The 113059-nt window shown below is 63.0% G+C and carries 109 protein-coding genes and 2 tRNA genes (1 of these 111 cut by a window edge); 39 read left to right on the forward strand and 72 right to left on the reverse strand.

The features are described from left to right. Positions 1-46 precede the first annotated feature (46 nt). The 3 genes from LPW30_RS08760 to thiD form a co-directional block, all read right to left on the reverse strand. The gene (locus LPW30_RS08760) at positions 47-1270 is read right to left on the reverse strand and encodes a ribonuclease H-like domain-containing protein (protein ID WP_239680654.1); all 1224 of its coding nucleotides are present in this window, start codon (positions 1268-1270) and stop codon (positions 47-49) included. Then, positions 1267-3693, reverse strand: coding sequence for a DEAD/DEAH box helicase (locus LPW30_RS08765; protein WP_238624646.1), 2427 nt, complete (start codon positions 3691-3693; stop codon positions 1267-1269). The genes LPW30_RS08760 and LPW30_RS08765 overlap by 4 nt, the downstream gene beginning before the upstream one ends. A 268-nt stretch (positions 3694-3961) precedes the next feature. Then, positions 3962-4777 carry a bifunctional hydroxymethylpyrimidine kinase/phosphomethylpyrimidine kinase gene (thiD, locus tag LPW30_RS08770; RefSeq protein ID WP_025281416.1) on the reverse strand — a complete coding sequence of 272 codons (816 nt, stop codon included), beginning with the start codon at positions 4775-4777 and terminating at the stop codon, positions 3962-3964. A gap of 248 nt (positions 4778-5025) precedes the next feature. Between thiD and LPW30_RS08775 the strand changes: the two genes are divergently transcribed. Continuing rightward, positions 5026-5232, forward strand: coding sequence for a dodecin family protein (locus LPW30_RS08775; protein WP_025281415.1), 207 nt, complete (start codon positions 5026-5028; stop codon positions 5230-5232). Positions 5233-5326: 94 nt separating this feature from the next. Here LPW30_RS08775 and LPW30_RS08780 read toward each other — a convergent pair whose 3' ends face one another. From LPW30_RS08780 to fabI, 3 genes are read right to left on the reverse strand one after another with little or no spacing between them, the layout of a single operon-like run. Then, a complete protein-coding gene (locus LPW30_RS08780) occupies positions 5327-6523 on the reverse strand; it encodes an acetate/propionate family kinase (RefSeq protein ID WP_239680655.1) in 1197 nt (398 codons plus the stop codon). Further along, positions 6520-7929, reverse strand: coding sequence for a bifunctional enoyl-CoA hydratase/phosphate acetyltransferase (locus LPW30_RS08785; RefSeq protein WP_025281413.1), 1410 nt, complete (start codon positions 7927-7929; stop codon positions 6520-6522). The genes LPW30_RS08780 and LPW30_RS08785 overlap by 4 nt, the downstream gene beginning before the upstream one ends. Positions 7930-7934: 5 nt before the next feature. Further along, positions 7935-8711: an enoyl-ACP reductase FabI gene (gene fabI / locus LPW30_RS08790; RefSeq protein WP_025281412.1), complete on the reverse strand. Its 777-nt coding sequence runs from the start codon at positions 8709-8711 to the stop codon at positions 7935-7937. A 269-nt stretch (positions 8712-8980) separates the two neighbouring features. Between fabI and LPW30_RS08795 the strand changes: the two genes are divergently transcribed. From LPW30_RS08795 to LPW30_RS08825, 7 genes are all read left to right on the forward strand, one after another. Then, positions 8981-9700: a hypothetical protein gene (locus tag LPW30_RS08795; protein WP_035368915.1), complete on the forward strand. Its 720-nt coding sequence runs from the start codon at positions 8981-8983 to the stop codon at positions 9698-9700. A 200-nt stretch (positions 9701-9900) separates the two neighbouring features. Next, positions 9901-11298 (forward strand): cytochrome ubiquinol oxidase subunit I, encoded by a 1398-nt coding sequence (locus LPW30_RS08800; protein WP_025281411.1) that lies wholly within the window; start codon positions 9901-9903, stop codon positions 11296-11298. A 6-nt stretch (positions 11299-11304) separates the two neighbouring features. Then, positions 11305-12309 (forward strand): cytochrome d ubiquinol oxidase subunit II, encoded by a 1005-nt coding sequence (gene cydB / locus LPW30_RS08805; protein ID WP_025281410.1) that lies wholly within the window; start codon positions 11305-11307, stop codon positions 12307-12309. Positions 12310-12398: 89 nt separating this feature from the next. After that, entirely contained in the window at positions 12399-14033 is a 1635-nt protein-coding gene (gene cydD / locus LPW30_RS08810; RefSeq protein ID WP_274520654.1) for a thiol reductant ABC exporter subunit CydD, read from the forward strand. Continuing rightward, positions 14030-15709 (forward strand): thiol reductant ABC exporter subunit CydC, encoded by a 1680-nt coding sequence (gene cydC / locus LPW30_RS08815; RefSeq protein WP_025281408.1) that lies wholly within the window; start codon positions 14030-14032, stop codon positions 15707-15709. Before cydD ends, cydC begins: the two co-directional genes overlap by 4 nt. A gap of 2 nt (positions 15710-15711) precedes the next feature. After that, positions 15712-15903, forward strand: a complete 192-nt coding sequence (locus LPW30_RS08820) for a hypothetical protein (protein WP_025281407.1) — start codon at positions 15712-15714, stop codon at positions 15901-15903. Between the two features lie 95 nt (positions 15904-15998). After that, positions 15999-17429, forward strand: a complete 1431-nt coding sequence (locus LPW30_RS08825; protein WP_239680656.1) for a Glu/Leu/Phe/Val family dehydrogenase — start codon at positions 15999-16001, stop codon at positions 17427-17429. On the opposite strand, the gene LPW30_RS08830 is transcribed toward LPW30_RS08825, so the two are convergent. Further along, complete coding sequence (locus LPW30_RS08830) at positions 17395-18804, reverse strand: leucyl aminopeptidase family protein (protein WP_239680657.1); 1410 nt, start codon at positions 18802-18804, stop codon at positions 17395-17397. The genes LPW30_RS08825 and LPW30_RS08830 overlap by 35 nt on opposite strands. A gap of 111 nt (positions 18805-18915) precedes the next feature. On the opposite strand from LPW30_RS08830, the gene LPW30_RS08835 reads away from it, so the two are divergent. Together LPW30_RS08835 and LPW30_RS08840 are read left to right on the forward strand one after the other, a co-directional pair. Continuing rightward, positions 18916-19851: an ABC transporter ATP-binding protein gene (locus LPW30_RS08835; RefSeq protein WP_025281404.1), complete on the forward strand. Its 936-nt coding sequence runs from the start codon at positions 18916-18918 to the stop codon at positions 19849-19851. Next, positions 19851-20624 (forward strand): ABC transporter permease, encoded by a 774-nt coding sequence (locus LPW30_RS08840; RefSeq protein ID WP_025281403.1) that lies wholly within the window; start codon positions 19851-19853, stop codon positions 20622-20624. Before LPW30_RS08835 ends, LPW30_RS08840 begins: the two co-directional genes overlap by 1 nt. On the opposite strand, the gene LPW30_RS08845 is transcribed toward LPW30_RS08840, so the two are convergent. Continuing rightward, the gene (locus LPW30_RS08845) at positions 20614-22248 is read right to left on the reverse strand and encodes a sensor domain-containing diguanylate cyclase (protein WP_239680658.1); all 1635 of its coding nucleotides are present in this window, start codon (positions 22246-22248) and stop codon (positions 20614-20616) included. The two genes, LPW30_RS08840 and LPW30_RS08845, sit on opposite strands and share 11 nt — an antisense overlap. 431 nt (positions 22249-22679) lie before the next feature. Between LPW30_RS08845 and ettA the strand changes: the two genes are divergently transcribed. Continuing rightward, entirely contained in the window at positions 22680-24347 is a 1668-nt protein-coding gene (gene ettA / locus LPW30_RS08850; RefSeq protein WP_025281401.1) for an energy-dependent translational throttle protein EttA, read from the forward strand. A 102-nt stretch (positions 24348-24449) separates the two neighbouring features. Here ettA and LPW30_RS08855 read toward each other — a convergent pair whose 3' ends face one another. Next, positions 24450-24896 (reverse strand): bacteriohemerythrin, encoded by a 447-nt coding sequence (locus LPW30_RS08855; RefSeq protein ID WP_025281400.1) that lies wholly within the window; start codon positions 24894-24896, stop codon positions 24450-24452. 114 nt (positions 24897-25010) lie between these two features. Here LPW30_RS08855 and LPW30_RS08860 point away from each other — a divergent pair, with 114 nt between their 5' ends. Continuing rightward, complete coding sequence (locus tag LPW30_RS08860) at positions 25011-25457, forward strand: DUF2721 domain-containing protein (protein WP_025281399.1); 447 nt, start codon at positions 25011-25013, stop codon at positions 25455-25457. A gap of 9 nt (positions 25458-25466) precedes the next feature. After that, complete coding sequence (locus LPW30_RS08865; RefSeq protein WP_025281398.1) at positions 25467-26324, forward strand: ATP-binding protein; 858 nt, start codon at positions 25467-25469, stop codon at positions 26322-26324. 92 nt (positions 26325-26416) lie between these two features. On the opposite strand, the gene thrC is transcribed toward LPW30_RS08865, so the two are convergent. The 15 genes from thrC to alaC form a co-directional block, all read right to left on the reverse strand. Continuing rightward, positions 26417-27559 (reverse strand): threonine synthase, encoded by a 1143-nt coding sequence (thrC, locus tag LPW30_RS08870; RefSeq protein WP_025281397.1) that lies wholly within the window; start codon positions 27557-27559, stop codon positions 26417-26419. A 36-nt stretch (positions 27560-27595) separates the two neighbouring features. Continuing rightward, positions 27596-28906, reverse strand: coding sequence for a homoserine dehydrogenase (locus tag LPW30_RS08875; RefSeq protein WP_025281396.1), 1311 nt, complete (start codon positions 28904-28906; stop codon positions 27596-27598). A gap of 76 nt (positions 28907-28982) precedes the next feature. Next, the gene (locus tag LPW30_RS08880; RefSeq protein WP_029762380.1) at positions 28983-30023 is read right to left on the reverse strand and encodes an HD domain-containing phosphohydrolase; all 1041 of its coding nucleotides are present in this window, start codon (positions 30021-30023) and stop codon (positions 28983-28985) included. 59 nt (positions 30024-30082) lie between these two features. Beyond that, the gene (locus LPW30_RS08885; RefSeq protein WP_239680659.1) at positions 30083-30421 is read right to left on the reverse strand and encodes a response regulator; all 339 of its coding nucleotides are present in this window, start codon (positions 30419-30421) and stop codon (positions 30083-30085) included. 14 nt (positions 30422-30435) lie between these two features. Beyond that, positions 30436-32166, reverse strand: a complete 1731-nt coding sequence (locus tag LPW30_RS08890) for an ATP-binding SpoIIE family protein phosphatase (protein ID WP_238624657.1) — start codon at positions 32164-32166, stop codon at positions 30436-30438. A gap of 11 nt (positions 32167-32177) precedes the next feature. Beyond that, positions 32178-32483: an STAS domain-containing protein gene (locus LPW30_RS08895; RefSeq protein ID WP_025281392.1), complete on the reverse strand. Its 306-nt coding sequence runs from the start codon at positions 32481-32483 to the stop codon at positions 32178-32180. 94 nt (positions 32484-32577) lie between these two features. After that, positions 32578-33636, reverse strand: a complete 1059-nt coding sequence (locus LPW30_RS08900) for a protein-glutamate methylesterase/protein-glutamine glutaminase (protein ID WP_025281391.1) — start codon at positions 33634-33636, stop codon at positions 32578-32580. A gap of 49 nt (positions 33637-33685) precedes the next feature. Beyond that, positions 33686-34918, reverse strand: a complete 1233-nt coding sequence (locus LPW30_RS08905) for a methyl-accepting chemotaxis protein (protein ID WP_239680660.1) — start codon at positions 34916-34918, stop codon at positions 33686-33688. Between the two features lie 21 nt (positions 34919-34939). Beyond that, positions 34940-35551: a chemoreceptor glutamine deamidase CheD gene (cheD, locus tag LPW30_RS08910; RefSeq protein WP_239680661.1), complete on the reverse strand. Its 612-nt coding sequence runs from the start codon at positions 35549-35551 to the stop codon at positions 34940-34942. Beyond that, positions 35548-36381, reverse strand: a complete 834-nt coding sequence (locus LPW30_RS08915) for a CheR family methyltransferase (protein WP_025281388.1) — start codon at positions 36379-36381, stop codon at positions 35548-35550. Before LPW30_RS08915 ends, cheD begins: the two co-directional genes overlap by 4 nt. 83 nt (positions 36382-36464) lie before the next feature. After that, positions 36465-38948 (reverse strand): methyl-accepting chemotaxis protein, encoded by a 2484-nt coding sequence (locus LPW30_RS16035; RefSeq protein ID WP_274521665.1) that lies wholly within the window; start codon positions 38946-38948, stop codon positions 36465-36467. A gap of 39 nt (positions 38949-38987) precedes the next feature. After that, entirely contained in the window at positions 38988-39491 is a 504-nt protein-coding gene (locus tag LPW30_RS08930) for a chemotaxis protein CheW (RefSeq protein WP_025281386.1), read from the reverse strand. Further along, a complete protein-coding gene (locus tag LPW30_RS08935) occupies positions 39488-41893 on the reverse strand; it encodes a chemotaxis protein CheW (protein ID WP_239680662.1) in 2406 nt (801 codons plus the stop codon). Before LPW30_RS08935 ends, LPW30_RS08930 begins: the two co-directional genes overlap by 4 nt. 34 nt (positions 41894-41927) lie before the next feature. Next, on the reverse strand, positions 41928-42293 hold the full coding sequence (locus tag LPW30_RS08940) for a response regulator (protein ID WP_025281385.1): 366 nt from the start codon (positions 42291-42293) through the stop codon (positions 41928-41930). A 379-nt stretch (positions 42294-42672) separates the two neighbouring features. Next, entirely contained in the window at positions 42673-43872 is a 1200-nt protein-coding gene (gene alaC / locus LPW30_RS08945) for an alanine transaminase (RefSeq protein WP_025281384.1), read from the reverse strand. Positions 43873-44009: 137 nt separating this feature from the next. Here alaC and LPW30_RS08950 point away from each other — a divergent pair, with 137 nt between their 5' ends. Next, positions 44010-44384 (forward strand): Mth938-like domain-containing protein, encoded by a 375-nt coding sequence (locus tag LPW30_RS08950; protein ID WP_025281383.1) that lies wholly within the window; start codon positions 44010-44012, stop codon positions 44382-44384. A 5-nt stretch (positions 44385-44389) separates the two neighbouring features. Here the strand turns inward: LPW30_RS08950 and rpoS are convergent, their stop codons facing one another. Genes rpoS through surE form a run of 5 tightly spaced genes read right to left on the reverse strand, consistent with a single transcriptional unit; the run spans position 44390 to position 48384 of the window. Then, entirely contained in the window at positions 44390-45460 is a 1071-nt protein-coding gene (gene rpoS / locus LPW30_RS08955) for an RNA polymerase sigma factor RpoS (RefSeq protein WP_025281382.1), read from the reverse strand. Positions 45461-45493: 33 nt separating this feature from the next. Beyond that, the gene (locus tag LPW30_RS08960; protein ID WP_239680663.1) at positions 45494-46369 is read right to left on the reverse strand and encodes a peptidoglycan DD-metalloendopeptidase family protein; all 876 of its coding nucleotides are present in this window, start codon (positions 46367-46369) and stop codon (positions 45494-45496) included. A 16-nt stretch (positions 46370-46385) separates the two neighbouring features. Then, a complete protein-coding gene (locus tag LPW30_RS08965; protein WP_025281380.1) occupies positions 46386-46970 on the reverse strand; it encodes a YqaA family protein in 585 nt (194 codons plus the stop codon). After that, entirely contained in the window at positions 46967-47605 is a 639-nt protein-coding gene (locus LPW30_RS08970; RefSeq protein ID WP_029762376.1) for a protein-L-isoaspartate(D-aspartate) O-methyltransferase, read from the reverse strand. The genes LPW30_RS08965 and LPW30_RS08970 overlap by 4 nt, the downstream gene beginning before the upstream one ends. A gap of 23 nt (positions 47606-47628) precedes the next feature. After that, positions 47629-48384 carry a 5'/3'-nucleotidase SurE gene (gene surE, locus LPW30_RS08975; RefSeq protein ID WP_025281378.1) on the reverse strand — a complete coding sequence of 252 codons (756 nt, stop codon included), beginning with the start codon at positions 48382-48384 and terminating at the stop codon, positions 47629-47631. A gap of 76 nt (positions 48385-48460) precedes the next feature. Between surE and LPW30_RS08980 the strand changes: the two genes are divergently transcribed. From LPW30_RS08980 to LPW30_RS08990, 3 genes are all read left to right on the forward strand, one after another. After that, a complete protein-coding gene (locus LPW30_RS08980; RefSeq protein ID WP_238624661.1) occupies positions 48461-49006 on the forward strand; it encodes a Smr/MutS family protein in 546 nt (181 codons plus the stop codon). A gap of 118 nt (positions 49007-49124) precedes the next feature. Continuing rightward, on the forward strand, positions 49125-49700 hold the full coding sequence (locus LPW30_RS08985) for a Tll0287-like domain-containing protein (protein ID WP_025281376.1): 576 nt from the start codon (positions 49125-49127) through the stop codon (positions 49698-49700). 27 nt (positions 49701-49727) lie between these two features. Next, a complete protein-coding gene (locus tag LPW30_RS08990; RefSeq protein WP_084306600.1) occupies positions 49728-50501 on the forward strand; it encodes a Crp/Fnr family transcriptional regulator in 774 nt (257 codons plus the stop codon). Here LPW30_RS08990 and truD read toward each other — a convergent pair. Genes truD through LPW30_RS09025 form a run of 7 tightly spaced genes read right to left on the reverse strand, consistent with a single transcriptional unit; the run spans position 50498 to position 60273 of the window. Beyond that, positions 50498-51523 carry a tRNA pseudouridine(13) synthase TruD gene (truD, locus tag LPW30_RS08995; protein WP_239680664.1) on the reverse strand — a complete coding sequence of 342 codons (1026 nt, stop codon included), beginning with the start codon at positions 51521-51523 and terminating at the stop codon, positions 50498-50500. The two genes, LPW30_RS08990 and truD, sit on opposite strands and share 4 nt — an antisense overlap. Continuing rightward, entirely contained in the window at positions 51520-52299 is a 780-nt protein-coding gene (gene tsaB, locus LPW30_RS09000) for a tRNA (adenosine(37)-N6)-threonylcarbamoyltransferase complex dimerization subunit type 1 TsaB (RefSeq protein WP_338018816.1), read from the reverse strand. Before tsaB ends, truD begins: the two co-directional genes overlap by 4 nt. Continuing rightward, complete coding sequence (locus LPW30_RS09005; RefSeq protein ID WP_239680665.1) at positions 52296-54242, reverse strand: DNA repair helicase YoaA; 1947 nt, start codon at positions 54240-54242, stop codon at positions 52296-52298. Before LPW30_RS09005 ends, tsaB begins: the two co-directional genes overlap by 4 nt. After that, positions 54239-54838, reverse strand: a complete 600-nt coding sequence (locus LPW30_RS09010; protein ID WP_239680666.1) for a tetratricopeptide repeat protein — start codon at positions 54836-54838, stop codon at positions 54239-54241. The genes LPW30_RS09005 and LPW30_RS09010 overlap by 4 nt, the downstream gene beginning before the upstream one ends. A gap of 33 nt (positions 54839-54871) precedes the next feature. Beyond that, positions 54872-57046, reverse strand: coding sequence for a GTP diphosphokinase (gene relA / locus LPW30_RS09015; RefSeq protein WP_239680667.1), 2175 nt, complete (start codon positions 57044-57046; stop codon positions 54872-54874). Positions 57047-57094: 48 nt separating this feature from the next. Then, positions 57095-59587, reverse strand: coding sequence for an ABC transporter permease (locus tag LPW30_RS09020; RefSeq protein ID WP_239680668.1), 2493 nt, complete (start codon positions 59585-59587; stop codon positions 57095-57097). Next, positions 59584-60273 (reverse strand): ABC transporter ATP-binding protein, encoded by a 690-nt coding sequence (locus LPW30_RS09025; protein ID WP_025281368.1) that lies wholly within the window; start codon positions 60271-60273, stop codon positions 59584-59586. Before LPW30_RS09025 ends, LPW30_RS09020 begins: the two co-directional genes overlap by 4 nt. On the opposite strand from LPW30_RS09025, the gene LPW30_RS09030 reads away from it, so the two are divergent. Then, positions 60272-60892: an arylesterase gene (locus LPW30_RS09030; protein WP_238624663.1), complete on the forward strand. Its 621-nt coding sequence runs from the start codon at positions 60272-60274 to the stop codon at positions 60890-60892. The genes LPW30_RS09025 and LPW30_RS09030 overlap by 2 nt on opposite strands. Before the next feature lie 10 nt (positions 60893-60902). On the opposite strand, the gene LPW30_RS09035 is transcribed toward LPW30_RS09030, so the two are convergent. The 3 genes from LPW30_RS09035 to LPW30_RS09045 are packed head-to-tail and all read right to left on the reverse strand — an operon-like array spanning position 60903 to position 63447. Further along, a complete protein-coding gene (locus LPW30_RS09035) occupies positions 60903-61106 on the reverse strand; it encodes a hypothetical protein (RefSeq protein WP_025281366.1) in 204 nt (67 codons plus the stop codon). Then, positions 61103-61813 carry an HAD family hydrolase gene (locus LPW30_RS09040; RefSeq protein ID WP_238624664.1) on the reverse strand — a complete coding sequence of 237 codons (711 nt, stop codon included), beginning with the start codon at positions 61811-61813 and terminating at the stop codon, positions 61103-61105. Before LPW30_RS09040 ends, LPW30_RS09035 begins: the two co-directional genes overlap by 4 nt. A 5-nt stretch (positions 61814-61818) precedes the next feature. After that, entirely contained in the window at positions 61819-63447 is a 1629-nt protein-coding gene (locus LPW30_RS09045; protein ID WP_274521667.1) for a methyl-accepting chemotaxis protein, read from the reverse strand. 226 nt (positions 63448-63673) lie between these two features. On the opposite strand from LPW30_RS09045, the gene LPW30_RS09050 reads away from it, so the two are divergent. Then, the gene (locus LPW30_RS09050) at positions 63674-64123 is read left to right on the forward strand and encodes a c-type cytochrome (RefSeq protein WP_025281363.1); all 450 of its coding nucleotides are present in this window, start codon (positions 63674-63676) and stop codon (positions 64121-64123) included. A 111-nt stretch (positions 64124-64234) separates the two neighbouring features. Here LPW30_RS09050 and LPW30_RS09055 read toward each other — a convergent pair whose 3' ends face one another. From LPW30_RS09055 to LPW30_RS09150, 20 genes are all read right to left on the reverse strand, one after another. After that, positions 64235-64924, reverse strand: coding sequence for a cytochrome b/b6 domain-containing protein (locus LPW30_RS09055; RefSeq protein WP_239680670.1), 690 nt, complete (start codon positions 64922-64924; stop codon positions 64235-64237). A gap of 34 nt (positions 64925-64958) precedes the next feature. Next, the gene (locus LPW30_RS09060; protein ID WP_239680671.1) at positions 64959-66086 is read right to left on the reverse strand and encodes a lipocalin-like domain-containing protein; all 1128 of its coding nucleotides are present in this window, start codon (positions 66084-66086) and stop codon (positions 64959-64961) included. Continuing rightward, positions 66086-68596 carry an FtsX-like permease family protein gene (locus LPW30_RS09065; RefSeq protein ID WP_239680672.1) on the reverse strand — a complete coding sequence of 837 codons (2511 nt, stop codon included), beginning with the start codon at positions 68594-68596 and terminating at the stop codon, positions 66086-66088. The genes LPW30_RS09060 and LPW30_RS09065 overlap by 1 nt, the downstream gene beginning before the upstream one ends. Then, on the reverse strand, positions 68593-69315 hold the full coding sequence (locus LPW30_RS09070; RefSeq protein ID WP_051582537.1) for an ABC transporter ATP-binding protein: 723 nt from the start codon (positions 69313-69315) through the stop codon (positions 68593-68595). Before LPW30_RS09070 ends, LPW30_RS09065 begins: the two co-directional genes overlap by 4 nt. A 37-nt stretch (positions 69316-69352) precedes the next feature. Beyond that, complete coding sequence (gene recJ, locus LPW30_RS09075) at positions 69353-71074, reverse strand: single-stranded-DNA-specific exonuclease RecJ (protein WP_239680673.1); 1722 nt, start codon at positions 71072-71074, stop codon at positions 69353-69355. Next, positions 71071-72120, reverse strand: coding sequence for a hypothetical protein (locus tag LPW30_RS09080; protein ID WP_239680674.1), 1050 nt, complete (start codon positions 72118-72120; stop codon positions 71071-71073). The genes recJ and LPW30_RS09080 overlap by 4 nt, the downstream gene beginning before the upstream one ends. 39 nt (positions 72121-72159) lie before the next feature. Further along, the gene (locus LPW30_RS09085) at positions 72160-73521 is read right to left on the reverse strand and encodes an AmpG family muropeptide MFS transporter (RefSeq protein ID WP_239680675.1); all 1362 of its coding nucleotides are present in this window, start codon (positions 73519-73521) and stop codon (positions 72160-72162) included. A 50-nt stretch (positions 73522-73571) separates the two neighbouring features. Continuing rightward, positions 73572-73648: transfer RNA gene (locus tag LPW30_RS09090), tRNA-Pro, on the reverse strand. A 55-nt stretch (positions 73649-73703) separates the two neighbouring features. After that, positions 73704-74087, reverse strand: coding sequence for a MerR family transcriptional regulator (locus LPW30_RS09095; protein WP_063465397.1), 384 nt, complete (start codon positions 74085-74087; stop codon positions 73704-73706). Then, positions 74068-74367 carry an integration host factor subunit alpha gene (gene ihfA / locus LPW30_RS09100; RefSeq protein ID WP_025281356.1) on the reverse strand — a complete coding sequence of 100 codons (300 nt, stop codon included), beginning with the start codon at positions 74365-74367 and terminating at the stop codon, positions 74068-74070. The genes LPW30_RS09095 and ihfA overlap by 20 nt, the downstream gene beginning before the upstream one ends. Positions 74368-74370: 3 nt before the next feature. Next, the gene (pheT, locus tag LPW30_RS09105; RefSeq protein ID WP_239680676.1) at positions 74371-76749 is read right to left on the reverse strand and encodes a phenylalanine--tRNA ligase subunit beta; all 2379 of its coding nucleotides are present in this window, start codon (positions 76747-76749) and stop codon (positions 74371-74373) included. Positions 76750-76767: 18 nt separating this feature from the next. Continuing rightward, on the reverse strand, positions 76768-77787 hold the full coding sequence (gene pheS / locus LPW30_RS09110) for a phenylalanine--tRNA ligase subunit alpha (protein WP_025281354.1): 1020 nt from the start codon (positions 77785-77787) through the stop codon (positions 76768-76770). Positions 77788-77877: 90 nt separating this feature from the next. Beyond that, positions 77878-78231 carry a 50S ribosomal protein L20 gene (gene rplT, locus LPW30_RS09115; protein ID WP_025281353.1) on the reverse strand — a complete coding sequence of 118 codons (354 nt, stop codon included), beginning with the start codon at positions 78229-78231 and terminating at the stop codon, positions 77878-77880. A gap of 27 nt (positions 78232-78258) precedes the next feature. Continuing rightward, complete coding sequence (rpmI, locus tag LPW30_RS09120) at positions 78259-78456, reverse strand: 50S ribosomal protein L35 (protein WP_025281352.1); 198 nt, start codon at positions 78454-78456, stop codon at positions 78259-78261. Between the two features lie 103 nt (positions 78457-78559). Further along, positions 78560-79078 carry a translation initiation factor IF-3 gene (gene infC / locus LPW30_RS09125; RefSeq protein WP_238624686.1) on the reverse strand — a complete coding sequence of 173 codons (519 nt, stop codon included), beginning with the start codon at positions 79076-79078 and terminating at the stop codon, positions 78560-78562. A 3-nt stretch (positions 79079-79081) separates the two neighbouring features. Next, complete coding sequence (gene thrS, locus LPW30_RS09130) at positions 79082-81013, reverse strand: threonine--tRNA ligase (protein ID WP_238624672.1); 1932 nt, start codon at positions 81011-81013, stop codon at positions 79082-79084. Between the two features lie 201 nt (positions 81014-81214). Then, entirely contained in the window at positions 81215-81646 is a 432-nt protein-coding gene (locus tag LPW30_RS09135; RefSeq protein ID WP_239680677.1) for a DUF1289 domain-containing protein, read from the reverse strand. A gap of 83 nt (positions 81647-81729) precedes the next feature. After that, entirely contained in the window at positions 81730-83235 is a 1506-nt protein-coding gene (locus tag LPW30_RS09140) for a protein adenylyltransferase SelO (RefSeq protein ID WP_239680678.1), read from the reverse strand. Between the two features lie 59 nt (positions 83236-83294). After that, positions 83295-84020 (reverse strand): TVP38/TMEM64 family protein, encoded by a 726-nt coding sequence (locus LPW30_RS09145; RefSeq protein ID WP_239680679.1) that lies wholly within the window; start codon positions 84018-84020, stop codon positions 83295-83297. Between the two features lie 6 nt (positions 84021-84026). Beyond that, positions 84027-84482: a cobalamin biosynthesis protein gene (locus LPW30_RS09150; protein ID WP_239680680.1), complete on the reverse strand. Its 456-nt coding sequence runs from the start codon at positions 84480-84482 to the stop codon at positions 84027-84029. A 125-nt stretch (positions 84483-84607) separates the two neighbouring features. Between LPW30_RS09150 and LPW30_RS09155 the strand changes: the two genes are divergently transcribed. Beyond that, positions 84608-85471 carry a glycine betaine ABC transporter substrate-binding protein gene (locus LPW30_RS09155; RefSeq protein WP_239680681.1) on the forward strand — a complete coding sequence of 288 codons (864 nt, stop codon included), beginning with the start codon at positions 84608-84610 and terminating at the stop codon, positions 85469-85471. A gap of 78 nt (positions 85472-85549) precedes the next feature. On the opposite strand, the gene LPW30_RS09160 is transcribed toward LPW30_RS09155, so the two are convergent. Beyond that, complete coding sequence (locus tag LPW30_RS09160; RefSeq protein WP_239680682.1) at positions 85550-86692, reverse strand: PQQ-dependent sugar dehydrogenase; 1143 nt, start codon at positions 86690-86692, stop codon at positions 85550-85552. Positions 86693-86726: 34 nt separating this feature from the next. After that, positions 86727-87095: a DUF4870 family protein gene (locus tag LPW30_RS09165; RefSeq protein ID WP_025281343.1), complete on the reverse strand. Its 369-nt coding sequence runs from the start codon at positions 87093-87095 to the stop codon at positions 86727-86729. 139 nt (positions 87096-87234) lie between these two features. Between LPW30_RS09165 and gloA the strand changes: the two genes are divergently transcribed. Both gloA and LPW30_RS09175 read left to right on the forward strand, forming a co-directional pair. Further along, positions 87235-87774: a lactoylglutathione lyase gene (gene gloA / locus LPW30_RS09170; RefSeq protein WP_420796538.1), complete on the forward strand. Its 540-nt coding sequence runs from the start codon at positions 87235-87237 to the stop codon at positions 87772-87774. A gap of 4 nt (positions 87775-87778) precedes the next feature. Then, the gene (locus LPW30_RS09175; RefSeq protein WP_239680683.1) at positions 87779-88408 is read left to right on the forward strand and encodes a class I SAM-dependent methyltransferase; all 630 of its coding nucleotides are present in this window, start codon (positions 87779-87781) and stop codon (positions 88406-88408) included. A 7-nt stretch (positions 88409-88415) separates the two neighbouring features. On the opposite strand, the gene LPW30_RS09180 is transcribed toward LPW30_RS09175, so the two are convergent. Then, the gene (locus LPW30_RS09180; protein ID WP_239680684.1) at positions 88416-89846 is read right to left on the reverse strand and encodes a tetratricopeptide repeat protein; all 1431 of its coding nucleotides are present in this window, start codon (positions 89844-89846) and stop codon (positions 88416-88418) included. Between the two features lie 190 nt (positions 89847-90036). Between LPW30_RS09180 and frdA the strand changes: the two genes are divergently transcribed. Genes frdA through frdD form a run of 4 tightly spaced genes read left to right on the forward strand, consistent with a single transcriptional unit; the run spans position 90037 to position 93328 of the window. Further along, on the forward strand, positions 90037-91812 hold the full coding sequence (gene frdA, locus LPW30_RS09185) for a fumarate reductase (quinol) flavoprotein subunit (protein WP_239680685.1): 1776 nt from the start codon (positions 90037-90039) through the stop codon (positions 91810-91812). Positions 91813-91815: 3 nt separating this feature from the next. After that, the gene (locus tag LPW30_RS09190; RefSeq protein ID WP_025281338.1) at positions 91816-92565 is read left to right on the forward strand and encodes a succinate dehydrogenase/fumarate reductase iron-sulfur subunit; all 750 of its coding nucleotides are present in this window, start codon (positions 91816-91818) and stop codon (positions 92563-92565) included. After that, positions 92562-92966 carry a fumarate reductase subunit C gene (locus tag LPW30_RS09195; RefSeq protein WP_238624678.1) on the forward strand — a complete coding sequence of 135 codons (405 nt, stop codon included), beginning with the start codon at positions 92562-92564 and terminating at the stop codon, positions 92964-92966. Before LPW30_RS09190 ends, LPW30_RS09195 begins: the two co-directional genes overlap by 4 nt. Continuing rightward, entirely contained in the window at positions 92963-93328 is a 366-nt protein-coding gene (gene frdD, locus LPW30_RS09200) for a fumarate reductase subunit FrdD (RefSeq protein WP_239680686.1), read from the forward strand. The genes LPW30_RS09195 and frdD overlap by 4 nt, the downstream gene beginning before the upstream one ends. On the opposite strand, the gene LPW30_RS09205 is transcribed toward frdD, so the two are convergent. Further along, a complete protein-coding gene (locus tag LPW30_RS09205; RefSeq protein WP_239680687.1) occupies positions 93259-94236 on the reverse strand; it encodes a L,D-transpeptidase family protein in 978 nt (325 codons plus the stop codon). The two genes, frdD and LPW30_RS09205, sit on opposite strands and share 70 nt — an antisense overlap. 4 nt (positions 94237-94240) lie before the next feature. After that, the gene (gene uvrB / locus LPW30_RS09210; RefSeq protein ID WP_239680688.1) at positions 94241-96259 is read right to left on the reverse strand and encodes an excinuclease ABC subunit UvrB; all 2019 of its coding nucleotides are present in this window, start codon (positions 96257-96259) and stop codon (positions 94241-94243) included. A gap of 76 nt (positions 96260-96335) precedes the next feature. On the opposite strand from uvrB, the gene LPW30_RS09215 reads away from it, so the two are divergent. The 6 genes from LPW30_RS09215 to LPW30_RS09245 all read left to right on the forward strand — a co-directional run bounded on the left by LPW30_RS09215 (position 96336) and on the right by LPW30_RS09245 (position 100245). Next, positions 96336-97520: a pyridoxal phosphate-dependent aminotransferase gene (locus tag LPW30_RS09215; RefSeq protein ID WP_025281333.1), complete on the forward strand. Its 1185-nt coding sequence runs from the start codon at positions 96336-96338 to the stop codon at positions 97518-97520. A 53-nt stretch (positions 97521-97573) separates the two neighbouring features. Beyond that, a tRNA-Asn gene (locus LPW30_RS09220) sits at positions 97574-97649 on the forward strand. A 485-nt stretch (positions 97650-98134) separates the two neighbouring features. Further along, positions 98135-98395 carry a type II toxin-antitoxin system HicA family toxin gene (locus tag LPW30_RS09225; protein WP_239680689.1) on the forward strand — a complete coding sequence of 87 codons (261 nt, stop codon included), beginning with the start codon at positions 98135-98137 and terminating at the stop codon, positions 98393-98395. Further along, positions 98385-98597 carry a type II toxin-antitoxin system HicB family antitoxin gene (locus LPW30_RS09230; RefSeq protein WP_239680690.1) on the forward strand — a complete coding sequence of 71 codons (213 nt, stop codon included), beginning with the start codon at positions 98385-98387 and terminating at the stop codon, positions 98595-98597. The genes LPW30_RS09225 and LPW30_RS09230 overlap by 11 nt, the downstream gene beginning before the upstream one ends. A gap of 809 nt (positions 98598-99406) precedes the next feature. After that, positions 99407-99826 (forward strand): hypothetical protein, encoded by a 420-nt coding sequence (locus LPW30_RS09240; RefSeq protein ID WP_239680691.1) that lies wholly within the window; start codon positions 99407-99409, stop codon positions 99824-99826. Between the two features lie 119 nt (positions 99827-99945). Continuing rightward, complete coding sequence (locus LPW30_RS09245; protein WP_239680692.1) at positions 99946-100245, forward strand: helix-turn-helix domain-containing protein; 300 nt, start codon at positions 99946-99948, stop codon at positions 100243-100245. 9 nt (positions 100246-100254) lie between these two features. Here LPW30_RS09245 and LPW30_RS09250 read toward each other — a convergent pair whose 3' ends face one another. Next, complete coding sequence (locus LPW30_RS09250; protein ID WP_239680693.1) at positions 100255-101109, reverse strand: Fic family protein; 855 nt, start codon at positions 101107-101109, stop codon at positions 100255-100257. 27 nt (positions 101110-101136) lie between these two features. Then, positions 101137-102195 (reverse strand): diguanylate cyclase, encoded by a 1059-nt coding sequence (locus LPW30_RS09255; RefSeq protein WP_239680694.1) that lies wholly within the window; start codon positions 102193-102195, stop codon positions 101137-101139. A gap of 188 nt (positions 102196-102383) precedes the next feature. Here LPW30_RS09255 and LPW30_RS09260 point away from each other — a divergent pair, with 188 nt between their 5' ends. The 4 genes from LPW30_RS09260 to LPW30_RS09275 all read left to right on the forward strand — a co-directional run bounded on the left by LPW30_RS09260 (position 102384) and on the right by LPW30_RS09275 (position 103865). Continuing rightward, positions 102384-103031, forward strand: coding sequence for a DUF938 domain-containing protein (locus LPW30_RS09260; protein ID WP_239680695.1), 648 nt, complete (start codon positions 102384-102386; stop codon positions 103029-103031). An 84-nt stretch (positions 103032-103115) separates the two neighbouring features. Then, the gene (locus LPW30_RS09265) at positions 103116-103382 is read left to right on the forward strand and encodes a BrnT family toxin (protein WP_238625591.1); all 267 of its coding nucleotides are present in this window, start codon (positions 103116-103118) and stop codon (positions 103380-103382) included. Next, positions 103375-103626: a BrnA antitoxin family protein gene (locus tag LPW30_RS09270; protein WP_025281218.1), complete on the forward strand. Its 252-nt coding sequence runs from the start codon at positions 103375-103377 to the stop codon at positions 103624-103626. The genes LPW30_RS09265 and LPW30_RS09270 overlap by 8 nt, the downstream gene beginning before the upstream one ends. 2 nt (positions 103627-103628) lie before the next feature. Beyond that, complete coding sequence (locus LPW30_RS09275; protein ID WP_025281217.1) at positions 103629-103865, forward strand: DUF938 domain-containing protein; 237 nt, start codon at positions 103629-103631, stop codon at positions 103863-103865. Between the two features lie 10 nt (positions 103866-103875). Here LPW30_RS09275 and LPW30_RS09280 read toward each other — a convergent pair whose 3' ends face one another. After that, on the reverse strand, positions 103876-104985 hold the full coding sequence (locus tag LPW30_RS09280) for a PQQ-dependent sugar dehydrogenase (RefSeq protein WP_239680696.1): 1110 nt from the start codon (positions 104983-104985) through the stop codon (positions 103876-103878). A gap of 93 nt (positions 104986-105078) precedes the next feature. Here LPW30_RS09280 and LPW30_RS09285 point away from each other — a divergent pair, with 93 nt between their 5' ends. Continuing rightward, positions 105079-105525, forward strand: coding sequence for a hypothetical protein (locus LPW30_RS09285; RefSeq protein WP_239680697.1), 447 nt, complete (start codon positions 105079-105081; stop codon positions 105523-105525). A gap of 59 nt (positions 105526-105584) precedes the next feature. Here LPW30_RS09285 and cynS read toward each other — a convergent pair whose 3' ends face one another. The 4 genes from cynS to LPW30_RS09305 are packed head-to-tail and all read right to left on the reverse strand — an operon-like array spanning position 105585 to position 109279. Next, positions 105585-106028: a cyanase gene (cynS, locus tag LPW30_RS09290; RefSeq protein ID WP_238625584.1), complete on the reverse strand. Its 444-nt coding sequence runs from the start codon at positions 106026-106028 to the stop codon at positions 105585-105587. A 41-nt stretch (positions 106029-106069) separates the two neighbouring features. Next, positions 106070-106987: an ABC transporter ATP-binding protein gene (locus LPW30_RS09295; RefSeq protein ID WP_238625582.1), complete on the reverse strand. Its 918-nt coding sequence runs from the start codon at positions 106985-106987 to the stop codon at positions 106070-106072. Positions 106988-106995: 8 nt separating this feature from the next. Beyond that, positions 106996-107835: a nitrate ABC transporter permease gene (gene ntrB / locus LPW30_RS09300; protein ID WP_239680698.1), complete on the reverse strand. Its 840-nt coding sequence runs from the start codon at positions 107833-107835 to the stop codon at positions 106996-106998. A gap of 1 nt (position 107836) precedes the next feature. Continuing rightward, positions 107837-109279, reverse strand: coding sequence for a CmpA/NrtA family ABC transporter substrate-binding protein (locus LPW30_RS09305; protein WP_239680699.1), 1443 nt, complete (start codon positions 109277-109279; stop codon positions 107837-107839). 302 nt (positions 109280-109581) lie between these two features. Between LPW30_RS09305 and LPW30_RS09310 the strand changes: the two genes are divergently transcribed. Beyond that, positions 109582-111525, forward strand: a complete 1944-nt coding sequence (locus LPW30_RS09310; protein WP_239680700.1) for a sigma 54-interacting transcriptional regulator — start codon at positions 109582-109584, stop codon at positions 111523-111525. Positions 111526-111586: 61 nt separating this feature from the next. On the opposite strand, the gene LPW30_RS09315 is transcribed toward LPW30_RS09310, so the two are convergent. Beyond that, the gene (locus LPW30_RS09315; RefSeq protein ID WP_274521668.1) at positions 111587-112348 is read right to left on the reverse strand and encodes a DUF429 domain-containing protein; all 762 of its coding nucleotides are present in this window, start codon (positions 112346-112348) and stop codon (positions 111587-111589) included. Positions 112349-112507: 159 nt separating this feature from the next. On the opposite strand from LPW30_RS09315, the gene LPW30_RS09320 reads away from it, so the two are divergent. After that, positions 112508-113059: the 5' portion of a LemA family protein gene (locus LPW30_RS09320; protein ID WP_239680702.1), read on the forward strand. It continues 1797 nt past the right edge of the window; 552 of the gene's 2349 nt are visible here — the first part of the coding sequence; the start codon lies at positions 112508-112510; its stop codon lies beyond the right edge, outside the window.

The following is a 113059-nucleotide window of genomic DNA, read 5'->3' on the forward strand; positions in this document are numbered from 1 at the left end:
CAGGGGGAGAAGGAAGCTTCCGTAGCTGAAACTGGGTGCTTTCACTTTAAGGGTCTTCCGAGCGTCGGCCGGCGCGCAGGGCCAGTTTGTTCATCAGACGCTCCCGGCGCCGCTGGTGTGCCTCGCCCGCGGGGAGACCACGGGCACACTCCAGGGCGGCCCGCAGGTCGCGACGTACGTGCTCGTGGTACTTGGCCAGGGCCTCCAGGGCCGTCACGCAACCCCGCGCGGACAGTGCATCCCAGAGATGCAGGGCCTCCGCGTTGCGTCCGTCACGGCGCAGCAGGTCCGCCATGAGCAAAAGACCCTTTTCATCCAGCGCCGCGCGACCCTGGTGCAGAACCTCCAGGGCCCGGCCCTGCCGTCCGGCCTTGAGGTGTCCCTTGGCCACTGCCACCGGGTCGGCGCCAAAGGTATCCGGCGTGCCGTGGGCCCGATCCAGGGCCGGGTACAGGGCCGCCAGGGAGACCAGGTCCCAGCGGTTGTGGGTGAGTACACCCGGCAGGCGCCGAGCCTCCCCGTCACGCAGATAGTCCAGCCAGGCCAGCGGCGCCTCTGCGCCGGGCAGGTCATGGAGACGCCTGAAGCCCAACAGTCGCTGTTCCGCGGTGATCAGGCGACAGTCCGGCCAGCGCTGCCGGAACAGCCGCCGCACCGGGTACAGCAGATCCAGGTGCCCAAGCCGCGAAAAAGGATCATCCAGGCCTGCCAGGCGGACCCGGGTGAGCAGCAGCGGCAGGTCAAAACGCTTGCCGTTGTAGGTGACCACGGTATGAGCCCCGGCCAGGAAGTCGGCGGCCTGGCGCAGCATGCCCGCCTCGCCGGCAAAGCGGGTCAACATGAACTGGCGTACATGCAACTGATGGCCCTCCAGCCGGGCCAGGCCCAGCATGAACACGGCGGTGCCGGTGCCGCCGGCCAGGCCGGTGGTCTCGGTGTCCAGAAAGACCAGGCCGTGCGGCTCCCATCCCCGGGCCTCGGGCAGATGGACCTGTTCACCCAGCAGGGTTGATAGGGGGAAGCGACCGTGGGTGTTCTCCAGCGGCAGGTATTGGGAACACCCCAGCACGCCCGGTTCCAGCAGTTCGGCACCCAGGCGATCGGCCAAGGCCTGGTCCGCGTCCGCCTGTACCGGGCGATGGGCCTCGCGGCGGGGCCGCAGCCGTTGCACGCGCTCGGCCACCGAGACCCTGCCATCAGGCTCCCGTTCCCGGGCCGGCGTCCCGGCGCCATGCCCCTTGAGCCGATCCAGGCGCTGGCGCAGGTTCACGGGGCGTCGCCGAAGAGGCCAAGCACCCGCAGGGCCGCGGCCTTGGGGGAGTAGCCACGGGTCTCGTCCGAGGCCAGGATGGGGCCGATACAGGCCGGGCAGCCGTGGGTGCATTCACATTGGCCCACCAACCCCAGGGCGTCGTGGACCACCGCCACGCGTTGATCAAACAGTGGCGCCGACAGGCCGACCCCACCGGGGAAATTGTCGTAGAGGAACACTGCGGGTCGGAAACGGCCCTGGGCATCCGGTGATTTCTCCGCGCCCTGCTCGTCGCGGATCTGGCCGCGGCCGTGACTACCCACGGTGGCAAACCACCGGGCATCACCATCGCCCACGGCACGGCCCAGATCCCGGGGCTCCGACATCATGCGCAGGACTGCCACATGGTGCATGGCATAGGCGGCCCCCAGGAATCCATCCAGCGCCTCCTGGCGGGAGTCGAAGCGGGCCTCCAGGGTCTGGGGTGCCAGTTCCCACCAGGCTGCGGTGGTGTGCATCTCCTGATCCGGGAGATTGATTTCACCAAAGCCAATATTTTCATGGGTGTAGTAGCGAATCTTCTTGTAACCTGGAATCCGTCGCACCACGTGTACCTCACCATGGGCGCAGGTGGATTCCGGGTGACGGGCGCGGTCGAAGTCATCCAGGATCTTCAGCCGGGTGTAGTCGATGGCGTCGGTGTAGTAGTCCACCCGGGTCTCCTGCACAAAGGCCTTGCGCCCCACCCAGTCCAGTCGTTCCACCTGATAGGGACTGGCCTGCACCATGTAGATGGCGCCCTCGTACAGGGTCATGGGGGCGGCGGAAAAGTCCACCTCGGCGATGATCCGCTTGCCGCCGCCGGTGGTGTCCACCACCACGAAGTTGTCCTCGGCCACGGATCGCAGGCTGACACTGTTGGCCGGGTAGCTGTCGGCACTCCAGTACCACTGATCCCCCTCCCGGTGCAGCACGCCCTCCTCTTCCAGGTAGCCCAGCAGTTCCTCCAGCGGCTCATCGCCGAAATGCTCACCCTGGCGAAACGGCAGTTCAAAGGCGGCGCAGCGCACGTGGTCCAGCAGGATCAGCAACTGATCCGGGTCGATGCGTGCATGCTCCGGCCCGGCGCCCAGGAAGAACTCCGGATTGCGCACGATGAACTGATCCAGTGGATCGCTGCCGGCCACCAGCACCCCCAGGGCCGGGCGCTGACGCCGGCCCGCCCTGCCCAGGCGCTGCCAGGAACCGGCGATGGTGCCCGGGTAGCCGTTGAGCACGCACACATCCAGGCTGCCGATATCCACGCCCAGTTCCAGGGCCGACGTGCTGATCACGCAATCCACCCGGCCCGCCCGCAGGTCCTTCTCGGTGGCACGGCGCTGGGTGGGCAGGTAGCCGCCACGGTAGGCGGTCACCCGGGGTGGGCGTCGCGGGTCCTTGTCGAAGACATCCTTGAGGTACTTGGTGAGCACCTCCACCATCAGTCGGGAGCGGGCGAAGACGATATTCTTCAGGCCCATGCGCGTGGCCAGCCGGGCGATGCGCGTGCTCTGCGAGCGGCTCGAGGCCCGGATACCCAGATCCGGATTGATCACCGGGGGGTTCCACAGCAGCAGATGGCGTTCGCCCCGCGGCGCGCCGCTTTGATCCACGGTGCTCACCGCCTCGCCGATCAGGCGGGTGGCCAGCTCCCCCGGGTTGGCGATGGTGGCCGAGGCCATGATGAAACGGGGGCGCACCCCATAAAAGCGGCAGATCCTTTGCAGGCGCCGCATGAGGTTGGCCACGTGGGCACCAAAGACACCCCGATAGGTATGGGTCTCGTCGATGACCACATATTCCAGGTTCTCGAAGAACTGCGCCCACTTGGTGTGATGAGGCAGGATGCCCTGGTGCAGCATGTCCGGGTTGGAGACGACGATATCCCCCCGGGTACGCACCGCCTTGCGGGCATCACCGGGCGTGTCGCCATCGAAGGTGAAGGCGCGGATGCCCAGATTGCCCCCTTCGTTCAGGGCCTGGACCTCAGCCACCTGGTCCTGGGACAGGGCCTTGGTGGGAAACAGATACAGGGCCTTGACGCCCCGCTCCAGCACCGCCTGCATCACCGGCAGGTGAAAGCACAGGCTCTTGCCCGAGGCGGTGGGGGTGACCAGGACCAGGTGTTCGCCTGCCCGGACACGTTGCCAGGCCTCGGCCTGGTGAGTGTAGAGCCGTGTGATGCCCCGGGCCTCCAGGGCCTTTTTCAGGCGAGGGTCCAGCTCGTCAGGGATGGGGGCGTATTGCCCGGGCTGGGCCGGCAGGATCAGTTCACCGGTAATGCACCCTTTGTAACGTCTGCGCAGTTGTCCGGCCAGACGCAGCACCGGGTCGGCGGCATCCGTCGTCGGGGTGTCTGAGGCAAAGGATGCCGGCGAGTGCTGGGAGCGGGGGCGGGCCATGGACTGAGTTTAATCAGAGGCTGTATATAATGCCATATGATGATGAACCATCTGCCAGGCTCTGGCGGCCCGCATGGTTTCTTTACCGGGCGTTTCCAGCAGCGCCCGGGAGCTGTTCCACGTGGCACTCCTGCGGTTGCCCGGCAATGATGGCGCTAAGCTGATGAAAAGTCACACTCAGGGACGACAGTTCAGGTCATGGTTGAAGTCGGGGATCCAATCCTTTGATTCAGCGAGGTACGTATATGAAGTTATTTCAAGGTTTACGTCATAACTGACTATATCCAGAATTGAAACCATGGTTCACCGGCCCGGCGCCCTCCCCCAGGCGGCGGGCCGAGCGCAGGGCCTTGAACAGGTATTTTTGCGCCTGCAACACGGCCTCGCGGACGGTGAGCCCGTGGGCCAGGCCGGCAGCCACGGCGCTGGCCAGGGTGCAGCCCGTACCATTGTTGCATCGGGTGTCCAGACGGGTGCTGGTGAACACTTCCACCCCCTCGGCCGAGGCTAGGCAATCGTTGATCATCTCACCCTGTTGGTGTCCACCCTTGAGCAGTACATGCTCGGGCCCCAGTGCCCGCAATGCCATGGCCGCTTCCCGCATGGCCTCCACCCCGCTGATCGACCGGCCCAGCAACACCTCTGCCTCGGGCAGATTGGGCGTGAGCACCTTCGCCCGGGGCAGCAGCACCGACCGCAGATGGCTCACGGCGTCATCACTGATCAACTGATCCCCGCTCTTGGCCACCATCACCGGGTCCACTACCACATTCACATGTGCTGCTCGGGCCTCCAGTTCGGCCACCACAGCATCGATGACCGCCCGGTCTTGCAGCATTCCGGTCTTGATGCAGTCCGCGCCGATGTCCTCAAGCACCACCCGCATCTGTTCGCGGACGAAGTCCACGGGGACGGCATGCACGCCGTGCACCCCCAGGGTGTTCTGGGCGGTCAGGGCAGTGATGGCGGTACTGGCATGCCCCCCCAGGGCCATGATGGTCTTGATATCCGCCTGGATGCCAGCGCCACCCCCCGAGTCGGAGCCGGCCACCACCAGTACCCTTGCGTTGCCAAAACGATCCAAAGTGATGGTCCTCGATAACGATGCATGGTTCGAATGGGTTCAAAATCAGGCTCTGCCGAGCACTTCCAGAGTGATCAGCGCGTGGGGATCACGATTATAGATGACAGCCCTGGCAGTGGAGAGGTGCCCTGACAATCCCTGATCGGTCGTCTATAACAAAGGGGGAGCGGTCTTGAAAGGCCGCCCACTTTAAAGGAATAAGGTCATCGCCACCACAAGGGATTCATTCAGGAGATGAGGAGATAATAATGAGCGTTTACAAGGTGATAGAGCTTGTCGGGACCAGCGAAAAATCCTGGGAGGACGCGGCCCAGCAGGCGGTGGCCAAGGCGCGTTCCAGCCTGCGGGAGCTTCGTATCGTGGAAGTGAACAAGCTGGACATCAAGCTGGATGACCAGGGCAATATCGCTGCCTACCGGGCCAGGCTGAACGTATCCTTCAAGTACGACAGCTAGCCTGTTCAGCCTGCCTGGTGGCGTGGGCTCGTCATCCCCCGCCCGACTTCCGGGTCGCGGCACTCTTGCCGGGACCCGGGGGTGAATGCTCCTTTCAGTCGCAGCACTGGGCCGTGTGCCAGGCGATCATGCGCTCCTCGTCAGTGGGGATCACCCAGGCAGCGGCCCGGCTTGCCCCGGTGCTGATGCAGGGGCCGTGGTCCAGATTACGGGCCTCGTCCACCTCCAGCCCGAGCCACTGGCAGCCACGAATCACTTCCGAACGCACCGGGGAGGCGCGCTCACCGATGCCTGCGGTGAACACCAGGTGATCCAGACCACCCAGGGCGGAGGCCAGGCTGCCGATCTCACGCACGATCCGGTAGACGAACAGATCCACCGCCTCACGCGCCGAGGGCTCTTCACTGTCCAGTAGCACACGCATGTCGCTGCTGATACCCGAGACGCCCAGCAAGCCGGATTCCTTGTACAGCACCCGGCTCACCTCATCCGGGGTCATGTTCTCGTGGCTGAGCAGATGCAGGACCAGGCCGGGGTCGATATTGCCGCAGCGGGTGCCCATGGGCAGCCCGTCCAGGGCGGTAAACCCCATGGTGGATGCCACGCTCACGCCGTTGTGCATGGCGCACAGACTGGCGCCGTTACCCAGGTGGGCCACGACCACACGCCCGGTCTCCGGGGTGGGTACGTGCCGGGCCAGGGCGCGACTGATGTAGTCATAGGAAAGGCCGTGGAATCCGTAACGGACCAGGCCCGCCTCGGTGAGATGCCGCGGCAGGGCGAAGGCCTGGGCCACCCGGGGCTGGGTGGTGTGAAAGCTGGTATCGAAACAGGCCACCTGCGGCACATTCGGCCGCAGCTCGGACAAGAGGCTCACTGGTGCCAGGCAGTGGGGCTGATGCAACGGTGCCAGCGGGATCAGTGTTTCCAGATCCCGGACCGTTTCCGCATCCAGACGAGCCGGTTGGCGATAGGTGCGCCCCCCGTGGACCACCCGATGACCGATGGCGGCGATGTCGTCCACGTCGGAATGATCATCCACCCAGTCCAGGAGGCACTTCAGGGCCGCTGCATGATCGAAGCGGTCCCCGTCCTGCCCCTGCGGGTGCTCATCCAGCAACGTTTGTCCCTGCGCATCCTTGGCGACAAAGTGCGGCTGGTCACCCAGGCCGGAAAACTGTCCCCGGAAACGGGCGGCAAAGCCCTCGAGCCCCTGCCCGCCCTGCCGGGCGAACAGGGCGAACTTGATGCTCGAGGAACCGCTGTTGATGACCAGGATATCCGCCATCATCTCCCCTTCTTCTTCTGGTAATCCGCCGCCAGCAAGGCCAGTGCACAGGAGGCCATACGGGTGATGGCATCATCTGCCCGGCTGGTGAGCACGATGGGTACGCGTGCACCCAGCACGATGCCGGCACCGGTGGCATCCGCCAGATAGGTGAGCTGCTTCATGAGCATGTTGGCAGCTTCCAGGTCGGGTGCCAGCAGGATATCGGCCTTGCCGGCCACTGGCGAAACGATATTCTTGGTCTTCGCTGCGGCTTCCGACACGGCATTATCGAAGGCCAGCGGGCCATCCAGCGTGCCTCCGGTGATCTGCCCACGTTCTGCCATCTTGCACAGGGCGGCCGCCTCCAGGGTGGACTGGATCTTGGGATTGACCGTTTCCAGCGCGGAGAGGATGGCCACCTTCGGATCCTCATTACCCACGGCATGGGCCAGATCAATGGCGTTCTGGACGATGTCCATCTTGTCGGCCAGGCTGGGGTAGATATTGATGGCCGCATCGGTGATGAACAGTGGCCGCGGATAGGTGGGCACATCAAAGGCCATGACATGGCTGATGCGCCGCTCGGTGCGCAGACCCGACTCCCGGGCCAGCACGGCCCGCAGCAGCTCATCGGTGTGTAACGAGCCCTTCATGATGGACTCGATCCGGCCGCTGCGGGTGAGGCTGACAGCTTCCTCCGCTGCGGCATGGCTGTGACGCACGGGTACCAGCTCGAAATCGGAGATGTCCACCTCGGCTTCGTCAGCGGCTGCTCGAATCCGGTCTTCCGGGCCGATGAGCACCGGATGGATCAACCCCGCCCGGGCCGACTCATAGGCGCCCAGGATGGACTGGGTATCCACAGGATGCACGACCGCCATGCTCACCGGTTCCGGGTGTGTGGCGGCGTGAAGCAGTTCATGCAGTCGAGCCCGTTCGGCCATGCGAACCCGGGGCATGATCGTGCGTGGGCGACGGATCTTCTCCGTCGGGGCCAGCACGTCGGCCACGCCCACGATGACATCCCGATCGTCCTGGTTGGTGCAGCGGCAGTCGAACTTGATGCCGTTCTTGCCGGGATCCTTCTCCAGCACCTTCACATGCACGCGCAGCACGTCGCCCAGGCCCACCGGGGCCTTGAAGCGCAGGGTCTGGCCCAGATAGATGGTGCCGGGCCCCGGGAGCTCCGTGCCCAGTACCGTGGAGATCAGGGCGCCGCCCCACATCCCGTGGGCGATGATTTCCTGGAATCGGGTGCTCTTGGCGAAGTCCTCGTCCACATGGGCTGGATTGACGTCACCGGACATGATGGCGAACAGCTTGATGTCATCCATGGTGAGACGGCGTTCGATGGTCGCCGAGTCTCCCACCTGAATCTCATCAAAGGTTCGGTTTTCGATAAAGTCTTGTTCCACTCTCTTGTCCATGATTTTCAGGCCTTCACGTGGTCACCGGCATCCACATAGGTGGTGCCGCCGGTGAGTGAATGTCCCGCTTCCGAGGTCAGGAAGACGGCCGTACGACCCACATCTTCGATGGACACCAGGCGGCGCAGGGGTGAGCGCTGCTCGGCCGTTTGTGCCAGATTTTCAAAATCCTTGATCCCCGATGCCGCGCGGGTGCGGATCGGGCCGGGTGAGATGGCATGCACGCGAATACCCGCCGGGCCCAGCTCATCGGCCATATAGCGCACCGAAGCTTCCAGCGCGGCCTTCACGGGCCCCATCAGGTTGTAGTTTTCCACCACCTTTTCAGCCCCGTAGTAGGACATGGTGATCAGGGTGCCACCCTCCTTCATCAAGGGTTCGGCCTGTCTGGCAAGCCGCATGAAGGAATGACAGGAGACATCCATGGCCATACCAAAACCCTCGCGGGAGCAGTCCACCACGCGACCGTGCAGATCGTCCCGGGTGGCGAAGGCCATGGAGTGGATCAGGAAATCCAGCTTGCCCCAGCGCTCACGGGCCTGGGCGAACAGGGCTTCCACCTGGGATTCATCCTGAACGTCACAGAGCATGAGCTGGGGGTTGCCCATGTCAGGACCCAGGGGGGTGATGTGTTTCTCGGCTTTGGGAGAACCGTATGTGACGATCATCTCCGCGCCGGCTTCGTGCATGGCCTTGGCACAGCCGTAAGCGATGCTGTCAGCGTTAGCGAGCCCGGTGACGATGCCGGTTTTTCCTTCAAGGGAAAAAGGATGGGCAGCCATATGCCACCTCCGATTGGGTTGGGCGAATGTAGGTGAAGAGCGAGGCGGGTCGGGCGGCTGGGCCTCGAGGGCCGTGACCGCGAGTACCCGCCAACTCATTACCCCCTAGTATATGCTGCATTGCAGCGAAAATTAACAGGTGAACATGACGGATATATGAAATGGGCCTTGCTCACGGCCCTGTACCAAGCGTGAGCTTGACAACGATCAATAATTGCTGATCCCATGGACTTGACATTTTTTTCTCCAGGCTTCGAGGGTTACGAATCATGCGTCATCGCTTGTGGGTTGCCGTTATCCTGCTGGGCCTGGCCATGCCCCTGAACGCCGCCGAGCGCTTTCAGGACTGGTGGATCAGCTACAGCGAGCCCGATGGGGGGGGATTGACGCTGCTGGCGTACACCCGCAGTGAAGATGGGCATGCCTTCGCCATCGGTCAGGCCCGCAATGGGCCGCTCAAGGCCGCCATCCTGATCCGCTCAGGCAATCCCTCTGCGGAGAAGACCTGTTGCGTGGAGGCTCGCGTGGCTTCCGAAGGACGCTCCCGGGTAGTCTCGACCCATATTGACGAGGACCAGCAACCTGCGGGCGATGAGGGACGACAGGGCGAGTCGGTGGAGTGGGCACTCTGGGAGCCACGCCAGGGGAATGAGATTCCTCCGCTGATGCAGGCCCTGATGGAGGGGCGTGAGGTACACCTGAAGGTGGAAGATGCCTTCGGCGACATCCAGAGCATGACCTTTTCCCTGGAGGGGGCCCGGCAGGCCCTGCACTGGATGATTACCGAGGGCCCCATGACGGTCACCCACGACACGGTGGATTCACTCTCCGAAGCCGCCGCCTTCCATTGCGGTCACTCCGATGAGGTGGAGGCCTGTTTCGATGAGATTGTCAACTGCTGGGACCGTCAGTCCAGTGGCACCTCGGCAGTGGCTTTCCATGGCTGTCTGCGATCCTCGGGGGTGATGGGGCCGCCTGGCGGGGATTGAACATCTCTCTTCGAGGCACCGGTTTGGCAAAGGGGGTTGAGTGAACGACGCGGGGGGGTACAATTCCGGGGCACCGGTCCTGGGCCCTGGATCAAGGGGCTGAAATTCGCGGGTTGGTGATTGACCAAAATCATAGGGTATTCCGGGAAGAAGGCGCAGAATGAGTCTAAAGTCCACCACGACACGGGAGTCCTGCCTCCATGGAGCTTGATCCGCTTCTCTTATCGCGCATTCAGTTCGCGTTCGTCGTTTCATTCCACGCCATCTTTCCGGTATTCACCATTGGGCTGGCCTCCTACATCGCCCTGCTCGAGGGGTTGCTCTACAAGACCGGTAATCCGGCCTACGAACAGCTCTCCCGTTTCTGGACCAAGGTCTTTGCCGTGGTCTTCGGCATGGGCGTGGTCTCGGGCATCGTCATGTCCTTCCAGTTCGGCACCAACTGGAGCGTTTTCTCCTACGCCAGCGCCAACTTCCTGGGGCCCGTGCTGGCCTATGAGGTGGTGACGGCCTTCTTCCTGGAGGCGGTGTTCCTGGGTGTCCTGCTCTTTGGCCGCGACAAGGTGCCCCGTGGCACCCACCTGTTCGCCGCCTGCATGGTGGCCCTTGGCACCTTCATCTCCTCGTTCTGGATCCTCTCTGCCAACAGCTGGATGCAAACCCCGGCAGGCGTGGAGTTGCGGGATGGCATCTTCCATCTCACCTCCTGGGGTGAGGCCATCTTCAACCCCTCCTTCTGGCCTCGCTTCTTCCACGTGGCACTGGCCTCGTTCCTCACGGGCGGCTTTGTGGTGGCGGCCGTCTCGGCCTGGTATCTGCTCAAGGGCAAGACGCCGCTGGCCTCCAAAAAGGCCCTGCAGATGTGCCTGATCATGCTGGCCCTGGCAGCACCCGCCCAGTTGCTGGTGGGGGATGTGCATGGCCTGAATACCCTGGAACATCAACCGGCCAAGGTGGCCGCCATGGAAGGGGTGTGGGAAACCACGGACGGGGCACCGCTGCTGCTGTTCGCGATCCCCAGTCAGTCTCAGGAACGCAACTTCATGGAGGTGGGCATTCCCAAGCTGGCAAGCCTGATCCTCACGCATGAATGGGATGGCCGCGTCGAAGGGCTCAAGGAATGGGCGCCCGAGGATCGCCCCAACGTCCCCATCGTGTTCTGGAGTTTCAGGATCATGGTCGGTATCGGTCTGCTCATGATCGTGATGGCCCTTTGGGGCGCCTGGCTGACCTGGCGGGGCCGTCTGGAGCACTCGCCGCGCTTCCTGCGCCTGCTCAGCTTCATGATCCCATTGCCGTTCGTCGCGGTGCTGGCGGGTTGGTTCGTCACCGAGGTGGGCCGTCAGCCCTGGCTGTCCTATGGCCTGATGCGGGTCGAAGAGGGTCTCACCCCCTCCCTGACCGGAGGCATGGCCCTGTTCAGCCTGATCGGCTTCATCGCCGTCTACGCCGTGGTGTTCATCGCCGGCGTCACCTTTCTGGTGCGCATCATCCGCAAGGGTCCCGACGAGGCCCAGGGTGATCATCCCGTGCCCGGCGCCCATCCCAAACGGCCTTTCTCCGCGGCCGATGAATCCATTACCCAGCCCGCGAGGTAAGCCGTCATGGAACTGATCGATCTCACACTGATCTGGGTGGCCATCATCGGCTTCGGGGTGTTCATGTACGTGCTCATGGACGGATTCGACCTGGGGGTGGGCATCCTCTACCCCTTCGCTCGCAACGAGGATCATCGCGATGTGATGATGAATTCCGTCGCGCCGGTCTGGGATGGCAATGAAACCTGGCTGATCCTCGGGGGCGCCGGCCTGCTGGCCGCCTTCCCCCTGATTTATGCGGTGTTCCTGCCGGCACTCTACATCGGCGTGTTTCTGCTCCTGGCAGGGTTGATCTTCCGCGGTGTCGCCTTTGAGTTCCGCTTCAAGTCGGCTCCCGGCAAGCGGGGCCCCTGGAACTGGTCGTTCTTCCTGGGCTCTTTGGTGGCCTCCTTCGCTCAAGGGGCCGTGGTAGGGGCGTATATCCAGGGCTTTGAGGTGGAAGGCTTCTCCTACGTGGGCGGGCCACTGGACTGGTTGACCCCCTTCACCGTGATGACCGGTCTGGGCCTGGTGGCGGGTTACACCCTGCTGGGCGCCACCTGGCTGATCATGAAGACCGAGGGCGATCTGCAGGACTGGGCCTACAGGATGGCCCGCTGGATGCTGGGAGCGGTGCTGGCGGTCTATGTCATCGTCAGCCTGTGGACGGCGGTGGCCCACCCCCACATCCTGGAGCGCTGGCTGGAAAACGCCACGGTGCTTTGGGTCTTCCCCACCCTCTCCGTACTGGCCGGCCTGTGGTTGTGGCGCGGCCTGACCCAGCGCAACGAGGGGACGCCGTTTGTGGCCACCCTGGTGCTGTTCGTGCTGGCCTATGCGGGTCTGCTGATCAGCATGTGGCCTTACGCCGTGCCGCCGGAGCATACCTTCTGGGATGCCTCTTCTTCGCCGGATGCCCAGTTGTTCACCTTGGTTGGTATCCTGTTCGTGGTCCCCATCATCCTCGCCTACACCGCCTGGACCTACTGGGTGTTCAGGGGCAAGGTGCGTGTCGGTGAGGGTTACCACTGACCTCTCCCGCCGACAATACGACCCCGGAAATCCCCAACCGGGAAGCACGCCAGTGGCTCAATGAGCACATCGCCCCGGTCCGGCCCCTTCTGGGGCTGGCCACCGGTGCCGGCGTGCTCTCCGGCCTGCTCATCATTCCGCAGGCGGGGCTGATCGCATGGCTGCTGGATCGCGCCATCAGCCATGGTCAGGGCCCGTCGGAACTGGCTGTGCCGTTCGCCTGGCTGGCCGGCGTGATGTTGCTGCGCGTGGTGCTGGGGTGGGTGCGGGAGGCCACGGGTCAGGAGGCGGCGCTGCGCATCCAGGGGCGCCTCAGGGATCGCATATTCCAGCATCTGGCCACCCTGGGGCCGGTGCGGCTCGCCGATCGCCACAGTGGCACCCTCTCCTCAGCCATCGTGGAACAGGTGGAGGGGTTGTCCGGCTATTACGGGCGTTATCTGCCGCAAATGATGGTGGCGGCCCTCGTGCCCATCGGCATCTTCATCGCCGCGCTCACCCAGGACTGGCTGGCCGCTCTGATTCTTCTGTTTGCGGCCCCGCTGATTCCCTTCTTCATGGCCTTGCTGGGCATGGGGGCAGCGCAGGTCAGTCGCAGCCAACAGGAAACCGTCGCCCGACTGGGCGGGCATTTCCTGGATCGCCTGCAGGGCCTGACCACCCTGCGCCTGCTCAATGCCCAGGAGCGCGCCGCGGCGGACGTGGCCGAGGCCGCCGAAGGCTATCGAGCCAGCACCATGAAGGTGCTGCGCGTGGCCTTTCTGTCCTCTGCGGTGCTGGAGTTCTTCAGCGCCGTCGCCATTGCCCTGGTGGCCATGTACGTGGGTTTTGGCCTGATCGGGTATCTCACCTGGGGCCCGGCTCCGGAACTCACCCTCTTCTCGGGCCTGTTCATCCTGCTCATGGCCCCGGACTTCTTCCAGCCCCTGCGGCAACTGGCGCAGCACTATCATGATCGTGCTGCGGCGCTGGGAGCCGCCCAGGTGTTGATGCCGCTGCTGCGCCGCGAGGCGCCGCAGCTGCCCTCCCCGCCTCCCGTGCCTCACCCCTCCAGCGGGAGCGGCGTGCGTGTTCGCCTGGATAACGTGCACGTGAGTTTCGAGGATGGGCAACGCCAGGCGCTGCAGGGTGTGAGTCTGACCATCGAGCCCGGCGAGCGCGTGGCCCTGTGCGGCCCCAGCGGTGCCGGAAAATCTACCGTACTGCATCTGCTGGCGGGATTCATTCGCCCGGATCGGGGGAAGGTGGCGGTGGATGGGGCTGAGCCGGATCCGGTGCGCCAGGCAGCCTGGATGGGACAGCGTCCCCATGTCTTCGCAGGCAGCCTGGCCGATAATATCCGCATGGGCGAACCCCAGGCCTCGGATGAGGCCGTCAGATCGGCTGCCCGGGATGCCGGTGTGCTGTCGTTTGCCAGCCAGCTCCCCCAGGGGCTGGATACCCCCTTGGGTGAACGGGGATATGGTCTGTCAGGCGGCCAGGCCCAGCGGGTGGCACTGGCTCGCGCGGCCCTCAAGCAGGCCCCGCTGTGGCTGCTGGACGAACCCACGGCGGGCCTGGATCCCGACACCGAGGAGCAGATCCTCAAGGCCCTGGAGCGCTCGGCCACCACCGGCGCCACCCTGCTCATTGCCAGTCATCATCCCCGGGTGCTGGAGTGGGCCAACCGGGTCATCACCATTCAGGACGGTCAGGTGGTACAGGACACGGGGCATCACGCATGAAGGACCTCTGGCCATTCCTCAAGCTCTCCCTGCCCCGTCTGCCCTGGTTTGCCGCTGGCGGTCTGCTGGCCGTACTGACGGTGGCGGCCTCCACGGGCCTGCTGGCCCTTTCCGGCTGGTTCATCACCGCATCGGCCCTGGCGGGTGCCGGGCTCATTCTGGGGCTGGATGTCTACAGGCCCGCCGGCGGCATTCGTGCCCTGGCCATTACCCGCACCCTGGGGCGCTATGCCGAGCGTCTGGTGAACCACGAGGCGGTGTTGCGCCATCTGGCCGACCTGCGCAGCTGGATCTTCCGTCGCCTGGCGCCTCTGGATCCGGGCACCCTGGCCCGTTTTCGCTCGGCTGATCTGCTGCAGCGACTGGTGGGTGACATCGACACCCTGGACGGCCTCTTCCTGCGGGTGATCACACCCACTCTCACAGCCGTGCTGGCCCTGCTGGGGGGCGCAGTATTGTTCGGCCTGCTGGCCCCGTTCAGCGCCCTCTGGGTGATTGCCCTGCTGGCCTTTGCAGGCCTGGTGTTGCCGGCCCTGGCCCTGGCCCTGGGGCGGGCTGCCGGGGAGCGCCGCACCCGGGCCGCCGCCCGCGTGCGTGAGCTGGCGGTTGAGGGGGTTCAGGGCCTGGCGGAGCTGCGGGTGTTCGGCGCCCTGGGTCGTCATCGGCGCGCACTGGAATCCGCCGAATCGGACCGTGCCCATGCCGAGGGTGGGCTGGCGCGCTGGGGTGCCCTGGGGGATGCCCTGGCGATGCTGGCGGGTCTGGCGGCCGTGTGGCTGGCCCTATGGCTGGGGATTGGCTGGTTGGCCACAGGACAGGCCGGCGCACCCATCGTGGTGCTGGTCATTCTCGCCACACTGGGGCTTTCCGAAGCCCTGGGCATGCTCCCCGGGGCCTATCAACGTGTGGGACAGATCCGCAGCGCAGCCCGCCGCCTGCTGGATGTGGCCAATACTCGCCCTGCCCTGGAGGAACCCAAAACACCGGTTGCTCCAGCTTCTTGCGAAGGGTTGCAACTTCGTCAGGTGGTGCTGCGCTACGGTGAACAGGGGCCACCGGTGCTGCAGGGAATCGATCTGGACGTGAACACGGGTGAGACGGTCCTGATCACCGGGGCCTCCGGCGCCGGCAAGACCAGCATCCTCAGTGTGGCCCTGCGCCTGGTGGCGCCTCAGGAGGGTGAGGCCCGCGTGGCCGGCGTGCCGGTGCAGGACATGAGCTATCAGGACCTCTACAGCCAACTGGGAGCCCTCACCCAGGAGACCGTGCTGTTTGCGGACACCATGGCCAATAATCTGCGCCTGGCCCGCCCCGAGGCCACTGAAGAGCAATTGCATCAGGCGCTGTTCATTGCCGGCCTGGACGACTTTGTCCAGACTCTGGGCCAGGGTCTGGACACCCAGGTGGGTGAAGGTGGGGCACTGCTGTCCGGAGGGCAGGCCCGTCGTCTGGCGCTGGCCCGGCTGATCCTGAGGGATCCGCCGCTGGTGATCCTGGATGAGCCCTTTCGGGGTCTGGACCCGGCCACCATTATCCGCCTTCGGGAACGCATGGCCCCCTGGCTGGCCCAGCGGGCCGCACTGGTGATCGCCCACGAGGAAGCCACTGCCCCCATGGCGGATCGCCATTACCGGCTGGAACGGGGACAGCTTCAGGCGCAACAACCGAGGAGTTGATCATGGGTGGATGGGGTTGCCCGCATGAAAGCAAGGGCCTGTGCGGCCATCTGGACGATCGCCCCTGTGAGCCAGGCATGAAGGGCTGCGTGCTCGCCGGACGCTTTGTCTTCAGCGATCCGGAGAAGAACACTGCCCGGGCCCTGAGGGAGAAGGCAGACGAGGATCGGCGCCGGAAGCTTTCACGCCCCTGAACACTCTGCCGTCGTGAATGTCCTTTCACGATGGTTTGCGTGCCCGCAGAGATACCGTCGGGCCAAAGCGCCGCAACCGTCAACCAGGAGGTGTCATGAGCGATCAACCGACCGCCACCCGCTCCGGGAGTTTTCAGCAGAACGTGGCCCTCATGCTGGATCGGGCCCTCAAGGAAGTGAAACTGGAGCCCGGGGCTGATCGTGCCCTCAAGTCCTGTAACGCCACCTTGCAGGTCTCGTTTCCCATCAAGCTGCGCGGGGAGGTTCGCACCTTCACCGGCTGGCGGGCCGTGCACAGCACCCATCGTCTTCCCGCCAAGGGGGGGCTGCGCTTTTCCCCCACCGTGGATCAGGACGATACCGAGGCCCTGGCGGCGCTGATGACCTATAAATGCGCCATCGTGGATGTGCCCTTTGGCGGCTCCAAGGGGGGGCTGTGCATTGATCCCACCCAGTACGACCGGGATGAAATGGAACTCATCACGCGGCGGTTTGCCCGGGAACTGGCCCGCCGCGGATTCCTCAGCCCGGCCACCAACGTGCCGGCTCCCGATGTGGGTACAGGGCAACGGGAAATGGCATGGATTCTGGATACTTACAAGAACCTCTACCCGGAAGACATCAACTACGTGGGCTGCGTGACCGGTAAGCCGGTGGACCTGGGCGGAATGCCGGGAAGGCTGGAGGCCACGGGGCGTGGCATCCAGTATGCCCTCAGGGAGTTCTTCCGCCATCCCGCCGAGGTGCAGGCGGCGGGCCTGCAGGGGTCACTGGAGGGCAAGCGCATCATCGTGCAGGGCCTGGGCAATGTGGGCTATCACGCGGCCAAGTTCCTGCAGGAGGAGGATGGCGCCCGCATCGTCGGGATCATCGAGAGTGAGGGCGCCCTGGTTGACGAGCGGGGCCTGTCGGTGGAGGCAGTGCGTTGCTACATGAATGAGCACGGCACGGTGCTGGGCTACCCCGATGCCCGGTTCGTGGACAAAGGGGCAAGTGTGCTGGCCGAAGACTGTGACGTGCTCATCCCGGCGGCCCTGGAGGGCGTGATTCACAAGGACAATGCCGAGAGCATCCGCGCTCCCTTGATCATCGAAGCCGCCAATGGGCCCATCACCTACGAGGCAGACGAGATCCTGCGCGGCAAGGGCACGGTCATCCTGCCGGATATCTATGCCAACGCCGGCGGTGTGGTGGTCTCATACTTCGAGTGGATCCGTAACCTCTCCCATATCCGCTTCGGGCGTTTGCAGCGACGCCTGGATGAGACCCGGGGCGAGCACATCGTTTCTGCCCTGGAAATGATGAGTGGTGAAAAGACCCCGGCATGGATGCGCGAGAACCTCATCCGTGGCGCCGAAGAAGTGGACCTGGTGCGATCCGGCCTGGACGATGCCATGCGCGTGGCGTTCCAGGAGATCGCCCGGTTCCGGCGCGAGGGCGGGCGGCACCTGGATTACCGCACCGCCGCCTACGCCCTGGCGGTGACCCGGATCAATCTTGGCAGTCTGGACCTTGGGGCGTACTGAAACGCTCCTCCAGCCAGGCGAATACCGCACGCACGCCCAGGGCCTCGCCCCCCTTGGGACGCCCCGGACGGGCACGTGTGTTCCAGGCCATCACATCAAAATGGATCCAGGGCTGGGTCCGGGGCACGAAGGCCTTGAGGAACAGCCCGGCGGTAATGGCTCCCGCGTAAGGGGTACTGCCGCTGTTGGCCAGATCGGCCACGGAACTCTCCAGCAGCTCCCTGTAGGGCTCATGCAGGGGGAGCCGCCAGCAAGGGTCCTCCTGGATCTCTGCATGACGATGCAGGCCGTGGACCAGTTCACGGGCATCCGTGAAGAAAGCCGCGATCTCCGTGCCGACCGCCACCCTCGCCGCCCCGGTGAGGGTGGCAAAATCAATGATCAGTGAAGGGCTCTCCTCGCAGGCCCGGGTGAGCAGATCACACAACACCAGACGACCCTCGGCATCGGTGTTGTCCACTTCCACGGTCAGGCCCTTGCGGGTGGTGATCACGTCCCCCGGGCGAAAGGCGTTGCCATCGATGGCGTTATCCACGGCACCAATCAGTACCCGCAGGCGCACCGGCAGGCCTGCCGCCATGATCAAATGCGCCAGGCCCAGCACGTGAGCAGCACCGCCCATATCCTTTTTCATGAGACGCATGCCATTGCTCGGCTTGATATCGAGCCCACCGGTATCGAAACACACCCCCTTGCCCACCAGGGTGATCCGGGGGTGGGCATCGTCCCCCCACTGCAAATCGATCACACGGGGGGCGTGGTGACTGGCCCGTCCCACTCGGTGGATACTGGGATAGTTTTCCTCCAGCAGGGCATCCCCCACCACCTGCCGTACCGTGGCACCGAAGGTCTCGCCCAGTTGCTGGGCGGATTCGGCCAGGTGCTCAGGCATCATGTCCTCCGCCGGCGTGTTGATGAGGTCCCGCACCAGGCTGATGGCGTCAACGGTTTGCTCGACTCGCTGCGCCTGATCATCGGTGAGCCGGGTAAGGCTCAGCCGAGGATGGGGCTTGTCGCTGGGGCGGTAGCGCTCGAATCGGTAGCTGCCCAGCCCCCAACCCACCGCTGCCTGGGCCAGGCGCTGTGGCGACCAGTCACACTCCAGGGTGTAGACCCCCTCCCCCAGCCTGCCGGGCAGATCCGCCAAGGCCCAGCTGGCGGCATCCGGATCGACGCCCACCAGCATCTTGCGAACGCAACCATCGGTTTCCGGTAAGGCCAGGTGGTGGCCGGCCTTGGGCTGGAAACGGGCAGCCTTCACCCAGTTGCGCATTCGTTCTGGCTGTCGTTCCAGCCATGGATCAAAAAGAGCGGCATCCAGGGGGATCAGGGTGATCGCCTGCGCGGCAGGGGCGCGTTCGAAACAGTCGGTCATGGGTATCCGGATTCGATGGGTGTACCCCCGTAATCTATCATCCCGAACCGGCTGCACGGATCTGTTAGAATTCCGGGTTTGCCCATCTCCGGAGCGGATCACGGATCGCCCATGCCCCACGCCCTGTCCATCCAGAACCTGACCAAGACCTACAAGAACGGATTCGAGGCCCTCAAGGGCATTGACCTGCAGGTGGAGCCCGGCGACTTCTACGCCCTGCTTGGCCCCAATGGAGCCGGGAAATCCACCACCATCAGTATCGTGGCCTCCCTGGTGAACAAGTCCGGGGGCAGTGTTTCCATCTTCGGTCACGACCTGGACAAGGACCTCTACGCCGCCAAGCGTTGCCTGGGGCTGGTGCCCCAGGAGTTCAATTTCAACGTGTTCGAGCCGGTGGAGGAGATTGTCGTCAACCAGGCCGGATATTACGGCATCCCCCGCAAGGAGGCCTGGAAGCGGGCCGAGAAATATCTGGTGGAGCTGGGCCTGTGGGACAAGCGCAAGGGCATGGCGCGGCTTTTGTCGGGAGGCATGAAACGCCGACTGATGATCGCCCGTGCCCTGGTGCACGAACCCAGGTTGCTGATCCTGGACGAACCCACCGCTGGGGTGGATATCGAGATTCGCCGCTCCATGTGGACGTTTTTGCGGGAGATCAACCGGCAGGGCTGCACCATCATCCTCACCACCCACTACCTGGAGGAGGCCGAGAGCCTGTGCCGCAACATCGGCATCATTGATCACGGGCGCATCATCGAGAACACGACCATGAAGGGCCTGCTCAATCAACTCAACACGGAAACCTTCATCCTGGATCTGAGCCAGCCGCTGATGCAGTTGCCCACCCTGCCCCAGCATCGACTGCGCTGGGTGGACGAACTCACCCTGGAGGCAGATGTGGATCGTGATGTCAGCCTGAACCAACTCTTCGTGGATCTGAACCGGGAAGGCATTCAGGTGCGTAGCATGCGCAACAAGACCAATCGCCTGGAGCAACTCTTCATGAACATGGTGGACGAGAGCCGCAATACGGGAGTGACCGCATAATGTCAGGCTATGCCAATTGGGTGGCCCTGCGCACCATCGTGACCAAGGAAGTCCTGCGTTTTTCCCGCATCTGGATTCAGACCATCCTGCCCCCGGTGATCACCATGGGGCTGTACTTCATCATCTTCGGAGGCTTGATCGGTTCGCGCATCGGGGAGATGGAGGGCATCCGTTATATGGACTTCATTGTCCCTGGGTTGATCATGATGGCGGTGATCACCAATTCCTACTCGAACGTGGTGTCCTCTTTTTACAGCGCAAAGTTTCAGCGTCACCTGGAAGAGATGCTGGTTTCACCCGTGCCCAATTACCTGATCATCCTCGGTTTCGTTGCAGGTGGCATATGCCGCGGCCTGGCGGTGGGAGTGGCGGTGACCCTGATCTCCATGATCTTCAGCCCGCTTTCCATCCACAATCTGGCCATCACCCTCTCGGTGGTATTGCTCACAGCCACCCTGTTCGCCCTGGCCGGGCTGATCAACGGGGTGTTTGCCCGCAGCTTCGATGACATCTCCATCGTCCCCACCTTCATTCTCACACCCTTGACCTATCTGGGGGGCGTGTTCTACTCCATCACCCTGCTGCCGGAGTTCTGGCAGGGGGCCTCCATGCTCAATCCGATCCTGTACATGGTGAACGCCTTCCGTTACGGCTTTCTGGGGGTGGCCGATATCGGCCTTGCGACCTCCTACGGCATCATCATCGGCTTTGTGGTGCTCCTGTACGGCGTGGCCCTGTTCCTGCTGAACAAGGGTGTGGGCATCAGGAACTGATGTCTGTGAGACGGGAATCGGTCTGCCAGTAGCGGCCCTTGCCCTGAGACTTGGCCTCGTAAAGGGCCCGATCCGCCGCCCCCAACAGGGATTCGTAGGTCTCGCCGTCATCCGGATACAGGCTGATTCCGATGCTGGTGGTCACCTGGCAGGCGCGACCCTTGGCGTGGATGGGCCTGCCAAGCACCTCCAGTATCTTTTCGGCGATGCGCGCCGCCAGTTCCGGGTCCGGTAGTTTTTCCAGCAGGATCACGAATTCGTCGCCGCCTACCCGGGCCACGGTATCCGAATCCCTCACGGATTCGTTGAGTCGTTGTGCCACTTCGCACAGCACCGTATCGCCGGCGTCGTGCCCCAGGCTGTCATTGATGGGTTTGAAGTCGTCCAGGTCGATGTACATGACGGCAATGCGACTCTGCTCCCGCCGGGCCTGAGCAATGGCATGGATGATGCGGTCCCTGAGCAGAGTACGGTTGGCCAGGCCGGTCAATGCATCATGGAGAGCCATGAAGCGCATGCTGTCCTGGGCCTTCTTGCGCTGCGTGATGTTCACCGACAACCAGATCACCGCCGGACGCCCCATGACGTCTTTTCCCAAGGGCGTGATACGGCCCTCGAACCACTGGGGTCCCGTAGGTCCACTTTCCGGTTCAACGCCTTCCACATCGTCCACCGACAGGGCGTACTCGATGGATTGCAACTGCCCGGTGCGCAGGGTCTCATGAATCCGCGCCAGGAAGAGATCCGCCTTGTCCCGGGGCATGACCTCATGCAGTGTCCGGCCCAGCAGGGCCTGGTGGCTGGTGTGATAAATCTGGGGGTCATGGCCACCGAAGACCTCCAGATAACGGCCCTCGGAGTCCAGAATGAAGCAGATGTCAGGCATGGCCGCAATGGTGGCCCTGAGGCGCTCGCTGAGGCTTTGATGCAGTGCCTGTGAAACGCGCACCCGATCGGATTGCTGGGTCATGCGCCAGGCCAGGGCGCCGGCCATCAGCACCAGTGTGAGGCCCGTGAAATGCCAGGCCATGGGGCGGGCCGTGGCGGCGGACCAGCCCCCCCTGGGCAGTGCGGCCAGTTCCCAACGCCCCCCCTTGATGATCACCTCCTGGCGCACACTGTCCCGGCTGAAGAGTTCCGGGTCGCCAAAGAACACGGCCCCCGCCGGGCCAAGACCATCGCGCCCCCGAATGGCCATATCCAGTCGATCCTGCAGATTGATGAGCCCCGTGATCTCATAGATGGCCTCCATGTCGATGGGAATGCTGGTCAGACCCCAGTAGGCCTCGGGATCATGCCGGCCACGATCCGAGTTCAGGTACACGGGGGTGCGAATGATCAGCCCCGTACCGCCTTGAACCAGCTCCCACGGCCCGGCAAGTACCGTATCCGCAGCCTGCATCATGCGATAAACCGACTCGCTCTGCTCCGGGTGGTTTTCCAGATCCAGCCCCAGGGCGGCCTCATTGCCCGCCTGCGGGTAAACGAACCGGATGACATTGTCCGGGGCCAGAGTGATGTTGCGTATCATGTCGCTGCGCTGACGAAACAGCTCTGCTGCCACCCGGCGGAATTCGCTCTCGCTGATGTCGGGATGGATCCCTGTGTAGGTGGCCAGCACCATGGTGAAATGGATGGTGCGTTGAGTTCGCCCTCCAGACGGGCCCGGACGGTGGAGAGTTCACCAAGGACCTGGGTCCGGGCGCGGTCCTCCAGGCGCTGCTCCACCAGCATGTCCACGCCGGTGAAGCCCGCCACCGCCAGGGCCATGGTCAGCGCGCCCGTCGCCAGGGGCCGATAACGCCACCGACCACGTCCCGGGGACTTGCGTTGCGCGAGGGATAGGGAGGGAGGAGTGGGCATCCGGGTTTCGCGATTGGAATGGGTCCAGCTTGCCAAAAGGTGGTGACCCTTTCAAGGTAAAAAAACCCGCATATATGGGCACTTGCCGAGGCGGCCGCTGGAAACTGCCGGTCAACTTCAGGATAATGCGGGCAACGCACCGGGCCAGTCGCCCGCTTTCATTGCACAACTCATCCCCCATACAGGTTCCATATGGCCCAATACATCTACACCATGAATGGTGTGGGCAAGGTCGTCCCGCCAAAGAAGGAAATCCTCAAGGACATCTCGCTGAACTTCTTCCCGGGCGCCAAGATCGGCGTGCTGGGTTATAACGGTGCGGGTAAATCCACCCTGTTGCGCATCATGGCGGGCCTGGACAAGGAATACATCGGCGAGGCACGCCCGCAACCGGGCATCAAGATCGGCTTTCTTTCCCAGGAGCCTCATCTTGATCCGGAGAAGGACGTGCGCGGCAACGTGGAGGACGGCGTCGGCGAGGTGAAGGCCCTGGTGGACCGCTTCAATGCCATCGCCGAGGAATTCGCCAACCCCGACGCGGATTTCGATAGCCTGCTGGCCGAGCAGGCCGAACTTCAGGATCGCATCGACTCCGCTGGTGCCTGGGATCTGGAGCGCAAGCTGGAAGTGGCTGCCGATGCCCTGCGTCTGCCCCCCTGGGATGCCGATGTCACCAAGCTCTCCGGTGGTGAGCGCCGCCGCGTGGCCCTGTGCCGCCTGCTGCTCTCGGCTCCGGACATGCTGATCCTGGACGAACCCACCAACCACCTGGACGCTGAATCGGTGGCCTGGCTGGAGCGCTTTCTGTCGGAATTCACCGGCACCGTGGTGGCGGTCACCCACGATCGTTACTTCCTGGATAATGTGGCCGGCTGGATCCTTGAACTGGACCGGGGGCAAGGCATTCCCTGGCAGGGCAACTACTCGTCCTGGCTGGAACAGAAGGAGAAACGCCTGGAAATCGAGGAGAAACAGGAAAGCGCCCGCCGCAAGAACATGGAATCGGAGCTGGAATGGGTGCGCAGCAACCCCAAGGGCCGTTCCGCCAAGAGCAAGGCCCGTCTCAAGCGCTTTGAGGAGCTCTCCTCACAGGACTACCAGAAACGCAGCGAGACCAAGGAGATCTATATCCCACCGGGCCCACGCCTGGGCGACGTGGTGGTGGATCTGGATGGGGTGAGCAAGTCCTACGGGGACCGGGTGCTGTATGAAAACCTTTCCTTCTCCCTGCCTCGCGGTGGCATTGTCGGTGTCATCGGCCCCAACGGGGTAGGCAAGTCCACACTGTTTCGCATGATCGTTGGCCAGGAGAAGCCGGATTCAGGCGAGATCCGCGTCGGTGAGACCGTGCAGGTGGCCTATGTGGATCAGACCCGTGATGCCCTGCAGGATCAGCGCACGGTGTGGGAAGAGGTCTCGGATGGGCAGGACATCATCCATGTGGGCAACTTCCAGATGCCCTCCCGGGCCTATGTGGGTCGCTTCAACTTCAAGGGCAGTGATCAGCAAAAGCTCATGAAGGAGCTTTCCGGCGGTGAGCGTAATCGCGCCCACCTGGCCAAGTTGCTGCGCAGCGGTGGCAACCTGCTGCTGCTGGACGAACCCACCAACGATCTGGACGTGGAAACCCTGAGAGCGCTGGAAGAGGCGATCCTGGACTTCCCCGGCAGCGCCGTGGTGATCTCGCACGATCGCTGGTTCCTGGACCGTATCGCCACCCATATCCTGGCTTTCGAGGAGGACGGCAATGTGGTCTTCTTCGAGGGGAATTACCAGGATTACGAGGAGGACCGCCGCAAGCGCCTGGGCAGCGACGCGGACCAGCCCCATCGGGTGAAATACCGTCGCCTGGAGACCTGAGTCGCCTTCTTCCCAGGGCCGCCCCTTTTCCCCCTCACCCAACCCCTCTCCCCATGGGGGGAGGGACCTGGTCAGTTGCCTGCGGAGTCTGGTGCGAAGGATTCAGGCCTTGGTCGGTCCTGCGGCGGCTTGCTTCTCCACGTAACGCGCGGTGGCCTGATCCATGGTGTCGCAGTGGCGTTGGTACCAGGGCAGGAATTCATTGAGGAACTGGTCCTTCAAGTCTTCCAGCCCGATCACACCGGCATCCAGATCATCCACGTAGGTGACCAGTTCTTCCAGACGCTGATCGTGTTCGTTCTTGTGAATGTGGAAGGGTGGGAAATGGACGGCCTTCATGATCACTTCCTCACGCCGAAAATGGGCCCGGCTGTGCTCTATGAAATTGCGCAGGTCTCGGCGAAGCCCCTCCGGCTCCGCATGGCCGTCACGGGATGCTTCCAGGGTTTCGACCACGCGGGCGAGCAGGCCCATGGCCTCCTCGTGATCATCATCCATGAATGCCATGCCCACCTGAGGCAGTTCCTCGATTCTGGCATGTTCGCTCATGATGCATTACCTCGCGAAGGGGCATATATCCCTAACATAGCACAGGATGCATGACCGGAGGATTTATGGATATAGTTGAAATCGACTATCACAACATTCTGCAGCGGTGATCGCATGATCGACTCCACCTCGCCCATTGAAATCTCGCAAGTCATCCAGTTGTCCGTGGCGCCTGTCTTCCTGTTGGTGGCCATCGCCGGATTCGTGAATGCCTTTGTCGCCCGTCTCGGCCGGGTGGTGGACCGCCGCCGGCATCTCGCCCAGATGATGCACGCACCGGATGCCAAACGCCGTGAATGGAGCGAACGGGAACTGAAGATCCTGGATGACCGTGCGCGCCTGGTCCATTGGGGGATGACCTTGTGCATTACCACGGCCATGCTGGTGTGCCTGACCATCGTGACCGTATTTCTGGACTTTCTCTTCGATATGGAACATCCCCGGATGGTGGGTGCCATGTTCGTGCTGGCCATGGCCAGCCTGATCACGGCCCTGGGCCTGTTCCTGAGAGAGGTCTTCCTGGCGGTTGAGAGCCTCACCCTGAGCAACCGCGAAGGCTAGGAGCCCTGAATGTCTGATCGTGTTGATCTGGAGGCGGTGCTCCAGCGGGCCCACTCACTCATGGAGCGACTGGAGGGGATGCTGCCACCCCCTGCCCCGCCGATCCAGTGGGACGCACCGGCATTTCGCTGGCGTCAGGGGCAGTTGCAATCCATCCCTGAAGTCAGCCCGCTGTCGCTCGACGATCTATTGCACATCGGGCGACCGCGAGAATTGCTGGAGCGCAATACCCGGCAGTTCCTCGCCGGGCGGCCCGCCAATAATGCCCTGCTCTGGGGTGCCCGGGGTACGGGGAAGTCCTCGTTGATGCGCGCCCTGCTGACCCGCTATGCCAGTGAGGGGCTGCGTCTGGTGCAAGTGGATGCCCACGAACTGGTGGACCTGCCGCGCATCGTGGCGCCGCTGCGTGATCGTTCGGAGCGGTTCGTGCTGTTCGCCGATGACCTGTCTTTCGAGGCCAACGAACCGGCCTACAAGGCACTGAAGGCCGCCCTGGACGGTGACCTGGAGGCCACGCCGGAGAACGTGATCATCTATGCCACCTCCAATCGTCGTCATCTGATGCCCGAGCGCAGTGCGGACAACCTGGAAGCGAAGCGGGTGGATGACGAAATCCATCCTGGCGAGGCGGTGGAGGAAAAGGTGTCGCTATCGGAGCGATTCGGCCTCTGGGTAGCCTTTCATCCCTTTTCCCAGGCTCAGTACCTGGAGGTGGTCAGGCATTGGCTGGCGCACCTGGGCGGCGGCCCGATGACCGAGGCGGCACGGCGCGAGGCCCTGCAGTATGCCCTGCTGAGGGGTTCCCGCAGCGGCCGGGTGGCCTGGCAGTTTGCGCGGGACTGGACCGGGCGACAGGGGGAGGCTTGATCCCTGCCATTGGGGAAACAGGGACCAAGGGAGCCCCTCTCCCGCTAGCGGGAGAGGGGTTGGGGTGAGGGGGAGTGAGAAGGCGCTCCACCTCAGGCCATGTTATCCAGGATGGCCCGCTTCACCGAATCCAGATCTGCTTCCACCGTCAGCGGCGCCCGCAAGCTCTGCTGGATGGCGATGTCCGGGTCCTTCAGGCCATGCCCCGTCAGGGTGCACACGATGCTGGAGCCCTCGGGAATCTTGCCCGCCTTCACGTCACGCAGGGCGCCGGCCAGCGAGGTGGCAGAGGCGGGCTCACAGAACACGCCCTCCCGTTCAGCCAACAGTTTCTGCGCGGCCAGGATCTCCTCGTCGGAGCACTCATCGAACCAGCCGCCGGACTCTTCCTTCACCTTCCAGGCGTACTCCCAGGACTGGGGATGCCCGATCCGGATGGCCGTGGCTACCGTATCCGGGTCGTCCACCATGGCGCCGCGCATGAAGGGTGCGCTGCCACTGGCCTGGTAGCCCACCATGCGCGGGCGATTGCCCACGATGGCGCCACCGGCGTACATGCAGCGGCCCTTGCAGAACCCGCACGACTCGGTCACGTGATCCCCAGAGGCCGAGGAATACTCGCAATAGCCAATCCAGTGGGCAGTGATGTTGCCGGCATTGCCCACCGGCAGGCAGTGGTAATCCGGGGCACGCCCCAGTTCCTCGACGATCTCGAAGGCCGCCGTCTTCTGGCCCTGCAGACGGTAAGGGTTGACCGAGTTCACCACCGTCACTGGTGAGGTTTCGGCCACCTGCTTCACCAAGCGCATGCCGGCGTCAAAATTCCCCTTGATCTGGATGACCGTGGAGCCATGCATCATGGCCTGGGCCAGTTTGCCCTGGGCAATCTTGCCATCGGGAATGAGCACGAAGGCAGTGATCCCGGCCCGGGCCGCGTAAGCGGCTGCCGAGGCAGAGGTGTTGCCGGTGGAGGCACAGATGATGGCTCGGGAGCCCTCCTCCACGGCGCGGGTGACGGCCATGGTCATGCCCCGGTCCTTGAAGGAGCCTGTGGGGTTGAGCCCCTCGAACTTCACGTAGATGTCCACTTCCTTGCCCAGCACCCGGGGGACGTTGTTCAGCCGGATGAGGGGCGTGTTGCCCTCGCCCAGGGAGATGATGCGGGCATCGTCATGCACCGGCAGGCGGTCACGATAGCGTTCGATGATGCCGGTGTAACGGGGTCGGAAAGGCATGGTCGGGTCTCGGGGTCGGGGCGTATTGACGCGATGTTACTTGAGGTTTTCCAGGCGGATGCGGGTCACCGGGGTGATCACGCTGTCCAGGGACTCGATACGGCCGATGGCCTGGTTGAGATTACCCTCGCGCACCTGGTGGGTCAGCATGATCACATCGGCTTCCTGGGTATCTTCATCCGGCTCCTTCTGCATGATGGCCTCGATGCTGATGTCCAGGTCCGCCAGGATCCGGGTGATATCGGCCATCACACCCGGACGATCCAGCACCCGCAGGCGCAGATAGAAGGCAGTTTGCACGTCGTCCATGGAGAGGATGGAAACATCCGACAGGGCATCGGCCTGGAATGCCAGATGCGGCACGCGGTTCTCCGGGTCGGTGGTCAGGGCGCGGACCACGTCCACCAGGTCGGCGACCACCGCCGAGGCGGTGGGCTCGGAACCGGCCCCGGGGCCGTAATAGAGGGTTGGGCCCACGGCATCGCCCCACACCAGCACGGCATTGAGTACGCCGTCCACGTTGGCGATCAGGCGCCGCTCGGGAATCAGGGTGGGATGCACCCGCAACTCGATGCCCCCATTGGCCCGGCGGGCAATGCCCAGATGCTTGATGCGGTAGCCCAGTTCGTTGGCGTAGACCACGTCATCCCGGGAGATGCCGGAGATGCCCTCGGTATAAACCCGGTCGAACTGCAGTGGGATACCAAAGGCAATGGAGGCCAGGATGGTCAGCTTGTGGGCCGCGTCCACGCCTTCCACATCAAAGGTGGGATCGGCCTCGGCGTAACCCAGACGCTGGGCCTCCGCCAGCACATCGGCGAACTCCCGCCCCTTGTCGCGCATTTCGGTGAGGATGAAGTTCCCGGTGCCATTGATGATGCCTGCCAGCCATTCAATGCGGTTGCCGGTCAGGCCTTCGCGGATGGCCTTGATGATGGGGATGCCGCCGGCCACGGCGGCCTCGAAGGCCACCATCACGCCGCGTTCCTGAGCGCGGCTGAAGATCTCGTTGCCGTGCAGGGCGATCAGGGCCTTGTTGGCCGTCACCACGTGCTTGCCCTGGTCAATGGCCCGCAGCACCAGTTCCCGGGCCAGTGTCGTGCCCCCGATCAGTTCGACGATCACCTGAACCTCGGGGTCGTCCACCACCTCCAGGGCTTCCTCGGTGAGGCGCATGCCACTCACGTCCAGATCGCCCAGGGAGTCCAGATTGCGGGCCGCAGCCGCCACGAGTTCGATACCACGACCGGCGCGGCGGGTGATCTCGTCGCTATTGCGCTTGAGCACTCTGACCGTGCCGCTGCCCACGGTCCCAAGGCCCAACAGGCCGACTTTGACGGGTTCCAATGATCTGGCTCCTATGGCGGGGAAAGCCCCGCATTATAGCGGAGATCGGGCCGACCCGGGGAGGGGCCCAGGAGGATCAGTCGGCCTCGGGAATGGGTTCCGGAAAACGCTCGCGGATGGCCAGAATATCGGGCACCAGACTGAAGAAGAGCTCGGTGAGATCCGGGTCGAAATGTTGCCCTGCCCCGTTGCGGATGAAGTCCAGGGCATCGTCCACGGCCCAGGCCTTCTTGTAGGGCCGCCAGGAGGTCAGGGCGTCAAAGACATCTGCCAGGGCGCAGATGCGGCCGGTCATGGGAATATCATGACCGGCCAGACCATTGGGATAACCGCTGCCGTCCCATTTTTCGTGATGCGTGAGAGCGATTTCCCGGGCCATGAGCAGCAGGTCGGAATCATCGCCACTGAGGATGTCGGCACCGATGGTGGCATGGGTCTTCATGATCTCCCATTCGTCGGGTGTGAGCTTGCCGGGTTTGAGCAGGATCTGGTCGGGAATACCGATCTTGCCCACATCGTGCATCGGGCTGGCATGGAGCATGCGTTCGCATTGATCACGATCCCAGCCCACATGCTGGGCCAGCAGGGCCGAAATGTGACTCATGCGCAGGATATGGCACCCGGTCTCGTTGTCCCGGTATTCCGAGGCGCGCCCCAGACGCTGCACCACCTGCAGGCGGGTGCGCCGGATCTCATCGGTGCGCTCGTGCACCAGTTGCGCCAGCATGTCCTTCTGATCGTGGGTCATGCGGTGCGCCAGTTGCACATCCAGCATGTTGCGCACCCGTGCCAGCACCTCAGCCCGGTCAAACGGTTTGCCGATGAAATCCCGTGCACCGTTACTCAGGGCCCGGAGCATGTAGTCACGGCTGTGCTGAGCCGTGAGCACGAGAATGGGCGGGACCAGGGGATCATTCAGCGCGGCGAACTGCTCCATCACCTCGAAGCCGTTCATGTGCGGCATCTTGATGTCCAGCAGAATCAGGTCGGTGGGTGCCTGGTGATAAGTGGCGATCACCTCCCGGGGGTCCTGAACCAGGGCCAGGTTGGAATAGCCCTCAGTCCGTAGCAGGCGGTCCATCAGGATCAGGTTGGCCCGTTCATCGTCCACCACCATGATCCGGGCCGCCTTGCGCTCCGGCTCTTGATGGGTGTTGTGGGAGAGGTCATGGCTGTTCACTGGCGCACCTTGTTGCCGGGGCGATTGGCTTTATCCCGTGAGAGGAGTGTGCGAATTGTATCAAGCAACTCCTCCAGATTCAGGGGTTTGGTCAGGTAAGCGTCGAAGCCGGCCTCCAGGCCGCGCTGACGGTTCGATTCCGTGGCATTAGCCGTGAGGGCCAGCACGGGGATATCGCGGGTGACGTTCATGGGCGTGCGCAGTTCGTGGCTCATGCGCGAGAGGAAGTCGGATTTGGCCTGATTGGCCCGATCGGCGTCTGCCTTGGCCTTACGCAGGGCCTCCATGGTATGCGTCTGCCACCGGAGGCGTTCCTCCAGGGATTGATAGAACACACTGTTCCCGTCCTTCAGCGACACCGATACACAGCCTCCACCCGGGAGCCAGAATCTTCAAAAGCCACCGTATCGCACAGATCCCGCACCAGGGCGATGCCACGGCCCCAGGGGCGGGTGGTGTCCAGCGACACATCGTCCCACTGGTGGGTGTCAAACCCCGGTCCCGAATCACTGATCCTGACGCGGAACACGCCGTGCGTCTCGCTGGGCTCGTAGGCCACGCTCACATCCACACGCCCTCGGCAACCCTCGGCCAGGCGCCGGCCCCGTTCCTGATAATAGTTGCAAAATCCGTCCGGGTCGGCCTTCATGGGAGAGTCCAGTCGCAGCACCCCATGCTCCAGGGCATTGCTGTAGAGTTCGTTGACAATGGTTTCCAGGGGGCCGGCATCCTCCTCCAGGCCATCCAGCAATCCCAGTGGGCGCAGGGCGGACTCCAGCGAGGGCAAGTCCCCAAGACGCTCGTCCTCCAATGTCAGCGACCAGTTCCATCCCCCTTGCGGGTGACTTTCACGGCTCACGGGCGGACGGCTGAACAGTTCCGGGTCCAGGGGAGTTTCCAGAATGGCAACATCATCCTCCGGCCGCTGGTCGGCGCAGTGCTCCTCGAGGGCCTGCAGCAGGTCGGGCAGTACCGCCCCGCCGTGGGTCCATGCCTGCAGCACCCCGGCAAAACCATGATCCATGAACATGCACCCATCCGGATCACGGGCCTCCAGCAGACCATCACTCATCATCAGCAGTCGGTCATGACGACGTACGGCCACGCGCCGGGGCGTTTCCCGATCCGACAGCTCCGGCAGGATGCCCAATGGCAAGGCATGTGAGGCCAGCTCCTGCAAGCCCTCCTGGGTGCGTAACCAGGCACTGGGCATGCCGCCGTTCCACCAGCGGATCTCCCGACCGGAGCCGGGGATGGAAACCAGGCAGGCTGCCATGAAGCGTTCCGGCGGCAGCACGCGATACAGCTTGCGATTGATCTCGTCCAGCACCTGCTCGTCATCCACGCCCTTGCGGGTCATGGTACGAAAGGTCTCGGCCACGGGCAGCGCGCCGATGGCAGCCGCGAGACCATGGCCGGTGAAATCTCCCAGAAGGATGCGCACGCCCCCATCGGGAAGATCCTGGGTGAGCACCAGATCGCCGTTGAACGTGGTGGCGGGCCGCTGTACCAGCCCGAACTGTTCCGTATGCACATTCCGGTCGTTCACTGCCCGTCTGAATACCCGTTCGGCCAGCTTCTGCTCCTGGCGATCCTGCTCCAGCAGTTGCTCCAGTTCCCGGTTTTTTCCGGCGATGATGCGCTGCAGGTCACGCACCCGTTCCATGGCCGTGATGCGTGCCTTGAGGATGCTGAAGTTGAAGGGTTTGGTGAGAAAATCATCCCCGCCGGACTCCGTGCACTGCACCAGGGACTTTTCATCATGCAACGCGGTAAGAAAGATGACGGGCACGAAATCAAAGCCAGCCATGGCCTTGATGCGCCGGGTCGCTTCGAATCCATCCATCCCCGGCATCATCACATCCATGAAGACGATATCCGGGGGCGACTCCTCGAACAGCTCAATGGCCCGGGCGCCGCTCTCTGCCTCCAGAGTGTCGAAACCCTCCTTCTTGAGCATGCGCGCGAGCAACCGGCGGTTGGTGGGTTCGTCGTCCACCACCAGCGCCAGCCCCCGGGGGGCAGCGGCGTCCGTGATCCCGGACCCCCGAATCGGGCTTGGATGCGCGTCGAATGACATGGGGTGGGGGTTTACTCCAGGGTGAAAAGGCGATCGAAATTGGCGATCTTGAGCACGCGGCGTACATCGTCGCTGCAGCCCCGCAAGCTCACCCGTGCAGTATCGCCGCCAGCGTGTTCCCTGAGCAGCAGCAGCATGCCCAGGGCCGAACTATCCAGGTACGTGGCCTCGCTCAGGTCCACCCGATAGCGGGTGCCCTGGGCGGGCAGATCCCGATAGGCGTCGCGGAAGGCCTTGTGTTGGGCGAAATCAAACCGACCACCCACGGATATCGTCACCAGGTTGGTCTTTTCATCGACGTGACGTTTGATGCTCATACGAGACTCCAGCGAGGGCGAAAATAGAAAATGGCGGCGAGAATTGTGAGGATGATCTCAGATTTTTGGCCGCATGCCCAAATATTTAAGGGCATCAGCGCACACGGGAGGCCTTCAGCATGGCCTCGGCGATACGCTCCAGTGGCAGCACCTGAGAGGCTGCACCCCGCTTCACGGCCTCTCCGGGCATCCCCCAGACCACGCTGGTGGCTTCGTCCTGGGCAATGGTCTCCACGCCCATGTCGTGCAGCTCCTTGAGGCCCTGTACACCGTCGGCCCCCATGCCGGTGAGCAGGGCAGCACAGGCATTCTTGCCCGCAGCCTGGGCCACGGAACGAAACAGCACGTCCACGCTGGGCCGGTGGCGATTGACCGGTTCGGCCATGTTCAGGCGGCAGACGTAGCGGGCCCCATCCCGGGCCACCATCAGATGCTGATCTCCGGGTGCCACGTACGCGTGGCCGGCCATCAGGCGTTCGCCCTCCTCGGCCTCCTTGACCACCAGCCGGCTCTGGCGGTTCATGCGTTGCGCCCACGCGCCACTGAAACCTGCGGGGATGTGCTGGGCAATGACCACGGCAGGGCTGTCCGGTGGCAGGTCAATGAGAACATCCTTCACCGCTTCGGTTCCCCCGGTGGAGGCGCCGATAGCCAGCAGCCGGTCCGTGGTACGCCAGTGCCCCACTGCCTTGGCGGGCAGGATTTCGTCGACGGAATGCTTGGGTTTCACTGCTGCCAGGGTGCGCACTCTGGCTCCGGCCGCAACCCTGACCTTGGCGGCCAACTCATCGCGGTAGGCATTGAGGGTATTGGCAAGATCCAGAGCGGGCTTGGTGACAAAATCCACGGCGCCCAGCTCCAGGGCCTGCATGGTGACCTCGGCCCCGCGCTCGGTGAGCGAGGACACCATCACCACGGGCATGGGGCGCAGACGCATCAGGTTGCGCAGGAAGGTCAGGCCATCCATGCGCGGCATTTCCACATCCAGGGTCAGCACGTCCGGATCAAGACTCTTGATGCGTTCTCGCGCCACATACGGGTCCTGGGCCGTGCCCACGACCTCAATGCCCTCAATCGAGTTCAGCACCTCGGTCAGAAGCTTGCGCACCAACGCGGAATCGTCGACCACCAGTACCCGTATCGGCTTACCCACAGCGCCCTCCCTCAGCTTTGAAATTCTTGTATTGGCCACTGGGATCGCATCAGAAGAGTTCAATATCACCTTCGTCCATGGATTTCTGGTTCACGGGACGGTGAGCGGCATCCCGTAACTCCTCACGCAGCGCCTTGAGCCGACCACGGGCCTGTTCCAGCTGTTGCTGGGATCTTTCCGGCTCCACCATGGGCAGTTGGCGCAGCTCGGAGACAAAGCGTTCCATGAAATCGATGCGTGTATGCGCCCGATCCAGCACTTGACCCGCAATGTCCTCGAACTGCAAAAGCCTGACCGCCGCGTCCACATTCTGCTGCACGCGCTCGGCAACGCCGGACATATGATCCAGCCCCTCGGCCAGACTCTGATTCAGCTTCTGCAACTGTTCCATCATCTCGTCCATGCTGCCCTTGGCGGTGATGGATGTGTTCAAGTCCTGTGAGGCCATGCGACCGACCACCTCCCGGGCATGACCGAAGAGCCGGTTGGCCTGTTCCACCTGGGCGCGGATCTGCTCGTTGAACTGGTCCGAGTCCTGGGAGAGCTTACGCACCTCCTGGGCCACCACAGCGAATCCCCGGCCCGCCTCCCCGGCACGGGCCGCCTCAATGGCGGCGTTCAGGGCCAGCAGGTTGGTTTGTCCGGCGATGTGCTTGGCACTGTCGAGCAGCCCGAAGATCTCATTCATCAGGCTGGAGAGATCGTCCACCTGGTGAGCCACTTCCACGCTGTGCTTGCCCATGTCGATGAGCATCTGCACGTTCTGGGCCAGCACCTTGCCGTTTTCCTCCATGAAGTGGTCCATGTCGATGGCCTCAACGCCGGAGGTGGCCGCCCGGGGGTCGTTGGACATCCCCCTGATCAGTCTCAGGGCGAGTTCCTGTTGCTCTCGGGAGGTCTGGTTGAGATTGTGAAAGCTCTCCTGCAGATCACGCACGGCATCCCCGATCAATTCACGTGCCTGCCCCACCAGCGTGCGTAACTCGCTTGTCTCAGGCGCCATGAGGGCATCAATTTCAACGACCAGGTTCCACAACTCGCGGTCGCTGTCCAGGGTGCCCTGCCGCTCATCCGCCAGGGCCTGGGCGGATTGCCCGGCATGGGCGCCAGCTTGGGTCTGCCACAGCAAGGAGCCGACCCAGGCAAGTGCTATCAACAGCATGCCTGGCCAGGCAGGCAGGGACAGCAGCACCCAGACGACGATAGCGACCCCGCTGACCAATACGACCGGCCAGTGGGGTGTGAGCGCCCGCATGATTGCCTCCATTCCTAAGCCCTGCATGAGTCGGTCTCCTCGCATACGTCAGTCGAACAGTTCCACTTCGCCGGACACCTTGGCCTGACGCAGTTTCTGGCTGTAGCTCAGTTCCCGTTCGATGATGGTCTCGTTGTGCAGACTGCGCAGTTTCTTCACGAGTACCCGCCCGGTGGTGGGAAAGAAGTACACCTTGCGCGGGTGATTGCCGAGCAAATCCTGTGCCGCGATGGGAATGCCCTCCGTCGCCAGGTAATCGGTGACGAACCGGGCGTTGCGCTCTCCGACGATATTGCTCTTGAACCCGGGCAGCACATTGCCGGCACCGAATACCTTGGCCTCCAGGTTTTCCCGGCGCGCCCCCAACTTGATCAGCTGGTTGATCAGGATCTCCATGGCGTAGTCCCCATAGCGCATGGAACTGCCCACACGGCTGTCCTCGTTACGCTTGTCGTCGGGCAGCATGAAGTGATTGATACCCCCAATGCCTCGCAGACGATCCCTGACGCAGGCCCCCACACAGGAGCCCAGCACGGTCACCATCAGCAATTCCCGATTGGAGACGTAATACTCTCCCGGCAGGATCTTGACGGCATCCATATCGAAGTGCCGGTCGTAATACAGGTTGGGTGCCAGGACCTCCTCGAAACCTTCGCTCATGGGCGCCCCCTCGCCACCGGCACACAGACCGTCTTGCCCTGCAAGCGGAACAGGTCGGAGGCATGGGCCAGGCTCTCCGAATGCCCCACAAACAGCAAACCCTCCGGATGCAGCAGGGGATGAAACCTGGACAGCAGCCGGTACTGGGTTGGCTTGTCAAAATAGATCAACACATTGCGACAAAAGATGGCATCAAAAGGCTCCTTGAGCGGCCAGCTTGGCCCCAGCAGATTGAGCGACTCAAAGGTGATGAGTTCCCGTACCTGAGGCCTGACCCGAACCATGCCCTCACGGCTGCCCTTGCCCCGCAGGAAAAAGCGTTTCACATCACTCTGCGGCATCTTGTCGATGCGCTCCATGGGATAGATGCCTTCAGCAGCGTGGCGCACCACTTGTGTATCCAGATCCGTGGCCAGGATCTTCACGGGCGGCGTCCAGCTGCCGAACGCGTCGATCAGGGTCATGGCGATGGAAAACGGCTCCTCCCCCGTGGAGCATCCGGCCGACCAGATCCTCAGCGTGCGCCGAAGACGGCCCTGCATGCGGGTGGCATGTTCAGAGAGCACGGGAAAATGGTGGGCCTCCCGGAAGAAGGATGTGAGGTTGGTGGTCAGCGAATTCACAAAGTGCTGCCATTCCTCGGCATCCACCTCCAGGCGATCCAGATAGGCCTCAAAGGAGTTCAGGCCCGCCTGACGCAGGCGCCGCGCCACACGGCTGTAGACCATGTCCCGTTTGCCCGGGTTGAGCGAGATGCCGGCATATTCATAAATCATTCGCCGGATTCGCTCGAAGTCGGCATCCCTGAAATCGAATTCTCGGTCACGCATGGGCGTGACCGCAGGCGACGTGAGCCCGGTGCAAGGCACCGGGCCTGAAGGGTCGTGTCATGGATGACTGGCTCCGATGGCGCTCAGAACTCTTCCCACTCATCGTCCGGGTTGGAACGGGAGGCAGGCCGGTTGCCGGGCTTGGCGCCACCGCCCGCTGCCTTGCCCTGCTGGGGCTTGCTGCTGCCACCGGCGGCCGCTTTGCCAGCGGTCGCCGGGCGCCCGGATGGGGCCTTTTTCGCAGCCGGCAGAGCCCGGCTGGGGGCCTTGGCTGCAGGCAGCTGATGACCGGCGGTAGCCATGGTGCTTTCCTCCACCCGGAACACACTGACGGCGCGGGCCAGACCCTGAGCCTGTTCCTCCAGGGACTCGGCGGCTGCGGCGGCCTCCTCCACCAGCGAGGCATTCTGCTGCGTGACCTCGTCCATCTGGGTGACAGCACTGTTGACCTGCTCGATGCCCGTGCTCTGCTCGTCGGCAGCGGCGGTGATTTCGGCAATGAGATCCGAGACCCGCTTCACTTCGTTGACGATCTCTTCCATGGTCTGGCCTGCATCCAGGACCTGCTTGCTGCCTTTCTCGATGGTCTCCGAATCCTCGGCGATCAAGGCCTTGATTTCCTTGGCGGCCGCGGCCGAGCGCTGTGCCAGGTTGCGCACCTCGCCAGCCACCACGGCAAACCCACGCCCCTGCTCCCCGGCCCGGGCAGCTTCCACGGCCGCGTTCAGGGCCAGGATGTTGGTCTGGAAGGCAATGCCGTCAATCACGGTGATGATTTCACCGATCTTGTCGGCACTTTCAGTGATGGCCTTCATGGAGTCCATGGCCTCCCTGGCCTTATCTCCACCCCGACTGGCCACATCGCGGGCGTTGATCGAGAGCTGGTTGGCCTGGCGGGCGTTGTCGGCCGTCTGCTTCACCGTGGAGGTCAACTCTTCCATACTCGAAGCGGTTTCCTCCAGGCTGGAGGCCTGCTCCTCGGTGCGCTGGGACAGATCCGTGTTGCCCACGGCAATCTCGCGGGACGCGGTGTTGATGGCATCCACGGACTCCTTGATCTGACCGATCAGCTCCTGCAGACGCATGGCGGTGGCGTTGGTGTCTTCCTTCAGTTGCCCGAAGGTGCCTTCGTATTCACCCGTCACGCGTTGAGTCAAATCCCCGTCGGCGACGGCGTTTAGCACACGGGCGACCTCGCCCAGACCCTTGGAGGTGCGCTCCACCAGCTGGTTCATGGCATCCCCCAGACGCTTGAAGAAGCCACTCAGGTCCTCGGTGGCGATACGCTGGTTGAAATCGCCCTTCACGGCGCCTTCCACCAGGTGCGTCACTTCCCGTTCCACCTTGAGTTCTTCGGTACGGTCGGCCCATTCAATAACAGCACCCAGACGCTGACCGTCCTCATCGAAGATGGGACTGGCAATCAGCTTGTAGGTGCGCCCGCCGACGACAATTTCCGTCTCATGGGTGGACTGCATGGAATCCGTCATCTGACGCTGATGGGCTGCACGCTTGTGGAACATATCCATACTGGAGCCGCGCACCCGGTCAGGATCGAAGTTGGGCAGATCCTTGCGGATGTCGTTGGCGCCCTTGCGGAACATGCCGATCACCGCGTCATTGGCGTAAACGATCTGGGCATCCGTGTCGGAGACCATGACATTGGAGGACACGGTATCCAGGGCATACCGGATGCGCAGATTCTCGGCCGCCACACGCTTGGTCTCGGTGATATCCGCCTTGAGCTTGGCCTGCATGTCCGCCAGCCCCTTCAGGGCCTTGCCCACCTCGTCCTTGCGGGTCTGCTCGATTTCCTGATCGTAGTCGCCGGCACCAATGGCATCGAACTTCGACACCAGGGACCGTAGCGGTGGCACCATGCTGATGAAGGTCAGCACCGCGATGGCGAGGGAGAGGAGAATGGCAATGGAGGCAAGCCAGATGAGTTCACGAATCTCGCTGGCCGCGGTCTCCACATTGGCGTTGGCATCGGCCGTGGCACGGGCCACGTTGCCTTCCACCAGTTCCACGAAGGTGGCACCCATGGTGTTGGAGATGGGGATCATGCGTTCAACCGTTGCCTGGTACTGCTGCATGTAGGCGTCGAACTGAGCAGGATCCTGGGTACGAATCATGTTATCGATCAGGGCGTCCAGTTCCACATAGATGGCCCGCCAGGCCTGGTATTCACCGCGCAAGCGATTGTACAACTGTTGACCTGCCTCGGTGAGGCGAGGGATGCCGGCAAACTGCTCCCAGTAGCGATCAACGGTTTCCCAGGATCGTGCCCGTTCCCGGGCAATGTCTCGAAGCGCAGATTTATCTGTATAGGCTTCATCCTGCAGCATGACCTCCACAGTCTGAGCTCGGATGGCCATGCGCTCGGTGTTCATCTGCCCGAGGGCTTCCATGGACGGCAATCGGTTATCACGGACCTGCTCGGAATAGTTCGCCCAGCCGTTGAACCCCTGATAGGCCTCGAAGGCCGCATAGGCCAGGGAGAGCAGTAACACGCCGCCAAGCAGCGCAATCTTGATGCCTGCCGATAGATTATTGAACCAACGCATGGCCTTGACTCCTTGAAGCTTATTGAATTAGCCCGAGACTCAGGAGGATTCGTTCTGAATCCGGTCAACCAGCCCCATATCGCCGCTGGTCATGAGTTTTTCGATATCGACGACGATCACCATGCGTTCATCGAGCGTGGCCAGTCCGTCGATGTAGGCGGTGTCCAGCACCGCACCAAACTCCGGCGCGGGTCGGATCTGCTCTCCCTTGAGGGCGACCACGTCCGAGACACCATCCACCACCATGCCGATGACCCGCCCGGAGATGTTGAGGATGATCACCACCGTGAACTGGTTGTATTCCACCTGCCCCAGATGGAACTTCAGGCGCATGTCGATGATGGGCACGATGACCCCGCGCATATTGATCACACCCTTGATGTAATCCGGCGAGTTGGCGATCTTGGTCACCGCGTCGTAGCCACGGATCTCCTGGACATTGAGGATATCGATGCCATATTCCTCATCCCCCAGCGTGAATGTGAGGTATTCCCGGCTATCATCGCTGGTGATGACGGCCCGCTCCTTCAAATCTTCACTCATGCCAGATTCCCCTGTTCCGAAGTGCCTGTACGTTTGGGCTGCATTTCCTGGTTCAGTTGCACCAGTTCATCCACATCCAGGATCAGGGCCACGCGCCCGTCGCCCAGGATGGTGGCCCCGGAAACGCCACGTACCTTGCGATAATTGGTTTCCAGACTCTTGATCACCACCTGCTGCTGAGCCATCAGTTCGTCCACCACCAGGGCCATGCGACCCTCATTGGTATCGACGATCACCACGATGGAGTCCTCCAGGCTCTGGCCGACCTGTCCTAACTCGAAGATGTCCTGTAACACCACCAGAGGCAGGTACTCCCCACTGGTGTTGAGCACGCGCCCCTTGCCGGAAACCGTCTTGAACTGCTCCCGTTTGGGCTGGATGGACTCGCGAATGGCGGTCAGGGGCAGGATGAAGGTCTCGTCCCCAAGGCGCACGGCCATCCCGTCCAGGATGGCCAGGGTCAGGGGGAGCCGGATGGTGATGCGTGTGCCCTGCCCGGGCGCGGAGTCGATCTCGATACGACCATTCATCTGTTCGATATTGCGGCGAACCACATCCATGCCCACGCCACGACCGGAGATGTCGGTCACCTTGTCTGCGGTGGAGAAGCCAGCCGCGAAGATCAACTGGAACACCTCCTTGTCGGATGGGTTGTCCGACATGGGAACGCCCCGCTCGGTGGCCTTGGCCAGGAGTTTTTCCCGATTCAGCCCGGCGCCATCATCATTCACCTCGATGACGATATTGCCCCCCTGATGACTGGCTCGCAGGACGATCTCACCCGTTTCGGACTTACCCGCCGCCCGACGTTTTTCCGGGGATTCAATACCGTGGTCAATGCTGTTGCGCACCAGATGGTTCAGTGGGTCCGCCAGTCGCTCGATGAGCCCCTTGTCCAGTTCCGTGTCCTCACCCACCAGGCGCAGGGTCACCTTTTTCTGCAGGTTTGCGGCGGTATCGCGCACCACCCGGGGGAATCGGTTGAACACGAAGCTGATGGGCATCATGCGGATGGACATGACGGATTGCTGCAGGTCCCGGGAGTTGCGTTCCAGGTTGGACAGGCCGCTGAAGATCTTCTCGTGAGCGACCGGGTCCAGATGGGTGGCGGATTCCGCGAGCATGGCGTGGGTGATCACCAGTTCGCCCACCAGATTGATGAGCTGATCCACCTTCTCGACACTGACGCGGATGGAGGAATCGCCGCCAGGACCCCGCTTGGGAGGCTGGGATTTGGCCGCGTTTTCCTTGTTCGGCGGTGCGCCACCCGAGTCACCGCCCTTTGTTGGGGCCTCCGTCGAACCCGAAGGGCTGTCATCGCCAGACTTGGTCGATGAGGGATAGCCGGGCGAGGGATCGAACAGGCCGTACCCCTGGGCGTTCTCCTCCCGGTCGTGGGCGGCCTGAGAGGCCACCTGCTCCATGCCCGGGCTATTGCCAAAGAGGCCATAGCCGTCTGACTCGGTATCCTGAGAGGCCTCGGCGCCTGGGGCGTTCTCGAAGAACCCATAGCCGCTGTCGGGGGACTGGCCATTGTTTTCCGGCGGGATCGAAACCGGTGCGGCAGGAGAATCCGCGAAGAAACCGTATCCCGGATCCTCCGCGTCCTGGGGCGTGCCGGGGGCCTCATCGAAAAATCCAAAGGCCTCATCTTCATGGTCAGCGGCTTCATGGTCAGCGGCGGGCGAGGCGCTCTTTTCCGCATCGTCCATGGGCGCGATCTGCACGCCGTCCAGATCGCAGATGAAGTCAAAGATCTCCTGAATATTGTTCAGGCAGACCCCGGGGCCGGAGAGGTACCAGACGATCGGCCGCCCGGTGGCCTCCGAATATCGTTGCAGGGTGCCCAGTTCCCCCAGGCTTTCGGCCAGGGCATCCAGATGGACATCCGGCTTGAATTCGGACGCCAGAGGGTCGAAGCTGATCTTCCAGGTGGGCTCAGCCGTTTGCGTTTGGTCGGAGTGTGCCGGGGCGGCGGTTGGGCTGGCAGATGGAGCGGTGCCGGCAGGTTGCTCGCCGTGGGTGAGTCGCTCCAGCCAGGTACACACCCGGTCAATGCGCTCATCCTGGTATTCCTCACCCTCCCGATGAGCCTGCAACTGTGCCTTGAGCACATCGCCAGCCTCCAAAAAGGCATCCACCATCTCGGTGACGGGCTGAAGCTCCTGTTTGCGAAGGCGGTCGAGCAGGGTCTCCAGTACATGGGTGACCCGGGCCATGTCCGTGAAGCCAAAGGTGCCGGCGCCCCCCTTGATGGAATGGGCAGCGCGGAAGATGGCATTGAGCATCTCCAGGTCCGGCTGATCGACATCCAGTTCCAGCAGCAGGCTCTCCATATCTGCCAGATGTTCATCGGCTTCGTCGAAGAACACCTGGTAGAACTGCGTCATGTCGATGGTCATTCCTGCCCTCCTACGGATGTCAGGTCGGCAATGGTCAGCCGATCACCTTACGGACCACCTCAAGAAGCTTCTGGGGGTCGAACGGTTTCACCAGCCAACCCGTGGCCCCGGCGGCGCGCCCCTGTGTCTTCATGGCTTCACCGGACTCTGTGGTGAGCATCAGGATGGGCACACTCTTGTACTGCGGCATGGCGCGCAGTTGCTTGATCAGGCCAAGACCGTCGAGGCGGGGCATGTTCTGATCGGTGAAGATCAGGTTGAAATTGCCGGACCGGGCCTTGTCCAGTCCGTCCTGCCCATCCACCGCCTCGGTGACGGTGTAACCAGCCCCCTTGAGCGTGAAGGAGACCATCTGACGAATCGACGCGGAATCGTCCACCGTAAGAATTGATTTGGCCATGTGGTAAGTACTCCCCTTCCCTTAAGACTTGACCTTGAGTGGGCGGGTTTCAGCGCAGCTTGCCCTACCCCTCGAAAATTGAGGAAAATCATTTGTTCACGGCGCCCGTTCACCGGTTGTTGATGCTAACCCAGCCGTCGAATCTCGGGAACCGTTTTTGTGACGGAGTTCTCTCTCTTGGTGCGCCCTACATCACCGCAAAGATGACCATACGGCCACGCCCACGCTGCCCTCCCCTTCCTTTAGCGGCCAGGCGAGAAAAAAATGAAGGGAGGTGAACGCAACAGTTGGGGGACGTCGGAGAGCTGCCCGCGCCAGGGCGCCGACAGAAGCTGCAGGGGAAGCGGGCCCGGCGACTCATGCGCCGGGCCTACCGCAATCAGGCGGTCTCAGCCTTGCGTTGATCCTCGCGGAACATGGCCTTGATGCCACGCAGGGCCTGGCGGGTGCGATGCTCATTTTCGATCAGACCGAAGCGCACATGGGTATCACCGTGATTACCGAAGCCGATGCCCGGCGATACCGCCACCTTGGCATCACGCAGCAGTTTCTTGCAGAACTCCAGTGAACCCATTTCCCGATAAGGCTCGGGGATGGGTGCCCAGACGAACATGGTGGCCTTGGGTTTTTCCACTTCCCAGCCCAGCGCATTGAGCCCGTCGCAGAGCACGTCGCGGCGGTTGAGATAGAGTTGGCGGATTTCTTCCACGCAGTCCTGCGGCCCTTCGAGCGCTGCAATGGCCGCCACCTGAATGGGGGTGAAGGTGCCATAGTCCAGATAGGACTTGATGCGCCCCAGGGCTGCCACCAGGGTGGGGTTGCCGCACATGAAACCCACGCGCCATCCCGGCATGTTGTAGCTCTTGGAGAGGGTGTAGAACTCCACCGCCAGATCCTTGGCGCCGGGCACCTGCAGGATGGAGGGGGCCTTGTAGCCATCGAAGACGATCTCCGCATAGGCCAGATCATGCACGACCCAGATCTTGTGCTCCCGGGCAATGGCCACCACCTTCTCGAAGAATTCCAGATCCACACACTGGGTGGTGGGGTTGGCCGGGAAATTCAGGATCAGCATCTTCGGGCGCGGCCAGGATTCCTGGATGCCACGCTCCAGTTCCGCGAAGAAATCCACATCCGGTGTCAGGGGGACATGACGGATGTCGGCGCCGGCGATCACGCAGCCATAGGGGTGGATGGGATAAGCCGGGTTGGGCACCAGAACCGCGTCGCCCGGGCCCAGGGTGGCCAGGGCCAGATGCGCCAGGCCTTCCTTGGAGCCGATGGTGACAATGGATTCGGTCTCCGGATCCAGATCCACATCGTAGTTGTCCTTGTACCAGCGGCAGATGGCACGCCGCAGACGCGGAATGCCCTTGGACACGGAATAGCGATGCGTGTCGCCGCGGCGAGAGACTTCCACCAGCTTCTCGACGATATGGGGCGGCGTGGGCTGATCGGGATTCCCCATGCCGAAATCAATCACATCCTCGCCCCGGGCGCGGGCCTTGGCCTTCAGGTCGTTGACAATGCTGAAGACGTACGGCGGAAGACGCTTGATTCTGGGAAAGTCGTCGATCACGGGTATTTCCAAGGGCTGGAGGGTCGGGAAAAGGGAAACCAGAAACAATAAAGGGGCACCCCGGGACTGTCAATCAATGCGCCAGAGGCTGCCCGCTGCGGCTTGCCTGCGGCCTGGTCGGGTTGTACTTTTAAGTCATGAAGATGACGCGAGAATACGGCGAGGGCCAGAACATCATCACCGCCTATGGTGGGGGTGGCGTGCAGGTGAACCATCAGGCTCATCATGAGAGCCTGGTGGTGTTGCCGGACCAGCTCATACCCCAATGGCCGGTCTCCCGGGTGGATGATCTCAAGCCGGAGGTTTTCGAACCCGTGCTGGCACTGTCTCCCGAGATTGTGCTCCTGGGCACCGGACCCACCCTGCGCTGGCCTCCCCGCGAGGTGCTGTATGCCATCCGCGCCCGGGGTATCGGCCTGGAGGTGATGGACACGTCGGCGGCATGCCGAACCTACAACATCGTCATGGGCGAAGGGCGCAGAGTGGCGGCGGTGCTCCTGATCCCGGGCTGACTGACTCAGTTCTGTAGCAGGGTATCCTCCGAGAATCCGCGACTTTCCAGGATCTTGCGCAGTCTTTTCAGGGCATCCATCTGTATCTGCCGGACTCGCTCCCGGGTGACGCCCAGCTCGAAGCCCACCTGCTCCAGGGTGGACCGCTCGAAACCGTGCAGGCCGAAGCGGCGCACAATCACCTCCCGCTGTTTCTCGTCCAGTTCCATGAGCCAGTCATCCACGTACTGCACCACATCCTCGTCCTGGATCAGGTCGGAGGGCTCGGGAGTATGCTCGTCGGGAATCACATCCAGCAGGGGGCGGTCGCCATCCTTGCCGATGGGGAGATCCACCGAGGTCACCCGCTCGGAGAGCGCCAGCATCCGCTTGACGTCCTGTACCGGCTTGTCCAGGTGGCGGGCCACTTCCTCGGCAGTGGGCTCGTGGTCCAGCTCCTGGGCCAGCTTGCGGGCGGCACGCAGGTAGACGTTGAGCTCCTTGATCACGTGGATGGGCAGGCGAATGGTGCGGGTCTGGTTCATGATGGCCCGCTCGATGGTCTGGCGGATCCACCAGGTGGCGTAGGTGGAAAAGCGGAAGCCGCGCTCCGGGTCGAACTTCTCCACGGCGCGGATCAGGCCCAGGTTGCCTTCTTCAATCAGGTCCAGAAGCGCCAGCCCCCGATTCATGTAGCGTCGGGCAATCTTGACCACCAGGCGCAGATTGCACTCGATCATCTTGCGTCGACCGGTTTCGTCTCCCTTCTGGGCCAGGCGGGCGTAGTACACCTCCTCCTCCGGCGTTAAAAGCGGGGAGAACTCGATCTCGCTGAGGTATAGCCGGGTGGCGTCCAGGTCGGCCCTGGGCGGTTCGCCCGCGGCGTACACGACCTTCTCCTCCTCCTCTTCGTCGTTCTCCGCATCGTCCTGGGTATTTGATTCCACCACCTCATCCGACAGCATCGGGGTGGTGTCGCTTTCTTCAACGTCCTTCAGCGACGCTGTCGCCCGGTCCTCGGGTTCCGACAGCACTTCCTCCTCAACCTTTTCCTCACCATCCTCGTACACGGGGTTCTTATCTCGCCTTCTCGGCATGTGACCTCCTGTGCGGGGCGGTTGCCCCTCGTTTTATCGACTCGGCAAATAGCTTGATGGATCCACGGGCCTCCCGTCTTTTCTGATCTCGAAATGCAACATGGGGCGATCGGTTCCGGTGTCTCCAAGGAGCGCGATCTCCTGCCCCTGAGACACCTCAGCCCCTTCATTTACAAGGATTTTCTCATTGTGCGCATAGGCACTTAGATAGGTGTCATCGTGCTTGACGATGATAAGCTTTCCATATCCGACAAGTCCACTTCCGCTGTAGACGACCCGCCCCGGGGCGGCGGCCCGCACCGACTGGCCCGGCTGCCCCGAGATGGCGATCCCCCGCTTGCCGGTGCCGGACGCCGGGAACGAGCGTATCACCTCACCGTCGGTGGGCCAGCGCCAGTCGATGGCCCCGCTGGGGGCGGTACTGCGTTGCGTGGGGGGTGGGCTGGAGGCCGGGGGGGAAGGCCTGGCCTGAGGTCGATCCTCCGAGGATCTGGCGGGGGCCGACGTTTGGGCGCGTGATTCGGCCGGGCGGGATTGCTGTGCCGGCGGCCTCTCGGCCTGCCGCTCCACTGGGCGGGGCTGCTGCACTGGCGGCGGTTCGTTGCGGGTCTCGCGGGGTGTTCCACCCCGCTGCGCTGGCGGCGCCTGGGCCACGGTACGCTGACGGTCGCCGGGCGGCGGGTTCATGCGCAAACGCTGACCAGGATAGATGGTGTAGGGTTCGTCGATGTTGTTCCATCGGGCCAGGTCCTGCCATTCAAGACCATAGCGCCAGGCGATGGCATACAGGGTTTCGTGATGCCGCACCGTGTGCACGCCAGAGCGGAATCCCAATTCACCCGACCTCTGCGGCGTGCCGCAGGCAGCCAGCATCAGCAGGATGAACACCCAGGCTGCCACCGCTGCCATGCGCACAGTTTGTTTCTCACCCCTGTAACTGATAGATGATCACCGCCAGAACCAGCAGGATGACCGACGCCCATCCTATCCATTCGATGTACGGGCGCAGTCGCGGTTCCACCCGGGGGCCCAGCCAGCTGATGATCAGGGCCACGGCGAAAAAGCGCGCCCCCCGACCCAGGAACGAGGCCACCACGAAAGGCAGCAGCGCCATGGACAGCGCTCCGGCGGTGACGGTGAAGAGCTTGTAGGGAATGGGTGAGAAGCCGGCCACCAGGACCACCCAGACGCCCCACACGGAGAACCACTCCTGGGCGCGTATCAGTTCCTCGCCATAGCCCGCCCCCTCGATCACCGGCTGAAGCAGTTCAAAGGCCAGGTAACCCAGCAGGTACCCGAGCAAGCCGCCCAGGACGGAGAACACCGTGGTGATCAGGGCCAGGCGCATTGCCCGATCGGGACGCGCCGCCGCCATGGGGGCCAGCATCACGTCGGGGGGTACGGGGAAAAACGATGATTCAGCGAAAGAAAGACCCGCCAGGTAACGTGGGGCGTGGCGATGTCGCGACCACATCATCACCCGATCATACAGGGGACCAAAGAGCCTCATTGCACCTCTCCTGGCAACAGCGGCACAAAACTCACCGGGCCCAGATCCTCCCTGACATAGGCCTCCGGGGTGCGTGTGATGCGGACCAGGGTCTGTGCCCCGCTTTCCTCACCCACCGGGGCCAGTAACTGCCCGCCCATATCCAGTTGCAGCAGCAGGGCCTCGGGGATCACCCGGGGCGCCGCGGTGAGCAGAATGGCATCGTAGGGGGCGTTTTCCGGCCAGCCCTGATTGCCATCCACATGACGCAGGCTGATGTTCTGCAAGCGCATGAGGCTGAGCACCTCACGGGCCTGGCGCTGCAGCGGGCGGATCCGCTCCAGGCTGATCACTCGCCCCACCAGTTGTGCCAGTACGGCTGCCTGATACCCGGAGCCTGTGCCCACCTCCAGCACCATCTGCGGCGCGGCCTCTGCCAACAGGGCCTCGGTCATGCGGGCGACAATGTAGGGTTGGGAAATGGTCTGGCCAAACCCGATGGGCAGTGCGGTGTTCTCATAGGCGCGGTGCGCCAGCGCCTCGTCCACGAACAGATGGCGTGGCGTGGCGCGAATCACCTCCAGCACACGGGGATCACGGATGCCCAGCTCTCGAAGACGCCCGGCCAGACGATCCCGCGCACGCTGGGACGTCATGCCGATTCCGGTCAGATCATGATTCAAGCCTCGCCCTCCGTGAGCCAGCGGCTGACGATGTCCATGGCCTCGTAGCGGGTCAGGTCCACCTGAATCGGTGTGACCGACACGTAACCGGAGCGCACGGCATGGAAGTCGGTCCCCAGGCCGGCGTCCTGTTCCGGGCCTGAAGGACCCACCCAGTAGATGGGACGACCTCGAGGATCGGTGGAGCGGGTCACCGGCTCCGCCTTGTGACGATGCCCGAGACGGGTGGCCTGATAGCCCCGGATCTCTCTCCGGGGCAGGTCGGGAACGTTGACATTGAGGATGGTGTCGGAAGGGAGTGGAATGCTTCGTAATCGGTCCAGCAACTCCAGCACCACCTGGGCGGCGGAATCGTAGTGCTTGCATTGTTGCTGGCCTGCCAGGGAGACGGCAATCGCCGGTAACCCCAGAAACCGCCCTTCCATGGCGGCAGCCACCGTACCCGAATACAGGACATCGTCACCCAGGTTGGCGCCGGCATTGATGCCGGAGATGACCATGTCCGGCTCCTCGGACAGCAGGCCGGTCAGGGCCAGGTGCACGCAGTCCGTGGGCGTGCCGTCCACACGCACGTCACCGTTATCCAGTGTGGTGGCCCGCAAAGGTCGCGACAGCGTGAGTGAGTTACTGGCCCCGCTGCGGTCCCGATCCGGAGCCACCACGGTCACCTGGCCCCGGCCACGCAGGGTCTTGGCCAGCTGTTGCAGTCCTGGTGCATGGACACCATCGTCATTACTGAGCAGGATACGCATAGTGGGTCACTGTGAAGTCAGGTGGCTAATATACTGGAAACCCCGTGTTAGACGCATGTCCCAACGGAGATCTGTCATGCCCCCCAACGACCTGCCGGAGGACGACGACATGGCCCTGTTCAGGGCCGCGGTAGGGCAGGTACAGCCCGTGCGCAGCGACCGCCAGCCCTTGCAGCGCCGCCCTCCCCCGCCCCGTCCTCGCCAGGCTGAGGCTGATCGCCGTCGCGTGATCGAGGCCCTGGAGGAGGATCCCTTTGATGGCGTCGATGTGCAACCCGGCGACGAACTGGCCCATATGACCGAGGGACTGCAGCGGCAGGTGTTCCGGAAACTGCGCCGGGGGCATTATCGCATTGCCGATGAACTGGACCTTCATGGTCTATTCGCCCGCGAGGCCCATCAAGCCCTGGCCCTGTTCCTGGCTGAAGCCCGGGAGAGGCGCCTGCGTTGCGTGAGGATCATCCACGGCAAGGGGCTGCGGTCCAGCAATAGAGGGCCGGTACTCAAGAGTCGCGTGGCCCAATGGCTCAGGCAGCGTTCCGAAGTGCTGGCCTATTGCTCGGCCCCGCCAACCATGGGGGGCACGGGGGCCGTTCTTGTGTTGTTACGACTGAAGGACTGACCCTCATCCTAACTTTCGTCTATTTCATTATTCCAGTGTGGGTTTTGTTGAGTAATCTCATGCTAGTATGCCAAGTGATCATGCCGGGAAAACAGTGAAACCGCGGGGAGGGACTCACATGAGACAAATGATATTTCCCAGTTTGGCCCTGGCGGCCATGGCGCTGACCCACACTCCGCTGTGGGCTCAGGATGATACCGAGGCCCGCCTGGAGCAGGCCCGGGGGGCGGTCCAGCAGTTTGCCCAGTCCCTGCAGAACGAACTCAAGACTGCTGTGGAGGAAGGGGGGCCGGTGCATGCCATCGATGTTTGCAGTCAACGCGCCCCCGAGATCGCCCAGGAGATCTCTGACAGCACCGGCATACAGGCCGGTCGCACCAGTCTGCAACTGCGCAATCCCGACAATGCCCCGGACGATTGGGAGCGTGACGTGCTCAACGCCTTCGAGGAGCGCCTTGCGGCTGGTGAGGATCCCAAAACCATGGAGCATCACGAGGTTCGAGAGGATGATGGGGGCTGGCAGATTCGCTACATGCGTGCCATTCCTGCCGGCGAATTGTGCATGACCTGTCATGGCACCGAGGTGCGCTACGATGTGGAGCAGGCGTTGTTGCGCAAATACCCCGACGATCAGGCCACCGGTTATTCAGAAGGACAGATCCGCGGTGCCTTCACCCTCGTTCAACCCATGTAACCACATCATCGGCACCGACCCGGTCATATGAGCATACGAAACAAACCCAATGGGGGCCGGCCACCGGCCCCACTCATGGACAACGACTGCATGCGCTGCCCCGTGCGTGCCGAGAGCCTGTTCGGTGCCCTGCCGGATGAGGTGGTGAAAAGCCTCGACAATCCCGCCGACCATCTGGTCATTCCGGCGGGCGAGGTCATCTACCAGGAGAATGCCGAGGCCGTGGCCTCGTACACGCTCAAGGATGGGGTGGTCAAACTCACCCGTACCGCCGTCAACGGTCGTGAACAGATCCTGCGTCTGCTGACCCACGGGGATATCATGGGGGCAGAGAGCCTGCTGGGACAGACCTACAATCACACCGCCACGACGCTCACGCCGGTGCAGGTCTGTCGGTTGCCGCTGAATGTGCTCAAACGCCTGCAGGCAGACCATCCCACCCTGAACAATGCCCTGCTCGCCCGCTGGGCGGCTGCCCTGCAGCAGGTGGAGACCCTGGCCGTGGAACTGGGCACCAAGAAGGCCAACGAGCGCCTGGCCACCTTCCTGCTTTACTGGGCCGACAAGAACGGCGGCCATGAGCAGGTGCCCCTGCCGCTTTCGCGCACCGAGACGGGCGAGTTGCTGGGCCTCACGGTGGAGACGGTGAGCCGGTTCTTCGCAGAGTGGAAGCGTCGTGGCTATGTGTCCGAAAAGGCCGGCGTGCTGACGCTTCACGATCGCGAAGCGCTCAGTCAGCTGGGCGGTGGCTATCCTTCAAGCAAGTTGGTCCCGGTCACGGGATCGCCCCGGATCGGTTAAGCCGTATCCGCCACGGCCTTGATGACCGTGGTGGCATAGGCACCGGCGGGCAGTTCGAAGCGCAGTTCCAGATCTGCCTCATCAAGCCACGACCAGGTCAGCTCTTTCACACGGATGCGCAGGGCACGCCGTTCCTGGGACAGGCCGGCGCCTTCCAGGCCACGGGCCAGTTCGATCAGATCCGCGGCCTCCATCACCTCGGCTTCCAGCCGTGCTGCCATCCCCTCTGTGATGCCATCCCCCTGCCCCCATAGCGGACCGGTGGGGTGGATCTCGAAGGCGGTCACCCGCTCCACCACTGTGGGATCCTCCTCTCGGTGGATGAAGAAACTGCGAGAGCCATCCAGTTGCATCGCATCTCCGGGCATTGCCCGATCCCAGTGATCCTCTTCCACTCTCCTTGCCAGCACCCGATTGAAGATCTCCGAGCGGGCCGCCGAGAGGTACAGCCCCCTGAGCTTGCGATCGCGTACGCGGATCTCCCCTGAGAACAGTGCGCGAGCCTTGTCCAGGTTGCCACGATCATGGCCAAAACGCTGTTCCCCGAAAAAGTTCGGCAGACCTCGATGGGCAATCGCCTGCAGCCTTGCCTCCGTCGCCTCTCGGTCCCCCTTGCAGTCGCGTAGCCGGATCTGAAACCGGTTGCCGCGAAGATGCCCCGTCTGGAGCTTGCGACGATGCCGATGGGCAGTGAGGATCTCCACTTCAGGTGGCAGATGATCAGACCACTCGGGGGCGTCACACCCGGGCAGGTGGACACTGAACCACTGGGTGGTCACTGCATGGCGATCCTTGAGCCCGGCGTAACTCACGGCCCGCCGCGGAACGCTTGCCGCGCGGGCGAGCATGCCCGCCAGTTGATCCGTGTTGAGACCCGTCTTGCGCAGATGCAGCCAGACATGCTCGCCCTCCCCCTCGGGCGTGGTGATGGGCAGTTCGTCCACCTGAAAATCGGCCGGCGTCGCACGCAGGCGCGCCTTGATCAGAGGGGCATTGGGGTCGGTGCTGATGAAGACATTCATGACTGAGTGTCCTGGCATGACTGAGTGTCCTGGCATGACTGAGTGTCCTGGGACGCGCCGGCACTGCCGGTCGACGTGACTTGTCGAGGTTTATTGGCCACCTTGTCCCTCAGATAGACCGGCAGGGCCTGCTCGGCTGGCACGCCTTCGCCCCGGGCCAGGCCCCGCGCCGCCAGGCGCACCACTTCCGCGGCACTGGGCAGGCGATCATCCCAGGGGGCGTCGGCTCGCCTATCCAGGCGTTGGGCCAATGCCTCCTGGCAGGCAAACCAGCCGCGCCCGATGGGTTCCCAAGCCCCATCGGGCGGCTCAGGAACCGCCAAAGGCGGGCACACGCTTTCGTTGCCCACCGGCACCGCCAGCCCGCCTTCGTCGGCCTCGAACGCACCCCAGTACACCTCACCCATGCGGGCATCCAGGGCGGCCAGCACCTGGCTGCTTCCTGCATCCAGCCGTTGCTGGGCCAGTGCCGCCAGGGTGGAGATGGGCACCACCGGCAGGTCTGCACCGAAGGCCACCCCCTGGATCACGCCCGTGGCCACCCGCACACCCGTGAAGGCTCCCGGGCCACGACCAAAGGCCAGGGCATCCAGTTGCCCCAGGGCGATCCCCCCCTCAGCCAGCACCGCCTCCATCATGGGCAGGATCAGCCGTGCATGGGCCCGAGGTGCCTCCTGAAAGCGCACATGAATCCGACCCTCCATCCACAGGGCGGCCGAACAGGCCTCGGTAGCGGTCTCAATGGCCAGGAGGTTGCGGGGTGTTATGGGGGTCACTGGGGGGCTCGTTCGGATGAGGTCTGAAGGGACGGGCCGGATCGGAGGAACCGGATCACTTCCCGGTCATCGGTCACCGGCTGCATGGGGGGCAGACTCTTGATGAAGGTCTTGCCATAACTCTTTGAACGGACGCGTGGATCACACAGCACAAGCACGCCCCGATCACTGATGTCACGGATCAGTCGACCGGCACCCTGCTTCAGGCTGATGACGGCCTGAGGCAGTTGCAGATCACGGAAGGGATTGCCTCCCCCCTGGCGAATTCGGGCGATGCGCGCCTCCAGAACCGGATCGCCGGGGGCCGCAAAGGGCAGACGATCAATGATCACGCAGGTGAGCGCGGTGCCACGCACGTCCACCCCCTCCCAAAAGCTGTGGGAGCCCAGCAATACGCCATTGCCAGCCTCCCGGAAACGTTCCAGCAGGACATTGCGCGAGGCCTCACCCTGAACCAGCAAAGGCCTGTCCAGTGAGTCGCGCAAACGCTGTGCTGCCTCGCGCAGGGCCTTCAGGCTGGTGAACAGCATGAAGGTGCCGCCCGGGTTGTCGCGAATAAGCGGCAGGGCCATGTCCACCAGGGCTCCGGTGAATCGGCCATCGTTGGGTTCGGGCAGGCGGGGTGGCAGGAACAATCGGGCATGGGCCTGATAATCAAACGGACTGTCCAGAAGCAGGCAGCGCGGATCTTCCAACCCCATGCGGCGGTTGAAATGATCGAACGCGCCGTCCACCGACAAGGTGGCGGAGGTAAAGATCCAGGCACTTTGGTAGCTGCCACGGTGTTCCTTGAACAGGGCGGCCACGTCCAGGGGCGTGACGTGCAGGCTGAAGCTTCGGGTCCAGGCCTCGTACCATTGCACGGCATTGTCCTGAGGGCCGCGAAACAGCGACAGCCGCTCCAGTTGTTCCCGGGCGCGACGCCCGCAGGACTCCAGGCCCTTGGCCCGCTCCGCCACCGCCTCCAGTCCGTCGGCCAGGCTGGTGAGACGATTTTCCAGGTCATCCAGTCCCTGCTCCACGGCAGGTTTTGTGGCCAGTGACACCCATGGCCCGCGGCCCGACCCTTCCCCCAGTGCAAGGCGAAACGCCTTCACGGCCTGGGTGAGGGCATCGGACCGATCCCGCAGTTCGCCCATGTCAGGAGCATTGTTGAGCAGCTCGGCGATGCTGTCCCGGGCCAGGTCCGTCAACGCCCGCGCACTCACAGTGACCCCGAAGAAATTGCCGGCCACATCCGGCAACTGGTGGGCTTCATCCAGGACAAAGGCATTGGCCGAGGGCAACAGTTCGCCAAAGCCCTCGCCACGCAGGGCCAGATCGGCGAACAACAGGTGATGATTGACCACCACCACCTCGGCCTCCTGGGCTCGGCGGCGCGCCTGTACCACATGACAGGCGGCGTATTCAGGACAGTCCTGACCCAGGCAATTGTCCACGGTGGACGTCACCCGGGGCCAGATCTCGGCATCCTCACCCAGGTCGGTGAGTTCGGCGATGTCACCATGGCGGGTCTTGTCCGCCCAGGCCCGCACCCTGCGCAGGGGCTCCACCAGACGAGGCTCCAGCATTCGACCCTCCGCCAGGGTCATGTTGAGGCGATGCGGGCAGAGGTAGTTGCTTCGCCCCTTGAGCAGGGCTGTTCGCGGGGAGACGCCCAGGGCACCGGCCACCAGGGGCAGGTCCTTGTGATAGAGCTGATCCTGAAGGTTGCGGGTCCCGGTGGAGATGATCACCTTGCCACCATCGAGCAGTGCAGGCACCAGGTATCCGAAGGTCTTGCCCACGCCGGTTCCTGCCTCCACCACCAGGGTGGCCTGTGCCTGCATGGCCTCGGCCACGGCCTGGGCCATATCCTGCTGGGCCTGACGCGGATGAAAATCCTCAAGCGCCCGGGCCAGGGGGCCGTCGTCTCCCAGTACGTGCTCGCAGTCCTGACTCAACCCAGTTCTCCCGGGGCCAGGGAGCGGGCCCGTTCTTCGGCTGCATTGGCTCCGGCATGATCCCCCATGCGCCGTCGTGCCTCGGCAATGATGCGCCAGTTGCGGGCCTGCAATGCCTGATCCCCACGGGCCAGAGTATTGGAGCGTCCCGCCAGATTCACGGCCTGCTCCGGTTGCCCCTGTTCCAGCCGCACGGCCGCTAGACGCTGCCACAGCCGGGCGTCATCGGGGGCGATGCGCAGGGCCCGCTCCAGTGCAGCGGCGGCACCATCGGCATCGCCCCGCTCCATCCGCTCATCCGCGTCACTGGCCAGGGCCAGCACGGCTGGCGGCTGTTGTGTCCGGGTCCGTTCCTCACGTGCAGGTTCCTGTCGGGCAATGGAGGGCGCCGGTACGCGACTGGTTTCCGGCGTGGGCTCGACCCGGGGTTGCGGTTCGGGAACCGGCTCGGGTGCGGGCACCTGCGCGCGTGTGGGGGGATCAGTGGGGGTGGGCGCTGGCGGACGCATATCGGGCATACCGGCACAGCCGGTGGCCAGAGCCACCAGAACCCACAGCGGCAGGATTCCTCGCAGGGCGCTCAAGGGCGTGGTCATGTGGAACACCTCATGGTTGGTCGATTCGGCCGATCAGCCGGCGGATACCCGGCGCACCGAGAAGACATTGGCCACCGCACCGATCTTGTCCAGCACCTTGCTCAGTTGTGTGGTGTCGGTGATCTCCAGGGTGAGATCCATGGTGACGGTGTTTTCGGCCGGATCGGTCTGGGTGGCTGCGGAGAGGACATTGATCCGCTCATTCGCCAGCACCTGAGTGATGTCCCGGAGCAACCCCTGGCGGTCGAAGGCCTCCACAGTGACCTTGACCGGGTAGGCCTGGGTGTCCTCGCCCCAGGTGACCTCCACGAGGCGCGGACGCTCTTCCTCGGACATGCGCAGGATGTGCACGCAGTCGCGTCGGTGGATGGTGACTCCCTTGCCACGGGTGATGTAGCCAATCACCCGGTCCCCGGGTACCGGCCGGCAACAACCGGCCATTTGCGTCAGCAGGTTCCCCACACCCCGAATACGGATGCCCTTGTCGGTGGCCTTGTCTGCTGGCGGCGGGTGCCGGTGACGGCGACCCATCAGGGTCTCTTCCGGGGTGGGTTCGATGGGCACCTGCATGGCGCCAGCCAGTTGCGCGGGGGTGATCTCTCCGGAACCAATGGCCACCAGCAACTCATCCCGACCCGGCTGCTTGAAGCGGCGCATCAGTTCATCCATGTCCGGCGTGTTCACCCCCAGGCGCTGGGCTTCCCGCTCCAGCACGGCGCGCCCCTCGGACAGGTTCTTGTCGTGGTCCTGTTGCCGGAACCAACTGCGCGCCTTGGCCCGGGCCCGGGCAGTGCGCAGAAAACCCATGTTCGGGTTCATCCAGTCCCGGCTGGGCCCGCCGGACTGGCTGGTGAGTACCTCCACCCGCTCCCCGGAACGCAATTCGTAGGTAAGCGGCACGATGCGCCCATTCACCTTCGCACCCCGGCAGTGGTGTCCCACCTCGGTGTGAATGGTGTAGGCAAAATCCAGAGGGGTGGCCCCCTTGGGCAGGTCGATCACATCGCCACGGGGCGTGAGCACAAAGACCCGGTCATGGAACAGCTCATAGTGAAAATTCTCGAGCAGTTCCCGATCGTTATCCTGATTTTCCAGAAGTCGCCTGAGGGATGTGATTGCCCGGGACAGGGCCTGATCCTCGCGACCCCCCTCCTTGTAGCGCCAGTGGGCTGCCACCCCCAGTTCGGCAAACTCATTCATGCCGTGGGTGCGGATCTGCACCTCCACCACCTTGCCTTCCGGGCCGATGACCGCCGTGTGCAGGGACTGATAGCCATTATCCTTGGGATTGGCAATATAGTCGTCGAACTCCTTGGGAATATGGGGCCAGGTGCTGTGCACCACGCCCAGCACGGCGTAGCAAGTAGACAGTCGGTCCACAATCACCCGGACGGCCCTGAGGTCATAAAGGTCCTCGAATTCCAGGTTCTTGCGCTGCATCTTTCGCCAAATGCTGTAGATATGCTTGGGTCGCCCCTGCACTTCCGCCTTGACGTCTTCCTCCCGCAGCGCCTTCCTGAGGTGCTCTGTGAAATCCATGATGTAACGCTCTCTTTCCGTGCGACTTTCCTCAAGCAGCTTCGCGATCCGGCGGTATTCCTTGGGCTCCAGAATCCGCAGGGAAAGATCCTCCATTTCCCATTTGAGCTGAGCCACGCCCAGGCGATTGGCCAGGGGTGCAAAGATCTCCAGGGTCTCGCGGGCAATGGCCCGGGCCAGATCATCCGGCTCGACAGCCAGCAGGCGCAGATGCTGGAGGCGATAGGCCAGCTTGATGAGCACGGCGCGCACATCGTCCACCATGGCCAGCAGCATGCGCCGGAGCCGTTCCGCCTGTTCCGGTGTACTTTCCACCTGGCTGGCGGAGCGCTTGAAGGTGGTGAGCAGATGCACATTGCGCACCAGACAGGCGACCGTATCGCCAAACTCCTCGCGGATGTGCTCGTCGCTGAGTGAACCGTCCAGATGTCCATCCAGCAGCAGGGCAGCGATCAGGGTGTCGTTATCCACTCCCAATACGCGCAGATTCTCGGCCACGTCCAGGCAATGGGGCTGTGAGCCGATACGCTCATGATCCCGCAGGGCATCCGCAACGGCTTTACCCAGGCGAGGCTCGGGGTTGGCGCCGTCCGTGGGCGCAAATCGCTCCAGCAACGCCTCTTGGGGTTGCTGGGCGAGAGGGGTCTTGTCGTATTGGGTATGACGCATGGGCGCAGAGTATATCCGTCATTGGGCGCGGCGGGCGATGGGGCCCGCTCACCCCACCTGGCGCAACGTCAGCAACGGCGGCTGGCGCAGAACGGAACGGGCACCCAGCCAACCGGCCAGCCCAACCCCCAGGGCGCCGCCCCCCACACCCGCCAACCACAGCACGGGATTCACCGTGTAGGGTAGATCGAAGATCTCACGGGCCAGCACGATACCGACGGCACTGGCTCCCGCGCTCGCCAGCAGCCCGGCCAGCGCCCCCATGACCATGAACTCCGCCAGCAGGCCTGCCAGTACCTGTTTACGGCTGGCCCCCAGGGTGCGCAGCACGGCGCTCTCCCGGCGGCGCAGGTCGCGGGTGGCATGGATGGCGGCGAACAACACCGTCACACCGGCAGCCAGGGTGAACAGAAAGACGTATTCCACCGCCAGGCTGGCCCGGTCGATGATGTCACGTACCTGCTGCATGAGGGCCCTCACATCCAGCACGGTGATGCTGGGGAACTGGCGCACTGCCTCGGTCAGCATGCGCTGACCTGCCTCATCCATGTGGAAGCTGGTGATGTAGGTGGCCGGAAAATCCTCCAGCACCCCTGGCGACGAGAGCACAAAGAAATTGACGTTGAAGGAATCCCATTCCACGCCGCGCAGGTTGGTCACCGGTGCCCGCACCCGTTCACCGGCGATGCTGAACTCCAGGACGTCCCCCAGTTCGATCCCCAGGGTCTCGGCCAGACCTTCCTCCACGGAGAAGCCCGGTTCCGGGTCCTCCGGGTCCCACCACTGCCCCGCCACCACGCGGTTACCCGGCTGCAGGTCCCCGGCAAAAGAGAGATTGAACTCCCTTGTCACCAGACGCTCGGCCCTGGGGTTGGTGTAGTCCTCCGGGCGAACCGGTGCGTCGTTCATGGCCGAGAGCCGCCCCCGGATCATGGGGTAATACTCGGGTCTCTCCATGCCATGGCGCTCGAACAGGGCCTGCAGGGGTTCCACCTGGTCCGGCTGGACATTGATCATGAAGTGATTGGGCGCCCCCTCGGGCAGGCTGCCCTCCCATTCCGAGAGCAGGTCCACACGTACCAGGGCCAGCAGCAGCAGCGCCATGATGCCCAGACCGAAGGCGGAGAGCTGCACGGCGCTCAGGGCGCCGCGCCGGGAGAGATTGGCCAGGCCGAAGCGCAGGGCCACCCCGCCCCGGCTGCGCAGGGGCGTGAGGGCCTTGACCAGGAGCAGCGCCGCCAGCCAGAGCACGGCAACGGTCACGGCCGCGCCGCCGAGCACGAAACCCGCCAGGCGCACATCCCCGGCCTGCCACAGCAGCAGCACACCCAGCGTGAGCATGGCCAGCCCCAGGACCAGCCACATGGCGGGCGGAGGGGCACCCAGATCCCGACGCAGCACCCGCAGTGGCGGCACCTGGCCGATGCGCAGCAAGGCCGGCAGGCCGAATCCCAGTGCCGTGATCAAGCCCACCCCCATGCCGGTGAATACCGGCCACAGGGAGGGCAGCGGCAGCTCGGTGGCAAACCAGCCCGACAGCAGCCAGGCCAGCACGCCCTGTGCCGCGAAACCCAGCACCAGGCCGACGGTGCTGGCCAGCAAGGCCAGCCAGAGCAGTCGCAGGGTGAACACCTGCAGGACGAAGCGTCGCGACGCCCCCAGGCAACGCATGACCGCGCTGGTATCCGATTGCCGGTCGCTGTAATGACGCGCCGCGACCGCCACCGCGCCCCCGGCCAGTAGTACCGCCACCAGGGCGGCCAGGCTCAGGAACTGTTCGCCCCGGGCAATGGCATTGCGCAGGGCGGGTTGGGCGTCGGCCACGGTTTCCAGGCGTTGGTTCTCGGCCAGCTCCGCAGAGGCCCATTCCCGGTAGCGGTTGATGGCAGCCTCATCCCCGGCCACCAGGAAACGATGATTCACCCGGCTGCCGGGGACGATCAGCCCGGTGGCTTCCAGGTCCTCCACGTTGAGCATCAATCGCGGCGCCAACTGGAAAAGGTCCCCGCCCCGGTCCGGCTCGTAGGTGAGCACCCGGGTGATGGACAACGAGATCTCACCCACCTCCAGGCTGTCGCCCACGGACAACTCCAGCAGTTGCAGCAAGCGCGCTTCCACCCAGGCCTCGCCGGAGCCGGGCACGGAACGGGTCTCCCGCTCCTCCCCGAAGAGCGCTTCACTGACACGGGCCGTGCCCCTCAGGGGCCAGCCATCGCTCACGGCCTTGAGCTCGGCCAGCTCTGAATCATCACCGGCCACCACCACGCTGGGGAAGCTCACGTAACGGGCCGTATCCAGATCCCGCTCCCGGGCCTCCCGGGCAAATTCACCGGGTATGGGCTGGGGCGAGGTGATGCTCAGATCCGCCCCCAACAGTTCCGTGGCCTGCAGGGACATGGCCCGTTGCACCCGATCGGTGAAAAAGCTCACCGAGGTGACGGCTGCCACTGCGATCACCAGGGCCAGTGCCAGGATGCGCAACTCCCCGGCTCGCCATTCGCGGCCCAGGGAAATCCAGGAGTAACGCAGCGCGCGGTTCATGCGGCCCCCAGAACGCCGTCGGTGATGCGGTAGCGCCGTTCACAGCGGCTGGCCAGATCCGGGTCATGGGTGACCAGCACCAGGGCCGTGCCATAAGCGGATTTCAGGTTGAACAGCAGCTGGATGATCTGATCGCCCGTCTGCTGATCCAGATTGCCCGTGGGTTCATCCGCAAACAGCACCTGGGGATGGGCGGCGAAGGCGCGGGCGATGGCCACCCGCTGCTGTTCACCTCCCGAAAGTTGACTGGGGTAATGATCCAGGCGTGGACCCAGACCCACCTGCTCCAGAGCTTCCCGGGCCCCGGCACGGGCATCGCCCTCGTGACCGGAGAGCTCCAGCGTGAGCATCACGTTCTCCAGGGCCGTCAGGGCTGGCAGAAGCTGGAAGGACTGGAAGACGAAGCCGACCCGACCGGCCCGCAACCCGGCCCGCGCATCCTCACTCAACCTGCCCAGATCCTGGTCCAGCAGGCGAACTTCTCCCCCGCTGGGGAGATCCAACCCCGCAAGCAGGCCCAGCAGCGTGGACTTGCCCGAACCCGAGGCTCCCAGGATGGCCACCGCCTCGGCAGGCGCCACATGCAAGTCCACACCCTTTAGAATGGACAATCGTCCGGCCGGGCCCATGACGGATTTAACGATACCGCTCGCGGAAACCACCGGGGCGGGAGAGTGAGAGACCATGAGATCAAGACTCCTTCTGATTGTGTTGCTGTTCCTGACGCCGGTCACGGCCAGCGTCGCGGATGAGCGTCCCACCCTGCTGGTGATGGGCGACAGCCTGAGCGCCGCCTACGGCATGCCCACGGATCAGGGCTGGGTGGCCCTGCTGGAATCCCGCCTGGTTGAACAGGGCCGGGATTTTCGTGTACTCAATGCCAGCATCAGCGGCGAGACCACCCGCGGTGGTCTGACCCGCCTGCCCCGGCTGCTGGAGCGTCATGAGCCTGAGTGGGTCATTCTGAGCCTGGGAGGTAACGACGGCCTGCGGCGTATCCCGCTGGAGGAGATGTCCCGCAATCTCCGTGAAATGATTGACCTCAGCCAGGATGCCGGCGCCCAGGTGTTACTGGTGGGCATTCAGGTACCGCCCAACTTGGGCAGACATTTCACCGAGAGGTTCCACCGGATCTATCACGATCTGGCCGCCGAGCATGATCTGCCCCTGGTCCCCTTCCTGCTGGAAGGCGTGGCGCTGGAGGAAGGGATGATGCAGTCCGACGGCATTCACCCCACCGCCAGTGCGCAGCCGGTGATGCTGGATACGGTCTGGAAGGTGCTGGGACCGGAACTGGATGGCTGACCCGAGCTGGTCAGCGTTCCACTTTTTCCAGCACCTGGGTGATCGTGTCGCCGCGACGATAGTACGGCGGGGGATTTTGCATGTCTTCAAGGGCCGCATCCCGCTCCTGGGCCGTCTCATACCAGCGAAAATGCTCCCAGCCCTCCCCCAGCAGATGTGACGCCGACAGGGTGTCACCCTGGGGCAGGGTAATGCGAATGCCAAATCGCTTCACGAGGCACGCTCCTCCGGGTTGGTGGATCCGATCAATAGCCTGCTGGGCAGCTCGCCCACATGGAGCATCTGCAGGTCCGGCCCAGGCCCACCGGGCCATTTCATGCCATGGGTGTTCACCCAGGCGGTGCGCATTCCCACGCGCGCCGCGCCGCGCACATCCCGCTCAGGATCATCTCCCACGTGAAGCGCCTCGTGGGCGGCCACGGCGGCTTCGTCCAGGGCCGCGGTAAAGATCTCGGGCGATGGCTTGGCATGGCCAGCCCCCGCGGCGGTCACCACAAAGTCGAAATACTGGCCGATGCCGATGTAATGCACGTCCGCGTTGCCATTGGTGATGGCACCGATGGTGTAATGGTGACGCAGCCTGTCCAGGGTTTCGAGGACATCATCGTAGAGGGCCACCTGGTTCCGGGCTTCCCAGAAGACCCGAAAGCCCGGTTCCACCAAGGCATCATCGTAACCGTATTCCACCGCCAGGGCGGCCAGCCACTGCTTGCGCAGGGAGGTGAGATCATGATGCAGGTGGGCTCGGGGGCGGAACCACCGCTGGCGATGGTCGATCATCGCCTTCAGGTTCATGCGCCGGGTGATGCCCGGATAATGGGCGCCAAGCCAGTCATGGAAGGTGCGTTCAGCATTCTGGATCACCGGGGCACAGGCCCAGAGGGTGTCATCCAGGTCGAAAGTGATGCAGCGCAAGTTCATGGGTGTCAGTTTACACGGAATCGATCCATGGCATGACTCAGATCCGCCGCCAACCGCGAGAGTTCCTGAGCGGCACTGGCGATCTCTCCCGAGCCGCTGGACACATCATGGCCCACCTCGCTGATGCGCACCACGTTGCGGTTGATATCCTCCGCCACGGCACTTTGTTCTTCGGCGGCACTGGCAATCTGGGTGCTCATGTCATTGATGGTGCCCACGGCCTGGACGATGGAGGCCATGGAGCGATCGGCCATGGCGGCACCTTTCGAGGTCTCCTCCGCCCGCTTGAGTCCCGAGTTCATCACGGCCACGGCATTGCGCGTGCCACCCTGGAGCGCCTTGATCATCTCCTCGATCTCGAGGGTTGATTTCTGGGTGCGACTGGCCAGGGTCCGCACTTCGTCGGCCACCACCGCAAACCCCCTGCCCTGTTCTCCTGCCCGGGCTGCCTCGATGGCCGCGTTCAGGGCCAGCAGATTGGTCTGTTCCGCCACGCCCTGGATCACATCCAGCACGGCGCCAATCTTTTCGCTGTCCGCCTCCAGTTTCTGGATGACCTCGGCCGCCCTGCGGATCTCATCGGAGAGGTCCTGGATGGCCTGGATGGCCTGGGCCGACACCTGCTGGGCCTCACCGGCCTCCTGGTTCACCTGCTGAGCCGCCTGGGAGGCGTCGGCGGCGTTGCGGGCCACCTCCACCACGGTGGTGGTCATCTCGTTCATGGCCGTGGCCACCTGCTCGGTCTGGTTCTGCTGCTGATCCACGCGTTGCCGGGTTTCGCCGGTCACGGCCGTCAACTCCTCAGCGGCCGAGGCCACCTGCGTGGTGGCGCCGGTGACCTGACCGATGATGCCTCGGACACTCTCCACCATCTGGTTGAAACCTCTGGCAACCCGGGTCAGTTCATCGTGTCCGGATTCGGCCACCTTGATGGTGAGATTGCCCCTGGCCATCTCCCGGCTCGCCCGGTCCAGTTCATCCACCGCGCCGCTGATGCGCCGGATCACCATGAGGGCAATTCCCGAGGAGATGAGGATGACCACCAGCAGAGCCGCGATCATGCCGTTACGGGTGTTCTGGTACTGGCTCAGGGCCCCCTCATGGATGGCCCGGGAGACATCCATCTGCAGGCTCATCAAATCGGCGAGAGTGGCATTGACGGCCTCGGCACGGGGTGTGACCTGCTCCTGCAGGAGGGCATCGGCCCGCTCCAGGTGAAAGCTTCTCAGGGCTTCCGTGGCCGGGGTCATGGCCTGTTCCTCCAGCCCCGCCATCTGTTCTGCCAGGCGGTCCGCCAGTTGTTGCTCCCTGGGGGTGAGGTAGGTCTCCAGATAATCGCGCCAGATCTGATTTCTCTGCTGATTGCTGGCCTCGATGCCCTCAATGGCGGCCTCGATATTGTCGAGATTGGGGTTGTGCAGGGCAATCAGCAGGTGCGCGCGGTTGTTCGCCAGTGTGTTGCCGATCTGGCTCAATTGATCCATGGGGATCACGCGATCCTGGTAAATGGTGTTCAACTGGGCATGGTTCTGGTACATCCCTGCAAGCCCCACCGCCGCCAGGATCACCATGAACACCAGGGCCAGCCCGGTCATGGCCATCAATTTCATTCGAATGGTCAAACGCGACCCCATCTGCACTCCCTCCCACTGCAGTGCCTTCCCTCGCGGTAGGCTCACTGTCGAACTGACTTTGTATGGGCCCTTTGCCCAGACATGATGACCCGCCAAGGCTGCCACTTTCGTCCAGCCCTTGCATGGCTTTATAGCGTCTGTTCGATGGAATGCTTGAATGCCCCGACACGGGGTCAACTGCTACACTCAGTCGCTCACCATGCGAGACATTGGAGGTACACAACCCATGAAAACCATGACCAAAGCCCTGATTGCCGGCCTGGCCCTCACCCTGTCCGTCGGAACGGTCTCGGCGGCCGATCCGGAGGATGCCATTGACTATCGTCAGGGGGTCTTCCAGGTGTTCAAGTGGAACATGGGGCCGCTGGGCGCCATGGCTCAGGGGGACATCCCGTTCGATCGAGAGCTGGCTGCCAAGCATGCCGGGCAATTGGATCGGGTGGCCGACATGCCCTGGCAGGGCTTCACCGAAGGTTCGGACCTTGGCAACACCGACGCCATGCCCGAGGTGTGGATGAACCGGGAGGCCTTCGACGAAAAGGCCGCTGACTTCGAGCAGGCCAGTGCTCGCCTGGTTGAGTTGATCACTGAAGAGGCGGGTGAGCGGGATATCCGCCGTCAGATCGGTGCCGTGGGCCAGAGCTGCCGCTCCTGCCACGACGATTTCCGCATGTAACTGCCGCCCCCAGTCCCCGCCTCATCTCCCCGGAGAGGAGAAAGGGGCCATGCTCATGAGCCCCTCTCCCCTTTTGGGGAGAGGGGTTGGGGTGAGGGGAAGGAAAACCCACTATGGCAGATAAGTCACCGCCCCCCAGACCCCAGCCGCCGACACCCCCAGTGCCACCAGGGCCCACCATGGACTGGCAAACCGTACGCCCGAGGCCTCGCCCCGAGCCACCCACTTGCGCCCGGTGATCATGGGGCCCACCAGGTTGTCCCGCTTGATGAGCCAGTACAGGAACACCGCCAGCACATGAATGCCAATCACGATCAACAACAGATCGAAGTTGGATTTATGCAGACTGGTGAGGGTGTTGCTGGTGGATGACGAGACCATGCGTGCAAAGGGCCCCCGGGTAAAGATCTGATCATTGGAAAACAAACCGCTGATGCCCTGAAACAGCAGCAGGCCCAGCATCAGCATCACCGACCACCCGCCCAGGGGGTTATGCCCGGTATAGGTTGGAGACTTCCCCCGGAACAGATCCCGCAGATACCGGAAGACGGTTACCGGACCGGCCAGAAAATCGCTGAATCGCGATGAACGCGTACCCAACACCCCCCATATGATGCGAAACAGCAGCAAGGCCAGGAGCGTGTAGCCCAGCCACATATGCCATTTCATGGTCATGACGTCCTGGCTTGTATACCACAGGCCAATGAGCAGCGGCACCAACAACCAGTGGAAGATGCGGGTCGGTAGATCCCAGATCGGGATACGCTTACGGGAAACATCCGGATAATCATGATCCTGCATGGCTTACCTCGACAATTGACCCAGTGTCAGACGCTCAATAGGCGGTCATTTCCACAAAACCGCGTCCCGCCGGCTTCCCGGCTTCGAAGACATCCACGGCCCCCTCCCAGTAGCGTACCGTCAGGTCCATTTCCTGATCCTCACGCACGGCACGGATCTCCAGGTCGCGTTCCTGTTCCAGCAGACGCAGACGCCAGGCCACCGGATAAGTGCTGCCGGCGGGACTGGTCCAGGTCCTGAGCACCTGCAGTTCAAAGGCGTCATGGGGGATCACCTGATGCTGGCTGTCCGGTTCCACCCACAGGCCCTTGCTCAAGGGATCCACACCGCCGTCTTCCAGACGCAACTCGTAGACCATCACATCATGCCCGTCATCCAGTTGCAGGGAAAACCAGTCCCACCCCACCTGGCTCTCTCCCAGCACACTGGTGCTCCATTCCCGGTCCATCCACGACAGACCACTCACCGAGTACTCACGCCCCCCCAGGCTGAGGGTACCCTCGGTATCGAGGCGGGTCATGGAAAAATAGTATGAGGCATTGCCCGGTTCCGGAGACTTCTGACTCAACCCCCTGTCCCCCTGGAAGACCTTGTCCTTGAGCGGCTCCAGGCGAAGGTCCAGGGCCAGATCTCCCTCGGCGGCCACCAGCCGCCAGGGGAAGTCGTTACCCGCCTCGGCGCCCAGTTCCCAGTCGTCCAGCCAGACACGAAACGGATCCAGCTCCGCCCCGGCCAGGCCGGCGGCCCCACGGGAAAAACGCTCCAGGGCCCGGTGTCGGTCGCCGTTCACGTCGGTCACCGCCAGGTGTGCCATCCAGCCCTGATTGGTGGCCCAGGTGGATTCGGATTCCGGCGGTGTGGGCGACAGGGCGAACCGGAAGAAGGTGATCTGAAATCCGAAACGGCGGCCTTCTGCGTCGTCCAGGTTACCGGTGACATACCACCATTCGTTTCGGTACTCCGGATGGGCGACATGATCCTGGGGGAAGCGGAACTCCCGGGGCTCCACGGCCCGGGCGTAGCCTTCCATGTCATCCCCTCCCAGGGCCTGGGAAACGGCCAGGGTGTCATCTTCCCGATCCGGCTGCCCTGCCCCGCACCCCATCAGCCCCAACACCGTCAGCAGGGTCACCCCCACTACTGACCATCGTCGGATCATCATCACTCCTCCCTCAGATGTTCAGCCGGTCGGGCACGCGCCATCCGCAACCCCGGATAGACCCCGGCCAGCAGGGCTGCCAGCAGCGCCAGCCACAACCCTTCCATCAGCACCCGTGGGGATACATCGTGCTGCATGCTCCAGCCAAACGAGCGCAGATTGATCACCTCGATCAATACCTGGGACATGAGCAATCCCAGCGGCATGGCCAGGAGCCCCGCCGCCAGACCCAGCAGACCGCTTTGCAGCGCGACCATACCCCCCAGCTCACCGGGCGTGACACCCGTGGCACGGAGCACGGCATTCTCCTTGGAGCGCTCCATCTGCAGGGCCATCAGGGCACTCAGGATGCCGATGAAGGCCACACCCACCGTGAGCAGGCGCAGGATGTGAGTGATGGCAAAGGTTCGGTCGAAGATATCCATGGACATCTCGCGGATCTCACCGCTGGCAGTCACCAGCACCGGCGCCTCCAGATCGGCCACCGCGGCGCGTATGTCCTCCAGGGCAGGATCAAGAGCGATGCCGTCCCGCAGATAGATACCCAACGAGGCCACTCCAGGGTCGTCCCAGTAACGGTCATACAGTGCCCGATGCACGGTCACCAGGCCACGGTCCGAGCCGTATTCCTGCACCACGCCAACGATGGTGAACTCCCGTGGCCCGCGATCCGTGCGCAGGGTCAGGGTGTCGTTCAGCCCCAGCGACAGGCGCCAGGCCAGGGGCTCGGAGATGAGCACGGCATCCTGGTTCTCCAGGGCCTGCCAGGCGGTGGCCCCATCACCTGCCCGGTAGCGATAACCCTCGGGGGTACGCGGTGCCGGGTCCACGGCCATCACTTCCATGGTGCCCTGGGGCGAATGGACATGGACGCGACGTGCCGTACTCACGGTTTCCACCGCCTCCAGGGCCTCGACCCGGGATCGGGCATCGTCCGGCAGGGTGGGATTGACACCCACCCCGGAACGTCCCGGTGCGCTCACATAGACGTCACTTTGCAGGGTCTGGCCCAGCCACACATCCACCGTGGTGCGAAAACTCTCCACCATCACGCCCACACCGATGGTGGCCGACACGGCCAGGGCCAGGGCAGCTGTGGCAGGCCCCGCCCGGCTCATCCCGGCACTGACCCCGCGGGCCGACAGGCGCCCCACGGCACCAAAGGTCGCCCCCATGGGCCCGGTCAGACTCCGGGCCAGCATCAGCAAGGCCGGCGGGATCAGCAGGGCATACCCCAGAATCAGCAGGAACAGGGCGGCAAACCCCAGCAACAGACTCTGACTGGGCCATTGCACCAGGATCCAGCCCAGACCCATCAGGATCAGGCCAGCCCCGATCAGCCAGGGCATCAGACGCCCCACGCCCCGCTCCAGCGTGGAGCGACTCAGGGCATCCCGGGGCGAGATTCGCGCCGCCTCCCAGGCGGGTCCCAGGGCAGCCGCCAGTGTGGCAGCAATACCCAGCAGCAACCCCTTGAGCACCACCCAAAGGGTGAGATGCAACTCGGTCACCGTGAGCACGAAATACATGTCGGATACGGTGCGCGTGACCATCTGCAGCAGGAGCTGCCCGATCAGCGTGCCGGCCAGCAATCCCAGCACGGAGCCGACCAGGCCCACCAGCAGGGCCTCGGTCATCACCAGGCGAAACAGCTCGGCACCGGTCATGCCCTGCATGCGCAAGGTGGCCAACAGACGGCGGCGCCGGAGCACCGAGAAGATCATGGTGTTATAGATGAGAAAGGCCCCCACCAGCAGGGCCAGAAGACTCATGGCAGTGAGATTGATGTGAAAGGCCCGGGACATCTGCAACGTGGCCTCGTTGCGGCTTTGGGTTGCCATCACCTCAGCTCCCTCGGGCAACAGGGTCCGCAGGCGCTCCAGGGCCTGATCGTCGGGCAGGATCAGGTCGATGCGGTCCAGTTGCCCGAGGCGCTTCAGCAGCACCTGCGCATGAGCGATGTCGGCCAGCATGATGCCATCCAGGCCGGGTTCGTCGGTGTCCAGGACCGAGCGCAGGGTGACGGTTTCCTCCCGCCCCCGGATGCTCAGGGTGAAGCGGTCACCCGATTCCAGGTCCAGTCTGGCGGCGGTCCGGGCGCTGAGCATGACGGCATCGACATCCGTCACCAGGGCGCTCACGCCTTCGCCACGGATTCCATCGGCGTAGTCCCGAAACGGGGCCTCGGCAAAGGGCTCCAGACCCAGCAGGGTGAAGGTTTCGCCCCGGGTCTGGACGTGACCTTCCACCACCGGAGCGCTCTGGCGAAAACCCTGCCGGCGCAGCTGGGCATACAGGGTCTCATCCAGCCCCGCAGGCCCCCCCAGTACCTGGTGGGTGGCCCGACCGGTCACGGTTTCCAACGACATTTCGAAGGCTCGGGAGGCGCTGGAGTTGGCGATGTCCACGGCCACCACGATGGCCACGCCCAGGGCCACCCCCAGGATGGAAAACAAGATGTTCCAGGGCCGCTTGCGGTGGTCCCGGATCAGGGCCTTGGCCAGCAGCGTCATGGGGTGTTGTCCGTCGGCGTGATATGGCCTTCACTCAGGGTCCACACCCGATCGGCGATGGCGGCCATCTCCTGGCTGTGGGTCACCATGACCAGGGTGCGTCCCTGATCCCTGACCAGATCCCGCAGCAGGCTGATGATCCGGGCGCCGGTCTCCGCATCCAGATTACCGGTGGGCTCGTCCGCCAGCAGCAGGGCAGGTTCATGGGCCATGGCCCGCACCATGGCGACCCGTTGCTGTTCCCCCCCGGAGAGTTCGTCGGGAAAGGCCTGTGACCGATGGCCCAGTTCCACCAGGTCCAGCAGGTGTTTCACCCGTTCACCCCGCTCTCGACTCCCCACGCCATTGAGCTCCATGGGCAGGGCCACGTTCTCGGCCACGGTCAGGGTGGGGATGAGATTGAAGAACTGGTAAACGAAACCCACTTCACGGCGACGGAACAGGGTGCGCTCCCGCTCGCTCATGGTATCCAGCCGCCGGGCATGCACATGGATCTCCCCGGTATCGGGGCGATCGATGCCGGCCAGCAGGTTGAGCAGGGTGGATTTACCGGACCCGGAGCGCCCCACCAGGGCCACGATCTCGCCGGCCTGCACCCGGGCGTCCACCTTGTCGAGGACCGTGCGACGCTGGTGGCCTTCCGTGTAGTGCTTGCTCACCTGGGTGAGTTGAAGCAGTGGGGGGGATGTTTTTGCCTGCGGTTGTGTGGGTGTGTCCATGATCATCCAAGCGTATGTTTTATTCGGGCCCCGGGGCTTACCCTGTCACCACATGCTCCACCACCAGTTGCGCCGTGCAGGCCCCGCGGAATTCATTGGCATCCAGACGATAGGCCAGATGGACCTGCTCCTGGCCTTCGGGCCATTCCTCGGGATCGATATTGAAGGCCACCGCATTCACCCGTACCGAGCCGTCCACCGGCTGAAGGGTCAGGCGCAGGTGACGACCATCCCCCAGGGGGCGGCGCTCCCGTATATGGAACACGCCATCGAACAAGGGTTCCGGGAAGCCCTGCCCCCAGGGGCCGGCAGCGCGCAGGCGCTCGGCCGTCTCCAGATTGAGTTCATGATCAAAGAGGGGGCCGTCGCTGTGAATGACCCCCTCCAGATCGCGCGGGTCCATGGTCTCACGCACGGTGTCCTCGAAGGCCTCCCGGAACGGCTTGAGATGATCCTCGGGCAGGCTCAGGCCAGCCGCCATGGCATGCCCTCCGAATCGGCTGATGAGTCCCGGATGACGGGTGGCGATGGCCTCCAGGGTGTCGCGGATATGCAGACCGGGGATGGAGCGGGCAGACCCCTTGAGCGTGCCCTCCTCTGCCCGGGCAAAGGCGATCACCGGGCGATGTACCCGGTCCTTGATGCGCGAGGCCAGGATGCCGATCACTCCCTGATGCCAGTCGGGCTCGTAGAGACACAGCCCGTGCCACTGGGTGAGTTCAGAATGTTCGGCCAGCAGGGTTTCCAGCGTGATCAGTGCTTGCTCCTGCATGTCCTTTTCCACCTCACGGCGTTCCCGGTTCAGATCATCCAGGGTCTGGGCCAGGATGCGGGCCTGGGCGGGGTCATCGGTCAGCAGGCATTCAATGCCGATGGACATGTCATCCATGCGCCCGGCAGCATTCAGGCGCGGACCCACCGCAAATCCCACGTCCGAGGCCACCACCCTGGCGGGATTGCGCCCGGCCACTTCCAGCAGGGCCCGGATGCCGGGTACGGCACGTCCGGCCCGCATGCGCCGCAGACCCTGATCCACCAGTATGCGGTTGTTGCGATCCAGGGGCACCACGTCGGCCACCGTGCCCAGGGCCACCAGGTCCAGCAAATCCGCCAGGTTGGGCTGTGCCAGGCCGCGTCGGGTAAACCAGTCCGTGGCGCGCAACCGGGCGCGCAGTGCGGCCATCACATAAAAGATCACCCCCACCCCGGCCAGTGACTTGCTGGGAAATTCATCACCCGGGAGGTTGGGATTCACCAGGGCATCGGCAGGTGGCAGATCCTGGCCGGGCAGGTGGTGATCCGTGATCAACACCTTCATGCCCGCCGCCTGTGCGGCGGCCACCCCGTCCAGGCTGGAGATGCCGTTGTCCACGGTGATGAGCAAATGCGGTTCACGCTCCCGGGCCACGGCGACAATCTCCGGGGTGAGCCCATAGCCGTATTCAAAGCGATTGGGCACCAGGTAATCCACCCGGGCCGCCCCCATGGCCCGCAAGGCCCGCAGCGCAAGGGCGGTGCTGGTGGCGCCATCGGCGTCGAAGTCTCCCACCACGAGGATCGACCAGCCCTCTTCCAGTGCCTGGTGCAGCAGGGCACTGGCCGTCTCGACTCCGGACAGCGACTGGGTGGGGGCCAGGCCTGTCAGCGCATGATCCATCTGCGCCGGGTCCTGGATACCCCGGTGCGCATAGAGGCGGGTGAGCAGGTCGGCTCCCTGAGGGGTTTCGCTGGGGCGCTGCAGTCGTCGGTGGGCCTTCATCGGGTTTCTCCTCCCAGCAGATCATTCAAGGAGCGGGGGCGACGCCAGAACTGCCAGCGCGCTGTGGGGCCCAGAACGGCGATCGAGCCATCCCCGGCATGCAACTGAAGACTGCGCACCCTACCCTGCTGGACGGCCTTGAGAAGCGGCTCGAACCATGCCTGCTCAAGAGCCTCCATCCCCATTCGCCAGGCCTCGATGTCGTCGTAGGCGGCTGCCGCCCATACGTCTTCCAGGACCACCAGGCGCTCTTCCTCAGCGCTGGTTTCCAGCAAGGCGTCAGCACCTTCCGTGAGCGGCTGGCAGGGTACCCGGCCCCACTGGCACAGCCCCTCAAGCAACCGACCCTGCCCGAATACGGCGGCCAGCGGGGCCTGGGCGGGTGCCGATGGCAGGGGGTCCTCTCCCCAGATCCACAGACTGTTGATGGGATGACGGCCCCGCCCTTCCCGCTCCTGATTCACCGGGGCGGGATACAGCAGCATCTGGAGCTCATTCAAATCCTGCAGCCACGCATTGGCGTGGGGGCCCTTCCTGGGCAAGAGTCGGCCAACGCGTTGGCCGACCGCCGCAGACAGCGGCTGGGTTTCCAGGCCCGGATCCGCATCGTCGGGGAGATGGATATGCCAGTGATCAGGCGCCGAGGCCTTCAGTGTCCAGGGGCGATGTGCGAAATGTTCGTTCACCAGCGTCGCCAGTGCCTCGGCCTCAGGCGATGACAGATTCAGTTGGGAGGCCTCCGTCAGCACCAGGTCGTCGATGCCCGCCTCCAGGTACACGGGTTCTGCACACAGCCAGCGGCCGGTGAGCGGTTCGTCGGGATGGCAGGCCATGCGTGTCAGGGCCCCGGCGGGGATGCCGTCGCTGATACCAAAGAGCCGACACAAGGCAGTCTCGCGGGGCAGGCCCCGGGAGGGATGCAGATCCCCTCTGGACAACAGCCATTCAAGCGCCGGATAGCGTCCCACCTCCCCATAGGATGCGAGCCATTCCGGTACCTTGTGCAGCAGACCGGGGATGAACAGGTGCAGTACGGGTTGGGTCACGGCGGCTCCTGATGAATGCGCGGGATAAGGGGCGCGGATCTATTTGCCGGGCTGTTCAATCCTGTCCGGGTTGGCCCAGCGCGCCAGCACAAAGGCCAGCACGATTGCCGGCATGCCGATCAGGGCCGAGGAGATGAAGAACCAGAACCAGTCAATATGCTCCACCAGCACGCCGGTGAATCCGGCCAGGAACTGCCCGGGCAGGGTCATCAGGGAGCTGAACAGGGCGTACTGAGTCGCTGTATAGGCCGTATTGGTCAGGCTGGAGAGATAGGCGATGAACACCGAGATGGCCAGCCCTCCACTGATGTTGTCCGCCATGATGGCCACCACCAGACCATACGTCTCGGGGCCGAGCATGGCCAGCCAGGAGAAGGTCAGATTGGTGATCGGGGCCAGAAAGGCGGTGAAGATGAGCATGCGCATGATGCCATAACGCACCACCAGCAGGCCGCCCAGGGCCGCCCCCGTGAGCGTCATGGCCAGCCCGAAGGCGGCGGCTACATTGGCGATCTGGGTCTTGGTGAAACCCAGGTCCAGATAGAAGGGGTTGGCCATCACACCCATGAAGATATCGCTGATGCGAAAGGTGCCGATGAACAGAAGAATCAGCAACGCCACCCACCCAAAGCGTTTCATGAAATCGGCAAAGGGGCAGATCACCGCACCGATGAACCAGGCCGTCAGGCCACGACGCCAACCCTGGTGACGAGTGCGCTGCAGATACTCCACCACACGCTGCTCCATGCGCTGGGTGGTCCGATCCACGGTGACCTCGGGTTCGCGGATGATGAGCGTGGTGATCAGCCCCACCCCCATGAGCAACCCCATCACCCCATAGGCAATGCTCCAGTTACCCACGGCAGCCAGGTGCAGGGCACCCGCGCCGGCGGCCAGCAGGGCCACCCGATAACCAAAGATATAGGACGCCGCCATGGCGCCCTGCCGATCCCGGGTGACTGCCTCGATGCGATAGGCATCGATGGCAATATCCTGGGTGGCGGAACCAAAGGCGGCCAGCACGGCCCAGACGGCCACCAGCCAAAGATGTTGGGTAGGATCGGTCAGGGCCATGCCCAGCAACGAACCACCGATCACCGCCTGCGCCAGGAGCATCCAGGCCCTGCGCCGGCCAAACCAGCGGGTGAGCAAGGGCAACGCCAGTCGGTCCACCACCGGGGCCCAGAAAATCTTGATGGAGTGGGCCATACCCACCCAGCTGAGAAAGCCGATGGCCGCCAGCTCCACCCCCAGGTCGCGCAACCAGGCGGTGAAGGTGCCGCCCACCAGCAGCAGCGGCAGACCCGCGGCAAATCCCAGGAACAGCATGCCGATCACCCGGGGATGGCGATAGACGGCAAAGGCACTGCGCCAGCTGCGTTGCGTATGAGGGGTATGCATCAGGGGCCGAATCAAAAAAGCCCGGCAAGGCCGGGCTTTTTGAGGACTTTTGGTCGGGGCGAGAGGATTTGAACCTCCGACCACCTGCACCCCATGCAGGTGCGCTACCAGGCTGCGCTACGCCCCGAAAGAGTGCCGCATTATAGGGAACTCAGGTCGGTTTGGGAAGGGGCTGTACCGGCCTATTTATGCTCCCCGGACTGGGGTGGTTTCTGCTTGAGGATCTGCAGTACTTCCTCCAGTTCGATGCGCATCTGGCGGATGATCTGCTGGCTCTGGGTGGTATCTTCCTTGGCTTCCTGACCGGAGAGCTTCTGCCGGGCTCCCCCGATGGTGTAACCCTGCTCATAGAGCAGACTGCGGATCTGGCGAATCAGGATGACATCCTGACGCTGGTAGTAACGACGGTTACCGCGGCGCTTGACCGGTTTGAGGGAGGGGAACTCCTGCTCCCAGTAGCGGAGCACATGGGGCTTGACCCCGCATAATTCGCTGACCTCGCCGATGGTGAAATAGCGCTTGCCGGGAATGGCCGGCAGCTCGCTGTTATTGCCCGCTTCCAGCATAGGACTCAACCCTCGCCTTGAGTTTTTGCCCGGGGCGGAAAGTCACCACGCGGCGGGCGGATATGGGAATCTCTTCGCCTGTCTTGGGATTTCGCCCGGGACGCTGGTTCTTGTCGCGGAGGGTGAAATTGCCAAAGCCCGACAATTTCACCTGCTCGCCGCGCTCCAGCGCCGTGCGCACTTCCTCAAAGAACAACTCAACGAGTTCCTTGGCCTCACGCTTGTTGAGCCCCAACTCATCGAAGAGTTGCTCCGCCATTTCCGCCTTGGTCAGTGCCATTGCTCAAGCCCTGAGGGTCGCCCCAACCTCTTCTTGTAATTTATCCACGACAGCAGTAATCATGTCGTCCACCTGACTGTCGGTTAGAGTGCTGGATAAATCCTGTAAAATCAAGCCCAAAGCCAGGCTTTTTCTTCCTTCAGGTACGCCTTTTCCGGTATACACATCGAACAGGCTCACCTGCTGAAGGGCGCTGTAGTCCATGGACTCGATCACCTGCACCACCCGGGCGGCCGGCACGGCCTCATCCACCAGTATCGCCAGGTCCCGACGGATGGCCGGGAACCGGCTCTGGCCCCGGAATGTGGGCACCGCACCCCGGCTGATGGCCTCCAGCTTCAACTCGAACAGATACATGCTGGTGTCCAGGTCCAGCCAGTCTTCCAGGTCCGGGCTCAGGGTGCCTGCCCAACCGATGATCTGGCCATCCAGGCGCAACTCGGCGGACTGACCAGGATGCAGGGCCGGATGCTCACAGGCCTGCCATTCCACGCGCCGGTCAAGGCCAGCCAGCCCCAGCAGGGACTCCACATCCCCCTTCATGTCGAAGAAGTCGGCGGTGCGGTCCGGCTGTCCCCACTGATTCGGCCATGCCGGGCCACAGACCAGCCCTGCGATCATCTTTTCCTGTTTGAGCTCATTGCCTTCGGGTACAAAGCTCAGGCCGATTTCGAACAGGCGCAAGCGGTCCTGCTGGCGATTGAGATTGTACTGCGCCGCCTTCACCAGCCCCGGCCACAAACTGGTCCGCATCACGGCCAATTCCGAGGAGATGGGGTTGGCGAGCTTCAACGGGGTCACGGCCGGAGCAAAGCGGGCTTGCCAGGCCTGATCCACAAAGCTGAAGGTCACTGCCTCCAGATAACCCAGATCCGTCAGACAGGCACGCATGCGACGCGGCGGCACCCGCGCCTCGTCCAGCCAGGTCACCTGGGGTTGTACTGCAGGCAGTTGAGTGGGCAGATCATCGTAACCGTGTACCCGGGCGATCTCTTCCACCAGGTCTGCCTCGATGGCCAGGTCGAAACGGAAAGACGGGGGTGTGACCTGCCAGGACGTCTGCGCATCGGTTACCTGGCAGCCCAGACGGGTCAGGATCTCCTGCATGGCCTGCGTGCTGATGTTCGCACCCAGCAACTCATTGGTCCGCACAGGCCGAAAGTCGATCGTGGCTCGCACCGGAAGATGTCCTTCACTCTCTGCCACCTGCGCGGGCCCCGGCTGCCCTCCAGCAATCTCGCAGAGCAGCTGCGTGGCACGTTCCAGGGCCCGGGACGGCAGCTCAGGATTCACGCCCCGTTCAAAGCGATGGGAGGAATCGGTATGCAAACCATGGTGACGGGCCCGGCCTGCCACCGCCATGGGGGCAAAGTGGGCTGATTCCAGGAAAACATCCCGGGTCGCGTCGGTCACACCACTGGCCGCGCCCCCCATGATGCCCGCCAGGGCCAGGCACTTCTCCTCGTCGGCGATCACCAGATCATCACCGCTCAGGGTGAGATCCTTCTCGTCCAGGAGCTTGAGTGCTTCGCCCTCATGGGCGCGGCGCACGATGAGGGTGCCCCGCAATACCGACAGATCGAAGGCATGCATGGGCTGACCCAGTTCCAGCATCACGTAATTGGTCACATCCACCAGGGGCCCCAGGCTGCGGAGGCCAGCGCGGCGCAGCCTTTCCTGCATCCAGATGGGCGTGGCTGCGGTGGCATCCACACCACGCACCACCCTGCCAGCGTAACGGGGGCAGTCCGCGGGAGCATCCAGGCGCACCGGGAAAATGTCATCGCAGGCTGCCGCAACCGGCGTGGTTTCCACGGCCTTGAGTGGCTTCCTCGTCAGGGTGGCCACCTCACGGGCGACCCCCGACAGGCTCAGGCAATCAGCCCGGTTGGGAGTCAGGTCCACCTCAAGAATCTGGTCATCCAGGCTGAGGAGTTCGCGCAGGTCCTGCCCCACGGGCGTATCCGCCGGCAATTCCATCAGGCCCTCGCTGGCCTCGGACAGGCCCAGTTCACGGGCAGAACAGAGCATCCCGTGGGACGGGGCACCCCGCAGCTTGACCTTCTTGAGCTTGAAATCATTGGGCAGCGTGGCACCCACAGGCGCAAAGGGAACCTTCATCCCCTCGTGCACATTGGGGGCACCGCAGACCACGGGTATCGGTTCGCCGCCGCCATCGTTCACCAGGCACAGGCGCAGTTTATCGGCGTCCGGGTGCTGCTTCACGGAGAGCACCTGCCCCACCACCACCCCGGCAAACGAAGCGGCCGCCGGTTCGATGGCATCCAGTTCCAGGCCGGCCATGGTCAGGCGATGCCCCAGTTCTTCCACGGTCAGGCCATGGTCCACCCACTGGCCGAGCCAATGATTGCTGATTCTCATGAATGACTACCCTTTAAACTAGACGAACTGGCGCAGGAAGCGGACGTCGTTATCGAAGAACAGACGCAGGTCGTTCACGCCGTAGCGCAGCATGGCCATGCGTTCCACCCCCAGGCCGAAGGCAAAGCCGGTGTAGCGTTCGCTGTCGATGCCCACATGCTCAAAGACATTGGGATGCACCATGCCGCAGCCCATGACTTCCAGCCAGCCGGTGTGCTTGCACACCCGGCACCCGTTTCCGCCGCAATGCACGCACTGGATGTCCACTTCAGCCGATGGCTCCGTGAAGGGGAAATAGGAGGGCCGAAAGCGGGTTTGCAGGTCGTCCTGCTCGAAAAAGGCTTTCAGGAAGGCATCCAGCACGCCCCGCAACTGGGCAAAGGTGACGCCCTCATCCACCAGCAATCCTTCCACCTGGTGGAACATGGGGCTGTGGGTAAGATCGGAGTCGCAACGATACACGCGCCCTGGCGCAATGATGCGAAGCGGCGGGGCCTGTCCCTCCATCACCCGCACCTGCACCGGTGAGGTGTGGGTGCGCAGCAGGGTGCCAGCGTCGAAATAGAAGGTATCGTGCATCGCCCGGGCCGGGTGATGCGAGGGAATATTGAGGGCCTCGAAGTTATGGTAGTCGTCCTCCACCTCCGGGCCTTCGGCGACATGGAAACCAAACTGCCCCAGCAATTGCTCCATGCGTTCAATGGTCAGCGTGACCGGATGCAGACCCCCCGGCTCCTGGCGACGTCCCGGCAGGGTGACATCCACTGTCTCGGAGGCCAGGCGTGCCTCGCGGGCGGCAGCTTCCAGCACACTGCGCTGCTGATCCAGAGCCTGATTGACCAACTGCTTGGCCTGGTTGATGGCCTGCCCCGCCTGCTTGCGGTGTTCCACCGGCAGGGATCCGAGGGTCTTGAGTTGCTCGGTGATCACGCCCTTCTTGCCCAGAAAGTGGACGCGCAGGTCTTCGAGATTGCGCAGATCCTTGGCGCCCTTGATGGCATTGAGCGCCGCTTCGGTCAGTTTGGAGAGGGATTCCACGTGATGCTTTCCGTCGTTGGCAGTGAAAACAAAAAAGGGGAAAGGCAAGGCCTTTCCCCTTTTACGTCGCGCGCCCCCTGAGGGTGCAAATTAAAGGGCAGCCTTCGCCTTTTCGGCAATGCGACCGAAAGCGGCAATGTCATGCACGGCCAGGTCGGCCAGCACCTTACGGTCGATTTCGATACCAGCCTTGTCCAGGCCGTGAATCATGCGGCTGTAGGACAGGTCGAACTGGCGGGCGGCCGCGTTGATACGGGCAATCCACAAGGCGCGGAACTGGCGCTTGCGCTGACGACGGTCGCGATAGGCATACTGACCGGCCTTGGTGACGGCCTGGACAGCAACGCGATAGACGTTACCACGGGCACCATAGTAACCCTTCGCCTTCTTCAGCACCTTTTTGTGCCGGGCGTGGGCGGTTACACCTCTTTTGACTCGGGGCATCTCTCGTACTCCTGGTGAAGAATCGGTTTAGCGGTGGGGCAGCATCTGGCGAACAGCAGCCACATCCGAAGGATGGACATGGGAGGCCGACCGCAACTGACGCTTACGCTTGGTGCTCTTCTTCGTCAGGATGTGACGACGATGGGACTGGCCGCGCTTGAACGCACCCGCCCCGGTCTTGGTGAAGCGCTTGGCGGCGCCTCGGTTGGTCTTCATCTTCGGCATCTTCGAACTCCTGGTAAGGCCGCCTTCACGGCGGTCCTGTTGATCAGGACACACAGGTGTACCGGAACCCGTGCGTCCGTTTTATTCGTTACTTCTCTACTTGCTACTTCTTCTTGGGGCCGAGCACCATGATCATCTGGCGACCTTCCATCTTGGGTCGCTGTTCCACAGTGGCAAGTTCTTCCAGATCCTGTTCGATCCGGTCCAGCAGCTTGCCACCCAACTCCTGGTGGGCCATTTCGCGACCACGGAAGCGGATGGTGACCTTGCACTTGTCCCCATGTTCCAGAAACCGGGTGAGATTTCGGATCTTGACGTTATAGTCGCCCTCATCGGTGCCCGGGCGAAACTTCACTTCCTTGATCTGAACCTGTTTTTGATTCTTCTTGGCAGCCTGCGTCTTCTTGCTCTGCTCGAACTTGAATTTGCCGTAGTCCATGACCCGACAGACCGGTGGGTCGGCGGTCGGAACGATCTCGACCAGGTCGAGTTCAGCCTCCTCGGCAATCTTCATGGCGTCGCGAGTCTGCATGACCCCCAGGTTCTCTCCGTCCTCGGCAATGAGGCGGACCTGCGGGACGCTGATCTGCTCGTTCAGTCGGTTCTCTTTTCCAGCGCTGATACTTTAATCCTCCACAATGGTTCGACCGCGATCCGCCACTTCCCGGGACAAACGCTGGATGAGCACATCCAGGTCCATGGTTCCCAGGTCTTGCCCGGTGCGGGATCTTACGGCCACGGATCGGGTTTCCATCTCCCGGTCTCCCAAAACCAGAAGGTAGGGCACCCGCTGCAAAGTGTGCTCGCGGATTTTAAAGCCGATCTTCTCGTTTCTCAAGTCCATTTCAGCTCTAAGGCCTTGCGCTCGCAGGGTTTGCACCACTTCCCGGGCATAATCGTCCTGCCGATCGGTGATGGTGAGCACCTGGGCCTGTACCGGTGCCAGCCACAGAGGGAAGGATCCAGCGTAGTGCTCGATGAGCACACCGAAGAAACGCTCCACGGAACCCAGCAGGGCGCGGTGAACCATGATGGGACGACGACGCTGATTGTCATCGGCCACGTATTCCAGATCGAACCGTTCCGGCAGGTTGAAATCCAGCTGTACGGTGGAGCACTGCCACTGACGGCCAATGGCGTCGCGGATCTTGATGTCGATCTTCGGGCCATAGAAGGCTCCGCCACCTTCATCCAGCTCATATTCCAGGCCCTTCTTCTCCAGGGCAGCCCGCAATGCCGCGGTGGCATGCTCCCAGATATGGTCGGAACCCACCGCCTTGTCGGGGCGTGTGGACAGGTTGATGTCGAAGTCGTCGAAGCCGAAGGCCCGCAGTACGTCCAGGGTGAGATCCAGGATGCGCAGGATCTCGTCTTCGATCTGATCCTCGCGGCAGAAGATGTGGGCGTCGTCCTGGGTGAACCCGCGCACCCGCATCAGCCCATGCAGGGCACCGGACATCTCCCGGCGATAGACCGTCCCCATCTCCGCCCAGCGCAGGGGCAGATCCCGGTAGGAACGCAGACGGTCCTTGTACACCAGCACGTGGAACGGGCAGTTCATGGGCTTGAGCTGGAAGGCCTGGTTGTCGTCTTCCATGGGCTCATACATGGATTCGCCATAGAAGTCGGCGTGACCCGAGGTCTTCCACAGTTCCAGGTTGGCGATATGCGGGGTGTACAGGAATTCGTAGCCCGCCCGCTCATGCATGTCGTACCAGAACTGTTCCACAACGCGGCGGATACGGGCCCCGTTAGGGTGCCAGAACACCAGGCCACCGCCAGCCTCGTCCTGGATCGAGAACAGGTTCAGCTCCTGGCCAATGCGACGATGGTCCCGGCGCTCCGCCTCGGCCAGGCGATGCAGGTAGTCTTCCAGTTGCTGCTTGTTGGGCCAGGCGGTGCCGTAGATGCGCTGGAGCATTTCGTTTTTGGAATCGCCCCGCCAATAGGCGCCGGCCACCTTGGTCAGCTTGAAGGCCTTGAGCTTGCCGGTGCTGGGCACGTGGGGTCCACGGCACAGGTCCACGAAGTCGCCCTGGGTGTACAGGGAAATGTCCTCGTTCTGGGGGATGTCCTCGATGATGCGGGCCTTGTATTCCTCGCCTTGGGCACGGAAGAACTCCGCCGCCTCGTCCCGGGGCATCACCCGACGCTCCACGGGAAGATCCGCCTTGGCCAGTTCCTTCATCTTGGCCTCAATCTTCTCCAGATCTTCGGGGTGGAAGGGGCGCTCAAAGGCAAAATCGTAATAAAAGCCATCATCGATCACCGGGCCGATGGTCACCTGGGCGCTGGGGAACAGGCTCTTCACTGCATGGGCCATGAGGTGGGCCGTGGAATGACGGATCATCTCCACCCCTTCAGGGTCCCGGTCGGTGACGATGGCCAGGCGGGCATCCTCATCGATGCGATGGCTGGCATCCACGAGGCGGCCATCCACCTTGCCGGCCAGAGTGGCCTTGGCCAGACCACGACCGATGTCGGCGGCCACATCGGCCACGCTCACGGCATCATCGAAGCGGCGCTGGCTTTCGTCGGGAAGGGTGATTACGGGCATATCAGGACTCTCCTGCGCCGGCCTGTACGCGGGGCCGTGCGCGTTGCTGTATTCGGGGGCGATCCCCACTAAAAAGGCCGCAAACCATGGGCCCTTCAGAGGCGGGGTTTGCAGCCTGAGCTGCGTATCATTTCGCCCGGATGGATTGAATCCGAGAACGGTACTCAGGCTAAAGGATTCCGGCCTTCAAGACAAGGCGGTTCAGCGACGGCGGGCGGGACGCTGCAGGGCCCGCACGGCAATGGATCGACAGGTGGCGGCATCATGTCCGCCCTCGGCAATGACCTGCAAGGCCTTGACCAGATCAACGATCTGCTCGCCGTAGCGGATGCCGTCGATGCAGACTGACTCGGGGCGGTGCCGGTCGGCGCCGGTGATCCGAATCTCGCGGGGGACACCACTTGCCTCCTCCGACGCCGGCTCTTCCGGCTCGCCGGACGCTTCGGGCTGCGGGCCCGGGGCCTTTGCCTCGGCGGGGGCATCCCCGTACCCCTCCTCGCGGACCCGATCCATGATGTCCTGACGTTCGCCATCGGTGAACCGCGTCCAGGCGGCGATTTCCAGGATGGTGCGACCGCAGCCGATGCACCGACCCTCCTCGGTCTGGCAGACATGGATGCACGGGCTCTGCATAGGATCAAAAGGCTCCTTGGGATCGCTGGCCACCGTCATCCTGACCCGCGCGCTTTCCATCAACACGAATGAGTCACCGTCCCTCAGGTACCGCAGAAGGTCTGGTGGACGCGTTCTTCCGGTCGGGCCGGCAGCATGAAGGCCTCCTCTCCGGGGTGTTCATCAAATGGCTGCGTAACCAGGCCAAGCAGATGCTCGAACGGACCAAAGTCCGCCTCGGTGACGGCGGCCACAATGGCCTGTTCCACGCGATGGTTGCGCGGGATGTACGCCGGGTTGGCACGTCGCATGCGAGCCCCCCGCTCAGCAGCCCCATCGGGTTCACGGGCCACCCGGGCCTGCCAGCAGGGCAGCCATACATCGAAGGGCTGGGCATGATTGAACAGCGACCTGACACGGGTATGGACCTCCGCACCCGCAGCCAGATCACTCAGATGACGGAAGGTCAATGTGAAGTCCGCTTCCTGTTTGCGCATCACGTCCAGCAGTTCACGCACCAGTTCCAGGTCGCTGTCTTCTTCCGTCTGAAGTCCCAGCTTGCTGCGCATGCCGGCCAACCAGTGCGTGGAGATCCTGGCCGGGAACGCCTCCAGGATCTGCGTGGCCCGGTCGATGGCCCTGGATGCGTCATCATCGATCAGTGGCAGCAGGGTCTCCGCCAGTCGGGCCAGATTCCATTGGGCAATCTCGGGTTGATTGGCAAAGGCGTAGCGTCCCCGCTGGTCGATGAAACTGAACACGGTACCGGGATGGTAAGTATCCATGAAGGCGCAAGGACCATAATCGATTGTCTCCCCGGAAACCGCCATATTATCCGTGTTCATCACACCATGGATGAAGCCCACCAGCATCCAGCGGGCCACCAGTTCCGCCTGACGCTCGGCGGCCGACTCCAGCAGGGCAAGATAAGGGGACGATGCCCCCTGGGCTTCGGGATAGTGGCGCTCGATCACATGATCCGCCAGGGATCTTACTGCGGCGTGATCACCGCGTGCGGCAAAGTACTGGAAGGTGCCCACGCGGATGTGGCTACGGGCCACCCGGGTCAGCACCGCCCCGGGCAATGGTTCTTCCCGGTACACCGCCTCACCGGTGGTGACCATGGCGAGGGCTCGGGTGGTGGGGATGCCCATGGCATGCATGGCTTCGCTGAGCAGGTATTCACGCAACACAGGCCCCAGTGCCGCACGACCATCCCCCATCCGGGAAAACGGTGTAGGGCCGGAACCCTTGAGCTGAATATCCCGTCGTGCCCCCGTCGGATCCACCACCTCCCCCAGCAAAAGGGCCCGACCATCGCCCAGTTGGGGCACGAAGTGGCCGAACTGGTGACCCGCGTAGGCCATGGCGATAGGTTCGGCACCGGGCAGCAGGGTATTGCCGGCCAGTGCCTGAGCCCACTCTTGCTCCGGCAAGGCATCCGGATCGATGCCCAGCTCTCGACACAACCCCGCATTCAGGGCCCTGAGCCGGGGGGATGCCACAGGCGTCGGGTTCATGCGGACAAAGAAGCGCTCCGGCAAACGGGCGTAGCGATTGTCGAAGGCCACAGGGGATGTCATGGATTCCAGCACGGGCGCAATGGACATGGTGCAACCTTCCAAGTGTCGTGGATGGATAATACCTGATGGTAATTCTCAGGTTAACATCAATCCATCCCACGAGCACGGCGGCGTTGACGCCAGAGCCTGACCGCGCTGGGTGCCAGGGCCAGCAGGGCAAGCCCCGCCAGGGGCAACAGCAATGAAGGCCTGAACACATCGGACGGGCTCAGATCCTCCACCTGGGCCAGGTTGGACAGACCTTCACCCAGGCTGGCGACCACGAACGACAGGGGAATGAGCCCCAGGAAGGTAGCCATCCATACATGCCGGAAGGGAATGGGAAAGATCACCGGCATCAGGTTGATGATCCACGCAGGCACGATCGGGAACAGCCGGGCAGCCAGGATGAAATTGAAGCCATTGGTGGCCACCGTGTCCTGGAACCGCGCCAGGTGGCTCCCCCAGCGTCGATGAATGGCATCGAAAAACAGCCATCGCCCGATACCCCCCACCATCACAGCGCTGGAGGCCGATCCCAGGGCGCTCAACACCGCTCCGACCGGGGCCCCGAACAGGAACCCGCCGGAAAGCATGAGCAGAAATCCGCCGGGAAACGGCGTGACCTTGCCAAAGGTCACCACCAACACATAAATCACTCCGGCCAGCGCTGGACGGGCATCCACTCCAGAGACCAATTGTTCCTGAAAGCCGGCCACCCAACGAACGATGTCGCCACCAAACTGGAATGCCGCCCAAGTGGCCGAACCCAGGAACAGGCCCAGCAGACCCAGAATCCAGGGCAGGTATCTTGTAGGGATGCTCGGGATCAAGGGCTTTCACTGAATCACACATGATGGTTTCAGGTCGACGACCGCCACGGTCACATGACCTCCGTCCGCCCCCCGATACGGATACTTCTCCAGAATCATGCGCCCCTGCCCTGCCCCCGAAGCCAGAATGGCAGCGGCCTCCGCCACCGAGGCGGTCCCCATGAGTTGACGCAGCCGCTCGGATGGATGGGGTACAACGACCCCAGCCAAGGCCTCGCCCGGATAGGCATGCACTGTCCAGTCTCGCTCCGATGCCAGAGTCGTGATGGCAGACTCCCCTGCCCGGGCATCCAGCGTGGCCAGGGCAACAACGTCCTCCAGGCACGCATCCACCTGCCCCAGCGCCTCATGCAGCGCGGCCTCCAGGGCCTCTCGGGATATGCCCCTTTGACAGCCGATCCCCACCAATAGGCTGGGCGCTTTATCAAACTGACTCAGGGATTTTGGGGTGAGTTTGGACATCGCTTAAAACCAGGTTTATCAGGGGATCTTTTTTCCCTGCCGCCGATAATGTGTATCATGAAAGTCAGGCTCAAGCAGCCGGGCGCGGCTTCAATGGCGCCTCAAACTCTGTATGGAGGATATCGATGAGTAACGAGTTCAAGCGTAATCTCCCCAAGATCCTGGTCGGTACCTGCCTGGCATTTGGTTTGGCGGCCGCGCCGCTGAGCGCCGCTGCCGACAAGGGCCGGATCAACATTCCTTACGTGGAATGGGCCGACGCCGTGGCCAGCACCAACGTGATGCGCGTGGTTCTGGAAGAAGCCGGCTATGACGTTCGCACCACCTCCGTCAGCGCCGCTGCCATGTGGCAGTCCGTGGCCAGCGGTGACCAGGACGCCTTCGTGGCCGCCTGGCTGCCCACCACTCACGCCAGCTATGTGGAAGAACTGGGTGATCGCGTGGATGATCTGGGCCCGAACCTGGAAGGGACCCGAATCGGTCTGATGGTACCCACCTACGTCGAAATTGATTCCATTGATGAGCTCAACGACCATGCCGGCCAGTTTGGCCGCCAGATCATTGGTATCGACCCGGGTGCCGGCATCATGAGCACCACGGAGAAAGCCGTGGAAGAGTACGACCTGAACCTGCGTCTGGTGGAAGGCTCCGATGCCACCATGACCGGCGTGCTCTCCAACGCCATCCGCACCAACGACTGGGTGGTGGTCACCGGCTGGACCCCGCACTGGAAGGAAGGTCGCTGGGACCTGAAATATCTGGAAGACCCCAAGGGCGTCTACGGTGGTGAGGAAGCCATCCATACCGTGGTGCGCACCGGCCTCAAGGAAGACATGCCCGAGGCTTACGCCATCCTGAACAACTTCAACTGGACCGCGGATCAGGTGGCTGATCTGATGGTCATGAACGAGGAAGGCGGCGACCCCTACGAAAATGCCAAGGAATGGGTTGAGCAGAACCGCGACATCGTGGACGCCTGGCTCCAGTAACATCGTGACCGACCCTGAACCCCTCTCCCGTCACGGGAGAGGGGTCAAGCCGACCAATCGCGAACCTGGCCGGCAATCCTAACGGGGTTCCAGTCGATACAACCCGCCATCCGATTCATCACTGAGCACATAGATGTAGCCATCCGGTCCCTGACGCACATCCCGTACACGGCCGACATCGCCGTGCAATAGTTCCTCCGCGTGAATCACCGTCTGATCCTCCACCACCAAACGCAAGATGCGCTGGGCGCGCAAGCCGCCGGCCAGCAGATTGCCTTCCCAGGCTGAAAACCGATCGCTGTCGACGACGGCCAGTCCGGACGGCGCCAGCGTGGGCAGGAACTCGAACACCGGCTCCACCATGCCTTCCTTGTGCCGGGCCTCGGCATCCGGGAACGCCTCCTCCGTCCGATAATCCCGACCCAGCGTGACCGTGGGCCAGCCGTAGTTGTTGCCTGCCTCGATCAGATTGAGTTCGTCCCCGCCGCGGGGGCCGTGATCCGTCGCCCACACCTCACCCGTTCCCGGGTGCAGGGCAATCCCCTGGATATTGCGCAGGCCATAGGCATGAATCTCCGGTGCGTAGGCATCATCCCCCACAAACGGGTTGTCATCCGGCACGGAGCCATCGTCGTTCAGCCTCACCACGCTCCCTGAATGATCCAGGGTATCCTGTGCCCGGGGAGGCTCGGCGCCCCGATCGCCGATGGTCATCAGCAGCGTGCCATCTTCCAGAAACACCACCCGGGAGCCGTAATGGCGACCCGGCCGCGTGTACTCGTTGGATTCGAACAGGGGCTCCACGTCCACCAGCTCGTGGCCATCCAGCCTGGCCCGTATCAGAGCGGGCACCGTGCCCCGCCGATCCCCCCTGGAGTAGGTGATGTAGATCCAGCCGTTGTTCTCGTAGTCGGGATGCAGCACCACATCCAGCATGCCTCCCTGATTGGTGGCATGAAAGTCCGGCAGGCCCGTGACACGGGTCTGGGTGCCATCCTCAATGGCCACCATCCCTTCCGATCGTTCGGTGACCAGTTGACGTCCATCCGGCAGGAAGGCCACGGCCCAGGGGTGCGAAAGACCCGAGGCGACCCTCACCAGGTCGAACGTCTGGTATTCGGTACTGACACCTTCTCGCACCACTTCCTGGGCGGAGACCGTACCCACAAGACTCACGGTGAGTGCCAGCGCCATGGACGGGTGTCGATAACGATGCTTCATGCTCTCGCACCTCCTTTCTTCGGATTGTTCGATCTTAGAAGGACCAGCGCTCCACATGTTCAACGGGTTTGCGTTCCCCCAGTGTCTTCATGCCCTTGACCGAACGCACGATGAGCCACACGGCCCAGAACAGCAGCACGAGCCAGCCGATGAACACCGCGGCCAGCAGAATGCCTGGAATGAGAAAGGCCAGCCCCATCCAGAACGTGCGGATCTGGAATCGATAGTGTGTCTTCAGCCAGTCCGGCGCCGAGCCCTGGTAGATGTAGGCAATGATCACCCCGATAATGCCCGTGAAGGTGACAAAGGGCCCCAGGATATACAGGATGTACACGACCTTGGGCATGAGAAGGTCATCCGAATGCGGGTTGGTGGTCACGGGCGCCGGGGTTTCTTCTGCCATGGGTCTTTGCTCCTGAAATTGGGGTAAAGGCTCAGCATACTCAATCCAACCCCTCCGGGGTAAGATGTCGCATCGCAAGAAACTCACCCCTTCGTCGTGCTGTCCCTGAGGGTGAATCCGGCAAATGATGGGAGTTCTCATGGCATTCGATACCGAACAGGAACCCGGCATGACTGAATCCGTCGCCCCCGAGACCCGGGGCTTTCGCCTCAACCACTGCATGTTGCGCATCAAGGATCCGGAACGTGCCCTGGCCTTTTACAGCCAGGTATTCGGCATGCGTCTGCTGCGTCGTCTGGATTTCCCCGAACTGGAGTTCTCACTGTATTTCCTTGCCCGACTCGAGGATGGCAAGACACCCCCGGAGGATGAGGCCCAACGGACCGAGTGGACCTTCAACCAGGAAGGCATCCTGGAGCTGACCCATAACTGGGGCACGGAAAAACAGGCGGATTTCAGCTACCACGATGGCAACTCGGAACCCCAGGGGTTTGGGCACATCTGCTTCTCGGTGCCGGATCTTGACGTGGCCGTGCGCTGGCTGGACGACAACCAGGTGCCCTTCGTCAAGCGCCCGGATGAAGGTGGTCTGAAGGATGTGGCCTTTGTCACGGACCCGGACGGTTACTGGATCGAAGTCATCGAGCCTGCCCGCCTGAGCGGCATGGGGCGTCGCTGAGGGCATGTCCTGCCCCCTGTGCGGGAAGTCACGCCCCTGGCTCTATGCTCATGTGAACACGAGTGACTATTTCCTGTGCCGTGAATGCCGTCTGGTGTGGCTCGACCCGGTACGCTGGCTCTCATTGGCGGGGGAGAGGGAGTACTACGCCACCCACCGCAATGATCCCGGGGACCGTCATTACCGCACTTTTCTGTCGCGTCTGAGAGACGCCCTCTGGCCCCGGCTGAGCGTGGGGGCCAGAGGGCTGGATTACGGTTGCGGCCCAGGGCCTGCCCTGTCGCGGATGATGGAAGAGAAGGGTTTCCCGACCCAAGACTACGACCCGGTCTTCTTCCCAAACCAGGCGGCCGTGGCGCAGCGCTATGATTTCATCACCTGCAGCGAAACCGCCGAGCATTTTCGGGCGCCGGGGGTCGAGTTCGAGCGCCTGGACACCCTGCTGCGCCCGGGAGGGTGGCTGGGGGTGATGACAGGCTTTCGCCCGGCAGACGCGCATTTTCCGCGCTGGCATTACCGGCGTGACCCCACCCACATCTGCTTTTACTCGCCGGACACCCTGGCCTGGATCGCCCGGCGTCATGGCTGGCGACTTGAGATCCCGACAGAGCATGTCGCCCTGTTCCAGAAATAAGGCACCCTCACACCCTCACCCGGGTAAAGTCCTCTGCCTCCTCCACCGGCGGTGAGGAAAATTCCAGAAACGTCCGGTAAAGATGCTGAGCGTCTCCTATCTCCTTTCCGGAACCGGCACGCAATAATCCCAGAACGATGAACAGCACGTTCGTGCGCTCGGGAAAGGCCCCCAGGTCCGAGCCCTCCGAGTGCTCAAGATATCGGCTGATCATGGTTTCCGCCTTGCGGTTCTCCCCATGCATGATCTGCAAGGCCACCAGGTCATACAGCACGCCCAGCGTCATGCACTGGCTGACGTTCTCCAGGCGCATCAGAACACCGTAGGCCTGGGAAAGGTCATCCAGGGCGGCCCGGAAGTTGCCCAGGGACTTGTGCAGGCAGGCCAGATCCACCATGGCCTTGAATACCTCCAGATGGTCCGGGCCATGGTGTTGACGTTTGCGTTCCAGCACCCTGCGTAGCCAGGCTTCTGCCTCGGAAGGCTGTTGGGATTCGAAATAGGCCAGGGCCAGGTCGCGCATCAGGATCATGATATTGCCCTCCTCGATGCCGCTTGCCTGTTCGGCCAGCTCCAGCGAGCGCTGGAAGTGATTGATGGCCTCCTGGCGCTCCCCCCGGGCCAGATGATCGGTGGCAATCTGGTGCATCAGCTCGGCCAGCATGGCGTGGTCGGGGCCACGCACCAGCCGCGCGCGGGCCAGCACCAGGTCGCCATCCCCGCGCTGCGCCTCCCCCTGCAGGGTGACCACCCGGGGCACATTGTCGTACAGCCAGGGGTTGTCGGTCAGCGTCCAGTACGGCCCCTTGTCGTCGATGGAAAAGATCGAGTCATCCAGGGTGCGCCGCAGACTGATCCCCTTGCGGGTATACAGCGACTTGAGTTCTCTCTCGCTGGGCAGGCGCCAGTCCTTGAACCGACCCTGGCCCTGGCCGGTATTCACCCGCGCCGGCAGGGCTGCAGCCAGTTCCGCATCATGCAACTGGGGGGTACCCGTGAAGATGCCCCCGGGGTGCCAGCGCTCCCCTACGGAATGACAAAACCACTGCAGGCCGGTGCGCACATCCATCACCGTGCCGTCATTGAGGCTGACGTACCTCTCCCGGTGCCCCGCCGGCTCCGGGTTCAGGGCATAAGAGTAGTGGTATGTGTAGTTCCTGGAACTGGCGCTGCCTGGCTGGGCGGACTGATCCGTGAGCTTGCGTACCGTGCGCTGCTCGGCAATCCATTCGTCGTGGGCGCGGCGCTGGTCCGGGTCGGAGAGCACGTTGTAGGCATCGTTGAGGATCTTGGTGATCCGCTCGGCCTTCTCCCGCTGCTGCTGGTTCTTGTCCGGATGCCATTTCTGGGAAAGAAACTTGTACGCCCCCCTTATGACCTCCTGACTGGCGTTCTCGGTCACCTGCAGGTTTTCATAGTGGGTTCTTAGCCGCTTCATGCTGTCCTGTTACTCGAATTGGAGGGTGCTGGCCTGGCGCAGCGCAGATCATAGCCAACTTGAGCCTCCGGGACGAACCCCCTGGGCATCCGGGCCCGGGATTTGAACCTGGAGGGTACATATCCTCTAATGACATGATAAGTTACGTTGCGCGAACGCAAACCCTCATCGGGAGACAAGGTTGAGCAGGATGGATGCGATTGAATCTGATCTGGTCATCATCGGCGGTGGCGGCGCCGGTCTTCGGGCGGCCATCGCCGCCGCCGAGTCGGACCCGGGGCTATCCATAGCCCTGGTCTCCAAGGTGGTCCCCATGCGCAGCCACACCGTGGCCGCCGAGGGGGGCGCCGCCGGGGTCATCCACCCCGACGACACCCTGGACAAGCACTTCGAGGACACCGTCTCCGGCGGCGACTGGCTGTGCGAACAGGATGTGGTGGAGTATTTCATCGGCCAGTGCACCCGGGAGCTCACCCAACTGGAGCACTGGGGCTGCCCCTGGAGCCGTCAGGACGATGGCAACATCAACGTGCGCTATTTCGGCGGCATGAAGTCGCCACGCACCTGGTTTGCCGCCGACAAGACCGGCTTCCATATCCTCCACACCCTGTTTCAGACCTCGCTCAAGTATCCATCCATCCGGCGCTTTGATGAATTCTTTTGCACGGATCTGCTGGTGGAAGATGGACGGGTCCAGGGGGTCCTGGCCTTCAACATCGCTACCGGCGAGAGTGTACTGCTGCGCTGCAAGGCGGTGATCCTGGCCACTGGTGGCGCCAGTCGTGTCTTCGGACAGAACACCAATGCCGGCATCGTCACCGGTGAGGGCATGGGGATGGCCTATGCCCAGGGCGTCCCCCTGAGAGACATGGAGTTCGTTCAATGGCATCCCACCGCCCTGCCCGGTTCCGGCATCCTCATCACCGAGGGGGCCCGCGGTGAAGGCGGCATCCTGCTGAACAAGGATGGCTACCGCTATCTGCAGGACTATGGCATGGGCCCGCTGGATCCCTGGCCCCGCCCACGGGCCATGGAACTGGGCCCCCGCGACCGGGTTTCCCAGGCCTTCTGGCACGAGGATCAGGCCGGTCGCACGGTCAACACGCCCAATGGCAGCGCCGTGCACCTGGACCTGCGGCACCTGGGCGAGAAAAAGATCATGGAACGGCTGCCCATGATCCGGGAACTGGCACTTACCTTCGCCGCCACGGATCCGGTGGACAGCCCCATCCCCGTGCGACCTGCCGTGCACTACACCATGGGCGGCGTGCCATGCGACGCGAATGGTGCCACCCCGCTGCAAGGCCTGTTCGCCGCCGGCGAATGCGCCAGCGTGGGCATTCACGGCGCCAACCGGCTGGGCTCCAACTCGCTGGCCGAATTGCTGGTGTTCGGCCGTGCCGCCGGGGAGTCGGCGGCACGACTGGCCCGGGAGAGCACCACCGCGCCCGCCAACCTGGAGGCTCAGGCAAACGAGGCCGAAGCCCGGCACTTGAAGATGCTCGACACCACCGAGGGCGAGCGAGTGGCGGCGATACGGGCGGAAATGCACGACATCATGGAATCCGGCGTGGGCATCGTCCGCGATGCCGAGCGCATGGGCCAGGCCTGCGAGCGCCTGTCGGCCCTGCGCGAACGCTATCGCCGGGGCGTGAAGCTGGACGACCGGGGGCGCTGCTTCAATACCGAATGGCTCACCGCCATCGAACTGGGCCACACCCTGCAGGTGGCCGAGGCCATGGCGCATTCAGCCCTGGCCCGCAAGGAGTCAAGGGGGGCGCACCTGCGCCAGGATGGGTTCGACAAGCGCGATGATGAGAACTTCCTCTGTCACTCCATGGCCTGGCACCAGGGTGACGGGCCGCCGCGTATTGACCATGCACCGGTCACCATTACCCGCTCCAGCCCGCGGGAGCGTATCTACGGTCGCGACAGCCAGCCCGAACAGCCGGCGCGGGAGGAGTGAGACATGAGCCAGACCCGCACCATCGTGATTGAATGCCTGCGCTTTCATCCGGAGACGGATGAAGCCCCGTACTATCAGAGCTACGAGGTCCCCTTCACGGAAGAAATGTCCGTGCTCGAGGGCTTGCAGTACATCAAGGACCACCTGGATGGCACCCTCACCTTCCGCTGGTCATGCCGCATGGCCATCTGCGGCAGTTGCGGCTGCATGGTCAACGACGAGCCCGTGCTCAGCTGCCAGACCTTCCTGCGGGACTATCACCCGGCCCGTATCCGGGTGGAGCCCCTGGCCCATTTCCCCATCCTGCGGGATCTGGCCATCGACCAGACGGATTTCCTGGCCAAACTGGAGTCGGTGCATCCCTACCTGATCCCATCCACCGGCGACGATCCCGGGGATCAGCCCCGTCACCAGACACCGGATCAGGTCCAGGACTATCTGGGGTATGCACAATGCATCAACTGCCTGCTGTGCTATGCCGCCTGCCCCCAGTACGGCCTGAATGATGCATTCACCGGCCCGGCAGCCCTGGCCCTGCTGCACCGTTACAATGCCGACTCACGGGATGCCGGCAAGGACCAGCGCATGGAGGTGATCAACGCCGAGGAAGGCGTCTGGGGCTGCACCCTGGTGGGGGAATGCTCCGAGGTCTGCCCGAAGCATGTGGATCCGGCCCGGGCCATCAACCAGAACAAGATCGCCAGCACCCAGGACTATTTCCTGCGGTTTCTCAAGCCGAGGGGGCGCCGATGAACCAACCCAGAACCTACACCCGGGGCATGCAGCGCTGGTGGCTGCGCCGCCCCAGCTACCGATTTTATCTGTTGCGCGAGGGAACCAGCGTGGTGATCGCCCTCTACGGGCTGTTCCTGCTGGCGGGCATGGCCGCCCTGGCCGTGGGGCCAGGGGCCTTTGAGACCTGGCGTGGCCTGCTGTTCTCGCCGTTGTCCTGGCTGCTGCACCTGGTGGTGCTGGCCGCCTTCACCTTCCATGCCTGGACCTGGTTCAAGGTGCTGCCCCTGACCGTGCCCCCGGTAAAGACCCGGCGCTTTCCCCGGGGATTTGCGGATGCCACCCTGAACCGTGTCGCCCTGTGGGCCTGGGGCGTGGTGTCCCTGGTGATCCTGGTCGCTGCCATGAGAGGTCTGCAATGAAACCCCGCTCACATGAACCCATCTTCTGGTCCCTGTTCGGCGGTGGGGGCATGCTGGCCGCCCTGGTGGGCCCCATACTGGTGCTGATCATCGGCCTGCTGGTGCCCATCGGCCTGGGCTTCGGGCCCGAGGCCATGAACTACGAGCAGATGCGTGGTCTGCTGGGTCATCCGGTGATGGGCTTCGGGCTGGCCATCCTGATCGCCCTGTTCTTCTTCCATGCGGCACATCGCATCCTGCATACCCTGCATGACCTGGGTGTGCATGCCTCCGAGCGACTCAAACTGATCTGCTACGGGTCGGCCGCTGGCGGGTCGGCCCTGGCCGTGTTGGTTGCACTGGTGCTGGTCTTGAGGGGCTGATCCGCCTCCCAACCCACCACCTGGGGCACGCCGGTGACTTCGTTCAGGGCTGCGCGAACACGCTGCCAGTCCACCCGGGCATCACGCTCACCCACCGCTTCCATGACCCGCTTCACGGCCTCATCCATGCCCTGAGCCTGGTCTTCCAGTTCCTCCAGCGGTGGGTGGGCCTCCAGATACAGAAGCCCTTCCCGCCAGCCCACCTTGATGGGCTGGTTGACGATGTTCACTGAAGTGCCCAGGGACACCCGGGAATACAGCTCGCCGATATCGTCGTTATCCATGCGGATGCAGCCGTGGGTGGAGCGCATGCCGATGCCGGTGGACCAGTTGGTTCCGTGGATCAGGTAGCTGGGGCGGCTCAGCCGGATGGCGTACGCCCCCATGGGGTTGTCCGGTCCCGGCGGCACCACGCGCGGCAGCTCCTCACCCCGCTCGGCATAGGCCTTGCGCACCGAGTCCGGCGGCGTCCAGGTGGGGTTTTCCCGTTTCTCGATCACGTCCAGGGTGCCCACCGGCGTGCCCCAGTCCATACGGCCAATGCTCACCGGATAGCTCACCACCCGGGACTCCCCCTGAGGGAAATAGTACAACCGCATCTCCGGCAGATTGACCACGATGCCCTGGCGCCGGGCATCGGGCAACACGGACTTGTGAGGTAACAGGACCCTGGCGCCCTCTCCCGGGATCCAGGTATTGAGTTCCGGGTTGGCCCGCTGGATGGCCTCAAAGCCCACCTGGTGGCGGCGGGCCACATCGATCAAGGTATCCTCGTAGGCCGCCTCCGCATGACTGAGCTCACCCACCACGTCCACCCCTTCCTCAAGCGCCCAGGACCGCTCGAAGGCGTGCAGTGGCAGGGTGAGCAGGCAAAGCCCCAGGGTCAGGCAGAACGATCGATAGCGCATGGCCTTATCCCTCCACCACGCCCAGCATGCCTTCCCTGAGCTTCTCGATACGATCCCGCAACCGGGCCGCCTCCTCGAATTCCAGGTTGCGGGCGTGTTCGAACATCTGGGTCTCCAAACGGTTGATCTCCTTGGTAGTATCCTTGGGTGACATGCGCCCGTACTCGGCCTCCTGCTCCGCCACCTTGGCATAACGCTTCGGGGCGGCCATGGAGCCACCGGCATAGGCCCCTTCCATGATATCGGCGATGCGCTTTTCCACCCCCTTTGGGGTGATGCCATGGGCCTGGTTGTGGGCGATCTGTTTCTCGCGGCGGCGCTCGGTCTCATCCATGGCCCGCTGCATGGAACCGGTCACCTGATCGGCATAGAGAATCGCCTTGCCATTCAGATTACGGGCGGCCCGGCCAATGGTCTGGATCAACGAGCGATCAGAGCGCAGGAAGCCCTCCTTGTCCGCATCCAGCACCGCCACCAGGGACACCTCGGGCATGTCCAGGCCCTCGCGCAGCAGGTTGATACCCACCAGCACATCGAATTCCCCCAGGCGCAGATCGCGGATGATCTCCACGCGCTCCACGGTGTCGATATCGGAATGCAGATACCGCACCCGGATACCGTGTTCGCCCAGGTATTCGGTGAGATCCTCGGCCATGCGCTTGGTGAGCGTGGTGATCAGCACCCGCTCGTTGGCCTCGACACGCAAGCGGATCTCCGAGAGCACGTCGTCCACCTGGGTGGTGGCCGGCCGCACTTCCACCTCCGGGTCCACCAATCCAGTGGGGCGCACCACCTGCTCCACCACCTGCCCCGACATCTTCTGCTCATAAGGCCCGGGCGTGGCGGAAACGTAGATGGCCTGGGGGGCCAGGGCCTCGAATTCCTCGAACTTCAGGGGGCGATTGTCCATGGCCGATGGCAGGCGAAAGCCGTACTGCACCAGGGTTTCCTTGCGCGAGCGATCACCTTTATACATGGCGCCCACCTGCGGCACCGTGACATGGCTCTCATCGATCACCAGCAAGGCATCTTTGGGCAGGTAATCCAGAAAACAGGGGGGTGGTTCACCGGCCTTGCGGCCCGAAAGGTAGCGGGAATAGTTCTCGACCCCGGAGCAATAGCCCAGCTCCAGCATCATCTCCAGATCAAAGCGGGTGCGTTGTTCCAGGCGCTGGGCCTCCACCAATTGATCCGACTGGCGCAAGGCCTCCAGGCGCTCCCTGAGCTCCACCTTGATCTGGTCCACGGCTGCCAGCAGGGTCTCCCGGGGGGTCGCGTAGTGGGTCTTGGGATAGATGGTCAAGCGCGGCACCCGGCGCAGCACCTCGCCAGTGAGCGGGTCGAAATACGAGAGTTGCTCTATCTCCTCGTCAAACAACTCAACCCGCACGGCCTCGCGCTCGGACTCTGCCGGATGGATGTCGATCACCTCGCCGCGCACCCGGTAGGTGCCGCGCTTGAGCTCCAGGTCATTGCGGGTGTACTGCAATTCCGCCAGCCGGCGCAGCATCTCCCGCTGATCGATCACATCCCCCCGCTTCAGGTGCATCACCATCTGCAGGTAGGCCCGGGGGTCTCCCAGACCGTAGATGGCCGACACACTGGCCACGATGATGGCATCGCGGCGCTCCAGCAGGGCCCGGGTGGCGGACAGGCGCATCTGTTCGATGTGATCGTTGATGGAGGAATCCTTCTCGATGAAGGTATCCGACGACGGCACATAGGCCTCGGGCTGGTAATAGTCGTAATAGGAGACGAAGTATTCCACGGCGTTCTCCGGGAAGAACTCCTTCATCTCGCCATAAAGCTGGGCGGCCAGGGTCTTGTTGGGCGCCATGATGATGGTGGGCCGCTGCGACTTCTGGATCACGTTGGCAATCGTGAAGGTCTTGCCCGAGCCGGTCACCCCCAGCAGAGTCTGGTGGGCCAGGCCCGAGTCCAGGCCGTCCAGCAGGCTTTCGATGGCGGCGGGCTGGTCCCCGGCGGGCTCATAACGGGTGGAAAGGTGGAAAGGTTGCTCCATGGGCTTATCTTATCAGCACAGTTTGAGTATCATTTTAGGTTGATTTTTCCATCCACCAGCATTCCCGGATACCGCCTTGGACATCAAGCTCTCATCCCGCGTTCAGCGCATCAAGCCCTCCCCCACACTGGCCGTCAGCGCCCTCGCCGCCCAGTTGAGGGCCGAAGGACGCGACGTGATCGGCCTGGGCGCCGGCGAACCCGACTTCAACACACCGGATCACATCAAGGAGGCGGGCATCACCGCCATCCGCGAGGGAAAGACCAAGTATACCGCCGTGGACGGCACGCCGGGCTTGAAGCAGGCCATCATTGACAAGTTCCAGCGCGATAACGGTCACAGCTACCAGCCGGATCAGATCCTCGTTTCCTGCGGCGGCAAGCAGAGTTTCTTCAACCTCTGCCAGGCCCTGCTCGATGAGGGCGACGAGGTCATCATCCCTGCCCCCTACTGGGTGTCCTACCCGGACATGGTGCTGCTGGCCGACGGCAAGCCGGTGATCGTCAGCGCGGACCAGTCCCAGGGCTTCAAGATGACGGCCCAGCAACTGGAGGCCGCCATCACCCCGCGCACCCGCCTGGTGGTGATCAACAGCCCCTCCAACCCCACCGGCGTGGCCTACAGCCGCGAGGAACTGGCCGCCCTGGGCGAGGTGATGCTGCGACATCCCAATGTAGTGGTGGCCACGGACGACATGTACGAGCACATGATGTTCCGCGATGCCCCCTTCTGCAACATCCTCATGGCCTGCCCCGACCTGTACGACCAGACCATCGTGCTCAACGGTGTGTCCAAGGCCTACGCCATGACCGGCTGGCGCATCGGCTATGCCGGTGGCCCCAAGCCGCTGATTGCGGCCATGAAGAAGATCCAGTCCCAGAGCACGTCCAACCCCACCTCCGTGGCCCAGGAAGCCGCCCAGGTGGCGCTCAACAGCGACCAGTCCTGCGTGGCCGAGATGTGCAAGGCCTTCCAGGACCGCCACGACTACCTGGTGGAAGCCCTCAACGCCATCCCCGGCGTGGAATGCCTGCCCTCCGACGGCACCTTCTATTCCTTCCCCAGCGTGAAGGGCGCCATGGAGAAGCTGGGCATGGAAAGCGACGTAAAATTCGCCGAGCACCTGCTCGATCAGGTAGGCGTCGCCCTGGTCCCCGGCTCCGCCTTCGGCGCCGAGGGCCACGTGCGCATTTCCTTCGCCACCAGCCTGGACAACCTCAAGCAGGCCGTGGAGCGCATTGGTCGTGCAGTAGGTGCATAAAGGCCCTTGACGAAGCCCGGCGATATCCGTAATATGCCGGGCTTCCAAGCAATTCCCCGGTAGCTCAGTCGGTAGAGCGGGTGACTGTTAATCACTAGGTCGGCGGTTCGAGCCCGTCCCGGGGAGCCAAATAAAAAACGATTCAGGCCACCTTTTTTGGGTGGCCTTTTTCGTTTCTGGGCTCGGGTTTCAAGCGCCCACTCAGAGCACGGACCATCACCGCTGGCGTGCAATTCGTCCTTCCATTTGCTAGGGTCAAGGGAGATTTGAGCCCCGTCGCCAAGGAGGCGCGTGCATGGATGTTGACGATACCCAAGAGGTCGACCCCAGCGGTATGCTGGCTCTCCATCTCACCTGCTCTAGCCCTCTCGCAGGCCCCTCAGGCTATTCCCCTATCTTTGGCAGGAACGGTAGCTTTTGGAGTACCCTAAACCCTCCGGGGTGGTTTTCGTCAATCGGGCCTGCCCTGGACACGCCGTCCGTGCGCACTTCTCTGAGATCCCAAGCTGCCTCCCACATATCATCAATATCCCGGACTCTCTTTCCGTCCTGGGATGTGAAGAAGTTGCCCGATACACAGATTGAAATCCGAGGCTCAAAAGGATGGCGAGACCATGGGAAAGTATTCGAAGATCCGGCAGAAGATCCTGTCGGGCAGCTCAGACACCAATGTTGAATTCTCGGCCCTTTGTCAGCTTCTGGTCCGGCTAGGCTTTGAGGAACGTGTCAGGGGTAGTCATCACATATTTATCAGGGACGACATAGCGGAGATACTCAATCTGCAGCCCAAGGGCAGCAAAGCCAAGCCGTATCAAGTCAAACAGGTCAGGAGCATCCTGGTCAAGCACCGGTTGGGAGAGAGTGATGTCGATTAGGTACGAGCTGATCATCTACTGGAGTGATGAGGACCAGTCCTTCGTCGTGGAAGTTCCAGAATTGCCGGGCTGCATGGCGGATGGAGAAACCTACGAACAGGCCGTAGCTAACGCTCAGCAGGTCATTGAGGAGTGGATCGAGACGGCTCGGGAGCTTGGGCGAGCAGTCCCGGAGCCTCGAGGGCGATTGATGTATGCATAATCGGGGAGATGCCGAAGTAGCCCATCCAACCACGGACATATTCAGTCAGCGTCTTGAGCCGGTGATCCATGGACACGCCCCAGCTCCGGCCGGTGAGCTTTCGCAGCCGGTCACGGAAGTCCTGATAGGGACGCTCGGACTCGGTCTCGCTCGTTGCCGGAGGTTCGGGCTTTCACCGTGTCTCACCCATCACGGTGAGCATCTGGCTACTATGCCGTCTGCTGACTTCTGCCTCATCACGCCAAGCGTTGCCGATTGGCGCTGTCCGGGTCACGGTAGGGTCCGGTGGTGATTCCAGCTCTTTCGGGCTGGCCCTCAGTCCGGCTCCCATAGGGACACGGACCGCAAGTGAGACAGATCTCCCCGAATAAGAACATGAACTTTCAGTGCACATCCGCCGCATTTACCCTATCCCCTGCACCTGATGGGCTTCGTCACCTTGTGCTGACTTACTCGGGGACTGAGCCTTATATGCGATTTACTCGCCCCATCCTCGGGGCTCGCCCTTCGGGGCCAGCCTGCGGCTGTTCAAAATCGCTCCCGGCGATTTTGTCTGTCCGTCGGCTCACACCTTTGCGCTCGGGCTTCCTTCAGACATTCCCTCACGGGTTTGCCCTTGCCGTCGGCTAGTAGTAGTTACATTGGTCCACCGTGTGGACATCACGGGTACTCCTACAGGGGTTTTCACCCCATCAGTTCATGCCCCTGCCGGGCGTACACAAGCTGTAGCAGTTCGCGCCTATCGGCGCCGGACTCGCTACGCTCGCCGCTGCACAAGAACGTTAAGTGCCTATTTCAGGAGGATATCGATGTTAAGCGTCAATGATCTAAAAGGCCTGCTTGAGGTGAATCGCATTGCGACATTGCCGTTCATCGTCGCAGCGTATTTTCAAGAATTTGGCTTTTCTCACTTCCCTGGATGGGTGCCCACGGATCACGGGGTGGTTTCTGTTATCGCCTTCATGGTTTTGGTAGTAGCTGCTTTCCTGGCCTCGTGGGCTGCGTTCGGTCTCTTGAACTATCTAGATTATAAGCTTGGAAGGTTCCAGGGAGTGCTTTGGTCGTTCGCAACCGTAACCTTGCTAAGCTTTGCAGTTTTGGGGCTTTTCATTGCGGGCGATGGCACGAGTATACATATGTCATGGTTTGTCGCCGCGGGCGCAGGCGGCTTATATCTGCTGGATGTAAAACGTAAGACGGATGCTGAGATCGCTCGAAAAACCACTTAATCAGATAGCCGGGGGTTTTCTCCCCCGGCCTCCACAACACCCCGCATGCGGGTCTGCACGGGGCGTTTCCTCCGGAGTTCAAAGGACTATGTTGAAGTCAACTCGTCAGGTGTTGGCCAATGAGTAACGAGACTCTGAGTGCTGAGGAGCTTGGCAACAAGCTGCTCCAATCTGTTAAGGAAATGAAAGCAGGCAACGCTGCACGCGTCAGTCGTGTGGAGCCAAATGAGGTGGCAGAGGCTCGTGGCAAGACTGGCCTCACACAGCGAGAGTTTGCCGAGGCACTCCATATTTCTCAGCGTACGTTGCAGGAATGGGAACAGGGGCGTCGTAAGCCCTCCGGGCCGGCAAAGGCGCTCATCGAGATTGCGTTTCGCCATCCGGAGGTGATTCGGGAAGACCTCGAACTCAGGGGTTAACGGAGCCAGTCATTCGTCATCCCGGTCTGGATGCGGTTTGTGAGCGTTTCGGCGAAGGTTGCGCCTCGCCTGCTGCTCACTTGCCTGTTCAACCAGTTGCCGCGTCGCCTGGTAGGACCGCTGGCAGAACGCCCGGAAGGGTGCCTCCTGGGCCTCGGCGGGCCAGACACCGGTTTCGGCCGTGAGCTGCCCGCTGGCCAGCTCGTATCGGGCCAGGATGTCGATGTATTCCTTGCGGTCGCGCACGTGGATCACCACCGGCAGGTGGCCGGAACGCAGCACCGGGATGTTGCTCAACAGACGCGCCAGGCGCCCGTTGCCGTCCCAGAACGGATGCACGTGGACGAACCCCAGGTGCAACCTGGCATAGGCATCGACCGCGTCCGTCTCGCTCAAGGATTCGTCAGCGAGCCGATTGAGCTCGGCCAGCCACCCCGCCATCAATGCGGGCACGTCTTCGGGCGAGGCGTACTCGATGAAGGTCTGGCGCCCCTCCTCGGTGACGGCATAGGTGCCGTTGGGCTCCACTTTCCAGGCCCCGCTGGGCTTGTAGATGTCCGCCACGAGTCCTGATTGCACCGCCCGGTGCAGGTCAAACAATTGCGATTCGGTGACTGCCCCGCCCAGCGCCTTGTAGATCAGTTCGATGGCGCGGGCATGCCCCATCACCTCCTGATGATCCTTCAACGGCTTGCCGGAGACCGTCAGCCCCTCCTCGATGATGAACTTGGTCTCGCCCAGGGTGAGGCTGTTGCCCTCCAGGGCGGTGGAGGTATGGGTCCAGAGGTCGCGGACCTGGCTCAACAACGACTGTTGCAGATCGCGGTCGAGTCCACCGAGGGCTTTGAGCTTGGGTATCGTCATCGCTTTGTTGCGGTCGCAGCCCATGGGTTATCCACCAGCGGCCATCACCAGTGCCACGCCGCCCTCCTCTTCAGGGCCACCACAAACGCTGTTGCGACCACTCCCCTTGGCCTGGTAAAGGCGTTCGTCGGCGATTCGGGTGAGCGTATCCAGGTCGCGCCCGTCCGTTCCGTATCTGGCGACACCGATGCTGACGGTGAGCTTAAGGACCTGGCCCCCGTAATGGATGGGAAACTGCTCCAGGTTTGCTCGCAGTTCCTCGGCGAGGGCGACAGCTTGTTTGCCATCGGTGTTGTTGAGCAGCACCAGGAATTCCTCCCCCCCAGAGCGTACGATGAGGTCGGTCTCCCGCAGGCGCGCGCGCAGCATGTTGGCGAAGGCGACCAGCACGGTGTCACCGGCCTCATGACCGTGCTCGTCGTTGATCTGCTTGAAGCAGTCCAGGTCCAGTATGAGCAGCGACAGCGCGTTTCCATTGCGCTGCGCTTGCGCCCGTTCCCGCTGGAAGACATCGTGGAGACGCATGCGATTGGCCAGTCCGGTCAGCGGGTCCATCGTCGCCAGGCGCATCAGTTCCAGTTCAGACCGCTCGCGGTTGCGCTCGTAGAAATGTGACAGGCCCAGGGTGGTCAATGCGGCGATGACGGCATTGGACAGCACCTCCACCCGGATGAGTTCGGCGTTACCACCAAAGCGGTACAGGTAAATGGCGGCGCCCAGCCCCATATAGCTCAGCGCCAGCACCAGACCCAACCTGGAACCGAGCAGAAGATGGGTGACAAGCGGGATGACCAGCAGCCAGACGAAGGCGAACTCCGAGACCTCGGGCCGGCTCAGCAGCACGACCGTGGCTGTCAGCAAAACCAGTACGAAACACACAGACCATATCTGAAGGCTATGGGTGCGGCGCACCACCACCAACAGGCCGGCGGCGAAAGCGGCAACGGCCACCTGGATCCAGGCCACCAGAATCATGCCATCGGGAAAGTTGAGGCCCGCAAAAACGAGGGCGCTGACCATGGTGACCAGCAGCATGGCCTGCAGCACCCCCCGGCGATGGTCATGATTCGCTTGAAAAGGATGCATGCACGGGAACCTATCCAATGGGGTCGTCTTCCATGTCGGAGAGTCCGGACGGCAAGAGGGGTATCCACCCGATCGGAAGAGTTGGAGGTATGATGCCCTGACTGGGGCATTTTTTCGAGGTTCCCAACATGCTGATGGCCCCAGTCGCCGCAAGTGACCCTCACCCATGAGCCCCGGAGCCAGACTTCATGTCCGCCAACGCTCGCCTGGATTCCCCCTCCTACCACGAAAACATCACCCCCATTCTGGACGTCCTGCGGGATGCCTTCGCGGGCTTGAGTGGCCATGCCCTGGAGGTGGGCAGTGGCGCCGGTCAGCATGTGGTGGACTTTGCCCGCGCGTTCCCCGACATCACCTGGTGGCCCACCGATGTGGATCCGCATCACCTGAACAGTATCGCGGCCTGGCGCGAGAGTGCGTCCTTGCCCAATCTGCAGGCGCCAGTGCGACTGGATGCGGGTCAGGCAGATTGGGGACTGGGGCAATCGGATCGCCCGCCGGCGGATGGCTTTGCAGTGATGGTCTGCATCAATGTGACGCACATCTCGCCATGGGCCACCACGGAGGGCCTGATGAAAGGTGCTGGTCATTACCTCATCCCCGGCGGTCTGCTCTATCTCTACGGCCCCTACTCCCGCGACAGGACGCACACCGCGCCCAGCAATCAGCGGTTTGACCAGTACCTTCGGACCCAGAACCCGGAGTGGGGTGTGCGGGACATCGCCGATATCGAAACCTTGGGGCGGGAACACGGGCTGTCCCTGCAATCCGTGATCGACATGCCGGTGAATAATTTCTCCATCATTCTGGAGCGAATGCCTGCCGACAGGGCGTGACCCGACCGGTCAGTCCCTTCTTCGCTTAAAATATTCGCTTTAACGAGCATTGACCGGCATGCATATAGTATGCACACTGCCCGCATGGAGATCGAATTCGATCCAGAGAAGGCGGCGTCCAACCTTCGCAAGCACCGGGTGAGCTTTGCTCATGCAGAGCAGGTGCTGAGAGATTCATTTGGGATCACCATTGAGGACCCTGACTCGGAAGATGAGCCCCGCTTCGTCACTCTTGGCGCGGATTCTCTGGGCCGAGTTCTGGTCGTAGTCCATACCCCCCGGAACGATCGAGTCCGAATCATTTCCGCGCGTAAGGCCAGCCAAAATGAGGCGAGAAACTACCATGCGTAAAGAATATGATTTCAGCAAGGGTAATCGAGGCTCCGTGATCGAATCCCCTGGAAAAACCCGCATCACGATCATGTTGGATAATGACGTCATAGAAGCGTTCCGGGGGCGCGCCGAATCCAGAGGGATCGGGTATCAAACCGCAATCAATGAGGCCCTGCGGGCAGCACTTGACGATGAAAACGTACCGCTAACTGCCGGTAAACTCAGGGAAATCCTCCGACAGGAGCTAGACCATGCCGGCTAAGCGTGCAATCGGGTGAGGGAGGCTTTGGCCCCTACTCCCGCGACAGGACGCACACCGCGCCCAGCAATCAGCGGTTTGACCAGTACCTCCGGGCCCAGAACCCGGACTGGGGTGTGCGGGACATCGCCGATATCGAAACCTTGGGGCGGGAACAGGGGCTATCCCTGCAATCCGTGATCGACATGCCGGTGAATAATTTCTCCATCATTCTGGAGCGAATGCCTGCCGACAGGGCGTGACCCGCCCCCCTCACGGGACGGTCGGCATGTCCACGCGCAGCACGCGCCCATCCGCCTTGTCGGTGAGCAGATACAGGGCACCATCGGGCCCGGTGCGTACGTCGCGGATACGTTCATCCACCTCGTCGAAGAGGATTTCTTCATCCACCACGCGGGTCCCGTCCAGGGTGAGACGGCGCACATGGCGCTGGACCAGGGAGGTGATGAACAGGCTGCCTTGCCACTCGGGGAAGAGATCGCCGCGATACAGGGCCATGCCCGCCGGAGCGATGGCCGGCGTCCAGTGATGGATGGGGTCTTCCATACCCGGCAACGAGGTGTGGGGGGTGATGATGGCGCCGGAGTAATCAACCCCGTGGGTGGCGACGGGCCAACCGTAGTTGGCGCCCGGCTGGATGATGTTGAGTTCGTCGCCGCCACGCGGGCCATGCTCGTGGGACCAGAGGATGCCGGTCTGTGCATCCCATACCAGGCCCTGAACATTGCGGTGGCCGTAGCTGTAGATCTCCGGCAATGCATCGTCACGGCCTACAAAGGGGTTGTCGGCGGAGGCACGGCCGCTTTCCGGGTCCAGCCTCACGATGGTGCCGGTGTGACTGTCCAGGCGCTGGGCGTCCTCGCGATGGTCAAAACCATCCCCAAGTCCCAGCAGCAGGGTGCCATCGTCCAGAAAGGTCATGCGACCGCCGTAGTGCACCGGTCGGGTGCGATCGGGCGTGGCCTCGAACAGGATGTTCACCTCCGTGAGGGTGTTGCCATCCAATCGCCCCCGGATCAGCCGCGTGGTGTTGGCCCGGGCCTCCCCCACGGCCTGTGTCAGAAACAGATAGGGGTGTTGCTCGAATTCGGGATGGGGCAGCACCTCCAGCAGGCCGCCCTGACTGCGCACGAAGGAGTCGGGCACGCCCTCCACGGGTGCCTCCAGAAGCTCACCGTCCTCGATCACCCGCAGGCGCCCTGCCCGCTCGGTGACCAGCATGCGGCCATCCGGCAAAAAGGCCAGTGACCAGGGATGTTCCAGCCCCGAGGCGATGGTATCGATGCGGTAATCCGCCGCCTTGAGCGGTGCGGCGAACAGGATGAGGGCCAGCGGCAATGCCATTATCAGTCGCAGGGTCATGTCGGCAACGTGATTTCGGTGGGCTGACCTGCAAGAATAACCATGCACGGTCCCGAGGGCCATCACCGCAGCAGCATCCAGGAGGCAGGTGTCATGCAACGACTCAACACGGCGTTGGCCTGGTTTGCGGGTCTTCTGCTGGCCACGTTGCTGGGCAGCATCATACAGACCCAGTTCAACCTGGCCATGATCCAGGGCCTGGGGGCGCCCGTCGACGCATTGATGCGACTGGAGAGCACCGCCCACGACCTGCTCAACTTTGCCCCCACCTACGGCGTGCTGGTGGCAGCCGCCTTCTTGATCGCCCTGCCCGTGAGTGGACTGATTGCACGTTGGTGGCCAGAGGCCCGTATCGCGCTCCACACCCTGGCCGGCGCCGCCGGCATCTCGGTTGCCCTAGTTGTGATGAACCAGTTGCTGCCGGCCACCCTGATCGGTGCATCAAGGTTCTCCACCGGCATCCTGGCGCTGGCACTGGCGGGTGCGCTGGGCGGGCTGCTGTTCGCCTGGTTGAGCCCACGTCCCGACCGGCGGGGATGAAGTCACAGTCCGCGATCAAGCCCGGCCGGTTGCCGGCCGGGCCTGATCAGGCCGGGCGGTTACCAACTCTTGTAAGGCAGGAACTTGCCATTCCAGACGATCTTGACCCGATCCCCCTTGGGGTCGGGTACCTTGTCGATGTCCATGGTGAAGTCGATGGCGCTCATGATGCCGTCGCCGAACTTCTCGTGGATGATCTCCTTCATGGTCTCCCCGTACACGTTGATGGCCTCGTAGAACCGGTAGATCACCGGGTCTGTCGGGATCGTCTTGTCCCAGTGCTTGTGGGGAAAGGCCTGCAAGGCCTTGGACACATCGGGCGGCAGACCCAGATAGCTGCACAAGCCATCAGCCGCGGTGGCGTCCAGATGATTCATGCCCAGGCAAGCTGAGGTGACATACACCTCGTGCAGGCCCGCCGCCTCCGCAATGTTGGCCCAGGTGCAACCCTTGTCGAACTTGGCCTTCATGATGGTTTCGGTCATTTCCAGTTTGCTGATCATGGATCGTCTCTCCCGTGATGTGAGCGCGGTTGCTGACAGGCTCAGGCCGTGGCCCGGACCTTGAGTGGGTGCGGCTGATGACTCTTTTCGGTTTTCCCGTTGCCGGCGGAGGTTTCCGCCGCAGGATTGATTTCCCGAGGCAGAAACCCAGGGGTGCTGGCTTCCCCTTGCAGGGTTTTGGAGCGATTCACCAGAAACTCCACCAGATGATTGCGGATAAGGTAGTAATGGGGGTGCTGGTGGAGTTCCTTGCGGTTACGCGGGCGGGGAATGTCAATCCGCACGGATTCGGCGATATGCGCGTTGGGTCCGTTGGTCATCAGCAACACCCTGTCGGCCAACAGGATCGCCTCGTCCACGTCGTGGGTGATCATGAAGACGGTTTGCTGGGTGCGCCCCCAGATGCGCAGCAACTCATCCTGAATCACGCCCCGGGTCAGAGCATCCAGGGCCCCGAACGGCTCATCCATCAACAAAAGCTTGGGCTCGATGGCGAATGCCCGGGCGATGCCCACGCGCTGTCTCATGCCTCCGGACAGTTCCGCCGGCTTCTTGTGCTCGGAGCCGCCCAACCCCACCATGTCCAGATATTTCAGGCTGTGCTCCTGCACCTTGGTGCGCGACCAGTCCGGCCAGCGGGAACGAACCGCGAAGGCCACGTTGGACAGGGCCGAGAGCCAGGGCAGCAGGCTGTGATTCTGGAAGATCACGCCCCTGTCCAGGCTCGGTCCGGAAATCTCCTTGCCATCCATGGCCAGGGCACCCTCGCTAGCCTCGTCCAGCCCGGCCAGGATATTCAGGATGGTGGACTTGCCGCACCCGGAATGACCGATCACGCAAATGAACTCGCCCTTGCTGATACGCAGGTTCACGTTGTCAAACACGGTCACCGGCGGTTGGCGACCCGGTTGAGGGAAACGCCGTGCCAGATTGTCGACTTCTATGAAATGTCCGGTCATGAGACCCCCTATTCCTGATAACGGACAAAGCGCCCGGTCTGGGCGAGCATGGCGTCCAGCAGCATGCCCACCAGTCCGATCATGAAGATGGCGAAGATCACGGCCGCGATGTCGAGATTGTTCCATTCGTTCCACACGTAGTAGCCAATGCCGGTGCCACCCACGAGCATCTCGGCGGCCACGATCACCAGCCAGGAGATGCCGATGGAGATGCGCATCCCCGTCAGGATGGTGGGTGCGGCGGCCGGCAGGATCACGGTGAACGCGGTGCGCAGACTGGAGAGCTCCAGGGTGCGCGCGACGTTGAGCCAGTCACGCTTGACCGAGGCCACACCGAAGGCCGTGTTGATGAGCATCGGCCAGATGGAACAGATGAATATGACAAAGATCGCCGAGGTGGCTGCATCCTTGATGGTGAACAGCGCCAGGGGCATCCAGGCCAGCGGCGAGATGGGTTTGAGCACCTGGATGTAGGGGTTCATCGCCTTGTTCAGCACCGGCGACATCCCGATGACGAAGCCCAGGGGAATGGCCACCAGCATCGCCAGGGAGAACCCCGCCAGAACCCGTCCCACGGAATACATCAACTGCAGGCCGATGCCCTTGTCGTTGGGCCCGGCATCGTGGAACGCCTGGGACAACTCCTGCACCGCCAGGCTGAACACCTGGGACGGGGGCGGTACGCCCGCCCCGGCCCCGGTGCCTGGCTCCATTCCCATCAGGATCTCGTACTCGGTCAGTTCCCTGACCTCCTGTCCCGGAGGCGCCATGGTGACCTGCCAGACACCAAGGAAGACCACCAGAAACAGCACCGACAGGATGCCCGCGCGTACGTTGAGGCTCGCCATATCACGACCTCCGGATGTCGAAGCTGTTCAGGTAACCTTCGGGATCGGTGTAGTCGAACACCTTGCCCATCACCTCGAAGGTCTTGTAGGTCTTTTCAGGCGGCTCGTACCCCAGTTCGCGCATGATCTCGGCGCACTCCGTGGCCAGGAACACCCGCTCGGCCACGCGGTTGTAGTCCACGTCCCGCTGCAGATAGCCCCAGCGCTTCATCTGGGTGAGGATCCACACCGCCATGGAGTGCCAGGGGAACGGATCGAAATCGATGCGCCGTGGCTCATCCACCACATTGCCCAGACCATCCGCGAAGCGCCCGGTCAGCACCTGCTGCACCACCGGTGTAGGCTGATTCAGGTAGGCGCTGGGCGAGATGGCTTCCGAGATTTCAACGCGGTTATCCGGATTGGAGGCATACTGGGTGGCATCCACGATGGCCCGGAACAGGGCGCCGTAGGTGTTGGGATGCGTCTCCGCAAACTCGCGTGAGGTGGCAAAGGCACAACAGGGATGCCCTTCCCATATTTCCTTGGTGAGCATGTGAATGAAACCCACCCGGTCCCATACCGCCCGCTGGTTGAACGGATCCGGCGCCAGGTAGCCATCCAGGTTCTCCGCCCGCAGATTGGCCACCATCTCCGGTGGCGGCACCACGCGGATCTGAATGTCCTGATCGGGATCCAGCCCATGTTCGGCCACGTAGTAGCGCAGCAGGAAGTTGTGCATGGAGTACTCGAAGGGCACACCGAAACGGAAGCCCTTCCAGTCCTTCGGATTGCGCTTGTCCTTGTGCTTGTTATGCAGGGTGATGGCCTGACCGTTGATGTTCTCGATAGCCGGCATCACGAAGGACTGTGTCGATGACCCCAATCCCAGACTCATGGCCAGCGGCATGGGTGACAGCAGGTGGGAAGCGTCGTACTGGCGATTGAGGGACATGTCACGCGCAACAGCCCACCCGGCCGTCTTGATGACTTCCACCTCCAGTCCATAGCGCTCATAAAAGCCCATGGGGTGGGCCATGATGATGGGCGTGGCGCAGGTAATGGGGACAAAGCCCACCTTGAGCTTCTTCTTCTCCAGCGGGCCCATGCCCTCCTTCACTGCGGCCTTGAGCGCATCCATCGGAAACACGCTGGCCAGGGCGGCGGCAAAGGTTCCGGCACCGATGAGTTTCAGAAAGCGTCGCCGGTCGATCTCGCTATGGTTGAACACGGCGCGCACCACAGCGCTTTCCACCGCTCGGTCCACCATGTCCTCGGTATCCATGTGGGCTTCCCGGGAGCGATGGTAGTGCGCGGTCTCCAGCGGAACGTCCTGCCCATCGATGTGACTGTGATGAGTGCAGCCCGGACCACACACGTGGTCCCCATCGTCATGAGCATGGTCATGTCCATGCATGAGGCTGACTTCCGGATCGTAGGGATTGTCGAGGCTCTTGGTTGGCATCGCATGACTCCAGTGTGTTGGAGGAGCGGCTGCTGGCACGTTGCCTGCTTCATCTCCCAAGAGTGCGCTCCACGGGGGCATGACCCCATCAAACGCACCCTTGCAGTGCAGGACTGCATCCCTCTGTACCGCCGTCCCCGCAATAGTTGGGTGACGTCAGGGATATAGCAGGCAGCATGCCAAATCCTCATCGAGGCACTAGATACATGATTACAAAAGAGAAAAACAAAGATCCCCAGGAGGAATTCGAACCACGAACTCTCGTGGTGCACGAGAATTCGTGTCGTGCACCACGAGAGTTCGTGGTCAATGAAGAGAGCGGACTCCTCCTGGAGGATGATGTCTATCGCATGCTCTTCGCCCACGGGGCGCAGGCCATGCTGATATTCGACCCGTGGGCGGATCGCATCCTGGATGCCAACGGTGCCTCCGCCACCCTGCTGGGTCGCTCTCTGGAAAGCCTGCCCGGCCTGCGCATGAGTACACTCCATCCCCGGCACTTTCCCCGCTTGCTCACCTTCACACAGGAGGTCCTGGAATGCGGAAAGGGCTGGACTGACCAACTGGAGGTGTGCCCGCCGGACGGGGCATGCAGACCCGTCGAGTACAACGCCACCCGCATCCAGGTGAACGGTCGTGACATGATCTGTGCCGTTCTCCAGGACCTGCGTGCCCGCCGTCGTCAGCATGCCTTGCACGAAGCCGAGGACTACATGCGCAAGGGCATTGGGGGCTGGCGTGATGTGGAGCATGTATTTCGTGATCTGGAACGGGAGAACCGCCTCATCCTGGGGGCCGCGGGGGAAGGCATCTACGGTGTGAACGCCGAGGGCATGACCACCTTCGTCAACCCCGCCGCGGAGCGGCTGCTCGGCTGGCGGGCCGATGAGATGGTGGGCCGCAACATGCACGAACTGGTGCATCACACCCATCCGGATGGCACCCACTATCACGAGGATGACTGCCCCATCTACGCGGCCTTTCGTGAAGGTGTTGTTCACCGGGTGGATGACGAGGTGTTCTGGCGCAAGGATGGAACCCCCATGCCGGTGGAATACACCAGCACGCCGATCCTGGATCGTGGTGTGGTGGTGGGCGCCGTGGTGGTGTTCAGGGACATGACGCGGCGCAAGGAAGCTGAGGAACAGCTGCATGCGGCCCTGCACGAGGTGAACCAGTTGCGCCAGAGGCTGGAACTGGAAAACGCCTATCTGCAGGAGGAGATACGCACGGAGCGGGCTTTCGACGGCATCATCGGCAACAGCCCCGGGGTGCGAAAGATCGTGCAGCAAATCGAGCTGGTGGCACCCACGGATGCCAATGTGCTCATCATCGGGGAATCCGGCACGGGCAAGGAACTGATTGCCCATGCCATTCACAACGCTGGGAGCCGCTGCGAACGCCCGATGATCCGGGTCAACTGCGCCGCCATCCCCGGGGATCTGTTCGAGAGTGAATTCTTCGGGCACGTGCGCGGGGCATTCACCGGAGCCTTGCGGGATCGCATCGGCCGCTTTGAACTGGCCGATGGTGGCACCCTGTTCCTGGACGAGGTGGGCGAAATACCCCTGGAGCTTCAGGGCAAACTGCTGCGGGTGCTGCAGGATGGTCAGATCGAACGCATTGGTGAGGAGCGCACACGTCATGTGGACGTGCGGGTGATCGCGGCCACCAATCGGGACCTGGAAGAGGAAGTGCGTCGTGGGCGTTTTCGGCAGGATCTGTACTTTCGGCTGAACGTGTTTCCGGTCCAGTCGGTGCCCTTGCGGGAACGCCCGGACGACATCCCTGCCCTCGCCGTGGAGTTCGTCAAGCGCGCTTCACGCTCGTCCAAGAAGGCCGGCATTCGTCTTACCCAGGGCGATATTCAGACCCTGATGGGCTATGACTGGCCGGGCAACGTCCGGGAGCTGGAAAACGTGATCGAACGCGCGGTGATCCTGAGCCATGGTGGCCGCCTGCGCCTGGAGTTGCCATCCTCCAGTCAGGCGGGACAACCTCCCTGCCCTTCCCGGTCTCAACCCGAGGAGCCCAAGGAGGATCGTGTCCTCACCGAATCCCAGCGTCGCCAGCGGGACAGGGAGAACATCCTGGCCGCCCTGGAGGCCTGTGCCGGCAAGGTATTTGGCAAGGGCGGGGCCGCTGAACTCATGGGAATCCCGCCCACCACATTGTCTTCACGGATGAAAACCCTGGGGATTTGCAAACCACGGAGTGCGGGTTGCGAGCATCCCGGGCAGCGGTGATGACATGACCAGGAGGACGCACGGCTGACTTGCCAAGCCCTGATCGCGAGTCGATAACTCATCAGCACACGATCTCCATGGGCAGCCCGGTGGCGTCCTTCTCCGGCACCTCGGGCAGCCGCATGGCACGCCCTTGAGCGATCCGGGCTGCGGTCCAGAATACGGCGAAGGCATCCAGCAGGTCGTCCGGTGCGTAGCGTTCATGGACCAGATCACGGCAGGCCGCCTCGTGTGCTCCCGGGAAAGTCGCCTCCAACAGGCTGTGTCGCTCCCGGCGACCCTCGGATGTCTTCTTGTTGTGGTTCATGGCCTGGCCCTGATTCCATGCCTGAAAGCTCAGTTCAGGATGCACCTCCCGTAGCCAGGCCTGACGGTCCACGCACTCCTGCAGGAAGTTGTCCATGGCCCGGATCATGGGAATGATGTTCCAGGTTTGGCGGGACAGGGCCCGCCCCGCCTGCTGGCGACCGAGCAGGCAGGCCTGCTCGTAGGATGGGGCCTGCAACATCACCCGCAAGGGTGCCGGGAATACGCTGCTGCCGCGCGGGCGACCCAGGCGCTGACGGGCCTCCACATCGGCACGGCGAGGCGTCGCGTCTGCCAAGCCAATGGGGATGTCCGCTCCCACCACCTGGGGACGGGGATCCAGGTCCAGGAGATCGCGTGGGTTCTCCAGGATCAAGGCGCGGATCGTCTCGGGGCAGTGAGGATCGCCCGTCACGCACAACCATCGTCCCCGGCAACCATCCAGGCCGGCCACAGGCCCGTGACCTGAACATGCCAGCGGCTCGATACGAGCACTCACACCCTTGGGTACCTCCATGCCTGCCAGTATAAGAAAGTCAGGCGCCAGGGTCGCGCCCGGGTGTGAGACAGGTTGCGGTGGTGGAGCGCGGTCGCCCCTTGGACGACGTGCAGATGACTTGCCAGCCCCTGTATCGCCATTGATGCTTGAGGTTCGCCCGCCATATGGACCCACTCAATGCTGCTGCGCCTGATTGCGATCCTTCTGCTGTCCCTCGCGGCCGGCTATGCCGCCCATTCCGGCCTGACGAGCATGGGGCAAATGCGGGCGGTGGAGCGACTCCCCGAGATCAAGGTGGCCGAAATCATTCCCGGCGTGGTGCAACTGTCGGGTAAGGCTACCAGTGATGGTCCCATGGTCACCGCACCCAGTTCCCGACGGCAGACGCTGTATTTTCGACATGTCGAGGAGCGCAAGGTACGTGACTCGGAAGGGGGTTACTATTGGCGAACGGTCAGCGACACTCGCGACGCCACCAGTTTCCTGCGGCTCGAGGACGAAACAGGCAGCGTGAGGATATACAGCGATAGAGGCCGCCAAGGCTTCTCGGCGCCCAGGAAATACCAGCAGACCCGAGGTGATCGGCGTTTCACGGAGTACCGGATCGACCCGGGCGATGCGATCACGGTGTTGGGTCTGGCCAGTCCGGTGGCTCACACCCTGGGGATCTCGCTACATGGACTGCCGGAGCATTACGTGGCACGGGTTTCCGCCTTCGGGGAATCGCAT

This window comes from Ectothiorhodospira variabilis, assembly GCF_022227625.1.
GTDB lineage: Bacteria > Pseudomonadota > Gammaproteobacteria > Ectothiorhodospirales > Ectothiorhodospiraceae > Ectothiorhodospira > Ectothiorhodospira haloalkaliphila.

What these genes read in the sequence shown, in the direction of transcription:
- cheD (WP_239680661.1), bottom strand. Translation starts at nt 35,551, where the DNA reads ATGAGCGAAGGTTTCGAGGAGGTCCTGGCACCCAACCTGTATTACGAC.
- LPW30_RS08845 (WP_239680658.1), bottom strand. Translation starts at nt 22,248, where the DNA reads ATGGTGCTGGCCACCTACACAGGGATCCATCCCGACATCAGCGAGAGC.
- LPW30_RS09205 (WP_239680687.1), bottom strand. Translation starts at nt 94,236, where the DNA reads ATGCGCTATCGATCGTTCTGCCTGACCCTGGGGCTTTGCCTGCTCACC.
- LPW30_RS09160 (WP_239680682.1), bottom strand. Translation starts at nt 86,692, where the DNA reads ATGAAGCATCGTTATCGACACCCGTCCATGGCGCTGGCACTCACCGTG.
- LPW30_RS08825 (WP_239680656.1), top strand. Translation starts at nt 15,999, where the DNA reads ATGAGCGATCAACCGACCGCCACCCGCTCCGGGAGTTTTCAGCAGAAC.
- LPW30_RS09085 (WP_239680675.1), bottom strand. Translation starts at nt 73,521, where the DNA reads ATGCATACCCCTCATACGCAACGCAGCTGGCGCAGTGCCTTTGCCGTC.
- LPW30_RS09230 (WP_239680690.1), top strand. Translation starts at nt 98,385, where the DNA reads ATGTCGATTAGGTACGAGCTGATCATCTACTGGAGTGATGAGGACCAG.
- LPW30_RS08960 (WP_239680663.1), bottom strand. Translation starts at nt 46,369, where the DNA reads ATGGCAGCGGTGGCAGCCTGGGTGTTCATCCTGCTGATGCTGGCTGCC.
- LPW30_RS08990 (WP_084306600.1), top strand. Translation starts at nt 49,728, where the DNA reads ATGAGCATACGAAACAAACCCAATGGGGGCCGGCCACCGGCCCCACTC.
- LPW30_RS09165 (WP_025281343.1), bottom strand. Translation starts at nt 87,095, where the DNA reads ATGGCAGAAGAAACCCCGGCGCCCGTGACCACCAACCCGCATTCGGAT.
- LPW30_RS09305 (WP_239680699.1), bottom strand. Translation starts at nt 109,279, where the DNA reads ATGCCAACCAAGAGCCTCGACAATCCCTACGATCCGGAAGTCAGCCTC.
- LPW30_RS08855 (WP_025281400.1), bottom strand. Translation starts at nt 24,896, where the DNA reads ATGAGCGAACATGCCAGAATCGAGGAACTGCCTCAGGTGGGCATGGCA.
- truD (WP_239680664.1), bottom strand. Translation starts at nt 51,523, where the DNA reads ATGAATGTCTTCATCAGCACCGACCCCAATGCCCCTCTGATCAAGGCG.
- LPW30_RS09260 (WP_239680695.1), top strand. Translation starts at nt 102,384, where the DNA reads ATGTCCGCCAACGCTCGCCTGGATTCCCCCTCCTACCACGAAAACATC.
- LPW30_RS09195 (WP_238624678.1), top strand. Translation starts at nt 92,562, where the DNA reads ATGAACCAACCCAGAACCTACACCCGGGGCATGCAGCGCTGGTGGCTG.
- thrS (WP_238624672.1), bottom strand. Translation starts at nt 81,013, where the DNA reads ATGCCCGTAATCACCCTTCCCGACGAAAGCCAGCGCCGCTTCGATGAT.
- LPW30_RS09095 (WP_063465397.1), bottom strand. Translation starts at nt 74,087, where the DNA reads ATGCTGGAAGCGGGCAATAACAGCGAGCTGCCGGCCATTCCCGGCAAG.
- LPW30_RS08880 (WP_029762380.1), bottom strand. Translation starts at nt 30,023, where the DNA reads ATGGTGGTGGACGATGAACGGGCCAACCTGATCCTGATGGACCGCCTG.
- surE (WP_025281378.1), bottom strand. Translation starts at nt 48,384, where the DNA reads ATGCGTATCCTGCTCAGTAATGACGATGGTGTCCATGCACCAGGACTG.
- LPW30_RS08930 (WP_025281386.1), bottom strand. Translation starts at nt 39,491, where the DNA reads ATGAGTGAAGATTTGAAGGAGCGGGCCGTCATCACCAGCGATGATAGC.
- LPW30_RS08935 (WP_239680662.1), bottom strand. Translation starts at nt 41,893, where the DNA reads ATGACCATCGACATGACGCAGTTCTACCAGGTGTTCTTCGACGAAGCC.
- LPW30_RS08800 (WP_025281411.1), top strand. Translation starts at nt 9,901, where the DNA reads ATGGAGCTTGATCCGCTTCTCTTATCGCGCATTCAGTTCGCGTTCGTC.
- rpoS (WP_025281382.1), bottom strand. Translation starts at nt 45,460, where the DNA reads ATGCCGAGAAGGCGAGATAAGAACCCCGTGTACGAGGATGGTGAGGAA.
- LPW30_RS09010 (WP_239680666.1), bottom strand. Translation starts at nt 54,838, where the DNA reads ATGACCACGCCCTTGAGCGCCCTGCGAGGAATCCTGCCGCTGTGGGTT.
- LPW30_RS09190 (WP_025281338.1), top strand. Translation starts at nt 91,816, where the DNA reads ATGAGCCAGACCCGCACCATCGTGATTGAATGCCTGCGCTTTCATCCG.
- LPW30_RS08905 (WP_239680660.1), bottom strand. Translation starts at nt 34,918, where the DNA reads ATGCAGGGCTTAGGAATGGAGGCAATCATGCGGGCGCTCACACCCCAC.
- LPW30_RS08765 (WP_238624646.1), bottom strand. Translation starts at nt 3,693, where the DNA reads ATGGCCCGCCCCCGCTCCCAGCACTCGCCGGCATCCTTTGCCTCAGAC.
- LPW30_RS08985 (WP_025281376.1), top strand. Translation starts at nt 49,125, where the DNA reads ATGAGACAAATGATATTTCCCAGTTTGGCCCTGGCGGCCATGGCGCTG.
- LPW30_RS08820 (WP_025281407.1), top strand. Translation starts at nt 15,712, where the DNA reads ATGGGTGGATGGGGTTGCCCGCATGAAAGCAAGGGCCTGTGCGGCCAT.
- LPW30_RS08860 (WP_025281399.1), top strand. Translation starts at nt 25,011, where the DNA reads ATGATCGACTCCACCTCGCCCATTGAAATCTCGCAAGTCATCCAGTTG.
- LPW30_RS08915 (WP_025281388.1), bottom strand. Translation starts at nt 36,381, where the DNA reads ATGCGTGACCGAGAATTCGATTTCAGGGATGCCGACTTCGAGCGAATC.
- LPW30_RS09245 (WP_239680692.1), top strand. Translation starts at nt 99,946, where the DNA reads ATGAGTAACGAGACTCTGAGTGCTGAGGAGCTTGGCAACAAGCTGCTC.
- ihfA (WP_025281356.1), bottom strand. Translation starts at nt 74,367, where the DNA reads ATGGCACTGACCAAGGCGGAAATGGCGGAGCAACTCTTCGATGAGTTG.
- cydB (WP_025281410.1), top strand. Translation starts at nt 11,305, where the DNA reads ATGGAACTGATCGATCTCACACTGATCTGGGTGGCCATCATCGGCTTC.
- LPW30_RS09020 (WP_239680668.1), bottom strand. Translation starts at nt 59,587, where the DNA reads ATGAACCGCGCGCTGCGTTACTCCTGGATTTCCCTGGGCCGCGAATGG.
- LPW30_RS08865 (WP_025281398.1), top strand. Translation starts at nt 25,467, where the DNA reads ATGTCTGATCGTGTTGATCTGGAGGCGGTGCTCCAGCGGGCCCACTCA.
- LPW30_RS09295 (WP_238625582.1), bottom strand. Translation starts at nt 106,987, where the DNA reads ATGACCGGACATTTCATAGAAGTCGACAATCTGGCACGGCGTTTCCCT.
- ntrB (WP_239680698.1), bottom strand. Translation starts at nt 107,835, where the DNA reads ATGGCGAGCCTCAACGTACGCGCGGGCATCCTGTCGGTGCTGTTTCTG.
- LPW30_RS08840 (WP_025281403.1), top strand. Translation starts at nt 19,851, where the DNA reads ATGTCAGGCTATGCCAATTGGGTGGCCCTGCGCACCATCGTGACCAAG.
- LPW30_RS09265 (WP_238625591.1), top strand. Translation starts at nt 103,116, where the DNA reads ATGGAGATCGAATTCGATCCAGAGAAGGCGGCGTCCAACCTTCGCAAG.
- LPW30_RS09270 (WP_025281218.1), top strand. Translation starts at nt 103,375, where the DNA reads ATGCGTAAAGAATATGATTTCAGCAAGGGTAATCGAGGCTCCGTGATC.
- LPW30_RS09040 (WP_238624664.1), bottom strand. Translation starts at nt 61,813, where the DNA reads ATGAACTTGCGCTGCATCACTTTCGACCTGGATGACACCCTCTGGGCC.
- cynS (WP_238625584.1), bottom strand. Translation starts at nt 106,028, where the DNA reads ATGATCAGCAAACTGGAAATGACCGAAACCATCATGAAGGCCAAGTTC.
- relA (WP_239680667.1), bottom strand. Translation starts at nt 57,046, where the DNA reads ATGCGTCATACCCAATACGACAAGACCCCTCTCGCCCAGCAACCCCAA.
- LPW30_RS09250 (WP_239680693.1), bottom strand. Translation starts at nt 101,109, where the DNA reads ATGACGATACCCAAGCTCAAAGCCCTCGGTGGACTCGACCGCGATCTG.
- LPW30_RS08950 (WP_025281383.1), top strand. Translation starts at nt 44,010, where the DNA reads ATGAAGATGACGCGAGAATACGGCGAGGGCCAGAACATCATCACCGCC.
- LPW30_RS09060 (WP_239680671.1), bottom strand. Translation starts at nt 66,086, where the DNA reads ATGATGATCCGACGATGGTCAGTAGTGGGGGTGACCCTGCTGACGGTG.
- pheT (WP_239680676.1), bottom strand. Translation starts at nt 76,749, where the DNA reads ATGAGAATCAGCAATCATTGGCTCGGCCAGTGGGTGGACCATGGCCTG.
- LPW30_RS09030 (WP_238624663.1), top strand. Translation starts at nt 60,272, where the DNA reads ATGAGATCAAGACTCCTTCTGATTGTGTTGCTGTTCCTGACGCCGGTC.
- LPW30_RS08965 (WP_025281380.1), bottom strand. Translation starts at nt 46,970, where the DNA reads ATGAGGCTCTTTGGTCCCCTGTATGATCGGGTGATGATGTGGTCGCGA.
- LPW30_RS08970 (WP_029762376.1), bottom strand. Translation starts at nt 47,605, where the DNA reads ATGACGTCCCAGCGTGCGCGGGATCGTCTGGCCGGGCGTCTTCGAGAG.
- LPW30_RS08895 (WP_025281392.1), bottom strand. Translation starts at nt 32,483, where the DNA reads ATGAGCATCAAACGTCACGTCGATGAAAAGACCAACCTGGTGACGATA.
- LPW30_RS08775 (WP_025281415.1), top strand. Translation starts at nt 5,026, where the DNA reads ATGAGCGTTTACAAGGTGATAGAGCTTGTCGGGACCAGCGAAAAATCC.
- rplT (WP_025281353.1), bottom strand. Translation starts at nt 78,231, where the DNA reads ATGCCCCGAGTCAAAAGAGGTGTAACCGCCCACGCCCGGCACAAAAAG.
- LPW30_RS08890 (WP_238624657.1), bottom strand. Translation starts at nt 32,166, where the DNA reads ATGTCATTCGACGCGCATCCAAGCCCGATTCGGGGGTCCGGGATCACG.
- LPW30_RS08780 (WP_239680655.1), bottom strand. Translation starts at nt 6,523, where the DNA reads ATGATGGCGGATATCCTGGTCATCAACAGCGGTTCCTCGAGCATCAAG.
- LPW30_RS08785 (WP_025281413.1), bottom strand. Translation starts at nt 7,929, where the DNA reads ATGGACAAGAGAGTGGAACAAGACTTTATCGAAAACCGAACCTTTGAT.
- LPW30_RS16035 (WP_274521665.1), bottom strand. Translation starts at nt 38,948, where the DNA reads ATGCGTTGGTTCAATAATCTATCGGCAGGCATCAAGATTGCGCTGCTT.
- LPW30_RS08795 (WP_035368915.1), top strand. Translation starts at nt 8,981, where the DNA reads ATGCGTCATCGCTTGTGGGTTGCCGTTATCCTGCTGGGCCTGGCCATG.
- LPW30_RS09070 (WP_051582537.1), bottom strand. Translation starts at nt 69,315, where the DNA reads ATGGACACACCCACACAACCGCAGGCAAAAACATCCCCCCCACTGCTT.
- LPW30_RS09050 (WP_025281363.1), top strand. Translation starts at nt 63,674, where the DNA reads ATGAAAACCATGACCAAAGCCCTGATTGCCGGCCTGGCCCTCACCCTG.
- frdD (WP_239680686.1), top strand. Translation starts at nt 92,963, where the DNA reads ATGAAACCCCGCTCACATGAACCCATCTTCTGGTCCCTGTTCGGCGGT.
- LPW30_RS09055 (WP_239680670.1), bottom strand. Translation starts at nt 64,924, where the DNA reads ATGCAGGATCATGATTATCCGGATGTTTCCCGTAAGCGTATCCCGATC.
- LPW30_RS09280 (WP_239680696.1), bottom strand. Translation starts at nt 104,985, where the DNA reads ATGACCCTGCGACTGATAATGGCATTGCCGCTGGCCCTCATCCTGTTC.
- frdA (WP_239680685.1), top strand. Translation starts at nt 90,037, where the DNA reads ATGGATGCGATTGAATCTGATCTGGTCATCATCGGCGGTGGCGGCGCC.
- recJ (WP_239680673.1), bottom strand. Translation starts at nt 71,074, where the DNA reads ATGAAGGCCCACCGACGACTGCAGCGCCCCAGCGAAACCCCTCAGGGA.
- uvrB (WP_239680688.1), bottom strand. Translation starts at nt 96,259, where the DNA reads ATGGAGCAACCTTTCCACCTTTCCACCCGTTATGAGCCCGCCGGGGAC.
- LPW30_RS08980 (WP_238624661.1), top strand. Translation starts at nt 48,461, where the DNA reads ATGCCCCCCAACGACCTGCCGGAGGACGACGACATGGCCCTGTTCAGG.
- LPW30_RS09150 (WP_239680680.1), bottom strand. Translation starts at nt 84,482, where the DNA reads ATGTCCAAACTCACCCCAAAATCCCTGAGTCAGTTTGATAAAGCGCCC.
- thrC (WP_025281397.1), bottom strand. Translation starts at nt 27,559, where the DNA reads ATGCCTTTCCGACCCCGTTACACCGGCATCATCGAACGCTATCGTGAC.
- LPW30_RS09240 (WP_239680691.1), top strand. Translation starts at nt 99,407, where the DNA reads ATGTTAAGCGTCAATGATCTAAAAGGCCTGCTTGAGGTGAATCGCATT.
- LPW30_RS09285 (WP_239680697.1), top strand. Translation starts at nt 105,079, where the DNA reads ATGCAACGACTCAACACGGCGTTGGCCTGGTTTGCGGGTCTTCTGCTG.
- LPW30_RS09175 (WP_239680683.1), top strand. Translation starts at nt 87,779, where the DNA reads ATGTCCTGCCCCCTGTGCGGGAAGTCACGCCCCTGGCTCTATGCTCAT.
- LPW30_RS09045 (WP_274521667.1), bottom strand. Translation starts at nt 63,447, where the DNA reads ATGGGGTCGCGTTTGACCATTCGAATGAAATTGATGGCCATGACCGGG.
- cydC (WP_025281408.1), top strand. Translation starts at nt 14,030, where the DNA reads ATGAAGGACCTCTGGCCATTCCTCAAGCTCTCCCTGCCCCGTCTGCCC.
- LPW30_RS09135 (WP_239680677.1), bottom strand. Translation starts at nt 81,646, where the DNA reads ATGCAGAGCCCGTGCATCCATGTCTGCCAGACCGAGGAGGGTCGGTGC.
- ettA (WP_025281401.1), top strand. Translation starts at nt 22,680, where the DNA reads ATGGCCCAATACATCTACACCATGAATGGTGTGGGCAAGGTCGTCCCG.
- LPW30_RS08830 (WP_239680657.1), bottom strand. Translation starts at nt 18,804, where the DNA reads ATGACCGACTGTTTCGAACGCGCCCCTGCCGCGCAGGCGATCACCCTG.
- LPW30_RS09180 (WP_239680684.1), bottom strand. Translation starts at nt 89,846, where the DNA reads ATGAAGCGGCTAAGAACCCACTATGAAAACCTGCAGGTGACCGAGAAC.
- gloA (WP_420796538.1), top strand. Translation starts at nt 87,235, where the DNA reads ATGGCATTCGATACCGAACAGGAACCCGGCATGACTGAATCCGTCGCC.
- LPW30_RS09315 (WP_274521668.1), bottom strand. Translation starts at nt 112,348, where the DNA reads ATGGAGGTACCCAAGGGTGTGAGTGCTCGTATCGAGCCGCTGGCATGT.
- LPW30_RS09155 (WP_239680681.1), top strand. Translation starts at nt 84,608, where the DNA reads ATGAGTAACGAGTTCAAGCGTAATCTCCCCAAGATCCTGGTCGGTACC.
- rpmI (WP_025281352.1), bottom strand. Translation starts at nt 78,456, where the DNA reads ATGCCGAAGATGAAGACCAACCGAGGCGCCGCCAAGCGCTTCACCAAG.
- LPW30_RS08835 (WP_025281404.1), top strand. Translation starts at nt 18,916, where the DNA reads ATGCCCCACGCCCTGTCCATCCAGAACCTGACCAAGACCTACAAGAAC.
- fabI (WP_025281412.1), bottom strand. Translation starts at nt 8,711, where the DNA reads ATGGCTGCCCATCCTTTTTCCCTTGAAGGAAAAACCGGCATCGTCACC.
- LPW30_RS09225 (WP_239680689.1), top strand. Translation starts at nt 98,135, where the DNA reads ATGGGAAAGTATTCGAAGATCCGGCAGAAGATCCTGTCGGGCAGCTCA.
- LPW30_RS08940 (WP_025281385.1), bottom strand. Translation starts at nt 42,293, where the DNA reads ATGGCCAAATCAATTCTTACGGTGGACGATTCCGCGTCGATTCGTCAG.
- LPW30_RS09065 (WP_239680672.1), bottom strand. Translation starts at nt 68,596, where the DNA reads ATGACGCTGCTGGCCAAGGCCCTGATCCGGGACCACCGCAAGCGGCCC.
- LPW30_RS09255 (WP_239680694.1), bottom strand. Translation starts at nt 102,195, where the DNA reads ATGCATCCTTTTCAAGCGAATCATGACCATCGCCGGGGGGTGCTGCAG.
- LPW30_RS09025 (WP_025281368.1), bottom strand. Translation starts at nt 60,273, where the DNA reads ATGGTCTCTCACTCTCCCGCCCCGGTGGTTTCCGCGAGCGGTATCGTT.
- LPW30_RS09140 (WP_239680678.1), bottom strand. Translation starts at nt 83,235, where the DNA reads ATGTCCATTGCGCCCGTGCTGGAATCCATGACATCCCCTGTGGCCTTC.